Genomic DNA, 90304 nt, shown 5'->3' with positions numbered 1-90304 from the left:
CGTCTTGTTCAGATAAATTTCCTCATACGGATCATCCTCCGGCAGGGACAGCCGGGCACCGCTGCTCTCGATTTTCAGCCAGCCGGGACCATAAGCACCGCCCGGCAGCAGCTGTAAAGGACCGGGGGACTGGGCCAGCACCGGCATCAGCTTTTCTGCGCTGTCGCCGATAATCATCCCGGTAATGCCGCGCTCGCCGGTTTTCATGCGCCGGTACGCCGCCGGTGAGCCCAGGTCCGGCATCACGCCGTGCACCATCCCCAGGATGTTTTCCCGTCCGTTCATGTTCTCCGAGTAGTGCCGGGCCACCAGCCCCCCCATTGAGTGGRTGACCAGAATGACTTTGTTCACTGCCAGGCGGTAGTAATACTGTCCCAGCACGCTGCGGATAAAGGCTCCCAGCAGTGCCGCCGAATCAGCGCAGGACTGCAGCCAGTTGTAACCAAAAACGTGCAGCGGAAATAAAAACCGGTGGCCGTGTGCCGCTTCTTCTTTCGTCAGCACCTGGTCCGCCGGCTCGTCGCCTATCCTGACGCCGGTAAAGCGCTGTCGCGCCGTCTGCAGCTGCGCTTCCCTGAAGTGATTTTCCGTCAGGATGTCGTCGTCACTGAGCAGGTACTGCAGCCGGTCGAGCGCCTCCCCGTAGCTTTTGTAAAACGCGCTGCCCCATCCCCTTTCCCGCCGGGAGGGAAATTTCTTCCCGTCCGCGTCGTCGTTAAAAATGGCGCCGCTGTCGTCAACCGTCGTGGTCTTTGGATCCTTTTGTAAAACGCGCTGCCCCATCCCCTTTCCCGCCGGGAGGGAAATTTCTTCCCGTCCGCGTCGTCGTTAAAAATGGCGCCGCTGTCGTCAACCGTCGTGGTCTTTGGATCCAGAAGCCGCTTTCTTGTTTTTGCGTTGGCAAGCGGCCATTTTTTTAGCGACGGAACGCTGAACTGCCAGACCTCACCGTCCTCATTTTTCAAGTTTGACCCCATCACCCCCGGAATAAAAATCACCGGGATCACTTTGTCCGGCGGCTTAAGGCAGACCGCCACGTGATTTTTTTCTTTCGGATGGAAAGGCGTTTGACCCCATCACCCCCGGAATAAAAATCACCGGGATCACTTTGTCCGGCGGCTTAAGGCAGACCGCCACGTGATTTTTTTCTTTCGGATGGAAAGGGATCTCGAAATAAACCTGCCCGTTATCATCCCAGATCGGGCGATGATAAGAGCGGTTTTCATTGTCGTCCATGCGTTAACCTCCTGTTATTATTAGCCGAAAACGGTATCAGCTCTGACCCTGTGCACGATGGTGTGTAAATGCTTTTTTTCAGAGCTGGCCGTTAAGTCGATCACAGAACACGACAGTAAAAGGATGCATTGCTATCTTTTAGTCCCGTAGCGGTATTGGGAAAGATCCGGGTGCTGGTCAACGATGCCGAAATAAGAATGCGGCCAGTAATACTGTCGGGGCGACGGGAACGATCATTCGCAAGAGGGATGAAGAAGTCGCGCTTTAATCATCCGTTAGTAAAAGGAAAAAAATGCCAGCCAGTCTTAACTGACGGGCATCAGGGCGATCCCCGCCTAAACTGTTTCTGTTGCCGGTGGCGGCCACCGCAGATGCGCTACAGGCCGGCTACGGCTTTACTGTTTTGCATCAGTTACATCATTTTCTGAACGACCATTCCATTTCGCACAATTACTGCCGACGGCTGCTGGTTTTATAACCACGGCGCGGGTAGTGTCTGTAATTACCGCAATCAGGGAGGTGTAAGCATGGCAAAGCGTAAGCTTAAGGGAGATGACATCAGCCGGGAGTTGGCCCGCGTTATTGCGCCTTTTTTAGCCGATACGGCGTCGTTTCGCGGCATCAGGTTTCTGGCTGAACAGGCTGAAAAACCTAAACGTAAACTGGGCTTTCTCAAAGGAAAAGGGGCGGTTCCCGCCTGGTTTGACGAGATGGGCAGCCTGGATATTCTGGCAATGTTTGCAGGGAAATACGCATAAATGGATATTTTAATCGACACCAACGTACTGCTCTATATGGCCTACGCGCCGGCGCGCTTAACGCCAACGGTGGCCCACATCCTTGAAGATACCGATAAAACCCTCTGGTACAGCGCGGCCAGCATCTGGGAAGTGGTGATCAAAAGCCGTCTCAACCAGCCCGGCTTCATCGTCGACCCGGAACAATTCAGAATGGGCCTGTTCGAAGCCGGCCTGTTCGAACTGCCGATCAACGGTGAACACCTGCTGGAGGTTACCCATCTGCCAGAAAGCGTTTCCGAAGATCCCTTCGACCGCCTGATTGTCGCCCAGTCCCACTACAACCGGCTGCCGCTGCTCACCGGCGACGATAAACTGATTAACAGCGTAGGCGACTACATCACGGTAATCCCTAACGGGTGATCGCCACCGGGAGTCACCGGATCCGCCCTCGCAGCGCCAAATACCCTGCACCCGGCCGCCGATCCCGCAGCGAGGCCTTAGGACCGCAACACTACAGCCTGAAGGGGTGTGCGGTATGGGGACAGGTTAGCCGGGCGTATGCCGCAAGGATGCGGCATCCGAGCCCCCATGGAGGGGTTCACGGCGACCCGGCGATCTGCCGCATACCGCGCACCCGGCCACCGATCCTGCAGCGAGGCTTTACTGCCGCATACCGCGCACCCGGCCACCGATCCTGCAGCGAGGCTTTACTGCCGCATACCGCGCACCCGGCCACCGATCCTGCAGCGAGGCTCCACTGCCGCATACCGCGCACGCGATAATCTTTCCTGCAGTAACAAGGCTTCACTGGCGCAGATTACGGCGCAGGCTTATCCCCGGCCACGCGGATCACCACCTTACCGAAGTTTTTCCCCTCAAGCATACCGATAAACGCCTCCGGCGCATTGTCCAGCCCGTCGACAATATCCTCGCGGAACTGCAGCCGCCCCTGCGCCACCCACTGGCTCATCTGGCGGAAAAACTCATCGAAGCGATGGCCATAGTCCTGGGTAATGATAAAGCCCTGCACCCGCAGCCGCTTGCGCAGGATCGCGCTCTGCAACAGCGGCAGCTGGTCCGGACCGGCCGACGGCGCGGTACGGTTATAATCGGCGATCAGCCCGCACACCGGAATACGGCCTCTGGTGTTCATCAGCGGCAGCACCGCGTTAAACACCGCGCCGCCAACGCTCTCAAAATAAACGTCGATCCCTTCGCTACAGTGGCGGCTCAGCTGCTGGGCAAAGTTCGGGTCGCGGTGATCCAGACAGCGGTCGAAGCCCAGCACGTCCTCGGCGTAACGGCACTTGGCCGCGCCGCCGGCAATCCCCACCACGTGGCAGCCCTTGATTTTAGCGATCTGACCGACCAGCGAACCTACCGCACCGGTGGCGGCGGCTACCACCACCGTCTCGCCCGGCTGCGGATTGCCGATATCCAGCAGCCCCATATAGGCGGTAAAGCCCGGCATCCCCAGCATGCCCAGCGCCCACGACGGATGCTGCAACACCGGGCCGCTGAGCTTCACCAGCCCGCTGCCGTCAGACAGCGCAAAATCCTGCCAGCCGCTGTAGCTCAGCACCCAGTCGCCGGGTTTGAAATCGGCGTGCTGTGACTGCTCAACGATCGACACCGTACCGCCGCAGATGGTCTCGTTAATCGCCAGCGGCGGCACGTAAGAGGGCGCATCGCTCATCCGCCCGCGCATATAGGGGTCAAGCGACAGCCACACGGTGCGCAGCAGCAGCTGGCCCTGGCCTGGCGTCGGCAGGTGCTGCGCCTCCTCGCGGAAGTCGGCGGCGGTGGGCGCGCCGTGCGGGCGGGATGCCAGTACGATGCGGCGGTTGGTTTGTCGGTCCTGCGGCATGAAAACCTCCGGTTAGCCAGAAAAGCGTCGGCCGTATTGCCGACTTTTTGCTGGCTAAAGCGTAGTGCATCTGCCGCGGAGTTTCCTTGCGCTACTGCGCGAAGCACGGCGTTTGCTTCCTGCGCCTCGCTGAATCCTGCTGAAACGGGCAGAACAAGCCGCAGGCAGATGCCCACGGTTTTGCCAGTCACCCGGGCCGCAGCGAGGCTCAGTCAGCACGACTGCCAGACACCCGGGCCGCAGCGAGGCTCAGACAGCACGACTGCCAGTCACCCGGGCCGCAGCGAGGCTCAGTCAGCACGACTGCCAGTCACCCGGGCCGCAGTAAGGCTCAGCCAGCGCTGAACAGCGCCGCACGCGCCACCGCCTGCGCGATGGCGTCCGTCAGCCGGGTCAGCGCCTCTGGCGTGATGATATACGGCGGCATCAGGTAGATCAGCCGGCCAAACGGGCGGATCCACACCCCCTGTTCGACAAAGAACTGCTGCATCGCCGCCATGTCAACCGGCCGCCGGGTCTCCACCACGCCAATCGCGCCAAGCACGCGCACGTCGGCCACCTCCGGCGCATCCCGCAGCGGCAGCAGCTGGTCGCGCAGCTGCTGCTCAATCGCCGCCACCTGCGCCGGCCAGTGGTTCTCCTGTAGTATCGCCAGGCTCTCGCTGGCCACCGCGCAGGCCAGCGGATTGCCCATAAAGGTCGGACCGTGCATAAAGCAGCCCGCCGCGCCGTTGCTGATGGTCTCCGCCACCCGGCGGGTGGTCAGGGTGGCGGACAGCGTCATCGCGCCGCCGGTCAGCGCCTTGCCGACGCAGAGAATATCCGGCGCGATGCCGGCGTGCCCGCAGGCAAACAGCCTGCCGGTGCGGCCAAACCCGGTGGCGATCTCATCGGCGATCAGCAGCAGACCGAAGCGGTCGCACAGTTCGCGCGCGCGCAGCAGATAGCGCGGATGGTAGAAGCGCATGCCGCCTGCCCCCTGCACGATCGGTTCGAGGATCACCGCCGCCAGCTGGCGGTGATGGCTGACGATAAGCTGCTCCAGCGCGTCGGCGTCCTGCTCGCGCCATGGCTGGTCAAAGCGGCAGTCCGCCGGGGCAAACAGCTGCTCTGCAAGGTAGCCCTGGTACAGGCTGTGCATCGAGTTCTGCGGGTCGCACACCGACATCGCGGCAAAAGTGTCGCCGTGATAGCCGTGGCGCAGGGTCAGGAAGCGTTGACGCTTTTCGCCGCGCGCCTGCCAGTACTGCAGCGCCATTTTCATCGCCACTTCCACCGCCACCGAGCCGGAGTCCGCCAGAAACACGCACTCCAGCCCGGCCGGGGTCATCGCCACCAGCCGGCGGCACAGCGCCACCGCCGCCGGATGGGTAATGCCGCCAAACATCACGTGCGACATCTCCGCCATCTGCGCCTGCAGCGCCCGGTTGAGCCGTGGGTGGTTGTAGCCGTGGATCGCCGCCCACCACGAGGACATACCGTCGGTCAGCTGGCGGCCGTCGGCCAGCGTCAGCGACGTACCGCTGGCGGCAACCACCGGATAACAGGGCAGGGGGCGGGTCATCGAGGTGTAGGGGTGCCAGATATGGTCACGGTCAAAGGCGAGATCGTCTGGGGTCATAAATCACTTGTAAACCAAAAATAAAAAATTTAGTTTACAAGTATAACCAGGCCGTGAAGACAAATGACAGACTTTTTTGGAGCAAGCAATGGCAACACAATGGACCCTCTCTCAGGCACAGGCGCTGTTTGATAAGCCGTTTCTCGAACTGATGTTCGAGGCGCAGCAGATCCACCGTCAGCACTTTGACCCGCGCCAGGTGCAGGTCAGCACGCTGCTGTCGATCAAAACCGGAGCCTGCCCGGAGGACTGCAAATACTGCCCGCAGAGCGCCCGTTACAAAACCGGGCTGGCGTCAGAGCGGCTGATGGAGGTACAGGAGGTGCTCAGCTCGGCGCGTAAGGCGAAGGCCGCCGGCTCCGGCCGCTTCTGCATGGGCGCGGCGTGGAAAAACCCGCACGATCGCGATATGCCTTACCTGGAGCAGATGGTGCAGGGGGTGAAAGAGATGGGTCTGGAGACCTGCATGACCCTCGGTACCCTCAGCGACGAACAGGCGCAGCGACTGGCCGGGGCCGGGCTGGATTTTTACAACCATAACCTCGACACCTCGCCGGAGTTTTACGGCAGCATCATCACCACCCGCAGCTACCAGGAGCGGCTGGACACGCTGGGCCGCGTGCGTGACGCCGGGATCAAGGTCTGCTCCGGCGGCATCGTCGGGCTGGGGGAAACGGTCAGCGATCGCGCCGGGCTGCTGGTGCAGCTGGCCAACCTGCCAACGCCGCCGGAGAGCGTGCCGATCAATATGCTGGTCAAGGTCAAAGGCACGCCAATGGCGGATAACGATGACGTCGATCCGTTCGATTTTGTGCGCACCATCGCAGTGGCGCGCATCATGATGCCGCGCTCCCACGTGCGGCTCTCCGCCGGGCGCGAGCAGATGAGCGAACAGACTCAGGCGATGTGTTTTATGGCCGGAGCCAACTCGATTTTCTACGGCTGCAAGCTGCTGACTACCGCCAATCCGGAGGAGGACAAAGACCTGCAGCTGTTCCGCAAGCTGGGCCTTAATCCGCAGCACACCGCCACCGAGGCCGGCGATAACGAGCAGCAGCAGGCGCTGGCCGCCCGGCTGCTGACCGCCGATACCGCCCTGTACTACAACGCGGCGCTGTGATGGGCTGGCCACAACGGCTGGACGCGGCGCTGAGCGCGCGTCATGAGCAGGGGCGTTATCGCCAGCGCACCGTCAGCGGCCAGGCGGACGGCCGCAGCCTGCAGGTGGACGGCTGCGACTATCTTAATTTCTCCGCCAATGACTACCTGGGCCTGAGCCACCACCCGGCGATCGTCCGCGCCTGGCAGCAGGGGGCGGATCGCTATGGCGTCGGGGCCGGCGGATCGGCGCATATTACCGGCTACCGCCAGCCGCAGGCGGAGCTGGAAGCAGAGCTGGCCGACTGGCTCGGCTACCCGCGCGCGCTGCTGTTTATCTCCGGCTTCGCCGCCAATCAGGCGACGATCCACGCGCTGGCGGGTAAACATGACCGCATCCTCGCCGATAAGCTCAGCCACGCTTCGCTGCTGGAGGCCGCCAGTCTCAGCCCGGCCACCCTGCGGCGCTTTCAGCACAACCGGGCGGACTCGCTGGCGACGCTGCTGGCCGGCGACTGCGCCGGCGAGACGCTGGTGGTCACCGAAGGGGTGTTCAGCATGGACGGCGACCGTGCGCCGCTGGCGGCGCTGCACCAGCTGGCGCAGGCGCACGGCGGCTGGCTGCTGGTGGATGACGCCCACGGCATCGGCACCTGCGGCGCGCAGGGGCGCGGCAGCTGTCAGCAGCAGGGGGTCAGGCCCGAGCTGCTGATCGTCACCTTTGGCAAAGCCTTCGGCGTCAGCGGCGCGGCGCTGCTGTGCGATGAGGCCACCGCCGACTACCTGCTGCAGTTTGCCCGCCATCTGATCTACAGCACCGCGATGCCGCCTGCGCAGGTCTGTGCGCTACAGGCGGCGCTGGCCTGCGTGCAGCAGGGCGACGAACGCCGCCAGCGCCTGCGGCAGAATATCGCCCGTTTTCGCGCCGGGGCCGCCGGACTGCGCGGGCGGCTGGCCGCCTCGGACAGCGCCATTCAGCCGCTGTTGTCCGGGGATGACGCGGCCGCCATGACGCTGGCCGCGAGACTGCGCCAGCAGGGCTGCTGGGTCAGCGCCATCCGCCCGCCCACCGTGCCGCCGGGCACCGCGCGGCTGCGCATCACCCTCAGCGCCGCCCATCTGCCGGACGATATCGACCGCCTGCTGGAGGTGCTGCATGCTGCAGATCGTGAATAAACCGGCGGTGGCGGCGGCGTTTGGCCGCGCGGCGGGGCGCTACAACCAGCACGCGGAGCTGCAGCGGCTGTGCGGTGAACGGCTGCTGGCGTTTTCGCGCCCCGGACAGGCGCTGGCGGTGCTGGACGCCGGCTGCGGTACCGGCTGGTTCAGCCAGCGCTGGCAGCAGGGCGGCCACCGGGTGACCGCGCTGGATCTGTCGCCGGCGATGCTGCAGCAGGCGCAGGCGGCGGCGGTAGCCAGCCGCTATCAGCTGGGCGATATCGAAGCGCTGCCGTTTGCTGACGGCAGCTTTGACCGCTGCTGGAGCAATCTGGCGGTGCAGTGGTGCAGCGATCTGGCGCAGGCGCTGGGCGAGCTGCGGCGGGTGACCCGGCCCGGCGGCCAGCTGCTGTTCTCCACCGTGGCGGCCGGATCGCTGTGTGAGGTCGGGCAGGCCTGGCAGGCGCTGGGCCAGGCGCCGCCGGTTAACCGGTTCCTCAGCCCGTCGCAGATCGCCGCAGCACTGCCTGCCGCCACGTTGCGGCCACTGACGGTGACGCTGGCCTTCCCGGACGTGCTTGGCGCCCTGCGCTCGCTGAAGGGCATCGGTGCCACCCATCTGCACGAAGGTCGCGGCGCGATGACGCTGTCGCGCCGCCGGCTGCGCCAGCTTGAAGCGGTGTGGCCACGTGACGCGCGCGGCTACCTGCTGACCTATCAACTGATTTTAGGAGAGATTACCCGTGACTGAACGCTGGTTTGTAACCGGAACCGATACCGAGGTTGGCAAGACCGTCGCCAGCTGTGCGCTGCTGCAGGCCGCCGCATCCGCAGGCTACCGCTGTGCGGGCTATAAACCGGTGGCCTCAGGCAGCGTGCTGACCTCTGAAGGCATCCGTAACGAGGATGCGCTGGCGCTGCAGCGCCACAGCAGCGTCAGCCTGCCGTACGAGTGGGTGAATCCGCTGGCGTTTACCGAGCCGACCTCGCCGCATATCGTCAGCGCGGAAGAGCAACGGCCGATCGACTTTACGCAGCTCTCCGCCGGGCTGCGGCGGATTGAGCAGCAGGCCGAGTGGGTGCTGACCGAAGGGGCCGGCGGCTGGCTGACGCCGCTCTCGGAGACCGCCACCTTTGCCGACTGGGTGGTGCAGGAGCGGCTGCCGGTGGTGCTGGTAGTGGGGATAAAACTTGGCTGCATTAACCACGCGCTGCTGACCGCGCAGGCGGTGATGGCCAGCGGGCTGCCGCTGGCGGGCTGGATCGCTAACGGTATTCAGCCCGCCGGGACACGCCACCGCGAGTATCTCGCCACGCTGACCCGGCTGCTGCCCGCGCCGCTGCTGGGGGAGATCCCGCACCTTGCAGGCGGCGAACGTGAGGCCGCTGGCAGATATCTGTCGTTACCCTGACGGGACAACAGCGCTTAACCTGCCGCGTCATGTTGAACGCAGCCCACGGACCGCAGAGCCGCATCCACAGCGTCCGCTAGCCTTACGCTGGGCCAGCCAGCATCGCCGGCCTGTGTCGGTTTACCGGCTGACGGAATCAGACCGTCAGCCAGGTATCGATCATGCTGTCATCCAGCTGCGCCACCCGGCCGTGAGCGACGTTGCGGCCACGGTGCAGCAGCAGAAAATAGTCGGCTACCCGGCGGATAAACGACGGCTGCTGCTCCAGCAGCAGAATGGTCATGCCAAATTCGTGATTGAGGCGGTGGATCAGGTTGCCCATCTCCTCCTCCAGCCACGGCGACATGCCGCCGGTGGGCTCATCGAGGATCAGCAGCTTCGGCATCAGCACCAGCGCCCGTGCCAGCGCCACCTGCTGCTGCTGGCTAATCGGCAGCTCGCCGCTGCGCGTATGGCGCAGCGACCACAGGGCCGGAAACAGGTCATAGACCATCGGCGGTATCGCCGGGTGGCGCGCCGCTTCTACCCCCGCCAGCAGGGCGACCTGCAGGTTCTCCTCAACGCTCAGCTGGGAAAACAGCGGCCGTGTCTGCGGCACGTAGCCAATCCCCAGCCGCGCCCGCTGGTCGACGGGCAATCCCAGCAGATCCTGCGGCTGCCCGTGCTCCTCCTGCCAGACCATCGATCCGCTGTTCACCGGCAGATGGCCCATAATGCAGTTGACCAGCGTGGTTTTGCCCATCCCCGGACGGCCGATCACGCCGGTGCAGCTGCCCGCAGGCAGATCGAGGTCAACGTCCCATAAAATATGCTGCTGACCGTAAAACTGATTTACCGAGCGTAAACTGAGCATCAGACATTCTCCTTCAGACCGTTTTCGTGGGTCACCCGGCACGTCTGTGCCCCGGGTGGTGGCCGTCCGCCGGGCCAGTGACGCCGGCGGACGGAAAGCGGTCAGGAAATAGTGCAAATATCAGGCCAGGAAGTAAGGCCTGCGGCTAATCTGTCGCAAAATGACGGGTGATGCCGTCCGTAACGGGTAAGCCGGATTAATCAGTTTCCGGCAGTAATCGCCGTGCTGCACCGTGGTGGTGCCAGGGATGAAGCGGTGGTGGTGCAGCCAGCGCTCACAATTGCAGCGGTCACGGCCCTGGGTGGATCGCCTGCGATATTCACCGAGTAGGAATGACGCATTAATGAGCAAAACTGTCGCCTGAGTCGGCTTAAAAATGACGAAAAAAAGGCAAAAAAAAATATTTAGCGGTGGTTAAGGGGGCAGTGGGAGAATTATGCACAGCCGATGCCCTGTGCGCTGCAAACACTTATCCACTATTCCTGTGGATAACCTTGTGCATTAGAGGATGAAAACCTGTGGCAGACGAGAGCGGGTGCGGCTTAGGCTCGGATTGCTGCGAAACCCAGCTTAAAAACAATAAGGTTTTTTTTCAATACGTTAACTAAAATCAAGCCGCCTGTGGCGTGCAATCAATCCGTCACACTGTTTTCAGCCAGGGCGCTTGACAAATGTTAAAGATCCAAAATATCTGGGGATAACCTTTTAGCCGCAAGCACGCAGACGTTTGCGTCGCCGATGCTCCGTTTTGCGCTGCCGTCCGTATCCCTTCATCATGCAAAATCACTGTTAATTTATCCAGTCTTTTTTGCTGGCAAAATCGGCAGGGCAGAGTAGAATTAGAGGCCGGTTCGCGAACAACGTCATCAGGTAGCCCGTCAATGAGCAAAGTTTTCATACTCAATTCAGATTTCAAACCCGCCGGCGACCAGCCTGAGGCCATTCGCCGGCTGGAAGAGGGGCTGGAAGACGGCCTGGCGCACCAGACGCTGCTGGGCGTAACCGGCTCCGGTAAGACCTTCACCGTGGCCAACGTGATCGCCGACCTTAACCGCCCGACCATGCTGCTGGCGCCGAACAAGACGCTGGCCGCGCAGCTGTACGGCGAAATGAAAGAGTTTTTCCCGGACAACGCGGTGGAGTATTTCGTCTCTTACTACGACTACTATCAGCCGGAAGCCTACGTGCCGAGCTCGGACACCTTTATCGAAAAAGACGCCTCGGTGAACGAACACATCGAACAGATGCGGCTTTCCGCCACCAAAGCGCTGCTGGAGCGGCGCGACGTGATCGTGGTGGCCTCGGTGTCGGCGATTTACGGCCTCGGCGATCCGGATCTCTACCTGAAAATGATGCTGCACCTGACCCGTGGCATGATCATTGACCAGCGCGCCATTTTGCGCCGCCTCTCTGAGCTGCAGTACGCCCGCAACGATCAGGCGTTTCAGCGCGGCACCTTCCGCGTGCGCGGTGAGGTGATTGACATCTTCCCGGCCGAGTCAGACGACTACGCGCTGCGCGTAGAGCTGTTCGATGAAGAGGTGGAGCGTCTGTCGATCTTCGACCCGCTGACCGGCCAGGTGACCCAGGATATCCCGCGTTACACCATCTACCCGAAGACCCACTACGTCACCCCGCGCGAACGTATTTTGCAGGCGATGGAGGAGATCAAGGTCGAGCTGGCGGATCGTAAGCAGGTGCTGCTGGCCAGCAACAAGCTGCTGGAAGAGCAGCGCATCAGCCAGCGCACCCAGTTTGACCTCGAGATGATGAACGAGCTGGGCTACTGCTCGGGCATCGAAAACTACTCGCGCTACCTCTCCGGCCGCGGGCCGGGGGAAGCGCCGCCGACGCTGTTTGACTATCTGCCCGCCGACGGCCTGCTGGTGATTGACGAATCCCACGTCACCATCCCGCAGATTGGCGGCATGTATCGCGGCGACCGGGCGCGTAAAGAGACGCTGGTCGAGTACGGCTTCCGCCTGCCGTCGGCGCTGGACAACCGTCCGATGAAGTTTGAAGAGTTCGAAGCGCTGGCGCCGCAGACCATCTACGTCTCCGCCACCCCCGGCAACTACGAGCTGGAGAAATCCGGCGGTGACGTGGTCGATCAGGTGGTGCGTCCGACCGGCCTGCTCGACCCGCTGGTCGAAGTGCGCCCGGTGGGCACCCAGGTCGACGATCTGCTCTCTGAGATCCGCAAGCGGGTGGCGATCAACGAGCGCGTGCTGGTGACGGTGCTGACCAAGCGCATGGCCGAAGACCTCACCGAATATCTGGAAGAGCACGGTGAGCGGGTGCGCTACCTGCATTCGGACATCGATACCGTCGAGCGCGTGGAGATTATTCGCGACCTGCGCCTCGGCAAGTTTGACGTGCTGGTGGGCATTAACCTGCTGCGTGAGGGGCTGGATATGCCGGAGGTGTCGCTGGTGGCGATCCTCGACGCCGACAAAGAGGGCTTTCTGCGTTCAGAACGTTCGCTGATCCAGACCATCGGCCGCGCGGCGCGTAACCTCAACGGGAAGGCGATCCTTTACGGCGATAAGATCACCCCGTCGATGGCGCGGGCGATTGGCGAAACCGAACGCCGCCGTGAAAAACAGGAGCAGTTCAACACCGACAACGGCATCGTGCCGCAGGGGCTGAACAAGAAAATTGCCGATATTCTGGAGCTGGGGCAGGGGCTGGCGAAGAACAAGGCCAAACCGCGCAGCATGAAGGGGCGCAGCGTGGTGGAGGAAGATCCAACCTACGTCGACCTGTCACCGGCCGGCCTGCAAAAACGCATCCATCAGCTGGAAGCGCAGATGCAGCAGCACGCGCAGAACCTGGAGTTCGAAGAGGCAGCCGCGGTGCGCGACCAGCTGCACGCGGTGCGCGAGCTGTTTATCGCCGCGTCCTGATGCCGGCTGAGGCGGACACCGGCTGTCCGCGTCAGGCTGGCTGCCGCCTCAGGCCGACTGAACGGGTATCTGCCTCGTCAGGCTGGCTGGTTGCCTGTCGCCTCAGGCCGACTGTCCAGTTATCTGTTGCCTCAGGCTGTCAGACTGACCGCTGGCCTGCCGCGAATGGCAGGCTGCGCAACGTCAGTGGTTTTCACCCAGCGACTGTACCGCCGTCTCCAGCGCCTGACGCAGCAGCTGGCGGTCGTGGCGATAGGCGATATCGCCGGCTTCCAGCGGCTGTTGAATCACGATCCGATCCGTCACCTCGCTGCAGTCCACCTTTGGCCCGACCACCAGCGCATCAATCGTCTCCCGGCCAATTGCCCTCTCCATCATCGCCAGCTTGTCATTAACGCTCAGCGCCGCCGCCGCCGGGCTGAGTTCGCGGCCAAGGTTGCCGATCCACACCATATGCGCCGGGGTGCGGCGCAGCGCCTGGGCGATCTCCGGCAGCAGCAGCACCGGCATCAGGCTGGTGTAGAAACTGCCGGGGCCAATCAGGATCAGATCCGCTTCGGCAATCGCCACCACCGCTTCGCGGGTGGCGCTGACCTGCGGTGACAGCATCAGCTCCTGCGGCGCTTCCGGCATCAGGTCGATCTCGGTTTCGCCGTAGACCAGGTGACCTTCGTGACTCATCGCCACCAGATCCACCGGCTGTTCTGACATCGGAATCAAAAAGGCGTCGACCTTAAGCAGGTTGCGGATCAGGTTGATCGCCTCCAGCGGGCGTACGCTGAGGTGATCCAGCGCTTTCAGCATCAGGTTGCCGAGGTTGTGTCCGGCCAGCTCACCGTTGCCGTTAAAGCGGTACTCAAACATCGCTGAGGCGACGCTGGGTTCCGCGATCAGCTGGTTCAGACAGTTACGCATATCTCCCCAGGCGATGCCGCCTTCTGAGCGGCGGATGCGGCCGGTGGAGCCGCCGTTATCGGTGGTGGTGACGATGCCGGTCAGGCGGGAACCCAGCGGGGAAAGGGCGGACATCACGCGGCCGAGGCCGTGTCCACCGCCTAAAGCCACCACGCGATCCAGGTCGGCTAAGGTGCGATTACGCATTATGTGATTTCATCTTGTTGTTGTGGTGTTTATCAGCTCTATTTTACGCTATCTGGCGCTAAACGGTCGGTAAAATACGCTGTGCATCATAGTATATAGCGAAAAAGCGTGCTGGAAAGCTGGCGCTATTAACGTTAGAATTTTTTTACCCGCGCTTACCCGGATGGGTAAGTCACACTTAGCCCTGAAACCTACGTCCGTCGCGGATAGGGTTTCCTGGCCGCAACCTTGAGTTGCCAGGGTGCAGAAAGAAATGCCTGCATCTCCCGAATCTGGAAAGGTGTCACGGTGCCACAATTTACTGACAGCTATGCGCGCAGGTTCTACTACCTGCGCCTGTCGATCACTGACGTGTGTAACTTTCGTTGCACCTACTGCCTGCCCGACGGTTACAAGCCGCAGGGCGTGCAGAACAAAAGCTTCCTGACGCTGGATGAGATCCGTCGCGTCACGCGTGCCTTTGCCGCCGCGGGCACCGAAAAGGTGCGCCTGACCGGCGGCGAGCCCTCAATGCGCCGCGACTTTACCGATATCATCGCCGCGGTGCGCGAGAACCCGGGCATTCGCCAGCTGGCGGTGACTACCAACGGCTACCGTCTTGCGCGCGACGTGGCGCAGTGGCGCGACGCCGGGCTGACCGCGCTTAACGTCAGCATCGACAGCCTCGACGCCCGCCAGTTTCACGCCATCACCGGCCAGGATAAGTTTCACGAGGTGATGCGCGGCATTGATGCCGCCTTCGACGCCGGCTTCAGCAGGGTGAAGGTCAACACCGTGCTGATGCGCGACGTCAATCACCACAGCCTCGGCACCTTCCTTGACTGGATCCGCACGCGCCCGATCCAGCTGCGCTTTATCGAGCTGATGGAGACCGGCGACGGCGGCGCGCTGTTCCGCAGGCACCATATCTCCGGTGAGGTAATTCGCGAGCAGCTGCTGCGCCAGGGCTGGGTGTGCCAGCCGCGCGCGCGCAGCGACGGCCCGGCGCAGGTGTTTCAGCACCCGGACTATCAGGGCGAAATCGGCCTGATCATGCCGTATGAGAAAGACTTTTGTGCCAGCTGTAACCGCCTGCGCGTCTCGGCGGTCGGCAACCTGCACCTGTGCCTGTTCGGCGACGGCGGCGTGCCGCTGCGTGACCTGCTGGCGGATGACGACCAGCAGCAGGCGCTGCAGGCGCGCATCGCCAGCAGCCTTGGTCAGAAAAAACAGACGCATTTCCTCCATCAGGGCAACACCGGCATTACGCAGAACCTGTCGTTTATCGGCGGATAAGGAATCACTATGGGTAAAGGTTTAGCCGAATTTGTGGCGCTTAACGTGGCGGTGCTGACCGTCTCCGATAAACATACCGCGGAGAGCGACAGCTCCGGCATCTACCTGCGCGAGGCGCTGAGCGAGGCCGGGCATCAGGTGGTTGACCGGCTGATCGTTGCCGATAACCGCTATCAGATCCGCGCCGCCGTCTCGCGCTGGGTCGCCAGCCGCGACGTGCAGGTGGTGCTGATTAACGGCGGCACCGGCTTTAACGCCAAAAACAGCACGCCGGAAGCGCTGCTGCCGCTGTTCGATCGCGAAATCGAAGGCTTCGGTGAGCTGTTCCGCATGGTGTCGTTTGAGGATATCGGCACATCCACCCTGCAGTCGCGGGCGGTGGGCGGCATCGCCAACCAGACGCTGATCCTCGCGGTCCCCGGCTCCACCAGCGCCTGTCAGCTGGCCTGGGAGCGTATTATCCAGGAACAGCTCGACGCCCGCACCGCGCCATGTAACTTCGTTTCCCACGTAAAGAAGCTCTGAATGTCACAGTTAACCCACATTAACGCCGCCGGCGAAGCCCATATGGTTGACGTCTCCGGCAAGGCGGAAACCGTACGCGAAGCCCGCGCCGAAGCGCTGGTGGTGATGGCACCCGCCACGCTGCAGATGATTACCGACGGCAGCCACCACAAGGGCGACGTGTTCGCCACCGCCCGCATCGCCGGCATTCAGGCCGCCAAGCGCACCTGGGAGCTGATCCCACTCTGCCATCCGCTGATGCTGAGCAAGGTGGAGGTGACGCTGGAAGCGCAGCCGCAGTTTAACCGGGTACGGATTGAGACGCTGTGCCGCCTGACCGGCAAAACCGGCGTTGAGATGGAGGCGCTGACCGCCGCCTCGGTGGCGGCGCTGACCATTTACGACATGTGCAAAGCGGTGCAGAAAGATATCAGCATCGAGCAGTGCCGCCTGCTGAGCAAAAGCGGCGGCAAGTCCGGTGATTTCCAGGCGGTGGCGCATGATTAACGTGCTGTTTTTTGCCCAGGTGCGCGAGCTGGTGGGCACTGACCGGCTGACGCTGGCCGCCGACTACCCCAGCGTTGAGGCGCTGCGCGCGGCGCTGGCCGCGCGTGGCGACCGCTGGGCGCTGGCGCTGGAGTCCGGCAAGCTGCTGGCGGCCGTCAACCAGACGCTGGTTCCCGGCAGTCACCCGCTTAACGTCGGGGACGAAGTGGCCTTCTTCCCGCCGGTTACCGGGGGCTGAGATGGATACACGTATTCGGGTCGGGGCAGAGCCCTTCAGCATGGCGCAGGAGTACGACTGGCTGGCGGACAGCCACGCCGACGGCGCGATCGTCACCTTTACCGGCAAGGTGCGTGACCACAATCTTGGCGACGACGTCAGCGCGCTGACGCTGGAGCACTATCCGGGAATGACCGAAAAGGCGCTGGCGGCGATCGTGCAGGAGGCGCGCGAGCGCTGGCCGCTGCACAGGGTGACGGTTATCCACCGGGTCGGCGCGCTGTATCCCGGCGATGAGATCGTGCTGGTCGGCGTCAGCGGCGCGCACCGTGGTGCGGCCTTTGCCGCCGCAGAATTTATTATGGACCTGCTGAAAACCCGCGCGCCGTTCTGGAAGCGCGAAGCCACGCCGGACGGCGAGCGCTGGGTGGAGTCACGCGACAGCGATCGTCAGGCGGCCGAACGCTGGAAGGCGTGAGTGCCTCACCACAACGGCGGGCGCTGGATCGCATCACGCGACAGCGATCGTCAGGCGGCTGAGCGCCGGAAAGCGTCACTGCAGCGCTACGACGGTGGCAGCAGGCAAGGCATTATGCGGCAGCGAGCCGCTATCCGCGTGCTGGCGTAACGCGCAGACAGGGTTCTGCGTCGGGCGATCCCCGTTGGCGGTCTGCAATCTTCGCTGCGACGATGTAAAATCGCTGCGGCAGGTTTTAAGCCGACAGGCAGTGGATATTGCCGTGCACAGCGGCTAGTCTTGCCTCATCGCATTTTTGCCTCGCCCTGAAGGAACGCCATGACCCGCCGTTTTTTGCAACGCTTCTCAGTTATCGGCCTGCTGGTGCTGGCCGGCTGTAGCCAGCACCCCGCTAAACAGACTTCCGCCCCACGCCCGACCGACGTAAAGGCGCAGATCGCCCGCCTGCTGCCCGACAACGTCAGCAACCGTCAGGGCTGGTCAACGGATATGTACGCCGCGTTTAACGGCCTCAGTATCGACCCGTCCGCCAGCAATATCTGCGCGGTGATCGCGGTGACCGCGCAGGAGTCCAACTTCAACGCCGACGCGCCGGTGGCGGGGCTGCCGAAAATCGCCTGGGCTGAGATCGACCGCCGCGCCGGGCAGCTGCATATCCCGTCGTTCCTCGTGCGTACCGCGCTGAAAATCGACTCCCCCACCGGCAAAAGCTACGCCGATCGGCTGGACCGGGTAAAAAGCGAAAAAGAACTCAGCGCGATTTTTGACGATCTGATCGATACGGTGCCGATGGGGCAGAAGCTGTTCGGTAAGTTCAACCCGATCCATACCGGCGGCCCGATGCAGGTGAGCATCGCCTTCGCCGAAGCGCACGCCAGAGGCTACCCGTACCCGGTTGACGGTTCGATTCGCCGCGAGGTGTTCAGCCGCCGCGGCGGCATCTGGTTCGGCACCCAGCACCTGCTCGGCTACCCGGCCAGCTACAGCGCGCCGCTCTACCGCTTCGCCGACTTTAACGCCGGCTGGTACGCCAGCCGCAACGCGGCGTTTCAGGCGGCGGTGTCGCGCCTCAGCGGTATCAGGCTGGCGCTGGACGGCGATCTGATCGACTACGCTTCAGACAACGCCGGGGCGACCGAGAAAGCGCTGCGCACGCTGGGCAAACGCCTGGACTACAGCGACCGGGCGATCCGCCGGGCGCTGGAAAGGGGTGACAGCGCGGACTTTGAGAAAAGCGATCTGTGGCAGGCGGTCTTTGCGCTGGCCGACAAAGACGCCGGTAAGCGACTGCCGCGCGAGGTGCTGCCCGGCATTAAGCTGGAAAGCCCGAAAATCACCCGCAACCTGACCACCGCCTGGTTCGCCCAGCGGGTGAACGGGCGCTACGAGGCGTGCCTGAAAAGGAATTAAGGACTCCGTTACGCGCTTTGGCGTTGCTGCCTGGGGCGTGGCTTTATGCCCGGTGCCTGGGTTGGTATTGCAAGCGCTGTAAGGAGCGTGGCTTTATGCCCGGTGCCTGGGTCGCCCGTTGGCGGCAGATCGCCGGGTCGCCGTGAACCCCTCCATGGGGGCTCGGATGCCGCATCCGTGCGGCATACGCCCGGCTAACCTGTCCGCCAACGGCCTCCCTTGCTGGCTTTGGCGTTGCTGCCTGGGCGTGGCTTTATGCTCCGGCGCCTGGGGCAGCCGTTGGGTTGCTGTTAATAGTCATCTTCTTACCATTTTGATTATTCGTTCCTGTAAGTAAAATTACATTGTGAGGATTGATTAATCAGTCAGTCGTAATTTTATTATTTACTTAACGTGCTGGTTTAATATCCTGTTGATAGGTTTGATTTTTATCGTATAGGTTTGTATTGATTATTTATTCTGAAAACTGGCATTGAATGCATAACTGAATTATTCAGCATCGCTGAAAAATGCAGCTTCCTGAACAGAACATCTGCGTGTGATGTTAATTAAAAGTTGGAGGCGTAATGAAAATTACCGTGGTAGGGGCGGGCGGTGTTGGGGCTTATTTCGGTGCGGTGCTGCAGAGAGCCGGGCACAGCGTGCATTTCCTGGTGCGCGAGCGTCATGCAGAGGTTATACAAACAAAGGGGATACAGGTCAGCAGCGGTGATGCGCCGCCGTGGCAGATCATGCCTGCTGGCGTAAGTACCCTGGCCAGTGACATCGGCGAATCGGATGCGGTGATCCTGGCGACGAAAGCGTTTCAGGTAAGCGATATGGCAGCCGGTAGGCAAAACCCGCAGTTTTCCGCCAACCCGCCAGCTGGTGCTGGATGCGATGCTGGAAGTCAGAGCGCTTGCTGAGACATGTGGTGTTCTGCTAACGGAGGAAGATGTGAAGTGGGCGATGGCCCAGTTTGATGCTTTTACCCCGGACAGTACGGCCTCAATGCAGCGTGACTTAGCCGCCGGGCGTAAATCCGAACTGGAAGACCAGAATGGCACGATTTGCAGGCTGGCCGCACAGGCCGGCATCGCCGTGCCGGTGCACGCCACCATTTATCGTTCGATGGCGCTGCTGGAAAGCCTGCGTAGTGCCTGAACGGAATCAACATGGAATTCTCTGACGAACGAATGCAGTAAAAAAGCGTTACGGCGACGTCCCTACTCTTACTGTCTTGAAAGCCAGAATATGTTAATGCCAGATGCCAGATGCCAGATGCCAGATGCCAGATGCCAGAGCAGAGGGAGATGATTTTTAGGCAGCGACACCCATGATCAAAGGCAATCGGGGTTTATCCGGGTTAGCGGACCTTCGGGCGCAGGGATGCGCCCGGCAGAGCCCAGGGACGTTACTGGCGTGTCCGCGATCCGGATAAACCCCGATAAGCCAGGCACCCGAACCCGCAGCGACCCGGCCCCAAAGCCACACATCGATTAGCCAGGCACCGGAACCCGCAGCGACCCGGCCCCAAAGCCACACATCGATAAGCCAGGCACCGGAACCCGCAGCGACCCGGCCTCAAAGCCACACATCGATAAGCCAGGCACCGGAACCCGCAGCGACCCGGCCCCAAAGCCACGCTCCGATAAGCCAGGCACCCGAACCCGCAGCGACTAAAGGCAGCGACGCCATAAGGGTGATGCCGCTGCCATACTCCGTTACGCCGCGTCCAGCTTAAACTGCTGCACGGTGTGCGCCAGCTGCTTCGACTGCTCCTCCAGCGAGGCCGCCGCCGCCGACATCTGCTGCACCAGCGCCGAGTTCTGCTGGGTGGCACCGTCCATCTGATTTACCGCCACCGTCACCTGACCGATGCCCTGCGACTGCTCGTCAGAAGCCGAAACAATCTCGCCGATAATCGTCTTCACCGAGGTCACCGCCAGCGTCATCTCCTGCATGGTCTGCCCGGCGCTCTGCACCAGCGTCACGCCCTGATCGACGCGCTCCGTCGACTCGGCGATCAGCGCTGAAATATCCTTCACCGCGTCGGCGCTGCGCTGCGCCAGGCTGCGTACCTCAGAGGCCACCACCGCAAAGCCGCGACCCTGCTCACCGGCGCGCGCCGCTTCCACCGCCGCGTTCAGCGCCAGAATATTGGTCTGGAAGGCAATACCGTTAATAATGCTGGTAATGGCCCCGATACGCTGCGAACTCTCGTCGATCTGCTGCATAATATGTACCACCTGCTGCACCAGCTGCTCGCCGCGCTGGGCAATATCGGTGGCGTTATCGGTCAGCGCGGTGGCCTGATGAGCGTTATCGGCGTTGTGCTTCACCGTCGCGGTCAGCTGCTCCATACTGGCGGCGGTCTGCTCCAGCGCGGCGGCCTGCTGCTCGGTGCGGGAAGCCAGATCGAGGTTGCCGCTGGCGATCTCTTCCGCCCCCTGACGCACCGAGTCGCTGGCGGCACCGATCTCCGCCACGATCGCGCGCAGCTGCTGCTGCATGGTGTGCATGGCGAAGAAAATACTCTGACGATCGTTGGCTTTGACCGGGATCTCTGAACGCAGATCGCCGTCGGCGACCAGCAGCGCGATATCCGCGGCCTGGCGTGCTTCACCGCCGATTGGCTTCACGATCTTGCGGGTAAAGATCACCCCCAGCACCGCGCAGACGATGATGATGCTCAGCACCATCAGGATCAGCGCCTGGGTCAACTGACGGTTAGCCGCCGCCATCACCTTATCCACCGGGGCCACCACGCCGAGATACCACGGCGTGGTACTGTTGCCGATATTCACCGGACGCCAGGTCTGCAGCACCTCTTCGCCGAGCACCGGATCGAAATGCTGCACGATCTGGTTGCTGTAACCGTCGGTCTGCCCGTCGTAAGCCTTACCGGCCTGCTCTTTATTCGGGCTGGAGACGACCCGGCCGCCGTGGGAGATCAGCAGCGCATAGCCGGTGCCTTCCCACGGGGTGATTTTGCTTACCCGCTCCTGCAGAGAGGCAAGGGAGATATCGGAGGTCGCCACCGCCTTCAGCCTGCCGTCGTCAACGATCACCGCCGCAACCGACGTCAGCAGCGTAGGAACGCCGTTATAGGCATAGCTGTAAGGTTCGATCAGCATATCGCGCTGGGCTTTTTTCGGCAGAATATAGTAATCGCCCTGGCCCGGTGTGAAGATCGAGGTCAGGTGGTGCAGGTTATAATTGCCGCCCGCATCGCGGTCGACAAACCGCGCGTAGCGCCCGCCAGGGGCCGGATCGGGCTGGGCGGCGAATTCCGCATCCCGGCCGTCGAAGGCGTTCTCCTCGAAGGTGATCGAGATCGACATATAGTTTGGATTCTGCTTCAGCGCGTAGGTCAGCAGCTTATCGCCGACCGCACGATCGGTGATACCCGCCGCCGGCAGGGCCACCATGCTCTGCCCAACGTCGCGCGCCACGGTGCGCGCGTAATCCAGTTCGTTCTCTACCGCCTGCGCCTGGCTCTGGGCGATCTGCCCAAGATAATCCTCTGCCAGCTTTCTCTGCTGCTGGCCGGACTGCCAGCTCAGCAGGCCGATGGTGATGCTGAAGCCGAGGGTGATGGTGATCACTCCGGTAATCAGCATCAGCGTGCGGGTGCTCATTTTCTTTTTCTGACTCGACTGCGGCATCTGGCATTTCCCCGATTTAATAAGCTGTGTGCACGGACATTCCGTTAGTAGGCGAAATCCCTTGTGTACGATCTATCGGCTAAATCAGATCAATCTTTATCCGCCCAGGTTGCAAAAGGTGAACAAACACAACCATTGCTCAATCAGCGCAAAACAGTACGCTGCGCAACTGGCGCTAACCGGGTGGAATATGCCAGGCTTAGGCGAGTAATCATGCCTATTCAACTATTCATAAGGGGAGCATCATGGACCGATATCCGCGTTCCACGGATACCATCGTACAACGTGCCAGCAGCGGCCTGTCGACCTACATGGCGCAGGTTTACGGCTGGATGACCTGTGGCCTGCTGCTCACCGCGTTTGTCTCGTGGTTTGCCGCCAACACGCCGGCGGTGATGGAGCTGGTGTTTGCTAACCGCATCACCTTCTTCGGCCTGATCATCGTGCAGCTGGGGCTGGTGATCGTACTGTCGATGTGGGTGCAGAAGCTCAGCGGGGCGGCGGCCACCGCGCTGTTTATGCTCTACTCGGCGCTGACCGGCCTGACCATGGCCAGCATCTTCCTCGTCTACACCTACTCCTCGATCGCCAGCACCTTTGTGGTCACCGGCGGCATGTTTGGCGCAATGAGCCTGTGGGGTTACACCACCAAACGCGACCTCAGCGGCATGGGCAGCATGCTGTTTATGGCGCTGATCGGTATCGTACTGGCCTCGCTGGTCAATATGTGGCTGAAAAGCACCGCGCTGATGTGGGCCGTGACCTATATCGGCGTGGTGGTGTTCGTCGGCCTGACCGCTTACGACACCCAGAAGCTGAAAAACATCGGCGAAGGCATCAACGTTGACGACAAAGAGAACCTGCGCCGTTTCTCGATCATGGGCGCGCTGACCCTCTACCTCGACTTTATCAACCTGTTCCTGATGCTGCTGCGCATCTTCGGCAACCGCCGCTAAAGCAAATGGGGCGCTGATTCAGCGCCCCATTTACCTTTATCGCCCGCAACCTTCCTGTTTGTCACTGTTACGTGATATCGCACTAAAATGGCCCTTTCTCATCATTTGAGGGGGGAATGATTGATGCCATGCACGAGCCGTCTTACAGCAACTCAACAGCTAACAGGCAATCGGGGCGATCCGGATAAGCGGACTGTCAGAGCCCATGGATGGGCGATGCCAAGCCTCCATGGATGGCTTGCGGCGTGTCCGCGTTCCGGAACGCCCCGATAAGCCAGGCACCGGTATTGAAAGCGATCCGGTCCGAAAGCCACGCCCCGGCCCCCAAAGCGATCGGCCCGCAGGCAACGCTACTCCGCCGCCAGATTCTTCCTGCGCAGCGCCTTAGCCCGCCCCTCGAGCCACAGATAGAGCACCAGCGCCACCAGCAGCGGCAGAATAAAGTAAATCAGCCGGTAGGCCAGCAGCGCGGCGATAATCGCCCCGTGGGTCAGATGCTCACCGCGCAGCAGCGCCAGAAACACCGCCTCCAGCACGCCGATCCCGGCCGGAATATGGATAATCACCCCGGCAATGCTGCTGATTAACAGCACCCCCAGCACCTGCGGATAATCCACCTTCTGCAACAGCAGCAGCCAGATAATCCCGCCCATCACCAGCCAGTTGGCGGTGGAAACCGCAAACTGTAACAGCGCCATCCGCAGCGAAGGCAGCGCCAGCTTCTGCCCGCGCACCGTCCAGCGGCGGCGGCGTGAAAACGCGCACAGCCCCAGATAGAACAGCACAAAGGCCAGCAGCCCGATGCCGATAGCCCGCAGCGTGCCGCTGCCGATATACCAGCCGGACGGCACGCTTACCCAGCCGGCGCTGAACACGATCCCCGCCAGCAGCACGTAGCCCAGCCAGTTGGTAGCGATGCTCAGCGAAAAGATGCGCGTAATGGTGCTGCCGCTCAGCCCGAGCCGGGAATAGAGCCGGTAGCGCATCGCCACGCCGCCTACCCAGGTGCTCAGCGTCAGGTTAAAGGCGTAACAGACAAACGACACCAGCATCACCTGGCGCTTAGCCAGCTTATGGCCGCAGTAGGCGCGGCTAATCAGATCGTAAACCCCGTAGGTCAGATAGCTGACCAGGGTCAGCGCCAGCGCCGAGGCGATCGCCACCCGGTTATAGCTGACCAGGTTCTGCCACACCTCCGCCCAGTCCAGCTTGCCGGCATACAGCACCAGCAACACCGCCACGGCGATAAAAAACAGCCAGGTGAGCACCTGCTTCAGTCGCGCAAAGCGCTTAGGTCGTTTGGCCATCAGGGCTTCACCTCTTGATTATCGGTCGCGACCCGATCCTGGGTCTCCATCTCCGGCTGCACCGGCGGTGGCACCTGCGACAGCTTTGGGGTATGTGCGGGCAGCCAGCCGGCAATCGCCGGGAAATAGCGCAGGAAGTGGAATACCACCACGCTTTTCGTCAGCTGCACCCAGCTCTTTGGCGGCAGCTGGCTCTCTTGCACCTGTTTACAGTCCTGCTGCAAAAGATGCTCAAGATTGTCGCGAAGCTGGCGGTTAAATTCGCGATCGTGAATGATCAGGTTGGCTTCCAGGTTCAGCGACAGGCTGAGCGGATCGAGGTTGCTGGAGCCAACGGTGGCCCACTGGCCGTCCTTCACCGCGATTTTCGCGTGCAGCGGACGGCGACAGTACTCGTGCACCTCCACGCCGCCTTCCACCAGATAGTTGTAGAGCAGCTCGGCGCCGACCTTTACGATCGGCATATCCGGCTCGCCCTGCACGATCAGCCGCACGCGCACCCCGCGCTGCGCGGCACGTTTCATCTCGCGCAGCAGGCGGTAGCCGGGAAAGAAGTAGGCGTTGGCGATGATCACGTCCTGGCGGGCGCAGCTAAGCATCTCCATGTAATGCTGCTCAATATCGTCACGGTGCGCGTCGTTATCGCGCCACACCAGCAGCGCCTGCGCGTCGCCCGGCGTGGCGTTTCTGGCCGGACGGTGGGCGCGGTGCCCCCACCAGCGTGAACTCTGCTGGCGGCTGCCCATCTGCTCGCGCACGAAGGCGGCGATATCATCGACTATCGGGCCTTTCACCTCCACCGCGTAGTCCTGCTTCGACTGCGGGCCGAAGCTGATATTGTGCTCCGCCGAGAAGTTGATGCCGCCGACAAAGGCGATGCTGCCGTCCGCCACCACGATTTTGCGGTGCAGGCGGCGGAAGATATTGGTGCGCATGCCGAACAGCGGCGGGCGCGGATCGTAGTAGAGAAAGCGCACCCCCTCCGAGGTCAGGCTGTGAACAAACTCGTCCGGCAGGTCGGGGGAGCCGTAGCCGTCGACCATCACCTCAATTTTTACCCCGCGCTTTGCCGCCGCCAGCAGCTCCGCGTGCAGCGCGTTGCCGACCTCGTCGTTAAACAGGATAAAGGTTTCCAGCAGCAGCGTATGCTGCGCCCGGCGGATCGCGCCAAACACGCGCGGGAAAAATTCTTCGCCATTCTCAAGCAACCGGATGCGGTTGCCGTCACGCCAGGTCAGATTCATAGATGGATTTCCACTGCCAGCGGTGCATGATCGGACAGATGCGACCATGGCCGCAGGGGAAGGGTTTGCGGATGGCTGATGCCGACGTTACGTACGTAAATGCGGTCGAGGCGCAGCAGCGGAAAACGCGCCGGGAAGGTGCGTGCCGGGCGGCCGTTTTTACGGCTGAAGACCTCTTCCAGCCCGGCTTCGCGCAGCAACGGTCCGTTGGCCCGCTGCCGCCAGTCGTTAAAGTCCCCGGCCACCACCACCGGCGCGCCGGCGGGCAGGGCGTTAACCCGCTGGCTAATCTGCCGCAGCTGCGCCTGGCGATGCGCTTCACGCAGGCCAAGATGCACGCACATCACGTGCAGGGTCTCACCCCCCGGTATCGGGATCTGGCAGTGCAGAACGCCGCGCTTCTCGGTGCCGGCAACCGAAATATCCACGTTCTCATGGGCGGCGATAGGCAGGCGCGACAACACCGCATTGCCGTGGTGCCCCTGCGGATAGACGGCATTACGACCGTAAGCGTAGTTGCCCCACAGGCTATCCGCCAGATACTCATAGTGCGGAGCCTCCGGCCAGTTCGCCACCTGCAACGCGTGCAGCTCATGGCTGCCCATCACCTCCTGCAATAACACAATATCCGCCCCGGTGGCCCTCACCGCTTCGCGCAGCTCGGGCAAAATAAAGCGCCTGTTCAGCGCGGTAAATCCCATATGGGTATTGATCGTCAGAACGTTAAACGACAATCGCTGGCCGTTTTGTGACATACTAATGACGCTCTCCCTTTCAATTCATGAACAATAAAGTGTAGTCTTTGTCACAAAAGAGTGCTGAGAACGGCGTTTTTTTAAGGCATTGTCTGAAAGTTGAGTTAGTCTGAGAAAATCGTTACCGGCTGACGTCGGTAACTCGCCCGGCCGGTCCCGGTCGGTGCGATGCCAGGAGAAATACATGAAATGGTCTAACCGTATTCAGATTGTCACCGGACAAAACTGTGTACATATCGCACTGCACCTGCTGCTGATTGCCGCGCTGGTGTGGGGATGGCAGCATAAGATGTTGCTGCAGGTAAGCATGATTTTACTGGCGCTGTACGCCAGCGTGTTTGCCGCCATGCTGCTGACCCAGCGCTTACCGCGCCTGCGCCGCATTGGCGATTTCCTTGAGGATGTGACCACCACCTACTACTTCGGCGCGGCCATGCTGGTGCTGGTGCTGCTGTCTAAGGTTATCCACAACAACCTGTTGCTGGGTGCGGTGGGGGTGTTAATGCTGACCGGGCCGGCGATCGTTTCGCTACTGGCGAAAGAGCCCACGCGTTCGCGCCAGCGTTCACGCTAATGCTGACGGGCCACTTCGGTGGCCCGCTGTTTTTTGCACTCTGTTCCCCACCTTCTGCACGATCCCGGCGCTGCCTTTAACTCTACACACGCTGTTTACACCGCACTGACGCACCCTTTTTGCCGCACGCCCCGCCTTTTACTCGATTTGCCCCCCCCTGCATGCGGGTGTCACAGCCTTGTGTTGCTACCATCGGCGGCCATCTGACTGCAGGCGCTGTCATGCCCGGTAACGCATTTTCAGCTAAGAAGCCGAATAATAACTCCCAGTAACCGGTACGGATCTGTTATAATCCGCCGCTTACGCACCGTGGTTTGTGCTCTCATTCAAGCGTCAGGCACCGCCTGGCGTCAACTCTCCCCCTGGAAACTACACCGCGACGCGGTCAGGGCGGATCCGGAGTCAGTCAACTTTATGTCATTTGATTCTCTCGGCCTTAATGCCGATATTCTGCGCGCTGTTGCCGAACAGGGCTATAACGAGCCTACGCCAATCCAGCGCCAGGCCATTCCAGTGGTACTGGCCGGCCGCGACCTGATGGCCAGCGCCCAGACCGGTACCGGTAAAACCGCCGGTTTCACCCTGCCACTGCTGCAGCGCCTGAGCAGCAGCAACCCGCACCCGAAAGGCCGTCGCCCGGTACGTGCGCTGATTTTAACCCCAACCCGCGAGCTGGCAGCGCAGGTTGCTGAAAACGTTCACGACTACAGCAAGTACCTCGACCTGCGTTCGCTGGTGGTGTTTGGTGGCGTCAGCATCAACCCACAGATGATGAAGCTGCGCAGCGGCGTTGACGTGCTGGTCGCGACCCCGGGCCGTCTGCTGGATCTGGAACATCAGAACGCGCTGGACCTGTCTAAGGTTGAGATCCTGGTGCTGGACGAAGCGGACCGCATGCTGGATATGGGCTTTATCCACGATATCCGTCGCGTGCTGGCCAAGCTGCCGGCCAAACGTCAGAACCTGCTGTTCTCCGCCACCTTCTCTGATGAGATCAAAGGGCTGGCGGAAAAACTGCTGCACAACCCTGAGCAGGTGGAAGTGGCTCGCCGCAACACCGCCTCCGAGCAGGTGACGCAGCACGTTCACTTCGTCGACAAGAAGCGCAAGCGGGAACTGCTGTCGCTGATGATCGGCAAGGGCAACTGGCAGCAGGTGCTGGTGTTCACCCGTACCAAGCACGGTGCTAACCACCTGGCCGAGCAGCTGAACAAAGACGGCATCACCGCCGCGGCGATCCACGGTAACAAGAGCCAGGGCGCGCGTACCCGTGCGCTGAGCGACTTTAAATCCGGCGGCATTCGCGTGCTGGTAGCAACCGACATCGCTGCCCGTGGTATCGATATCGAAGAGCTGCCGCACGTGGTCAACTTTGAGCTGCCAAACGTGCCGGAAGATTACGTGCACCGTATTGGCCGTACCGGCCGTGCGGCCGCCGTCGGTGAAGCGCTGTCGCTGGTCTGCGTGGACGAGCACAAGCTGCTGCGCGACATCGAACGCGTGCTGAAGCGTGAAGTGCCGCGTATGGCGCTGGAAGGCTTCGAGCCGGACCCAAGCATCAAAGCCGAGCCGATCGTTAACGGCCGTCAGCAGCAGCGCGGTGGCGCAGGCGGCGGTGGTGGCGGTGGACGTGGTCGCGGTCAGGGCCAGGGCCGCGGTAACGGCGGCGGCGAGCGCAGCGGTAACCGCGGTGGCAACAGCGCTGCTGCCGGTACCGGTAACGGCGGTGAGCGTCGTCAGGCCAGCGGCGAGCGTCGTCAGGGTAACGGCGGCAACGCCGGTAACGGTTCCGCTGCCGCACGCGGCGGTCGTTCTGAAGGCGGCAGCGGTGCACCGCGCGTCAACCAGACCCGCCAGCGTCGTGGTAACTCCTCGAACAACGGCTAAGCAGGCGCCGTGAGCGCGCCCCTCCCGGGGCGCTGCGGCGGTCTGTTAATATGGGGGGGAGCCGCCCGGTTCCCCTCTTTAAACTCTGATCCACAGGTTGTTCCATGCGTGTGCTGCTAGCCCCGATGGAAGGCGTTCTCGACTCGCTGGTGCGTGAACTGCTGACCGACGTCAACGATTACGATCTCTGTATTACCGAATTTCTGCGGGTGGTGGATTCACTGCTGCCGGAAAAATCCTTCTATCGTCTTTGTCCTGAGCTGCATTATGCCAGCCGTACGCCTTCCGGTACGCGGGTGCGGGTGCAGCTGTTGGGGCAATATCCGCAGTGGCTGGCGGAGAACGCCGCCCGTGCCGTGGAGCTGGGGTCGTGGGGCGTCGATCTGAACTGCGGTTGTCCGTCGAAGACGGTGAACGGCAGCGGGGGCGGGGCGACGCTGTTGAAGGATCCCGAGCTGATTTATCAGGGCGCGAAGGCAATGCGCGCGGCGGTGCCGGCGCATTTGCCGGTGACGGTGAAGATCCGTCTGGGCTGGGATTCCGGCGCACGGCAGTTTGAGATTGCCGACGCGGTGCAGCAGGCGGGGGCGACCGAGCTGGCGGTGCATGGGCGGACCAAGGAGGAGGGGTATCGCGCGGAGGCGATTAACTGGGCGGCGATCGGGGAGATCCGCCAGCGGTTGTCGATTCCGGTGATTGCCAACGGCGAGATTTGGGACTGGCAGAGTGCGCAGGATTGTATGGCGGCGACGGGCTGTGATGCGGTGATGATCGGGCGCGGTGCGTTGAACGTGCCGAATCTGAGCCGGGTGATTAAGTTCAATGAGCCGCGCATGCCGTGGGCGCAGGTGGTGGTGCTGTTGCAGAGGTATGTGCAGCTGGAGAAGCAGGGCGATACCGGGTTGTATCACGTGGCGCGGATTAAGCAGTGGCTGGGGTATTTGCGTAAGGAGTACGCGGAGGCCAGCGAGCTGTTTGCCCAGGTGCGGGCGTTGCCGACGTCGGCGCAGATTGCGGCGGCGATTCTGGCGGTGAGGGCGGAGTAGGCTGTTTTGGGGCCGGGTTTTCAGGTTCTGGTGCCTGGCTAATCGGGGGCGTGGCTTCGGGGCCGGGTCGCTTCAGGTTCAGGTGCCCGGCTAATCGGGGGCGTGGCTTCGGGGACGCTGGTCGCTTCGGGTTAAGGTGGCTGGCTAATCGGGGGCGTGGCTTCGGGGCCGGGTCGCTTCGGGTTCAGGTGCCTGGCTAATCGGGGCGTGGATTCGGGGCTGCTGGTCGCTTCGGGTTCAGGTGCCCGGCTAATCGGGGTTTATCCGGAACGCGGACACGCCAGTAACGTCCCTGGGCTCTGCCGGGCGCATCCCTGCGCCCGAAGGTCCGCTAACCCGGATAAACCCCGATTGCCTGCTATTTTCTGCGTCGCTGTGGTGTCGCTTCAGGTTTTGTACCTGGTTTGTCGTGGCGTGGCTTCGGGGCCGGGTCGCTTCGGGTTCAGGTGCCCGGCTAATCGGGGTTTATCCGGAACGCGGACACGCCAGTAACGTCCCTGGGCTCTGCCGGGCACGTCCTTGTGCCCGAAGGTCCGCTTATCCGGATAAACCCCGATTGCCTGTTATGTTCTGTGTGGCTGCCTTAAAAACCGATCGAGTTAAATGAGCAATCAACCATCAACCATCAACCATCATCGTTCACCGTTCATCGTTCATCGTTCATCGTTCATCGTTCATCGTTCACCGTTCATCGTTCATCGTTCATCGTTCATCGTTCACCGTTCACCGTTCACCGTTCATCGTTCATCGTTCATCGTTCATCGTTCATCGTTCATCGTTTATCAGTCATCATCAACGTCGCTATTATCAGGTAGCGAGACTTTAGCGATCGCCTTTAATCAGCCGCCAGATCATCAGCAACATTGCCACCAGGACGATCCCGGCTGCCGCGAGGTAGATGGCGTCGACGCCCTGTCTGGCGATCAGCAGGCCGGCCAGCGGCCCGGTCAGGCCGAGGCCGCAGTCGAGAAAGGCGGAGTAGAGGCCCAGCGCGGAGCCCTGGTTCTGCGGTTTTACTTTGCGGATCGCCTCGACGCCCAGCGCCGGGAAGATCAGCGAGAAGCCGCAGCCGGTGAGGAACGCGCCAAGATCGACCTGCCAGACGCTGCCCGCCTGCCAGATTAGCAGCAGGCCGGCGCACTCCAGCATAAACGACAGCAGCGAGACGCGGATGGCGCCAAAGCGGGTGATGGTGTTGTTGAACAGCAGGCGCATCAGGATAAAGCCGCAGCTGAAGAGCGTGAGCGCAAAGGCCGCGCCGTTCCAGCCGTGTTCGCTGAAGTAAAGGGTAATAAAGGTGGCGATGGTGCCAAAGCCGACGGTGCCGAGGCCGAGGCACAGGCCATACAGCCAGATTTTGCCGAACACTTTGCTGAACGGGATGCCTTCGCCGACCGCAACCTGTACCGCCGGGCGGCGTCCGGCCAGCCAGTAGCCGAAGGCCGCCATCAGCATAATCAGCGTGGCGAAGCCGGGGATACCGGCCAGCGCGGTGAGCATGACGCCCAGCGGTGCGCCCAGCGCCATTGCAAGGTAGGTGGCCACGCCGTTCCATGAGATCACCCGCGCGCTCTGGGTGCTGCCGACCACGTTAATGCCCCACAGAATCGATCCGGTAGCGGTCAGGCTTTCGCCAAAGCCGAGCAGTACGCGCCCGGCGGCCAGCAGCAGCAGGCTGGTCAGCGGCGAGGCGTTAAGCCAAATCGCCAGCAGGGTCAGCAGCCCGCTGCCGCCGCACAGTACCAGCCCGACCCTGACCACTTTTTTTGGCCCGAGCAGGTCGGCATAACGCCCGGCCTGCGGGCGGCTGACCAGCGTGGCGAAGTACTGCAGGCTGATGATCAGCCCGGCGATAAAGGAGCCGTAACCCAGTTGGTTATGCACGTAGCCCGGCAGCACCGCCAGCGGCAGGCCGATCGACAGGTAACAGAAGAAGGTGAACACCACCACGGAGATAATGCGTTTGTTCAGTTGAGCAGAGGTCAGTGCAGCCGGTGCGGACATAAAGCGGAGCCAAAAACAGGATTAAGTAATCCACTATCATACCCTTAGCGTGCTAACAAAGCCTGCAAAGTTTGGCGACAAGTTATTACTATATATTGGGACAGAACGTAGGGACGCTGAAGCCGTGGCTTGCAGCTAACAGCCTGGCTGCGGATTGGGTGCCGGGGTTCGCGGTATGGAGTCAGAACGCCGGGACGCTGAAGCCGTGGCTTGCAGCTAACAGCCTGGCTGCGGATTGGGTGCCGGGGCTCGCGGTATGGAGTCAGAACGCCGGGACGCTGTAGCCGTGGCTTGCAGCTAAAAGCCTTGCTGTGGGTTGGGTGCCGGGGCTCGCGGTATGGGGTCAGAACGCCGGGACGCCGTTAATGTATTGCAGCCCGAAATCCGGGCTGCAATACATCATCCGTCCATGGAGGCTCGGACGGCGCGTCCTGCGCCGTACGCCCGGCTAACCTGTCCCCATACCGCGAACCCTCCACGCAGCCGTTTCGCTGTTAGTAAAAGCAAACAGGGTTTGTTGATTTCACCGGTATTACATTAGTTTTCGAGCCGTCTTCCATTTTCTTAAATTGGCTTGAATATCCGCTGGCAATAAAGATATTCAGGCGTAAATTAGTTTTGTCGACACCCGTCGATATCAGAATTGGCGTTCTGATAACAGAGCAATGAGCGAGGGCGTTCTTGACGTCTTCCTGGCACAATCTCCCGGCTTAATTAAGCCGGGGAGGATTTGCGTCAGAATCATCATTTTCTCTGTGGCGAATGCCTGTTCTTTCTGGCAGATCTGAGAATACGAGTTTCTGACGTCAGTCCCGTATACAGAAGAGACGACATCATGATCAGAAAGACTATTTCTAATGAGACAGTTATCACCACTGTTTCAGCGCAATATCCAGCCACCTCTTTAAACGGAGGTGCAAAATGAACTACGGAATTTCCGATTCAGCCAGCCTGGACGATACCGAATTATGCGATCAGTGCCGGGCGCTGGCTTACGCGATAACTGAACTCCGTCAGCCGGTAACGCGCGATGTACTCATGTGGATCCTGGTAGAGAAAATCGAGATGCTCAGCCTGCGCTTCGAAGATGAAAGTAGCATACTACCCGCAATCCCGGCTCTCACAGCGATCCACTAACGGACAAAAAACAGCCAAGAACACCTCACTAACAGCCACATGACTGCCAGAGCGAACGCCGCTACAAAAGCAACACACCCCACAGCGACTCAGCAGCTCAAAGGCAATCGGGGATATCCGGATAAGCGGACTGTCAGCGCCCATGGATGGGCGATGCCAGGGCCCCATGGATGGGTTTACGGCGTGTCCGCGTTCACAGCGACTCAGCAGCTCAAAGGCAATCGGGGATATCCGGATAAGCGGACTGTCAGCGCCCATGGATGGGCGATGCCAGGGCCCCATGGATGGGTTTACGGCGTGTCCGCGTTCCGGATATCCCCGATACGCCCGRYCACGGTTCCCGCAGCGACTGACCGACAGCCACGTAATAAYCCGACATGTCTGCTACCGCACCCGCAGCAACTAATCCACAGCAACCCAATAGCAACAAGTAAACGCACAGCGATAAAAGCAACTCACCCAACAGCGACTCAGCAGCTCAAAGGCAATCGGGGATATCCGGATAAGCGGACTGTCAGCGCCCATGGATGGGCGATGCCAGGGCCCCATGGATGGGTTTACGGCGTGTCCGCGTTCCSGACATGTCTGCTACCGCACCCGCAGCAACTAATCCACAGCAACCCAATAGCAACAAGTAAACGCACAGCGATAAAAGCAACTCACCCAACAGCGACTCAGCAGCTCAAAGGCAATCGGAGATATCCGGATAAGCGGACTGTCAGCGCCCATGGATGGGCGATGCCAAGCCCCCATGGATGGGTTTACGGCGTGTCCGCGTTCCGGATATCCCCGATACGCCCGATCACGGCTCCCTTAGCGACTCACCCACAGCCACGCAATAACCCGACACGCCCGACCGCCGCCGCTGCAGCGACCCACCCACAGCGACGCGATATCCCCGATTCAGTACACCTCGGGCACAATCATCCCTTCCGGCACCGGGCTGCGACGATACTCATCGTGGCGCTCACGCTCCGGCAACGTAATCGACTTCGGCGCGGCATCCTCATACGGCACCTGACGCAACAAATGGCTGATGCAGTTCAGACGCGCCTTCTTCTTATCCACGCCCTGCACCACCCACCACGGCGCCTCATCAATATTGGTGCGCTCCAGCATCTCCTCCTTCGCCTCGGTATACTCCTCCCAGCGACGGCGGCTCTCCAGATCCATCGGGCTCAGCTTCCACTGCTTCAGCGGATCGTGAATACGGCTCAGGAAACGCAGCTCCTGCTCCTCATCGGTAATCGAAAACCAGTACTTCACGATCTGAATCCCGCTGCGGGTCAGCATCTTCTCAAACTCCGGCACGCTGCGGTAAAACTCCTCCACCTCCTGCTCGTTACAAAAGCCCATCACCCGCTCAACGCCCGCGCGGTTATACCAGCTGCGGTCAAACAGCACCATCTCACCGGCGGCCGGCAGATGGGCAATATAGCGCTGGAAATACCACTGCGTGCGCTCGCGATCGTTAGGGGCGGGCAGGGCGGCCACCCGGCAGGTGCGCGGATTCAGACGCTGGGTAATGCGTTTAATCACCCCACCTTTACCCGCCGCATCGCGCCCCTCGAAAATAATCACCAGCCGGTGGCCGGTACGCATCACCCAGTCCTGCATCTTCAGCAGCTCGCCCTGCAGACGCAGCAGCTCGCGGAAATAGTACTTACGCCACGCCTTCTCGTCCGGCGCCATCTCGCTGCCGTCGCCGAATCGAATGTCGTCAAGCTCCATCTCCAGCTCCTCATCGTAGCTGTCGTAAAACTCCTGCAACAGACGCTGGTGGAAATTTTCTGATTTAAATTCATTGCCTTGCATAGACATGATCGGGCTCCGGAATCAAAGGCACCGTTGGGGTGGCGGTGGTGCACCGCAGGGATGAAAAAAGTTACCCTTGGTAATACGCAGTTTGTGTGACAGAAAAATGACGGCGTCGGCGGGAATTTGCGCAAACGGTGCCGCCTGTAACAAAAACGTCATCAACCTGCGGCAGGATAGAGCCATTGCCGTCACCTGCCCCGCCGGGTACCCCTATGACCGAACGCCTGCCGCTGCTGCGGCAAAAAACTGACTTCAGTGACGATGTTTCCGGATTGATTTACGGCTATCGGTTTATCAGCGAACAGCCGCCCCAGGTACTGACGGTGCAGCAGTGTTGCGAAGCCTGGCAGGGCCCGCAGCAGGAGGGCAACTTCCTCTGGCTGCACGTAAACCTCAACCACGCCGCCGCGCCGCGCTGGCTGAAAACCCATTTCGCCGTCGATGATGATTTCTTTGATGAGATCCAGCACGGCTCGCACAGCACCCGCATTGAACGGCAAAACGACGCGCTGATGGCGGTGCTGAACGACGTCAACTTCGACCCGCGTGAAAGCGGCGAAGAGAACGCTACGCTGTGGATCTGGTGCCGCGACGGGCTGGTGGTCAGCGCACGACATAAACCGGTGCGGCTGGTCGAGCAGCTGCAGCGCCGTCTGCCCGAACTGGGGCTGCGATCTTCCACCGAACTGCTGGCCCAGCTGCTGGCGGAGCAGGAGGATCTGCTGGGGCTGATCGTGCGCCAGTCCAGCCTTTACGTCGATCGGATCGAAGAGCGCCTGCTCGGCCAGCACAGCAAAAGCAACCGCGCCGAGCTGGGGCGGCTGCGCCGCACGCTGATCCGCTACCAGCGCCTGCTGGCCCCGGAGCCGGCGGCGCTGTTTCGCCTGCTCAACCGGCCGCCGGCCTGGCTGCACTTCAGCGTGGTACAGGAGCTGCGCCAGTTCACCGAAGAGTTCACCGTGGTGCTGAACGACCTCAACGGCCTGACCGAACGCATCCGCCTGCTGCAGGAAGAGGTCACCGCGCAGCAGCTGGAGCAGAGCAACCGCACGCTGTTTACCCTGACGCTGATCACCGTGCTGGCGCTGCCGATCAACCTGGTGGCCGGCTTCTTTGGCATGAACGTCGGCGGCGTACCGCTGGCCAACAACCCGCACGGCTTCCTGCTGCTGGTGCTGCTGGTCACGCTGTTTACCGTCGCGGCGGCCTGGCTGGTGCTGCGCAGGCGCGATAAAGAGTGATGAGGCGTAGGCGGATTACCCCGATTGCCCTGTAAATTTAAGTCGCTGTCTCTAAGTCCCATTTGATGCCGATCAACAGGATTTGGCCAGATTAAGGTAAGAACGCAATCCTGATCACTGGCCTGGATATCGATTATTGCTGGCTGCAGATTAGATTAAGACCTGGACCTGGACCTGAATTGAGGTTTGGGTTTTTTGACTTATAAAACAGCGACTAAACAGTCTGAGGGGGAGGCCGTTGGGGGGACAGGTTAGCCGGGCGTATGCCGCAAGGATGCGGCATCCGAGCCCCCAGGGAGGGGTTCACGGCGACCCGGCGATCTGCCCGCCAACGGCCGACCTTGCACCAGGGCATACAACGATGCCCTGGCAGTTAAGTCTTTACTTCGGCTGGCTGTAGACCGGGCCAGGCTGGGTCAGGCCCTGAATGGCCGGAGCGGCAGTCTGATCGGCTGGCGCAGCGTCGGTTGCCGCAGGCTGTGCAGCATCCGTTGCAGGCTGAGCCGCTTCAGTGGTTACCGGCTGAGCGGCATCGGTCGCGGCCGGGGCCACCACGTTAGCGCCTTCGGTGGTCACCGGGGTCATTGGCTCCTCTTTCGGCAGCGCGCCATCCTGCTCCGGCACGGCGACCGGCTGGGTGATGTTCTCATCCGCCGGACCGTTAACCTTCACCGGCATACCGGAGCGCAGCTTCAGCGCGTCTTCCATCGCGGTAGTGTTGACGCTGGCGTCGCTTACCACCTTGTTAACCGCCGCGCTCAGCGTCAGCGGCACCGGCTCACGGGATTTAAACTGCTCTTCGGTCTCGGACAGCGGATTGTGGATCTCGACGTAGCGCGAACCGTCCGGCTCAACCGAGGCCTTCACCGGCTGGTCGATAAACTGCACGCGGGTGCCGACCGGCACGTTGTCGAACAGCCACTTGATGTCGTCGGCGCGCAGGCGCACGCAGCCGTGGCTGACGCGCAGGCCGATACCGAAGTTGGCGTTGGTACCGTGGATGGCATACAGGTTGCCGATGTAGAGCGCGTACAGGCCCATCGGGTTATCCGGGCCGGCCGGGAACACCGGGGCCAGGGTCTCACCGCGCGCGGCGTACTCGGCGTGCATCTTTTTGGTCGGCGTCCAGGTCGGGCCGTCTTTCTTACGCTGAACGGTGGTGGTCCAGTTCACCGGGGTATCTTTACCCAGTTCGCCGATGCCGATTGGCAGCACCACCACGGTTTTCTTGCCTTTCGGGTAATAGTAGAGGCGCATTTCGGCGCTGTTGATCACGATGCCCTCACGCGGCGCATCCGGCAGCAGCAGCTGCTGAGGAATGATCAGTTTGCTGCCCGCCTTCGGCAGGTAAACGTCCACGCCCGGGTTGGCTTCCAGAATATTGCTCAGCCCCATCTGATACTGGGCGGCAAAGGCTTCCAGAGGCAGCTTGCTGTCCTCAGGAATGGTGATTTCCAGGTTCTCTCCGGTCAGGCGGCTGTTAGCCGGCGGCAGGGGATAAACCACGGCAAAGGCGGAGTGGCTGACTGCCGCTGCGGCAAGAAACAGGGTGACAAACGCACGAATGGTCTTTTTCATAAATTCAGGTGTAGCGCCATGTAGACTGTTGATAAACGACCCAATCCGGCCTTTAAGGCCGGTTGCGCATTATATGTGCATTATTGCGTCAGGGGAAACCTGGATTTATCCTGCTGAACTATCTTTACGCTCAACTGTCGCTAAAGTCAGCAGTTCGCCGCCCCCGGGGCGGCTTTTTCAGGGCTGCCACTGCGGATCCTGATTGTCCAGGCGGCGGTTGAGGAAATAAGCCGCGCTGATCAGCGCCAGATGGGTTAGCGCCTGCGGGGTGTTGCCCAGCGCGTGCCCGCGGCTGTCGAACTCTTCGGCAAACAGCCCCAGCGGGTTGGCGTAGCTGAGCAGCTTCTCGAACTCAAAGTGGGCCTCCTCCAGCCGGCCGGCGCGTGCCAGGCACTCCACGTACCAGAACGAGCAGGCGGCGAACGCCCCCTCATCCCCCTGCAGCCCGTCGGCCGGGGTCTCTTCAACGTTATAGCGCCGCACCATGCCGTCGCGCACCAGATAGCGTTTGATGGCGTCCAGCGTTGCCAGCCAGTCCGGATCGGTGGCGGCGACGAAGCGTACCAGCGGCATCAGCAGCATCGAGGCATCGACAAACCTGCCGTTCTGCGTGGCGACAAAATGGCCGCGCTCCGGGCACCAGAAATTGTCCCAGATATCCTGGCGGATGGCGTCGCGCGCCTCACGCCAGCGTTCGGCGGGCATCTGCAGCGAGCGTTTTTCACCGAGGCGCAGCGCGCGATCCAGCGCCACCCAGCACATCAGCCGCGAGTGCAGGAAGTGCTCCGGTTCACCGCGCATCTCCCAGATGCCGGCGTCCTTCTGCCGCCAGTGATCGGCAACGTAGTCAATCATCCGGCAGACGTGGTTCCAGCCGCGCTGCGAAATCGCCTCACCGTACTTGTTGGCGAGGTAGATGGCGTCCATCAGCTCGCCGTAGATATCCAGCTGGGTCTGCCGCCAGGCGTCATTACCGATGCGCACCGGGCGTGAACCGGCGTAGCCGGCCAGGTGGGGCAGCTCGCTCTCGTGCAGCTCGGTGCCGCCGTCCAGCCGGTACATTACCTGCAGTTTTTCGACCTCGTGATGGCTGTTCTCCACGCAGCGGCCGACCCAGTGGGTAAAGCCGCGTGCTTCGTCGACGTAGCCGAGCCGCATCAGCGCGTACATGCTGAAGGAGGCGTCGCGGATCCACGCGGCGCGGTAGTCCCAGTTGCGCTCCCCGCCCAGCTCCTCCGGCAGCCCGAAGGTGGCGGCGGCGGCGATCGAGCCGTGCTGCCAGGAGGTCAGCAGCTTCAGCGTTAAGGCCGAGCGGTTGACCGCCTCGCGCCAGCGGCCACGGTAGTCGCTCTGCGCGCTCCAGCGCCGCCAGTACGCCAGGGTGTCGTGGAAGCAGAGGTCGTTATCGTCATCATCAAGGTGCGCATCGTCGGCGCTGCCGAAAATAAACTCGCGGCTCTCGCCGGCCTGCAGGGTGAAGCGCGCCACCGCCGCGGCCTCTTCCAGCTCAAACTCCACGTCGCCGGTCAGCCGCAGGCCGGGCTGGCCGTCGGCGCGAAACAGCACCGCACCGGGCTGCAGGGTGGCGCGGGTTTCAGCGCGGGCGTAATCGTGCACCGGATTACAGCAGAGCTGAATAGTGGCGCTGCCGTGTACCACGTGGATGCGGCGGATGATGCGCGGCAGGCGGTCTTCCTGCTGGCAGATCGGCATATAGTCGGTCACCTCGACCACGCCGGCGTCATCCAGCCAGCGGGTCTGCAGCAGGTTGGACTCCGGCAGGTAGATCTGCAGGCGGCGGGCGTCAGGCCAGTCGGGGCTGAGGCTGAACACGCCGGCGTCGTCGTTGTCCAGCAGGGCGCTGAACACCGACGGGCTGTCGAGGTTGGGCCAGCAGAGGTAGTCGAGGGTGCCGTCGTTGGCGATCAGGGCGCAGGTGCGCAGGTCGCCAATCACACCATGATCTTCTATTGCACGTTTTACCTTTTTCATCGTGTTTCCTGAAGGAGTGGTGTTGAGGGCGTCACCTAACTATAGCCAAAAATAAGCCGGCAATTTTTGACGCCTTCAGGAAACGGCGTGGATCAGTCGTGCAGAAACTGCGCCTGCAGGGTGGCCTGCAGCGCCAGCATCGCCTGTTCGGCGTGCTGCATATGCGCGCGCATGATGCGTTCGGTGGCCGTGGCGTCGCCGCGGCGCAGCGCCTCGATCAGCTGATACTGATAGTCGATCCCCTGGCGGCGATCCACCGGTTCGGGCTGCTGGTAGATGTCTTTGCACACCGCCAGATCCTTCAGCAGCCGCTGCAGAAAGCGGCAGAAGAACGCCAGCAGCGGATTCGTCGAAAAACCGGCCACGACATGATGAAAGTCCAGCTCGGCCATGCGCTGGTCCCAGCGCTCCTGTTCGTCGGCAGGAGGGTGGTCGTAAATGCGGATCAGCTGATGCAGGCGGCTGAAGCCGGCCTCATCAATCTGCCCGATGGCGCTGACCGCCACCTGCGGCTCCAGCACCTTACGCAGCGCATAGATGTGTTCGATGCTCAGTTCGCGGGTAAACAGATAGTTGCCCAGCAGGCTCATCGCCCGCGCTTCCGGCACGCTGTCGATAAAGGCACCGCCGCCGGGGCCGGTGCGGGTGCGGATTAAGCCTTCGGCTTCCAGCGCCTTAAGCGCCTCGCGCACCGTGCTTTTGCCGGCGGCAAAGCGTTCGGTCAGCGCCTTCTCCTGCGGCAGGCGGTCGCCGGGCAGCAGGTTATCGTCAATAATGCTCTGCTTAATGGCAGCGATAATTTCATCGGTGCGTTTGCGCCTGCCGCCTTCCGGCAGGCGTGATGAGATGTCGGACATAGTTACCTGTCTGTAGTACCGTTAATCGTGCCGGTTATCACGCAGTCAGCTGCGCAATAAACGGCACAAACGTTGTGCGACCAGGGCAGGCCAAAAGCGCTACGCCTGCACCCTGCGGCCGGGCGCGCTGGCCAGCAGCTGGCGGGTGTAGGGGTGTTCAGGAGCGCTGAACAGCGTGTCAGTCGTGGCGCACTCGACGATAGTGCCAGAATTCATTACCGCCACGCGGTCGGCGATCGACTCGACCACCGCCAGATCGTGGCTGATAAACAGGTACGACAGGTTAAATTCGGCCTTCAGATCTTCCAGCAACAGCAGCACCTGCGCCTGCACCGATACGTCCAGCGCGCTGACCGGCTCGTCCAGCACCAGGATCTGCGCTTCGGCAGCCAGCGCGCGGGCAATCGCCAGCCGCTGCGCCTGGCCGCCGGAGAACTCGTGCGGGTAGCCGTGCAGCGCGTCGGCGGGCATCCCCACCGCCGCCATCAGCTGGCGCAGGCGCGGCGGGCAGGCCGATGCGCCGTAGCCGCACAGCCGCCGCAGCGGCACGCTGAGCTGCTGGCCGATGGTCCTGCGCGGGTTGAGCGAGGCAACCGGGTCCTGAAACACGTACTGGATGGTTTTGCCAAACGCCTGCACGCCGCGTCGGGCCAGGCGCGCGGCATCCTCGCCCTGAATGCGCAGCGTGCCGGCGGTCGGCGTTTCCAGCCCGACCAGCATCCGCGCCAGGGTACTTTTGCCGCTGCCGCTTTCGCCGACGATGGCCAGCGTTTCGCCCGGAGCAAGCGACAGCGAGATCGCCTTTACCGCCTCCACCGGCGGGGAGCGGCGCAGCCAGCCGCCGCGGCCGGGGTAGCTTTTGCTTAGCTGCTCTGCCTCAATCACCTTATTCATGGTGCCTCCTTTGCGGTCAGCTCGCGCACCTGGCGCAGGAAGTCACGCCCCTGGCCGGGGCGCGGCACGCTGGCAATCAGCCGTTGGGTGTAGGCGTGCTGCGGCTGGCGCAGCACGTCGTCGGTGGTGCCGCTTTCGACGATCTCCCCCTGGCGCATCACCGCCACCCGGTCGCACATCTCGCCGACCACCGCAAAATCGTGGGTGATAAACAGCAGCGCCACGCCGCGCCTGTGACGCAGTTCATTGAGCATTGCGAGGATTTTCGCCTGCACGGTGACGTCCAGCGCGGTGGTGGGCTCATCGGCAATAATCAGCTGCGGATCGTTAGCCAGCGCCATGGCGATGCCGACCCGCTGGCGCTGGCCGCCGGAGAGCTGATGCGGCCAGGCGTCGAAGCGCTGTGCGGCGTCGCGGATGCCGGTATCCTCCAGCAGCGCGATCGCCTGCTGTCGGGCGGCCGTGGCTGAGAGCGGCTGGTGGCAGCGGATCGCCTCCACCAGCTGATCGCCGATGCGCATCAGCGGATGCAGCGAGGTCAGCGGATCCTGGAAAATATAGGCCACCCGCGCGCCGCGCCGCTGCTGCATCTGCGGCGCACTGAGGCCCAACAGCTCCTCACCGGCCAGCCAGACGCCGCCGCCGCTGATGATGCCGGGCGGTGAGGCCACCAGCCCGGCGATCGCCAGCGCGCTGACGCTTTTGCCGGAGCCGCTTTCGCCGATCAGCCCGAGGCACTCGCCGGGCTGCAGATGGAAACTGACGCCCTTCACCGTCGGCACCTGCCGGTTACCACGGGTGAAGTTCACCTGCAGATCGGCCACCTCCAGCAGCGCGCCGGGCTGGCGGCGTTCAGGCACCGCCGGGCGCTGCACGGTGGTCATCGCCTGTGAGCGCAGCAGCGCGCCGGATTTCAGGCGCGGATCGAGCAGATCGCGCACGCCGTCGCCCAGCAGGTTAAAGCCGATCACCAGCAGGAAGATGGCCAGGCCGGGCACCAGCGCCACGTGCGGCGCGATAAACAGCTGACCGCGGCCCTGGCCGAGCATCGAACCCAGGTCGGCGTCCGGCGGCTGGGTGCCGAGGCCGAGGAACGACAGCCCGGCGGTTTCGAGGATCATCCAGCCGACGGTGGTCGAGAGCGCCACCACGATCAGCGGCAGCACGTTGGGCAGGATCTCGGTCAGCAGGATCTGCAGGTGGTTTTTTCCCGCCAGCCGCGCCGCCTGAATAAACGGGCTGTCGCGCAGGCTCAGGGTCTGGCCGCGCACGTTACGGGCAAAGAACGGGATATTGACCAGCGCGATGGCGTACAGCGCGTTGAGCAGGCCGGGGCCAAGCACCGCGACGATGGCCAGCGCCAGCAGGATATAGGGGAAGGCCATAATCATATCGATCAGCCGCATCAGCAGGCCGTCGGTGCGCCCGGCGGCATAACCGGCCACCAGCCCGATCAGCGTGCCGATCGTCGCCGCCAGCAGCGTGGCCCCCAGCCCCACCGCCAGCGACACCCGGGTGCCCCACAGCAGGCGCGACAGCATATCGCGGCCCAGCCCGTCGGTGCCGAGCAGGTGACCCGGCGTCAGCGGCGGGGCAAGCCGCTGCAGCAGGTTGGTGGCGTCCGGGTCGGGCAGCGGCAGCCAGGGTGCCGCCAGCGCGGCGGCGGCGGCCAGCAGCAGGATTAGCGCGCCCAGCGACGCCAGCCGGTTGTGCAGCAGCAGCGACAGGCCGCTGCGGCGGGATGAATACGCGTCGCTCATGATTTTATCCTCGGGTCCAGACAGGCCTGCACGATATCGGTAAGCAGGTTAATCAGCACGCAGGCGACGGCGGCGACCAGCACGCCGCCCTGCACCAGCAGCAGGTCGCGGGTGGAGACCGCCTTGACCAGCATCGCCCCCAGCCCCGGCCACTGAAACACCGTTTCGATATAGACCGCGCCGCCGAGCACGAAGCCGGCCTGAATGCCGATGGCCGGTACCACCGCCACCAGCGCCACGCGGAAGGCGTGTCGCCAGATCACCCGCCGTTCGCTCAGCCCCTTGGCGCGGGCGGTGCGGATATAGTCCTGGCGCAGCACCTCCAGCATCGCGGTGCGGGTCAGGCGGGCGATCACTCCGGTGGCGACCAGCGCCAGCGCCACGCTGGGCATCACCAGGTGGTGCAGCAGATCGCTGAGGCCGCCGCCGCCGTAGACCGCCAGCATGCCGGAGGCCGGGAACCAGCGCAGGCTGACGGCGAACAGCATAATCATCAGCAGGCCGATCAGGAACGAGGGCAGAGAGATGCCGAGCAGCACCAGCAGGGTGATGATGCGGTCGCCCCAGCCAAACTGGCGCACCGCCGATACCACGCCGGCCAGCAGGCCGAGCACCACGCTGAGCAGCAGCGCGCAGCCGCCGAGCAGCAGGGTGGCGGAGAAGCGCTCCAGCACCTCGTCAATCACCGGCCGGTTCAGCACCCAGGAGTGGCCAAAGTCGCCGTGCAGCAGGTTATTAACCCAGATCAGGTACTGCTGCCACAGCGGCTTGTCCAGCCCCAGCTCCTGGCTGATGCGTGCGACGTTTTCCGGCGTGGCGTACGCGCCGAGCAGCGCCTGCGCCGGGTTGCCGGGGATCATCGCCATCAGCAGAAAGACGATCAGCGACAGGCCGATGACCACCGGGATCAGCCCGGCCAGCCGCTGCAGAATATATCGTGCCATCGTGCCTCCGTTACGGCTTGCTGACCTGATGCAGGATCAGGTTGAAGTTGGGTTGCAGCGCCAGGTTCTGCACCTGGCGCGAAGTGACCGCGTTCTGCTTCCAGTTGGCGACGAACAGCCAGGGCGCGTCGTCATGCACCACCGCCTGTACCTGACGATAAAGCGCCGCGCGCTGGCTCTGGTCGCTGGTGGCACGCGCTTTGTCCAGCAGTTCATCCACCTGCGGGTTGTGGTAGTAGCCGGAGTTAAAGCCGCCCTTGTCCGGCCAGGCGTCGCGGCGCAGGGTGAGGAACGGCAGGGTGTCCGGATCGTTGGTCATCCACGCCATTTCGGCCATCTGCGTCTGCGGCGTCAGGCCGGCGTTGACCTTGCTGAGGAAGGTGTTCCACTCCCAGGTCTGGATATTCACCTTCAGCCCGACGGCGCGCAGGTCGGCCTGGATGGCGGTGGCCATCGGGATCGGATCGAGCATGCCGGAGCCGCCGTCGGTGACGTAAAAGTTCAGCGTCGCCCCCGCGGCACCGGCGGCTTTCAGCAGCGCCCGTGCCTTGTCAGGATCGTAGGGATAAGGCTGCACCGCGTCGTTGCGCGCCCATGCAAAGGCGGAGGGGATCGGGCCGTCGGCCACCTGCGCCGCGCCCTGCAGCACCTTATCGACCAGCGCCCGTTTGTTAACCGCATAGTTCACCGCCTGGCGCACCCGGCGGTCATCGAACGGCTTTTCGCGGTTGTTCAGCCAGACAAACCAGACGTGCGGCCCCACCGCCTGCTGCAGGCGGAACTGCGGATCACCGGCGAAGCGCGCCACGGTATCCGGCGGCACTTCCACCATCACGTCCAGCCCGCCGGAGAGCATCTCCGCCGTGCGGGTGCTGCCGTCGGTGATTGGCCGGAACACCGCCGCCTTCAGCTTCGGCACGCCGTCCCAGTACGCCGCGTTGGCGTTAAGCAGCACCCGCTGGTTAGCCCGCCAGTCGCCGAAGCGGAACGCGCCGCTGCCCACCGGATGGCGGCCGAAGTCGCGGTCATACTTTTTCACCGCCGTCGGGGAGACGATCAGCCCGGTGGGGGTGGCGAGGTTCGACAGCAGCGGGGCGAAGGGTTTATCGAGGGTGAAGATCACCGTGTGGGCGTCCGGCGTGTCGATTTTCCGGATCGACGAGAAGAAGAAGCTCAGCGGGAACGGACCGGTGTGGTAGTACGGGTGCTGTTTGTTCAGCATCCGTTCAAAGGTAAAGCGCACGGCGTCGGCGTCCACCGGCGTGCCGTCGTGGAATTTCACCCCCGGACGCAGATGGAAGCTGTAGCGCAGGCCGTCCGGGCTGACTTCCCAGCGGCTGGCCAGCGCCGGTTCGATGGTCAGCGAGCCGGGCGCGTTGCGCACCAGGCCATCGTACAGGTTGACCAGAATGCGCGAGTCGTTGGCGGCGGTGGCCACCTGCGGATCCAGCGACTGCGGCTCCGCCACCTGGCCGATAATCAGCACGCCGGGCGGCGTGGCGGCCAGCAGCGCCGGGGCCACCAGCGCCAGCCCGGCGTAAAGAGGGATCGCACGCAGCGTGGCGCGCAGCAGTCTGAGCATATTGACCTCGTTGTCGGTGCGCAGCGCGTGAACGCCGCTGGATACAATCTGTGCTGATTAATTTATGCGTATAAATAGCGAGATGTGCAATAATTTATCCATATAAATTTGATCTGGTACGCAGAAGAGGGGGCACTATGACCTTGTCGATCGTGGCGCGGGATGCGCTAAGCGGAGAGCTGGGCGCGGCCACCGCCACCGCCGGTCCGGCGGTCGGCGCGCTGGTGATCCACGGCCAGAGCGGCGTGGGTGCCATCGCCACCCAGGCTTTTACCAATCCACTGTTTGGCCCGGACGGGCTGACGGGGCTGGCGGAGGGGCAGAGCGCGCAGGCGGTGCTGGAGAGCCTGCTGGCGCAGGATCCTGAACGGCAGCGGCGGCAGCTGATCCTGCTGGACGCCGGCGGCGGCAGCGCCCACTGGACCGGCGGTGAATGCGGCGGCTGGTGCGGCAGCCTGAGCGGCGAGGGTTTTGCGGTGGCGGGCAACCTGCTGGCGGGCGATACGGTGCTGCCGGCGATGTGCGATGCCTTTACCCGCCAGAGCGGGCAGCCGCTGGCCGAACGGCTGCTGGCGGCGCTGCAGGCCGGGCAGCGCGCCGGTGGCGACCGGCGCGGCATCCGCTCCGCCGCGCTGAAGGTGTGGCAGCATCGCCGCTATGCGCAGGTCGATCTGCGGGTGGACTGGTCCGCCGACCCGCTGACGCAGCTCGACGAGGTGCTGGTGCAGGTGCGCGCGCCGGATTACGCCGATTTCTTCGCGCAGCTGCCGGGGCGCGAAGCGGAGTAGCAATAAAAAACCCGCGCGGCGGCGCGGGTTGGCGGGCGTTATTCTACCGCCGTCCTTGTCTGTGCCACAGGCTCTGCCTGCCGTCCGGCCCGCCCTGCCGCCAGCTGGCGCATCTCGTCCCACCACTGCTGCCAGCGTTCGGCAATCACCGGGGTGAAGAAGCGCGCGGCGCTGTTGACCGCACCGGCGCGCAGGGCGCGCAGCTTGCCCGGGTGCTGCAGCAGGTCGATCAGCGTGGCGGCCAGTGCGTCTTCATCGCCGTCCGCCACCAGCTTACCGGCGCGGAAGTGGCTAATCAGCGCGCGCGGTCCGTAGTCGACGTCGAAGCCTACCAGCGGCGTACTCCAGGCCAGCGACTCCAGGCCGAACAGTGAGAAGCCCTCCTGATCGGAGCAGGTCACCGAGCAGCAGCTATGGCGATGGATCTCAGCCAGGTCAGCGCTGTAGCCGTTGATATGGATCTGCGCCGCCAGCCCCTTCTGTGCCACCTGCTGCTGCAGGCTGTTACGCAACGGGCCGACGCCATAGGTATGGAGTTGCGCGTCCGGTACCGCCTCCAGGACTTTTTCAAACACGCGGATCAGCGACTCATGGCGTTTCTCGGGTGAGTAACGTGCCATACAGAGCACGTTTTTGCTGTTCACTTTGCTGACTTTTTTACCCGCATGGGGGTTATCAATATGGTTAGGCAGCACGCTCAGTTTACCGGCCGGGAAACCGGATGCGACCAGGTCATGTTGCTGCTCGTCGGTCAGCACCACCAGGCGGTCGTAGGCCGGATGACTGTTGAGGACCTGGGCGTAGCTGGCTTTCAGGCGCCCGTTCAGCTTATGGGTGGAGTGCAGCACGCTGGTGAGCGTACCGTTGCAGTATTTCTGCGGGCTGAGGCGCATAAACTCCAGCCACGGCCGGTTCTTATCCACCACAAAGTGCCACTCCACCGCCGGGTCGAGGCACATGCCGGCCATTGCCGCGTTAAACAGCGCCTCGCTGGCCCAGCTGACGCTGTGGCCGGACGGCTGCCCGGCCTCGATTTCAGCCAGCACGCTTTTCTGCTGACGCAGCTGGTAGTGCCTGCGCAGTACGATGCGCTGGCGGGCATCGATCAGATCTTCATAGCACAGCTCTTTTTCACGACCCGGCAGGGCGTACTGCCGCAGGTGCAGCCCGCCGGGCAGCGCGTCGGTCGCTCTCAGCAGCAGCCCCTCGGCGATAGCCGTCAGCGGCGCCAGTTTGCCGCCGTCACACAGCGGCGCCAGCCAGTCGTAGAGGCTCATTACCCGGGTGCGCTGCGGCAGCCTGCCGCTGGCTTTAAAGCGCGCCACCGTCTCAGCCAGCTGCGGATTGAACGAGGAGATCAGGATCGTCGGGTCAAGATTCAGGTAGTCGTTAAACAGCCTGACGCGGCGCAGGGTCGCCACCTCAATGCCGTTGCCCACCTCACGCAGGTTCTCGCTGAGGAACAGGATGCGCGGCTCGCGCACGGCGGGCGTTAACCGCGCGGCGGGCAGGGCGCTGTCGCTGGCCTGCAGGCGTTTTGCCCGCGCGTCGGCCTTCGCTTTCGCCTGGTTCGCCCGCGCGTACTTCAGGTAAGCGACATAGCCGGAGAGGTAGTGCTCCACGTCATCGATGCGCACGCGGAAGCCGTGGTGACGGATAAAGAAGCTGCCGACGATACGCCCCGGGTTGCGGAAGAACATCGCCAGCTCCGGCCAGAAGAAGCCGTTCAGCAGGTAGCGGGCGCGGGCCTCCAGCGCCTGGTCGAACTTCACCATATCGAAGCCGGCCAGCAGCCCCTGATGCTGCTCGTCCGCGGCGATACGGGTGATCATCCGCTGTGCCGCCATCATCAGCTCCAGCAGCGTCGGGTAGGTGGTGATGCGGTGGGTGACAAAGTCGAGGTGATCGCGCACGTTGTCGAGGCCGAACTGGTAGTAGCGCGCTTCCGGGCGGTACAGCGTCAGTTCGTTAACGCAGTAGCTCAGCCAGTGGTCGTGGGCCTGCCAGTGCTTCTGCTCGATAAAGTAATCGAAGGCGGTTTCAACCAGCTGCAGCCAGCGCGGGTTGCGGGTAATGCCGTACAGGCGCATCAGGGCAAAGGCGGCTTCGCCATCGTAGTAGATGATGCGGTGGGCGGCCTTCAGCGTCAGGTCCGGGTAGTTAAGCACGTGGACGAAGGATTTATCGGCCATCTGCATAGAGCCGATGCCGTTGGCCAGCCGCTCCATCTGTGCCAGGTACTGCCGATCGCCGGTCAGCTCGGTGTATTTCGCCAGCGCAAGGATCGACACCGCGTTGCCGCCCAGCTTGATCTCATTGCCAACGTCCACCAGGAAATCGGCGTCGCTGCCGTCGGGCAGCCGCAGCGTGCGGATCAGGTCGCGGCACAGGTGGCCGAGGGCGCGTTCAATGGCGGCCAGGTGCTGCGGGTCCTGGGTGACCTCCCAGCCTTCGAGCAGCGCATAGGTGGAGCTGGCGTGGCGCAGGGCGTTGGTCGAGGGGATCGGGCGGTCAAAGCAGGGGAACCAGCCGTAGTTAAAGTCGCCCCCCGCGTTGATTTCACCCGCCAGATAGTGGCTGGCGCGGGTAATCACCTCCGGCAGCTGTGGCCCCGGCCAGTTCTCTACCCGGCGATAGCCGTGATGCCGACCCTGGTTTTCAATCGGCCAGATGCCGCTGGCGTCGGCGAACAGCCCGCGGATGTTGAAGGTCCACAGCGTCTGTTCGTCGTCGGTCGGCCAGCTCAGCGGCGTGCCATAACGTTTTTTGCCGTAGTTTTCCAGGTTACCGGCGTTAGGGATCGCCACCGGCGTGGCAGCGTCGTACAGAATCGCCCAGGCACCCAGCTCCTGCGGCAGCATCGCCACGTTAAAACCGGCGTCAAAGGCCAGCCCGCGGCGGTAGTAGTTACGTTTGTTATTGCTCAGGCGGCGCTGCAGCTCGCCCCACGCGCAGGGCATCACCTCATCGACCACGTCAACGCGCAGCCAGCGGATCTCCTGCTGCTGTTCTGCGTTCCACGCCTCCAGCAGCGCGCTGCCGCTGGCCCACGCCTGTTCAAAGCTGCTGCCGGTGGCGATCTGCGTATGGGCCTGCTGCTGACCGTCGCTGACGCTAAAAAACAGCACCCACTGCGGGTAATTTTCCGGTAATGCGGCGACCACTAAGTTTTCCGCCGGCTGGCGGGCTGCCTGTAATAACGTGCTTAATAACATATCTTCTCCTCCAGAGATGATTAGCGCTCGCGCAGTGCTTCTTTGGCCCGGTTAAACGGTTTGAACAGATAGTCGATGATGGTTTTTTCGCCGGTTTTGATGTCAACGGTCGAGACCATGCCGGGGCTGATGGCGAAATGTTTGCCCAGCTTGTTGGTCAGGAAGTCGACGTTGGTGCGGATAAACACGCGGTAGTAGTAGATTTCAGGTTTGGTCTCATCCTGAATGGTGTCGGGGGAGATCGACTCGACCACGCCGTCCAGTCCGCCGTAGATGGCGTAGTCATAGGCGCTGATTTTCACCATCGCCTTCTGGTCAGGGTGGATAAAGGCGATATCCCGCGGCGACAGCCGCGCTTCAATCAGCAGCTGATCGTTGAGCGGCACGATCTCCATCAGATCGCCGTTCGGGGGGATCACCCCGCCGATGGTGTTGACCTTGATATTTTTGACGATGCCGCGCATCGGCGAGCGCACGGTCAGGCGCTGTACCGAGTCGCTGCGCCCCTTGATCACCTCAGTGAGCGAGGCGGCTTCGGCGTTGGCTTTCGCCAGCTCCTCGCGCGCCTGCACGTAATACTGCGAGCGCAGGTCGGTCAGCTTCAGGTCGAGGTCGGCCTTGGTGCGGCGCAGGCGCAGCACCTCCACGTTACTGGCGGCACCGCTGTTGGCCAGCCTCTCGGTCAGCGTCAGCTCGCGTTTTACCAGGTCCAGCGACTCTTTAATCTGCCGCTCCGAGTCGGTCATCTGCGCGCGGCGGGTGTTAAACAGGCGGCGCTCGGAGGCCAGCAGGTCAGGGTATTTTTCCAGCTCGGCGGGGAAGGTCAGCTTCTCATCGTTGACTTCGGCGGTCAGGCGGGTGGCCGAGGCCAGCGCCGCCCGGTAGCGCGCCGCGCTTTCACCGACGCTGGACTCGGAACGGGTCGGGTCGAGCCAGGCGACGATCTGCCCGGCTTTGACCTCGGTGCCTTCGCGCACGCTCAGCCCGGCGAGGATGCCGCCGTCCAGCGAGGAGAGGACCTGCTCACGCGAGCTGGGGATCACCTTGCCGGTGCCGGTGGAGACCTCATCCAGGGTACCGAACCAGGCCCAGGTGCCGGCCACCAGCAGCAGGGCAGCGGCCATCCACACCACGCGCACCGAACCGGCCAGCTTGCTCTCATCGCTGTTAGTGTTATCCAGGTCGGTGTCCAGCGAGATGGTGGCACCGTCAAAGCGGTTAGCGTCAGGCAGTTTTATTTTCATCGCTCAGCTCCTGATTGCGTTGCTTCTCATGGGCGCGGTTCATCGCCTTCTCTTTCGGCGCATCCATCACCAGCGCACCCTCTTTCAGCACCAGCACGCGGTTGGCCAGCTCCAGCACCGCCGCGCGGTGGGTGGCGACAATCAGCGTTCTGCCGTCCAGCCAGCCGTTCAGCCGCTGGATAAAGTCCCGTTCGGTGTGTTCATCCAGCGAGGCGGTAGGTTCGTCCAGCAGCACGATATTCGGATCGCGCAGCAGCATGCGCGCCAGCAGCACCGACTGGCGCTGGCCGCCGGACAGCCCCAGCCCGCCCTCCATGATTTTATGCTCCAGCCCCAGCGACAGCTTTTTGATAAACTCCGCGCCGCCGGACACCTCAAGGGCGGCAAAGATATCTTCATCGCGCGCGTGCGGGGCACCCATGGTCAGGTTATCGCGCAGCGTGCCGTGGAACAGGCGGGCGTTCTGGGTCAGCAGGCCAATATTGCGCCGCAGGTCGGCGACGTCGATATGCGGCAGGCTGAGGTTGTCCAGCCGCAGTTCGCCGGAGACCAGATCCATTCCGCCGGCCAGCGCCTGCAGGAAGGTGGATTTACCGGCACCGTTGCGCCCCAGTACCGCAATGCGCTCGCCGCGGCGGATCTGCAGCTTGGCAACGCGCAGCGCGTCCACGCGGGATTTCGGGTCATAGCGGAACACCGCCGAGTTGAACAGGTAGTCGCCGTACAGCGAGGCGCAGTGCACCCGCGCTTCGTCGCCGCCGTTTTCCACCGGCAGCTGCATGATCGCGTCCAGCGCCTCTTTGGCCGATTTCACCTGCTGCCAGCGCGCCAGCACGCCGCACAGGCTGGCCATCGGGGCAACCATACGGGAAGAGAGCATGGAAGCCGCGACGATGGCACCGGTGGTGATCTGACCTTCAATCACCATCGGCGCGCCGATCACGATCACCACCGCGTACACCAGGTTCTGAATGGTACTGCCCCAGTTGATCAGCCCCTGGGTGATATGCCGGGTTCTGACCCCGGACTGCGCGGTGATCTGGATATAGCTGTTCCACTGCTGCTGGAAGCGCTGTTCGGCCTGCATCAGCTTGATATCTTCCAGCCCCTGCAGGCTCTCCACCAGAATGGCGTTACGCAGGGTGCTCTCCATCGTCGCCTGACGCGCCAGCCCCGCCAGTTTTTTCTGCAGCAGCAGGCCGGGGACGATCATCAGCACCGCGGCAACCGGCGCGATCCACGCCAGGTGCGGTGAAATAATCGCCAGCACGACAACAAACAGGAAGAAGAACGGCAGGTCGACGATCGCCGAGACGGTGCTGGAGGTGACCATCTCGCGCACCTGCTCCAGCTCGCGCACCTGGGAGATAAAGCTGCCGGTGGAGCGGGGCACGGCGCTGTTACGCAGCCGTAAGGCGTGGCCGAATACCCGGTCGGAGACGCGGATATCGGCACGCTTGCCGAGGATGTCGGTAATGTGGCTGCGCGTCTGGCGCATCATAAAGGAGAAGAACACGGCGATCAGCACGCCGCCAAACAGAACGTACAGCGTCGGGTAGGACTGCGCCGGGATCACCCGGTCGTACACCTGCATCGAGAACACGATACCGGCTAACGCCAGGGTGTTGATGATCAGCGCCGCCAGCATCACGTACCAGTAAGGCTTCAGGTCGCGCAGCACCAGGCTTTTCAGCCAGTCCGGCTTGTAGGTTTGCACATAGCTGTCGGCGCGCACGTCGCGGGCTACCGCAATCGGGCGGAAGGCGGCCACGTGGCGGATATCCGGCAGCAGCCCGCTGAACGACACTTCGGTGACCAGCTGGGCGTCGTTGATAAAGTTGATGCCGACGGTGTCCTTACCGTCGAAGCGCTCAATGACGCCGACCTGGCCATCCTTTAACTCAACCGCCAGCGGCAGTCGCCAGCTGGAGATCTCGTCCTCTCGTGCATCCAGCAGACGGGCGTTCAGTCCGGCCTGACGCCCGAGATTTTTAATCGTCGCTGCCAGCGGCTTCTGCTGCTGCCAGCCGGCGGCGGCCTTCAGGCCTCCGGGCGAGTACTCCAGCCGGTAGTGCGCGGCGATCAGCCCGATCGCCGCAACCCAGCTGTTGATCGGGCTTTTTTCGCCGTCGTCGGCGTCCGCCTGCGGTTCCTGTATCACCTGGCTCATGGCTGGATCTCCACTTGCTGAATGGTCTGGTTATCCAGAGCAAAGGCACTGCGAATATGGCCGGTGCTGTACAGACAGTCCAGCTGCAGGGTGCGCAACTGGGCGATGGTCTGCTGCTCGGTAAAACGTGACTGGTAAATTTCCTGCTCGGCGTTCAACACGTCCAGCAGCTGACGGGTACCTAACTCCAGGTACTGTTGCTGATACAATTCGCGGGTTTTCTGGCCCAGCGCCTGCTGGCGTGCCTGGATCGCCAGGGTGGTGCTGAGGCTGAGCGCCTCATTCTGCGACGCGCTCAGCTGCTGACGCGCCTGCAGGCGGGCGGAGCGCACCTGGGCGTTGGCGGCTTCCAGCGTATGCTGGGCGGCGTTGCGTGTGGCGTCCAGCCCGCCGCCCTGGTACAGCGGCATCTCCACTCTCAGGTTGGCGGAGTACTGGGTGCGATCGATGGTGGCGCTGTTCGGATACTTATCGTTAAGGTAGTGGGTGACCGTCGGCTCCAGCGAGATGGTCGGCATGCGCTGGGCGTTGGCGTAATCGACGCCGGCCTGCGCTTTATTGGCCGCCGCCCAGGCCGCCAGCACCGTCGGGATCAGCCGGTCATCCGGCTGCATCACCTGGCAGGCGTTCTGCAGTTTTTTCGGAAAATCGTCGCTGACTTTATTGACCGCCTGCCAGCCGAGATAGGTGGCCAGGGTGGCGCGCCAGCGGTCGAGGTTGGCACGGTACTGCATTAAGGTCGCCCGTGCGCCTTCGATACGGGTGTTGGTCTGCACCACGTCGGAGAGCGAGCTGGCCCCTTCATCGTTGCGCTGCTGCGCCAGGCCGCCGATGCTGTTGAGTGAATCTAACTGCTGCTGGGCAATGTTGACCAGCTGCTGATAACCCTGCACCTGGACTAAGGCAGCGGCGGTATCGTGGCCAATTTTATCGATGGACACCAGTACGTTAGCCTGCTGCTGCGCCACGCCTGCACTGGCGGAACGCACCGAGCTGTCGACTTTGCCAAAGTCATACAGCATCTGTGAAATGGATAACACCAGGCCGGGGCTGTAGCCGTGGCCGGCGTAGTTGTTGGCAATGCTGTTGTTAATGCCGCCGCTAATCTGCGGATAGTATTTGGAGCGGGCGTAGTTCACCTGCTCGTCCTGCTCAAACAGTTTTCCCACCTGTTCGGCAATATCAGGGTGCCACTGCACGGCGCGCTGCACCGCCTGGCTGATGTTCAGCGTCGGTGGGCTTTTATCCTGAAACTGCTCGGGGACCACGCCGGTCAGGCTGGGCAGATCCTGCTGGGGGACTAAACGATTGGCGCTGATGCGCGCGGGGGAGTCTTCATCCAGCGCTTCGGCGAAGGCTGAATGGTAAGGAATAAGTGCGCCGGTCAGCATCAGAAGGGCTGCCGCGCTGCGTTTACCGTGACGAAATCTTGACGTCATTGTTTTTCCTGTTTGCTGTTGTTGCTGTCTGACGTGTTGCCCTTTGATACGGCCAGGTACTTTTTTGTCATGTAACAATCCCAATTACTCCTTCAGCTAACCCTTAACAGGAAACAGGGGACCGGCGGCAGTCGCCACCGGCCCCTGGCAAATCCTTAGCGGCACGTCCCTGTGCCCGTTTTCATCCTCACCCCGCCGTTAAGACACGGTGTTGTTCTGCTGCTGTAACAACTCTTCCAGGGTAACGGTGGCGTTCTCCAGCGTGACCAGTTCGGTAGAGCTGAACTGGGTGCCGTCGGTGCCGTCACGGTCGATGGAGACCACGGTGTTGCCGTCTTTGTGTTCCACAGAGACGAAGTTACCGATGGTATCCGCTGAACCATCCCAGCCTTCGAGCAGCTCGGAGACATCGATGTGGTCCTGACCGACGGTAAAGTCGGTAATGGTATCCACGCCGTTGCCACCCGTGGCGTCCTCTGCATCCAGCAGATGGAACACCACGGTATCCGCGCCGCCACCGAGGGTGAAGGTGTCGTCGTAAGCACTGCCGCTGAGCTGGTCAGCTGCATCGGTGCCGGTGAGGGTCTGAGCCAGATCCACCGTCAGCGTCTCCGCAGTTGTCGTGCCGTTGGCCTCGGTCAGGCTGAACTCGAACACTTCCTTCTGAGTGATATCCGCTGCTGCGATACCCTCATTCAGCGCATAGCTGTAAGAGCCGTCTGCGTTGATAGTCAGTGTGCCGTACAGGCCGTCAACCGTGGTTGCGGTGGTACCCGTTTCGCTGAGCGTCGTGCCGCCGATCGCCAGGGTGCTGCCGGTATGGTCCGCAGTGTCGCCACTGTGAACGTTGCCGGTAACCGTGGTGGTGGTCTGCAGCGCGCTGGCGGTCACGAGGCTGTCCGCATCCAACGAGTCTGTGTCGGTTGACAGCAGACTGAAGCTGGTGGCGCTTGCTCCGTGGGTCAGCGTGATATTCAGCGTTGCGGTGCTGGTGCCGTTGTTTGGCGTGGTGATGACGTAGGTAAAGTGCTCCGTACCTGTCGCCAGCGCCGCGTTAACACCGGAAGTCAGGGTGTAGGTGTAAGTACCGTCTGACTTAATTACCAGCGTACCGTGGGCACCGGCAATGGTGGTGCCCGCAGCCGTGACCGCCGTACCGTTGACCGAGGTCACCGCGGTTCCCGTCGGGATGTTGCCCGCCGCAGAACTGGTGTCGTTGGTCAGAACGTTGCCGCTGCTGGTGTTGCCAGTGCCGGTCAGTTCTGTGGTGGTACGGTCATTGCTGGTGGTGATGGTGTTATTCATCAGCAGCGTGACGTTGGTACTGACGGCACCCATCACCACCGCGTACTGACCGGAGGTCAGCGTGACGGAGTGAGCGGCACCGGTGCTGCTGTTGCCCAGGTTAATCAGCGTGGCCGTCAGCGAAACGTAGTTCGATGCACGGTCATACACTTCCCACTGGTTAGAGGTCGCGTTGAACTTGTACACCACCAGGTCTTCCGTCAGCGTACCGACGCTCAACAGACTGGTCAGTTTACCGACCAGGTCAAGGGTACGCGTCGAACCTGCACCCACGCTCAGGCTGAGGTACTGGTTGGCGTTCAGCAGGCTGAGGTTCAGCACGTTGCCCAGACCGACGTTCGCCAGCGAGCTACCGCTCACGCTGGTGATTGCGGTGGTCACCGGCGCGGACAGGGTGGTGGTGTAATTCAGCGTTGCCGCATCATTTGCCGCCACCACGTTAATCACACCGAGCACCGTACCGGCTGCGGAGGTGTGGTTAGCCGGGTCAGTCTGCGTTACCGACAGCGTTGCCCCGGTGGTCTGCGCCGCGTTCAGCGTGACGCTGAACGTGCCGTTAGCCAGCACCGTACCGGTACCGAGTATGGTACCCCCGGCGTTTTTCACCGTGACCGTATCGCCGGCTTCGCCGCTACCGGTGATCACCAGCCCGTTGGCAGAGATGGCGAGGTTAGTCGGCGCATCCGGGGTGGTGACATCGGCCGCGGTATAGCTGGCGGTCGGTGAGGTGTGGTTCGCCGGGTCGGTCTGCGTCACTGTCAGAACCTGACCGTTGAGCTGAGCCGCGCTCAGACCTACGGAGAAGCTGCCGTCAGCCAGAACCACCGTGGTGCCGAGAATGGCACCCGCAGCGGTTTTGACCGTTACCGTATCACCGGCTTCACCACGCCCGCTCAACGTCAGACCGTTGACAGAGAGCGCGAGGTTGGTCGGTGCATCCGGCGTGGTGACGTCGGCCGCGGTGTAGCTGGCGGCTGGCGACACGTGGTTAACCGGATCGGTCTGGGTCACCGACAGGACCTGACCGTTCAGCTGAGCCGGGCTCAGCGTCGCGGAGAAGGTGCCGTCAGCGGCCACCAGGGCGGTGCCCAGGGTGACGCCTGCCGCCGATTTCACCAGCACCGTATCGCCCGCTTCGCCACGGCCGGTCAGGATCAGACCGTTAGTGGAGAGCGCGAGGTTGGTCGGCGCATCCGGCGTGGTGATGTCGGCTGCGTTAACGGTGCCCGCCGGTGACACGTGCAGTGCCGGGTCGGTCTGGGTGACCGACAGCACCTGGCCGTTCAGCTGAGCCGGGCTCAGCGTTGCGGTGAAGGTGCCATCAGCCAGCACCAGCGCGGTGCCCAGCGTTACGCCAGCTGCGTTTTTCACGGTGACGGTGTCGCCCGCTTCGCCACGTCCGGTCAGCGTGATGCCGTTGGCCGCCAGCACGAGGTTGGTCGGCGCATCCGGGGTAATCACGTCGGCAGCGGTATAGCTGGCGGCCGGTGACACGTGGTTAGCCGGGTCGGTCTGGGTAACCGACAGCACCTGGCCGTTCAGCTGAGCCGGGCTCAGCGTCGCGGTGAAGGTGCCGTCAGCCAGCACCAGCGCGGTGCCCAGCGTGGTGCCTGCTGCGTTCTTCACGATGACGGTATCGCCCGCTTCGCTCGTCAGCCAGCACCAGCGCGGTGCCCAGCGTGGTGCCTGCTGCGTTCTTCACGATGACGGTATCGCCCGCTTCGCCACGTCCGGTCAGCGTGATGCCGTTGGCCGTCAGGGCGAGGTTGGTCGGTGCGTCCGGCGTGGTGATGTCGGCCGCGGTGACGCTGCCCGCCGGTGAAACGTGCAGCGCCGGGTCGGTCTGGGTGACCGACAGCACCTGGCCGTTCAGCTGAGCCGGGCTCAGCGTCGCGGTGAAGGTGCCGTCAGCCAGCACCAGCGCGGTGCCCAGCGTGGTGCCTGCTGCGTTCTTCACGATGACGGTATCGCCCGCTTCGCGCCATTATCTTCGGCCTGGCGCTGCTGTTCAGTAACTAACCGACAGCACCTGGCCGTTCAGCTGAGCCGGGCTCAGCGTCGCGGTGAAGGTGCCGTCAGCCAGCACCAGCGCGGTGCCCAGCGTGGTGCCTGCTGCGTTCTTCACGATGACGGTATCGCCCGCTTCGCCACGTCCGGTCAGCGTGATGCCGTCTGCCGCCAGCGCGAGGTTGGTCGGCGCGTCCGGGGTGGTCACGTCGGCCGCGGTGACGCTGCCAGCCGGTGACACGTGCAGCGCCGGGTCGGTCTGGGTGACCGACAGCACCTGGCCGTTCAGCTGAGCCGGGCTCAGCGTCGCGGTAAAGGTGCCGTCAGCCGCCACGACCGTGGTGCCGAGGGTGACGCCTGCCGCAGACTTCACGGTAATGGTGTCGCCCGCTTCGCCACGTCCGGTCAGCGTGATGCCGTTGGCCGCCAGCGTGAGGCCGGTTGGTGCGTCCGGGGTGGTCACGTCGGCCGCGGTGTAGCTGGCCGGCTGCGAGACCTGCCCCACCGGATCGGTCTGGATGACCGACAGCACCTGGCCGTTCAGCTGAGCCGGGCTCAGCGTCGCGGTGAAGGTGCCGTCGGACAGGACCAGCCCGGTACCGAGGGTGACACCGGTCAGCGATTTCACGGTGATGGTGTCGCCCGCTTCGCCGCGTCCGCTCAGCGTCAGCCCGTCAGCAGACAGCGTCAGCGCCGTCGGTGCATCCGGGGAGGTGCTGTCGGAAGCGGTGATGCCGGCCGCCGGTGAAACGTGCAGCGCCGGATCGGTCTGGGTGACGCTCAGGACCTGTCCGTTCAGCTGAGCGGCGCTCAGGCCTACGGAGAAGGTGCCATCCGCCAGCACAATCGTGGTCCCCAGCGAGACGCCCGCCGCCGTTCTCACGGTAACGGTATCGCCCGCTTCGCCACGTCCGGTCAGGGTCAGACCGTCAGGGGAGAGCGCCAGGTTAGTTGGCGCATCCGGGGTGGTCACGTCGGCCGCGGTGTACGGTGTAGCAGCGGAAACGTGGCCCACCGGATCGGTCTGGGTGACCGACAGCACCTGGCCGTTGAGCTGGGCAGAACCCAGCGTCACGGAGAAGGAGCCGTTGGCCGCGACCAGCGCGGTGCCCAGCGTGACGCCGGCAGCCGATTTCACGATGACGGTGTCGCCCGCTTCGCCGGTACCGGTTAATACCAGCCCGTTCGCGGAGAGTGCGGTCACCACCGGTGCATCCGGCGTGGTGATGTCCGCCGCCGTGTAAGGGGCAACCGGTGAGACGTGCAGCGCCGGGTCGGTCTGGGTGACGCTCAGAACCTGTCCGTTAAGCTGAGCGGCGCTCAGACCTACGGAGAAGGTGCCGTCAGCCAGCACAACCGCGGTGCCCAGCGTCACGCCGGCGGCCGATTTCACGGTAACGGTATCACCCGCTTCGCCACGCCCGGTCAGCGTCAGGCCATCTGCAGACAGCGCGAGGTTAGTCGGCGCATCCGGGGTGGTGACGTCGGCCGCGGTGTATGGCGTTGCCGCAGAGATATGACCTACCGGATCGGTCTGGGTAACAGACAGGACCTGGCCGTTCAGCTGAGCCGGGCTCAGGGTGGCGGACCAGCTGCCGTCAGCCAGCACAATCGCGGTGCCCAGCGTAATGCCGGCAGCCGATTTCACGTTAACGGTGTCGCCCGCTTCGCCGGTACCGGTTAACACCAGCCCGTTGACGGAGAGTGCGGTCACTACCGGTGCGTCCGGCGTGGTGACGTCGGCAGCCGTGTAGCTGGCCGCTGGTGAGACGTGCAGCGCCGGATCGGTCTGGGTGACGTTCAGCACCTGACCGTTAAGCTGAGCGGCGCTCAGTTCCACGGAGAAGGTGCCGTCAGCCAGCACAACCGTGGTGCCCAGCGTCACGCCGGCGGCCGATTTCACGGTAACGGTATCACCCGCTTCGCCACGACCGGTCAGCACCAGGCCGTTGGCAGACAACGCAAGGTTAGTCGGCGCATCAGGCGTGGTGACGTCTGCGGCGGTGTATGGCGTTGCCGCAGAGATATGGCCTGCCGGGTCAGTCTGGGTAACGCTCAGGACCTGACCGTTCAGCTGAGCAGGGCTCAGATTCACGGAGAAGGTGCCATCAGCGCCGACCTGGACGGTGCCCAGCGTGGTACCTGCAGCATTTTTCACCACTACCGTGTCGCCCGCTTCACCGGTACCGGTTAATACCAGACCGTTGGCGGAGAGCGCGGTTACCACCGGTGCATCCGGCGTGATGGTATCGGCCGCGTTCAGCGTGGCAGAGGCGGAGACGTGCCCAACCGGGTCAGTCTGGCTGACGGACAGAACCTGACCGTTCAACTGAGCGGCGCTCAGTTCCACGGAGAAGGTGCCATCGGCCAGAACGGTTGCGGTGCCCAGAATGGCGCCGGCAGCCGACTTCACGGTGACGATATCGCCCGCTTCACCCCGTCCGCTCAGGAACAGCCCGTTATCGGACAGAACCAGATTGGTCGGTGCATCCGGCGTGGTGATATCCGCAGCCGTGGTGGTGCCCGCCGGAGAGGTATGGCCTGCCGGGTCGGTCTGGGTGACGCTCAGGACCTGGCCGTTCAGCTGAGCGGCGCTCAGATTCACGGAGAAGGTGCCGTTGCTGGCCACCAGAGCGGTACCCAGTGCCGTGCCAGCCGCGTTGCGGACGGTGACGGTATCGCCGGCTTCACCGTTACCGGTGAGCACCAGTCCGTTGGCGGAAACGGCGAGGTCAGTTGGCGCATCCGGGGTAGTGATATCCTCCGCGATAACGTTGGCCGCCGGAGAGGTCAGTCCGGCCGCGTCGGTCTGGGTCACGGTCAGCGTTTCACCGTTGGCCTGCGCCGGCGACAGAATCACACTGAAGGTGCCGTCGGTATCTACCTGAGTGGTAACGAGCAGCGTACCGCTGGCGTTTCTCACCGTTACCGTGGCGCCAGGCTCACCGAGACCGGTCAGTCGGGTTCCCTCCTCAATCACGTCGAGGTTGGTCGGCGCGTCCGGCGTGGTGGTGTCATTGGCCGTGGTGGTCGCGGCAGGTGAGACGTGGCCAACCGGGTCGGTCTGGGTCACGCTCAGCACCTGGCCGTTCAGCTGGGCGCCGCTCAGCGTGACGCTGAAGGTGCCGTCTGCCGCCACGGTGCTGAAGCCGAGCGTACTGCCGGCGGCATTTTTCACCGTCACCACGTCACCTGCTTCACCCCGTCCGGTGAGGATCAGACCGTTATCTGACAGCAACAGATCCGTCGGTGCGTCAGGTGTCGTAATGTCCAGAGCCGTGACCGTGGCTGCCGGAGAGTAGAGGTTCGCCCCCGTGTTCTGCACGCTAACGTACAGGACTTCACCGTTCACCTGAGGTGAATCAAGCGTGACGGTAAAGCCGCCGCTTATCAGCAGAACAGCAGTGCCGACGGTAACACCCGCGGCATTTTTAACCACGATGGTTGTGGACAGCAGGCCTGCGGTTTCAGCCCTACCGGTGACGGTAAGACCATCTGGGGAGACCTGCAGATCGGTCGGCGCATCCAGAGAGAACGGACCTGGCGACGTTACCGGTGTCACCGGTGAGCTGAGGCCAGCTGCATCGGTCAGCACCACGTTGACCACCAGGCCTTGATCCTGCGGTTCGGTCAGAATGATGGTGAAGCTACCGTTGGCTTCGACGCTACCCGTACCGATCAGGTTGTTACTGGCGTCACGCACCGTCACCGTGGTCCCCGCTTCCCCTCTGCCGGTCAGGGTTACCCCGTCGTCGGCGATATTGAGGTTAGTCGGTGAGTCCGGGTTGGTGGTGTCGTCAGCGGTGTAGCTGGCTGCCGGTGAAACATGGCCGACCGGATCGGTCTGGGTCACGGTCAGCACCTGGCCGTTCAGCTGCGCGGTGGTCAGCGCCAGCGTGAAGTTACCGTCAGCATCCACGGTTATCACGGCCGGGTCAGTGGTCAGCGCGTTGCCGTTGGCACCATGAACGATAATGGTGTTACCCGCTTCGCCACGACCGGTCAGCACGACGCCGGTGGCGTCAAGCGCCAGATCGGTTGGTGCATCCGGGGTGGTGGTATCCGTAGCATCCACCGTGGCCGGCGTAGAGGTTTGGCCCTCGCCGTCGGTCAGCGTCACGGCGAGTGTTTCACCGTTGGTCTGAGCCGGGTTGAGGGTGACGCTGAAGCTGCCGTCAGACTGCACGATAGCCGTACCCAGTATCACCGTACCCAGCGCGTTGGTGACGTTAACGGTGGTGCCCGCTTCGCCACGTCCGGTAACGAGAGTACCGGTATCGTCAATGGCTACCCCGGTTGGTGCGTCCGGTGTAGTGATATCGACGGCGGTAATGGCGGTGGACGGTGAGACGTGGCCAGCCGGATCGGTCTGGGTCACGGTCAGCGTTTCACCGTTCAGCTGCGCGGTAAGCAGCGTCAGGCTGAAGGTGCCGTCTCCGTTTACGGTGACCGGCGATGGATCGGTGGTCAGCACAATGCCGTTGGCATCGCGAACCAGGATCGTATCGCCCGGCTCACCTTTACCGCTCAGCACGATGCCGAAGGCATCAAACGTCAGGTCGGTCGGCGCATCCGGGGTGGTGGTATCAGCGGCGGTAACGGTGTATGCCGGCGAAACATGGCCTACGCCGTCGGTCAGCGTGACGTCAAGCGCCTGACCGTTAGTCTGAGCCGGGCTCAGGGTTACGGTAAAGCTGCCGTCGGCCAGCACGGTGCCGGTACCGATGACACCGCCCTGGGCGTTGGTGACGTTAACGGTGGTGCCCGGTTCGCCACGGCCGGTTACTTCGGTGCCCGCGTCGTTGATTGCCACGCCGGTAGGTGCATCCGGTGTTTCCGTATCATCGGCGAGGTAAGACGCAGCCGGTGACACGTGTCCAACCGGATCGGTCTGGGTCACGGTCAGGGTCTGGCCGTTCAGCTGAGCGCTGTCCAGGGTCAGGCTAAAGCTGCCGTCCGCTTCTACGATCACCGGTGACGGGATGGTGGTCAGAACGTTACCGTCTGCACCGTGAACGATGATGGTATCGCCCGCTTCGCCGCGACCGGTCAGCACGGTGCCGCTAGCGTCAAGCGCCAGATCGGTCGGTGCATCCGGCGTGGTGGTGTCAGGTGCGGTAATCACCGGTGACGGTTGGGAGATATGGCCGACGCCGTCGATCAGGCCCACGGTCAGCTCTTCGCCGTTGGTCAGAGGCGTTGGCAGGGTGACCGAGAAGGTGCCGTCCGCCAACACGGTGGAGTTGGCAATACTGTTGCCCAGCGCGTTATAGACGATAACCGTGGTACCTGGCTCGCCTTTACCGGTGATCACGCTGCCGGTATCGTCGATCGCCACGTCGGTTGGTGCATCCGGCGTAAGGATATCCTCGGCGACGATGGTCTCTGACGCTGAGGTATGTCCTGCCGGGTCGGTCTGGGTCACGGTCAGGGTTTCACCGTTGAGCTGCGCGGATGGCAGGGTCAGGGTGAAGGTTCCGTCTGGTGCCACGGTGACAACGGCTGGCGTGGTGGAGACCACGTTACCTTTTGCATCATGCACGACGATGGTATCGCCTGCTTCGCCGCGGCCGGTCAGTATCAGGCCGGTGGCATCAAGCGCCAGGTCGGTCGGTGCATCCGGCGTGGTGGTATCCGGTGCGTCAACCTCTCCTGCCGGTGAGATATGGTTCGCGCCGTCGGTCAGAGTGACGGTCAACGATTCGCCGTTGGTCTGAGCCGGGCTGATCGCCACGGTGAAGCTGCCGTCTGAGTCAACGGTGGCTGAACCGATCTGGTTACCCAGTGCGTCATAAACCTTAGCGATGGTGCCCGCTTCGCCCTGGCCCGTTACCACCGTACCGCTGTCGTTAATTTCCACGGCGGTTGGTGCATCCGGGGTGACGGTATCGAGAGCGGTCACGCTGCCCGGCTGCGATACATGATTGGCCGGGTCGGTCTGGGTGATGGTCAGTTGTTCGCCGTTGATCTGTGCGGCAGGCAGGGTGATCGAGAAGGTCCCGTCATCTGCTACCACATCGCTGGCAATCACGTTACCGTTCGGGCCATAAACCTTAACGGTGTTACCCGCTTCGCCTTTGCCGGTCAACACCAGGCCTGCAGCATCCAGCAGCAGATCGGTCGGCGCATCCGGCGTAATGTTATCCGGGGCGTTATAGGTGGTTGGATCGGAAGTGTTATTTGCCGCATCGATCAGCGTAACGCTCAGCGTTTCACCATTCTGCTGCGCGGCGTTTAGGGTGACGGAGAAGGTACCATCATCTTCCACGACAGAGGTGCCCAGCAGAGCACCGGTGGCGCTGCGTACATTCACCGTCGCGCCTGGTTCGCCGTTACCGGTCAGAATCAGACCACTGACAGAGAGCGCAAGGCCGGTTGGTGCGTCAGGGGCATCGGCATCTGCATCTGCATCGGCATCCGCATCTGCATCTGCATCGGCGTCGGCGTCGGCATCGGCATCGGCGTCAGCATCGGCATCCGCGTCCGCATCTGCATCGGCATCGGCATCGGCGTCAGCATCGGCATCCGCATCGGCGTCGGCATCGGCATCGGCGTCAGCATCCGCATCGGCGTCGGCATCGGCGTCCGCATCGGCGTCGGCGTCGGCATCGGCATCGGCATCGGCGTCAGCATCGGCATCCGCGTCCGCATCTGCATCGGCATCGGCGTCAGCATCGGCGTCGGCATCGGCATCGGCGTCAGCATCCGCATCGGCGTCAGCATCGGCGTCAGCATCCGCATCGGCGTCCGCATCCGCATCCGCATCGGCATCCGCATCGGCGTCGGCATCGGCGTCAGCATCCGCATCGGCATCGGCGTCGGCATCGGCGTCGGCGTCGGCATCCGCATCGGCGTCAGCATCCGCATCGGCATCGGCGTCCGCATCGGCATCGGCGTCAGCATCCGCATCGGCATCAGCGTCCGCATCCGCGTCGGCATCCGCATCGGCGTCAGCATCCGCATCGGCGTCGGCATCCGCATCGGCGTCGGCATCCGCATCGGCGTCGGCGTCGGCATCGGCATCGGCATCCGCATCGGCGTCGGCATCCGCATCCGCATCGGCATCGGCATCCGCATCGGCGTCCGCATCGGCATCCGCATCGGCATCGGCATCGGCGTCGGCATCGGCATCGGCATCGGCGTCGGCATCGGCATCGGCATCGGCGTCGGCATCCGCATCGGCGTCAGCGTCGGCATCGGCATCCGCGTCGGCATCCGCATCGGCATCGGCATCCGCATCCGCATCGGCGTCGGCATCGGCATCGGCATCCGCATCGGCGTCCGCATCCGCATCCGCATCGGCATCCGCATCGGCGTCCGCATCCGCATCCGCGTCGGCATCCGCATCGGCATCCGCATCGGCATCCGCATCGGCATCCGCATCGGCATCGGCGTCAGCATCGGCGTCAGCATCGGCATCAGCATCGGCATCAGCATCGGCATCAGCATCGGCGTCCGCATCGGCGTCGGCGTCCGCATCGGCATCGGCATCGGCATCGGCATCGGCATCGGCGTCAGCATCGGCATCCGCGTCCGCATCGGCATCGGCATCGGCATCGGCATCCGCATCGGCGTCGGCATCGGCATCGGCATCGGCATCGGCATCGGCATCGGCATCGGCATCGGCGTCCGCATCGGCATCCGCATCGGCGTCGGCATCGGCGTCAGCATCCGCATCCGCGTCGGCATCGGCATCGGCATCGGCCATCCGCGTGCATCGGCATCGGCATCGGCGTCCGCATCGGCATCCGCATCGGCGTCGGCATCGGCGTCAGCATCCGCATCCGCGTCGGCATCGGCATCGGCATCGGCATCGGCATCGGCGTCCGCATCGGCGTCGGCATCCGCATCGGCGTCGGCATCCGCATCCGCGTCGGCGTCAGCATCCGCATCCGCATCGGCGTCGGCGTCGGCGTCGGCATCCTCCGCATCGGCGTCGGCATCCGCATCGGCGTCGGCATCCGCATCCGCGTCGGCGTCAGCATCCGCATCCGCATCGGCGTCGGCGTCGGCGTCGGCATCGGCATCGGCATCGGCATCGGCGTCCGCATCGGCGTCCGCATCCGCATCCGCGTCGGCATCGGCGTCGGCGTCGGCATCCGCATCGGCGTCCGCATCCGCATCGGCGTCAGCATCCGCATCCGCGTCGGCATCGGCATCGGCGTCCGCATCCGCATCGGCGTCGGCATCCGCATCCGCGTCGGCGTCAGCATCCGCATCCGCATCCGCATCGGCGTCGGCGTCGGCATCGGCATCGGCATCGGCGTCGGCGTCGGCATCCGCATCCGCATCGGCATCCGCGTCAGCATCCGCATCGGCGTCAGCATCGGCATCGGCGTCCGCATCCGCATCGGCATCGGCATCGGCGTCAGCATCGGCATCGGCGTCAGCATCGGCATCGGCGTCCGCATCCGCATCGGCGTCCGCATCCGCATCGGCATCGGCATCGGCATCCGCATCGGCGTCGGCATCGGCATCGGCATCGGCGTCCGCATCGGCATCGGCATCGGCATCGGCGTCAGCATCCGCATCGGCGTCAGCATCCGCATCCGCATCGGCGTCGGCATCGGCATCGGCGTCAGCATCGGCATCCGCATCGGCGTCGGCATCGGCATCGGCGTCAGCATCGGCATCCGCATCGGCGTCCGCATCCGCATCGGCATCCGCATCGGCGTCGGCATCCGCATCGGCGTCGGCATCGGCATCGGCGTCCGCATCCGCATCGGCATCGGCGTCGGCATCGGCATCGGCATCCGCATCCGCATCCGCGTCGGCATCAGCATCGGCATCGGCATCGGCATCGGCATCCGCATCGGCGTCAGCGTCCGCATCGGCATCCGCATCGGCGTCAGCGTCAGCGTCCGCATCGGCGTCGGCGTCCGCATCAGCATCCGCATCGGCGTCTGAGTCAGCATCGGCATCCGCATCTGCGTCGGCATCGCTGTCAGCATCGGCATCGCTGTCGGAATCAGAGTCACTATCTGAGTCAGCATCGCTATCAGCGTCAGCATCACTGTCGGCGTCTGCGTCGCTGTCGGAATCGGAGTCGCTGTCCGAATCGGAGTCGCTGTCGGAATCGGAGTCGCTGTCGGAATCGGAGTCGCTGTCGGAGTCTGAGTCGCTGTCGGAGTCTGAGTCGCTGTCGCTGTCGCTGTCGGAGTCTGAGTCACTGTCGGAATCGGAATCGCTGTCCGCATCGGAATCGGCGTCCGCATCGGAGTCGCTGTCGGAGTCCGAGTCGGAATCACTTTCGTTGTTAGTGTCGTTGTTGTCGCTATTCGATCCGCCAAGGCCGAGGGCCATGGCGCCGCCGCCCAGCAGGCCGGCACCGAGGAACGACAGACCGGCAGCATAGTTGCTGGATGCTTCGCCACCCAGCAGGCCTTCGATGCCGGCAATGGATGTGAAGTGGAAGCCGGTCGCGGGATCTTCAACCCACCAGAGTGCGCCCTGGCCATCCTCGATCACTAAGTCGCTGATATTGCCCTGGGCATCAGCGACAAAGAAGTTCTGCAGTACGACTTTTTCGCCTGAATGTAGCGTTACGATCAAATCATTCCCGGAGCGGGTTGTGGCCGCGATATCGGCTCGCTCCAGGTTAAGCTTTACAACGCTGGGAGAGTTCAGCGTGACCGTTTCACCATTGATGGTGTTGGTCGCGCCGCTCTCCTTTCCGGTTACAGCTATGTTGTTCATAAACTTTTACTCCCATGAGGATTGGGCATTTGGCAGCGGAGAAGGCCCCGAGACAAATCGTTTACTTATTTGACTACGTGATGAAAAGACGTCATGCCTTGTTTTTATTAACCGTTCAAACTGTTAATTTTTATATGAAACTTAACTTTTAAAGGGCGATGAAAAACCACAGCCCGACAACTCCCTTTGCTGAATTCGTTAAACTGGTTTGACCGGTTACTCCTTTAGTAAACAGACAAGACGCTGCCGCCCCAGTTAAGGGGCATAAAAAAACAGGGTCCGGATCATTATTCCGGTTAGTTATAATTACATCTTCTTTTTATAATACTGACTTTCCATAGTCAGCTTGCTGCTAATACCGGGATATTACCGGGCTCCCAGACAAACCCCTGAACACCAGAAATATCGAAGGGTAATAAAATCTCTTTAAACTGATTATTTTCAACGCCATCGACAATCACCCCCTTACAGTAGGGGATCACATGTTCAATGATATTGCCGAAGGTATGGCTCTCGCCGTAGCGCCAGAAGAAGTTCTTATTGATCTTGACGTATTCAAAGTTGCCGTTGATCACCGTCACCAGGCTGGAGTTGCCCGCGCCGAAATGATCCAGCCACAGCGGGCAGTGGCGTGACAGCCGCTGCAGCATTTTCTCGCCACCCGGGGTGTTGAGATGGGAATACTCTTCGCTGATTTCAAAACGCAGCCTGCCGAGGGTGGAGGTGCGGCGGGTGACGTCACTGCTGCTTAACACGTGTTCGGCGATATCGGCGTCAACGTTGACGGAGATCAGCGGCGGCAGCAGGCTGCCACGGGTCAGTCGGTCAACGGTCTCCAGCTGCTCTTCAAACAGGGCAATGCGCTGGCGGGCCGAAGCGGGGAACAAAGGAGTACCGTGCCCGTCGCTCAGGGCATCATTACCACGGGCGAGATCGACGTGAGTCAAAAGCTCAAAGGCAAATAGGTTTCCCGTCTGCGTATAGATGGGTTCAAGGACAAACTGCTCATTATCAGGTTTTACATTCATACTTCTGTTCTTTCCCGTGCCCAAAGAGTTAGTTGACCTGATGGATAGTGGTTTTCCATGCGCCCGCAGACACGGAGCCCACTGAAAGTGCCATTTATAGGTAAATTTGAGCTTAGTCATTTAATTCAGGCAATTGAAATTGGTTTAAATGTGATTGCAAGGGTGTTTTGATAGTTGATTCCTATCATTAGCTGCCATATGGAAACAATCACCGATGTTGATTTGAGATTAGTCTCACTTATCGGTGGTTGTGGTGGAGGAGGGAGGGGCTTAAGGAGTAATTAAATGAAATTCATGGCTTTTTTCAATTAAGAAAGGCTTAACATTTAGTCGACAATTGATGCCTAATTAAGATTAATCCTAATTTTGGCGGTATTGATAAGTTTTTCTACCCTTTTTTTGTCGTAATTCTGATGTTTTTTTGTTCGGGTTTCGTGTTGCTCAAGTGTGAAAATAGTAAAAAAACTAATTTTTCAAACGGTATTTTTATGTAAAAATGTGATTAATGTCACATTAATTTGGCTTAAATAAACAAATTTGCTTTAAATTCAACGATGAGTGATGAGGTGGTGTTAAAGGATGGTCCGCGTGTCATAGACCATTTTTAACGCTGTGTGAAATTATTTTTTACATTTTTAAATAAGTAAATCTTGTGGTTATTGTCACTTTTTGGCGTTAATTATCACCTGAGGTCATTAACGCTGCTGCCTGGCATGCCGATGCTTCAGCCACCGCCGGGCACCCCAAACCAGCCCGACGACCAACAATAGCCAGACCAGATGTTTAAGATGATGCTCGAGCTGGTGGAGCCAGGGGGCAATCACGCCACCGGCGAAATAGCCCAGCGAGACAAAGAGAAAGGCCCACAGTGCGGCACCGCACAGGTTAAGCAACAGAAAGCGGCGCGGCGCAAGGCGGCTGGCACCGATGATCAGTGGGCCAATGAGGCGCAGGCCGTACATAAAGCGTACGCCGACAACGAACAGCACCGGCCGTTGATGGATCAACCTGTTGGCTCGTTCAATATGCTGCTGATGCCGCGTAAGCCGTTGCAGCAGGGATTCACCGTAGTAGCGGCCGATAAAGAACAGCGCGGTGTCGCCGAGCACGCCCCCGCACATCGCGGTGAGCACCACCCAGCCGTAGCGTAGCAGGCCTTCATGGGCGGCTACGCCGCCAAGCAGGGTAAAGGTTTCGCCTTCGGCCAGGCAGCCGATAAACAGCGCCCAGTAGCCGTACTGTGAAATAAGCGTATTAACATCGATCGGCACAATGAGACTCCCATGGATTTTCAGACGACTCAGTTTAGGCGTTAATTCGCGCGTCCGGGCAATACCCTCTGCGGGAGATTATTTCTTATTGTTACTGAACCGCTTACTGATATTTATGCGTTGCCGCACAATAAAGCGTGGCGGCCTGCTTATACTTACCCTGATGCCGCCCGAAAAACAGACCGCTGGCGGTTCGTTGTTCAGAGGAGTGAAGATATGAACCATGTATGGGGACTTCTTGCGCATCCGAATCGTGAGATGCGTGACATTAAGCAGGAAAATGAAACGCTGTCACACCACTTTACCCATCACGTGCTGTTAATGGCGCTGATTCCGGTGATCTGTGCCTTTATTGGCACCACCCAGATTGGCTGGAACGTCGGGGCCGGTGACAATATTCTGTTATCCTTTTCCAGCGCGCTGGGCCTGGCGGTGCTGTTCTATGCGCTGATGCTGGCCGGGGTGGCGGTGATGGGCCGGGTGATCTGGTGGATGGCGCGTGACTATCCGCAGCGGCCCTCGCTGCGCCACTGTATGGTCTTTGCCGGCTACGTGGCGACGCCGCTGTTCCTCAGCGGCCTGGTGGCGCTCTACCCGCTGGTGTGGCTGTGTGCGCTGGTCGGTACGCTGGCGCTGGCTTATACCGGTTATCTGCTGTACGTCGGCATCCCGCAGTTTCTCAGTATTGACCGGGAAGAGAGCCTGCGCCTGTCCGGTTCAACGCTGGCGATCGGCGTGCTGGTGCTGGAGGTGTTGCTGGCGCTGACCGTCATCATGTGGGGCTACGGTTATCAGCTGTTCTGACCGCTGTGCCGCCGGCCCGGCCGGCGGCAGTTGGTTACGCCCGGAAACGAATAATTCGTAGGAAAAGTCTGGGGTTGCGGCGTATTATTCCTGCGCCAGCCCCATCAAACCCGGTTTTTATGATGCGTGGCGGCGTGTGTACCCCACACCTGAACAACCAGCCGTTAAGTCCCTAACCGATGCCTGCAAAAATTCGTTTATCTCTGTTAAGCCTCGCCATGTTGTTTTCAGCCCAGGGGATGCTGCCCTCTGCCATGGCCCGTACCGCGCCGGTTGAATTAAAAACGGCCGCTCAGCCGGAAATTGCCTCCGGCAGCGCGATGATCGTTGACCTGAATAACGGCAACGTTATCTACGCCAACCATCCCGATCGCGTGCGCTCGATCGCCTCGATCACCAAGGTCATGACCGTGATGGTGGCGCTGGACGCGCAGCAGCCGATGGATGAGATGCTGAAGGTGGATATCAGCCACACCCCGGAGATGCGCGGCATTTACTCCCGCGTGCGGCTGAACAGCGAAATCAGTCGCAAAAATATGATGCTGCTGGCGCTGATGTCGTCGGAGAACCGCGCCGCCGCCAGCCTGGCACACCACTATCCCGGCGGCTATGACGCCTTTATCCGCGCGATGAACGCCAAAGCGCGCGCGCTGGGCATGAGCAACACCCGTTACGTTGAGCCGACCGGCCTGTCGATTCAGAACGTCTCCACCGCGCGCGATCTGACTAAGCTGCTGATCGCCACTAAGCGTTATCCGCTGATTGGCCAGCTCAGCACCACCCGCGAAGAGATGGCCAGCTTCAGCCACCCGAATTATACGCTGCCGTTCCGCAACACTAACCACCTGGTCTACCGCCCGGACTGGAATATTCAGCTGACCAAAACCGGCTTCACCAATGAAGCCGGCCACTGCCTGGTGATGCGCACGGTGATTAACCAGCGGCCGGTGGCGCTGGTGGTGCTGGATGCCTTTGGCAAATATACCCACTTTGCCGATGCCAACCGCCTGCGTAAGTGGATCGAAACCGGCAAGGTTTCCGCGGTCCCGGCCGCTGCGCTGAGCTATAAAAAGCAGAAGGCGGGGCAGGTGGCCCACAACGGCGTGGTCGACGACAGCGCCGTTGAGTGACGTGCGCGGCGGGGTGTCCCGCCGTTCTGTTCACCCTGCGCGGCAGGCGCATGCCGTCTGCCCGCATTCTCTGCTTATTCTTAGTGTATCGGCCAGGGCAAACGCCTAAACTGATCGGATTAAACTGGTGGTGCCGGCCGGCGCCTCTCTACAGGTATCAGGAACCTTTTCATGTCCCGCCTCTCAACGTTTCTTCGCGTCTTTCTGCTGATGCTGCTGGTGCTGTCACCGCAGTGGGCCAACGCGGCCGACAGCGACACCTCTCAGGCCAGCAGCGACGGCGCGCCAAAGGTGGTCAACGCCGCCGCCGAGCTGCCAAAAATGCAGAAGGTGCTGGATAAAATCAAACAGCAGGTCTCCGGCGAAACCAACGACGGGCGGCTGAATATCCTCAACGATATGTCGCTGGAGCTCTCCGGCGCGGCGGATACCCTGATGCAGGGCATCGTTCCGCAGCGCGCGCAGCTGGAGGCGCAGCTGGCGGTGCTTGGCCCGGCCCCCACCGCCGACAGCGGCGTAAAGGAGACCGCCGAGGTCACCAGCAAGCGCAGCAAGCTGGAAGCCCAGAAAGCGAAGATGGACGATCAGGTGAAACAGGCTGCCGCGATCAAAAGCGGGGCGATAAACCTGTCGGCGCAGATCGTTAACCTGCGCCGTGACGCGCTGAAGACCCAGCTGGCGCTGAACGCCGGCAGTATTTTTGGTCCGCGTTTCTGGGCACCGCTGTTTAACACCCAGGAGGAAGACAGCAGCAAAATCAGCGATTTTGTTGATGAACTGGCCACCACGGCGGCGCTCTCCTGGTCCGATGGCTGGCGTTTCGGCACTATCGCCTGGGCGCTGGCGGCGGTGCTGGTAGCCACCCTTGGCCGGCGTTATCTGGAAGAGTTTCTGGCCTGGGTGGGGATCAATCATCTGCCGGAAGGGCGCATGCGCCGCAGCTTCCTTGCGGCGGCGACGGCGCTGACCACCCTTGGCGCGGTGGTGCTGGCGTTTAACTTCCTCGATCAGGCGTTTACCCGCCATGACCAGGTGGTGGACGACGTGCGCACCTTTGCCGACAAGCTGGTGGGCCTGAGTATTTTCTGCGGGCTGATTGCCGGGCTGGGGCGGGCGTTTCTCTCCACCCGCCGGCCGTCGTGGCGCCTGCCAAATATCTCTAACGAGGTGGCGCTGGCGCTGAAACCCTATCCGCCGCTGACCGCCGCGCTGGTGTTTATCTTCCAGACGGTGGAGATCTTTAACAGCAGCGCCAACACCAGCGTGGGGACCACCATCTTTGCCAACGGCATGACCGCGCTGCTGGTCGGCGCGACCGCGCTGTCGATCAGCTTCCGTACCAACCGCGTGCGCCGGCGGATGCTGCTGGAAGGGCACCAGCCCGAAGCGCGTACCACGCTGGCCGGGCTGATCCAGATGGGCCTGACGCTGACCGGCGTGGCGATCATGATTACGCTGGTTGTCGGCTATATCACCCTGGCGCGCTTCCTCAGCTATGAGCTGATCTGGGTGGGTATCGTCTTTGGCCTGTTCTACATCTTCAGCCAGCTGGTGGCGGACGGCTGTGAGAGCCTGTTCTCCACTAGTACCGCTTCCGGCAAACGCATTCAGACCTCGCTGAACATTGATGCCCGCCATCTCGGCCAGGTCGCCGCGCTGCTCGGCGCGCTGGGTAAAACTATCCTGATCCTGGTCGCCGCGATGGCGATACTGAACGGCACCTTTGGTACCGCCACGCCGATTGAGCTGGTGCAGAAGGCGATTGAGTTCTGGGGCGGCAAGGGTCTGGAGTCGCTGAATATCGTGCCGGCGCACGTGGTTAACGCGCTGGTGTGCCTGGTGGTCGGCATGTGGGTGCTGCGCTCGGTGAAGCGCTGGCTGGAGCACGATTTCCTGCCGAAAACCATGATGGACAAAGGGATGCGCGTGTCGCTGGTCACCCTGTTCAGCAATATCGGTTTTGTGCTGGTGATCCTGATGACGCTGTCGGTTATGGGCCTGCAGTGGAACAAGCTGGCGTGGATCGTCAGCGCGCTGTCGGTGGGTATCGGTTTTGGCCTGCAGGAGATCGTGAAGAACTTTATCTCCGGCCTGATCCTGCTGACCGAACGGCCGGTGAAGGTCGGCGATCTGGTGAGCATTAGCGGTATTGAGGGGGATATTCGCCGTATCAACGTGCGTGCCACCGAAATCCAGCTCAGCGACCGCTCGACGGTGATCGTGCCCAACTCGCAGTTTATCTCGCAGAACGTGCGCAACGCGACGATGGGCAACGCGCAGGGGGTGGCGACCATCACCCTGACCTTCCCGCTGGATATCGATCCGCAGCAGGTGCGCCAGCTGCTGCTCGACGTCTATGCCGATAATGAACGCATTCTGGAGACGCCAGAGCCGTCGGTGTCGTTTAAGGACCTCACCGCAACCGGAATCGTGCTGTCGGTGACCGGCAACGTCGCCAGCCCGCGCCAGGTCGGCGGGGCGAAAAGCGACCTGCTGTTCGATATCCTGACCCGCTTACGTAAAGAGGGGGTGATGCTGTCGACGCCGCAGACGATGATTATTGACCGGCCGCACCGCAGCCGCGGCGAGGATCTTCCACAGCCGTAACTCAGCGCGCGGGGAGCGACGAAGGGTCGGTCAGACGGCGCTCCCCATAATGATGGGGTTAAAGTGCCCCTGGCTGGCCGTCGATCCAGCTGACGATCTGGTGGAGTCCGGTGCTGTTAGAACCTTTAAACAGCACGGTGTCATCAGGCCGCAGCTGTGCAAGCAGCAGCGGCTTAAGCTGTTGCGGATCGTCGAGCAGGGCGATCCTTTTCTCCGGTTTAAGCTGCGCCCAGCAGCCTTGCCAGATCGCGCCGACCAGGCAGATGCCGTCGATGCTGCTGTCGTTAAGCTGCGCCGCCAGCTGGCTGTGGTACCCTTCGCTTTCCGGCCCCAGCTCCTTCATCTCACTCAGCACCGCAATACGCCTGCCGCTGCAGGGCCGCTCGCTGAGCTGCTCCAGCGCGGCCTGCATTGAGCCAGGGTTAGCGTTGTAGGCGTCATCAATCAGTTCAAAGCCGGTGCCGTTGAGGGTCACCCGCTTTTGCTCGCCGCGCCCCGCCAGGGCGGTGAAGCCGGCCAGGCGCGCCAGGGCCGGTTCCAGCGGATAGCCGAGCGCCGAGACCGCCGCCAGCACGGCCAGGCTGTTGAGGGCCATATGCCTGCCGCCGGCCGCCAGCGAATAGCTTAGCGGCTGCCCGCAGACCTCGGCCGTCACGCGCTGCTGCAGCGCATCATAGGCGATCAGCCGGGCGTCGCTGCTCTGATGGCTGCCGTAGTGCAGCACGCTGAGCCCTTTCGCGGTGGCGGCCTGGTGCACCGTTTCCCACTCCAGCATGTCGCGGTTCAGAATGGCGATACCGCCCGGCTGCATGCCGAAGAAGATGGCGCTTTTGGTTAACGCCACGTCGCGAACGGTGCTGTTCTCCCCGAGGTGGGCGGGCTGGATATTGGTGAAAATGGCGATGTCGGGCCGGGCCATGCGTGAACTGACCCCCATCCGCCCGATCGCCATCTCCAGTATGACGTGCGGGGTATCCCGTGGGACGGAGGCCAGGTTCCAGGCCACGCCGCGCGGCAGGTTGGCGTTGTGCGCACTTTTGCTGCTCGCCCCCCAGGCGGACAGGGCGTCCGCCAGCATCGCCACGCAGGTGGTTTTGCCGGCGCTGCCGGTAACGCCCAGCACCTTGCCCCGGATCTGGTCGCGCGCATAGCGGCCCAGGTTGATGATGGCGGTAAACCCCTCGCTGATTTTCAGCAGCGGCAGCCCGCTGTGCAGCAGTGGGGCCGGATCGGTGGTGATCAGGCAGGCGGGGGGCGGCACCAGCCGCAGGGCCGCTCTGGCCGGCATGCCGCTCTCATCCGCCTCGCTGCGGACCACCGCCATATTACCCGGCTGGCAGGCCGGCGCGTAAATCGATAAGCCGCTGGCCGCCCAGCCCGGCGGCGGCGGCGTCACCCACTCACCGCCGGTGGCGGCCTGCACTTCCTCCGCCGTCCAGATCCGATCCTTATCTGCAAACAGGTGTTGCGTTGCTGGGGAAACACGCTTTTCTGCCTCTGCCGCCATAGTTCCTCCGCCACCCGGGTGGCCGATCCTGAGTCCGTGATAGTGTTGACTATTAACGCAAACCGCTGAAAAAACAATTCACCGCGCGGTTTTCAGCGCGGCGACGCGTCCGGCACCGCCGCTTTCCCGCAGCCGCAGCCGCCCCAGTGCTTCTCGCGGGTGGTTTTGCCAATCCCCGGGTTAAAGCTGTTGGTCGGGTCAAGCCGCTGGTAAAACGCCTGCAGCTGCGGCTGGGCTTTGTACAGGTGGCCGACGTTGTGCTCGGCCGGGTACTCCGCGCCGCGTTCGTGCAGCAGCGCCAGCATTTTTTCCTTCAGCGCGTGCACGTCCGCCCCTTTTTTGACGATGTAGTCCTGGTGGAACACGTGACAGAAGAAGTGCCCGTAGTAGAGCCTGTGGCTGATAAATTCGTCAAATTCAGCGGGCAGGGTTTCAAACCAGTCGCGATCGTTGCGGCGCAGCGCGATATCCAGCGCCAGAATATCCTCCACCTCCTCATGATGGACAGCGTGGTAGCGCACCGCCGCCCCGGCCGCCGCGAAGCGGTGCAGGAAGGCGTGGGCACCTTCTTTGCCTTCGCACTCGAAGAAATCGCCCTCTGCGTCGCGGAAAAAGTCCTGCAGGTACGCGCGGGCTTCGGCCACGCCGTCGCCGGACATTTTCAGCATCAGGTGGTGCGGGAAGCGGTCACGGTACGCCTTCATCCGTTTCGGCAGATGGGCGGGCAGCAGGGCGGTCAGCTTCTGCAGCAGGCGATCGCTGAGGTGCGGCTTCACCCCTCTAAACTTTGCCAGCAGCGCGTCGGCGCGGCCTTTCAGCGCGAAGAACAGCGGCATTCTGTCGGTGCCGAGTTTGTCGATCATTACGAAGGTGTCTTTGCCATAGCGCTCGGCGATATCAAAAATATCGCGGTGCATATACTCCCCGGCCACCGGCAGATGGCTGAAGTTCGCCAGTATATGGCGGCGGATCTGGTCGAGCACTGCGGTATCTGAGGTACCGATATAGAACACCTGCTGGTTGGGTTCGCTGACGAAGGTGTCCAGCCGCACCGCAAACAGCGCCAGCTTGCCGGCGCAGCCGGAGGCCTCATACAGGCGGCGGGCGTCGGCGTTAAAGCGCGACGGGGTGTCGGCTTCCACGTCGCGCACCCGTTCGGCGTAGTCGGGGTCGGAGGCGTGGCGCGGGTCCTGCCGCACGTCAGACGGCTGCCAGGTGTCGTCGTCCAGCCGGGTAAGGATCTGCTCGGGGCTGCTGCCGAGATCGATACCGAGGTGATTGACCAGCTGTAGCTTGCCGTCGGCGTTGATCTGCGCGTAGAGCGCCAGCTCGGTATAGGCCGGGCCGCGCCTGATCAGCGAGCCGCCGGAGTTATTACAGACGCCGCCGAGCACCGAGGCACCGATGCAGGAGGAGCCGATCACCGAGTGCGGCTCGCGCCCCAGCGGCTTCAGCGCCTTCTCCAGCTGATAGAGGGTGCTGCCGGGAAACGCCAGCACCTGTTTGCCCTCGTCCAGCAGGCGGATTTTGTCCATGCGCAGGGTGCTGATAATCACGATCTGGCGTGGATAGTCGCTGCCGTTCGGCGTCGAACCTTCGGTCAGGCCGGTATTGGCCGCCTGCATCAGGATAATCACGTCGGCGGCCACGCAGGCCTGCAGCACGCGCCACTGCTCCAGCAGCGAGCCGGGGAATACCACCGCCAGCGCGTCGCCCTCTCCCGAGCGGAAGCCTTTGCGGTAGCGCTCGGTCTGCGCCGGTTCGCTCAGCAGATGGGGGCGGCCGACGATGCGGCTCAGTTCAGCAATCAGGGCTTTTCCTGCAGGGGAGGGCGTGTGCATCGGCGGTCCTTTTCAGTGGTGGCTCCGCTGGCCGGGCGCTCGGCACCGTCAGGGAAAGGGGTTTCATACAACATTCATAGTGCGCCAACTAGCTGCTATCCTCAAGGTATGACACACTGAATCAACTTGTTACCCTGGGCCATCAACAGTTAACCCTTCTGGTCACCTGAGAGATAATCATCTGATGAAATGGATTTATGCGGCCAGCTTTGCTGCCACCCTCGCCCTGCAGCCTGCGCTGGCTGAAACCACTGCCAGCGCCCGGCCGCTGACCCCGGAAGCCCGCGACGCTTACGTCACCGGCCTGCTGAAGAAAATGACCCTTGATGAGAAGATCGGCCAGCTGCGCCTGATCAGCGTCGGGCCGGAGACGCCGAAAGAGGCCATTCGCGAGATGATCCAGCACGGCCAGGTGGGGGCAATTTTCAATACCGTGACCCGGCACGATATTCGTCAGATGCAGGATCAGGTGATGGAACTCAGCCGCCTGAAGATCCCGCTGTTCTTTGCCTATGACGTGATCCACGGGCAGCGCACCCAGTTCCCGATCCCACTGGCGCTGGCCGCCAGCTGGGACACCGACGCGGTGGCGGAGGTTGGCCGCATTTCAGCGTATGAAGCCGCCGACGACGGCCTGAATATGACCTGGGCACCGATGGTCGACGTCACCCGCGAACCGCGCTGGGGGCGTGGATCGGAGGGCTTTGGCGAAGATACTTACCTGACCTCTGAGATGGGCCGGGTGCTGGTGAAGGCGATGCAGGGCAACAGCCCGGCGGATCGCTACTCGATCATGACCAGCGTCAAGCACTTCGCCGCCTACGGCGCGGTGGAAGGCGGGCGCGACTACAACACGGTGGATATGAGCCCGCAGCGGCTGTTCCAGGACTATCTGCCGCCGTATAAAGCGGCGCTGGACGCCGGCAGCGGCGGGGTGATGGTCGCGCTGAATTCGCTGAACGGCGTGCCGGCCAGCGCCGACAGCTGGCTGCTGAAGGACGTGCTGCGCGACCAGTGGGGCTTTAAGGGCATCACCATCAGCGATCACGGCGCGATCAAAGAGCTGATCAAACACGGCGTAGCCAGCGACCCGGAAGACGCGGTGCGGGTGGCGATCAAGTCCGGCGTGAACATGAGCATGAGCGACGAGTACTACAGCAAGTATCTGCCGGGGCTGGTGAAGCGCGGAGCGGTCACCGAAGCGGAAATCGACGACGCGGCGCGCCACGTGCTCAACGTCAAATACGATATGGGGCTGTTTAACGACGCTTACAGCCACCTCGGCCCGGCCAAAGATGACCCGGCCGACACCAACGCCGAAAGCCGCCTGCACCGGGCTGAGGCCCGTGACGTGGCGCGCAAAAGCCAGGTGCTGCTGAAGAACCGCCTCGACACGCTGCCGCTGAAAAACAGCGGCACCATCGCGCTGATCGGCCCGCTGGCCGACAGCCAGATCGATATGATGGGCAGCTGGTCGGCGGCCGGGGTGGCGAAACAGTCGGTTACGCTGCTGCAGGGGATGAAAAACGCCACCGCCGGCAAAGCGACCCTGCTGTATGCCAAAGGTGCTAACGTCACCGATAACAAAGGCGTGCAGGATTTCCTTAACCTGTACGAGCAGGCGGTCAGCGTTGACGCCGGCACGCCGCAGCAGCTGCTGGACGAAGCCGTAGAAACGGCGAAAAAAGCCGACGTGGTGGTGCTGGCGGTCGGTGAGGCGCGCGGTATGGCGCACGAAGCGTCCAGCCGCAGCGATCTGACCCTGCCGGAGAGCCAGCGTAAGCTGATTTCGGCCGTCAAAGCCACCGGCAAACCGCTGGTGCTGGTGCTGATGAACGGCCGCGCGCTGGCGCTGGTCAGGGAGAGCCAGCAGGCCGACGCGCTGCTGGAGAGCTGGTACAGCGGCACCGAGGGCGGTAACGCCATCGCCGACGTGCTGTTCGGTGACTACAATCCGTCCGGCAAGCTGCCGATGTCCTTCCCGCGTTCGGTCGGCCAGCTGCCGATCTACTACAACCATCTGAACACCGGGCGTCCGTACAACTTCGAGCAGCCGAACAAATACACCTCGCACTACTACGATGAGGCCAACGGCCCGCTTTATCCGTTTGGTTACGGCCTGAGCTACACCACCTTTACCGTTTCCCCGGTGACGCTGTCTGCCACCACGCTGCCGCGTGACGGCAAAATCGACGCTAGCGTGACGGTGACCAACAGCGGCAGGCGCGACGGTGCCACCGTGGTGCAGCTCTATCTGCACGACCAGGTCGCCAGCATCAGCCGTCCGGTGAAAGAGCTGAAGAGCTTCAGACGGATCATGCTGAAGGCCGGCGAGTCGCAGACGGTGACCTTCCCGATCGACGTCAACGCGCTTAAGTTCTGGAATGCCCGCATGCAGCAGGTGGCGGAACCGGGCAAATTTGACGTGATGATCGGGCTGGATTCGGTGCGTACGCAGAATGCAGAGTTCACTTATCAGTAAGGAACCGGGGTAAGGCGACGGAGATGCTGAACTTCAGAGACCGCATTCAGCAGCAGGTGTTTCGCGTTAACGGCCTGTCGCTGAACGAGTTTGACCTGTCGCAGCCGCCGGGCGATCCGGGTCTTTACGGCCCGGACAGCGCGGTCTGGCAGGTGCACGGCGATTTTCCCTCAATGCTGTGCGGCGGTATCGCCGCGCTGCTGTTGCAGATGCAGCACCCGCTGGCGCTGGCCGGCGTGTGGGACCACTCAACCTTCCGCGAAGATATGCTCGGGCGGCTGCGGCGCACCAGCCAGTTTATTGCCGTCACCACCTTTGGTAACCGGGCCGATGCGCAGACGCTGATCGAACGCGTGAAGCGGATCCACCTGCACATCACCGGCACCGACGCCGACGGCGTGCCTTACGCCGCCAGCGATCCGGCGCTGCTGACCTGGGTGCACGTGGCGGAAACCTGCTGCTTCCTCGCCGCCCATCTGCGCTACAGGAATCCCCACCTCAGCCTGGCCGACCAGGATCGCTATTACGCGGAAGCGGCGCTGGTCGCCGTAGCGCTGGGCGCGCGGCAGGTGCCGTCCAGCGTGGCGGAGGTGGCGGCCTACCTGCAGCGGATGCGCCCGCAGCTGCGCTGTGACGCGCGCACCCGCGAGGTGCTGGCGCTGCTGATGAACGCGCCGGCCCCCTCGTGGCAGGCGCGGCCGGCGATGAAGGCGATCCTGCTGGCCGGTACCGAACTGCTGCCTGAGTGGGCGCAGCAGGGGTTTTCGCTGCGTTTCAGCCCGCTGCGGCGGCGGGTGATCCGCGGCCGCATCCGGCTGATTGCCGCACTGCTGCGCTGGGCGGTACGTCGTGGCGCGTACCAGAGGGCAATGGCGCGAATGGGGCGCTGAGGCTATTTTGAGACTTTTACCCTTGTTCTGAGCAGGCATAACGCGCGATTCTGCCCTATTCTCCGGGAAGACCCCGTACACTTATCATTGAGGCGTTATGACACAGCCCATCACCCTTGCTGAGGTCAGCAATCAGCAGCAGACGCTGATCGCCATCGTTGAGCAGGATGCGCGGACGGCCTACTTCTACATCTGGCCGGCTGAAGCATTTCGTAGCCAGTTTGCCGTGCGCGGCTGCTGGCTGCGCAACCTGCTGCCGGCCCCGGCGGAGGAAGATCTTGCCGCGATGCAGCAGGGCATTGCGCCGCTGCTCGGCGCCGAATACTGCCGCACCCTGCAGGCGGAGCCGATGCTCGACCCGGCCGCGCTGCAGGTGGTGTGGGAGCCGGGCGACGACGGCGCGGCGCTGTGGTATCAGGGCCAGCTGCTGGCGGTGATCCCTGGCTGGAGCCTGTATCAGCAGGAGCAGGTGAGTTTCTCCGCCGGCTGCATCAGGCCGAACCGCCTGACCGCGCCGCTGGGTTCGGCCTCCACCAATCCTAATTACGCCAGCGCGCAACAGCATCGCCAGTTCTGGCGGGACTGGCAGGACGGCCAGCCGTGGGAGGCATTGCAGCAGGAGATGTTGCAGTGTTACGAGGCGCAGTTTGGCGAATCGTTAAAATATTACGCCATCGATCGCGGCAGCTGGCCACCGATGGCTATTTCGCAGCACTATCATCAGGGCAGCTGGGTGTTTCTGACGCTGGGAATGGGCATCCGGCCAATGCCGTGGGTGGATTATCTCTATCAGGAACTGGCCCCGCAGCACCGGCGCACCGAGCTGGCGCTGGCCATTGATGCCGAGGTGATGACCGAAGATAACGCGGTGCAGATGGCCAGCGGGCTGGCCAGCATCGCCCACCTGCCGTGGTCGCAGCTGAGCTGGCTGGGGGAGGGGCATACGGTGAGTTCGACGCAGGCACCGGTGGGCTTTGAAGGCTTTATCCTCTCATCGGTTCTCGGGCGTGACGTCGGGCAATTTACGCTGCCGAAACGCGAAGGGGACAAGGTCAATCTGCTGTGGGCCGCGCCGATTACCCGCCAGGAGCAGACGTTTGCCACCGCGACGGAGAGCGGCGGAGATGAGCTGGTGGCGCGGCTGCTGCAGTACGGCGTCGGGCACGTGTTCCGCGCCCGCCAGCAGGTGGTGGAAACGGAAGAGTAGGGCGGAGCCTCTGGCTGCGGGATCGGCGCATGGCGGTGGCCACCGCACGAATTTATGCGCAGGGATCGGCGTGACTATGCAAGAATAGCGCCGATTAGCCACGAGGAGTTCGCATGTCCGCAATTGAAGTGATCCTGGTCGATCGCCACGATCGCCCAACCGGTAAAATGGAGAAGCTGGAGGCCCATGAGAAGGGGCTGTTGCACCGTGCCATCACCGTCTATGTCTTTAACTCCCGCCATCAGCTGCTGTTGCAGCAGCGCGCCAGCGGCAAGTATCACTGTGGGGGATTGTGGAGTAACTCCACCTGTGGTCACCCGTACCCCGGGGAGCCGACGCAGCACGCGGCGGAGCGCCGTCTGCAGGAAGAGATGGGCCTGACGCTGACGCTGCAACCGGTATTTGAGCTGAGCTACAATCTGCCGTTATCCAACGGCCTGATTGAGCATGAGTACGGGCACGTGTTCTTTGCGCTGAGTGACCAGACACCGCAGGCTAATCCGCTGGAGGCCGACGGCTGGCGCTACGCCTCGCTGCCCGAGCTGGCGACAGAAATTGAACGCTTCCCGCAGCGCTTTACCCCGTGGTTTCTGCACACCTTTGCCCGTATTCCGGCTGAGTTCAGCCGTTTTCTCGCTGGCCGCTAGCCACGCGTGCTCAATCCGATCCTGCGATCGGCGCCGAGGTGTTCACTTCCTGCGGTAGGCGGGGGGCGGTTACGTCGGCCGCAGCCGACGACGGCGGACGATCAGGAGTAGAGGATCAGCGTATAGCCGGTCAGCATCACGCCACCAATCCCACCGAGTGCCATCAGCACAAACATCGTTACCACGCCAATTTTTTGCCAGTTCATTATGTAACCTGTTGAGTCCGGGGAGGGCGAATTATACCCCCTTCACCGGACAGAATTAAGCCGTAACGGCGATTTTATTGCGCCGTGCCGGCTGGTTTAGCAAAAAACAGCGTTACCCGCGCCACTTCCACGCCGAATTTTTTCATCGAAGTGACGTTCATCAGATGGCGGGCGTCCTGCTGGTAGATCCAGTCGTCGAAGTTCAGCTGGTAGCTGCTGCCGTCGGTTTTCACCGTCATGGCGTAGCGCCAGTTGAAGGCGTTGCCGCTGGCCCGTCCGCTGGCTACGCCGATAATATCGCCGGCGGTGCCGCGGTAGCTGCCGTCTGCCAGCCGGTGGATCTGCCAGACGCGGGTCTGCTTCTCACCGTCGTCATAGACGAAACGTTCATCCAGCGTCAGCGTGTCGCCGAGCACTTTGCCCTGAATGGTCACCTCGAAGCGGCGTATCTGCTTGCCGCGCCAGTCCTGCACCATACCCCAGGCGCGGGACTCACCGTTAAACCAGGCAAAAATATCGATTTTCGGCTCGGCGGCCTGATAGGACTCCAGCGCGGTGCCGCAGCCGGACAGCAGCAGGCACAGGGTTAACAACAGCGATCGCCACATTATTGATCTCCGGTAAGTTGCTGACGCAGGTCAGGGTACTGGGTTTTTTCCGACAGCCAGATGGCGAGGAAAGCGTCGCGGAACGCCGCGTCGAAGCGCGGCTCCAGCGGTTCGATCGGCGTGCGGGTGCCGGCCGGCTGCCAGAAGAACTGTCCGCCGCGCTCGTCCGCCTGGAACGCCAGCCGATCGCCGTTGCTGACGTCCGGCCACAGCGTGCTCAGCTGCTGCAGCCAGCGCTGGCGCTGCGGGGCGCTGCCAATCTGCTGCGCCTGCCACTGCTCCTGGGTTGCCTCCAGCAGCGACTGACGGGTGATATCGCGACGGTAGGTGATCACCAGCGCCAGCGGCCAGCGCTGCGGCTGCCAGCGTCCGTCGGGCGTCAGCAGCTGCGAGTCGTACAGAGTAAACGGCCCCCAGCTCAGCGTGGCCCGCCCGACGTTATGCCAGCGCAGCCAGTCGCTGGCCAGCAGCGGCGGTGTACAGAACAGCAACAGCAGGCACAGCATGGTTTTCATCGCAACCTCCGCAGCGCATTTTGGTCGTTACAGATTCAGATTCTGCCAGCAGACTTCAGGCTTCGGGCTTCGGGCTTTGGGCTTCAGGCTCTAGGCTCCAGGCTCCAGGCTTCAGGCTTCGGGCTTCAGGCTTCCGGCTTCCGGCTTCCGGCTTCCGGCTTCAGCCTTCAGGTACCCGGTATCAGCTTTCGGCTGGCGGGCAGCAGCAGCGCCCAGCCGACGGCAAGCAGAGTAAACACCTGCCAGCCCGGCTGGTGCAGCTGCATGGCGCCAAGACGCTCGCCAAGGTAGTAAGAGAACGGGCCGCTCAGCGCGCCGAGCCCCATCAGCCACGGCCATGTCAGCCGGTAGCGCTGCAGAAACAGCGGCCACCAGCAGGCAAAGGCCAGCCAGAGCGCCAGCATCCAGCCCGGGAACGTGGCGCTGCTGTTAAAGCTGAACAGCCCGCACCGCAGCCACAGGGCGTCCATCGCCACCCCAAGGGCGGCCAGCAGCAGCAGCGGTAACCTGCGCGCCGGCGGGCTGCACAGCCAGGCCAGCAGCGCCAGCAGCAGCAGGGGGATAGTCGCCGCATCGCGCAGGCTCACCGCCAGCGTCCAGAACAGGTTGAACGCCAGGGTCAGGCCCGCAAAGCGGCGGCCGCTCATGGCCGCTGCAGGGTCAGTTGTACGGTGCCGATGGTGCGCGCGTGAAAACCGGCTTCGCAGTAGCAGAGGTAGAACAGCCACATGCGGCGGAAGCGTTCATCAAACTGCCCCTGCGCCAGCTGCGGCCAGGCGCTGTCGAAACGCTGCCGCCACTGCTGCAGGGTGCGCGCATAGTCAGCGCCGATCTCCAGCCGGTCGGTGAGTACAAAGTCGCTGACCTCGTTAACCGTTTTTTGCAGCAGGCTGATGGCCGGCAGAAAGCCGCCGGGGAAAATATAGCGCTGGATAAAGTCCACCCCGCGGCTGTAGCTGGTCAGCCGCTCTTCGCTGATGGTGATCGCCTGCAGCGCCAGCCGGCCACCTGGCTTCAGCAGCTGCTGGCAGCGGCGGATAAACAGCGGGATATAGGCTTTGCCCACCGCCTCAATCATCTCAATCGAGACGATTTTGTCGAACTGCCCGCTGAGGTGACGGTAATCTTCGCACAGCACGGTGACCCGGTCGCTGAGCCCGGCGGCGGCAATACGCTGGCAGCACCAGGCATACTGTTCGCGCGAGATGGTGGTGGTGGTCACCCGGCAGCCATACTCGCGGGCGGCGAACTCCGCCATCGCCCCCCAGCCGCTGCCGATCTCCAGCAGGTGATCCTGCGGGCCTAGCGCCAGCTGGTCGCACAGCCGGCGCATTTTCGCCTGCTGTGCCTGCTCCAGCGTCATCTCCGGCTGCGGGTACCAGCCGCTGGAGTAGAGCATGGCATCATCGAGAAAGGCGCGGTAGAAATCGTTGCCGAGATCGTAGTGGGCGGCGATATTGCGCTGCGCCTGGCGCACGCTGTTGCGCCGCAGGGCGTGCAGCAGCTGGTTCAGCGGCGTGCTCAGCCAGCTGAAGCGGGACTCCAGCCGGTCGGTGACCGCCATATTTTGCGCCAGCGTCTGGATCACCGCGGTAAGATCCGGCGTGTGCCAGTCGCCGTCCATCCAGCTTTCAGCCGCCGCAATGCTGCCGCCAAGCAGCACGCGGCGATACACTCTGGAGCGGCTCACCACCACTTCCGCCTGCAGCGCCGCCTGTGGGTCGCCAAAGAACTGCCTGCCGAGCAGCGGGTCGTGCAGCAGCAGGCCCGCGCCCTCAATATGCTGCAGCAGGGAAAAAAGGATCCGTCGCGAGGCGGAAAAACGTTTGCCGCCTTTTGCGCGGCGCGTCAGGCTTACGTCGGTGCCAGGCATGTTTTATTTCTCCGGCTTGTGATGGTCATAGACCGGCGCACCCTTGCGCCATAATTTCCACGCCTGCCAGTAAATGGCCAGCGCGGTGCGAACGGTCATCAGCGGAAATCGCCAGAGAAAATGGCGCAGGTTAGGGCGGGTAAGCGGCTGGCTGCGCAGGTGCAGCGTGGCGTCAAACTCGCGACCTTCACGGTGATTTTCAATATGTACGGTCAGCGACCTGCCCGGCGGCGAGAGCCGCCAGTGATACACCATCTCCAGCGGGTTAAACGGCGAGACGTGAAACGCTTTTTCGGTGGTTTCACTGCCGTCCGGCTTAACCGCGTAAGTATGGCGCTCGTTCCACGGCGTGTTTCTCACCTCCGCCAGCATCCAGCGCAGTTCACCCGCCTCATCATAAAGGTAGTAGAAATTGACCGGATTGAATGAACAGCCGAAATAGCGCAGCTGGGTCAGCAGCAGCACCCGGCCGCTGAGCCGTTCGCCGGTCAGCTCCGCGATGCGCGTCTGCGCCCGCTGTTTGATGTCGCCGCCGCCGAGGTAATCGTCGGCGCAGAAGCTGGCGGCGTTGAAACGACGGCGGCCGATGCCTGCCTTATGCAGCAGCGGCAGCTCATCCAGATCGATCAGCGGCATAAAGATGCGGTAGCTGAACCGGTGATCGACCGGGGTAAAGCGGCGATGGCGCACGTGGCCGCTGTAGAGCAGGCTGTTCACAGCAGGCCCCGCTGTTCCATACCGGCCACAACGTCCAGCGCGCTGCGCACCCCGTCTTCGTGAAAGCCGTTGTAGCTCCAGGCACCGCAGAACCAGCTGCGGTTATCGCCGTTGAGCTGCAGCCGCTGCTGCTGCGCCAGCGGGCTGCGCAGGCCAAACTGCGGATGGTGATAGCTGAAGCGGTGCAGAACTTTATCCGGATCGATGGTCTCGCTCGGGTTAAGCGTGACGCAGAAGGTGTGCGGTGCGCGGATCCCCTGCAGGATGTTCATGTTGTAGGTGACGCTGGCGCCGAGCAGTTCGTCGCCGCCGTCGCTGTCGTTCAGCCGGTAATTCCAGCTGGCCCAGGCGGCACGGGCGGTCGGCAGCAGCCGGGTGTCGGTGTGCAGCACCACCTCATTGGCGCGATAAGGGATGCTGCTGAGCATATCGCTCTCCGCTTCGCTGGCGTCCGCCAGCAACTGCAGCGTCTGATCGCTGTGGCAGGCGAAAATCACCTGGTCGTAGCGCTGGCTGCCGCGTGAGCTCTCCAGGGTGACGCCGTGCGCATCGCGGGTAACGCGAGTCACCGGCGTGTTGAGAAACACCTGGGTCTGTTCGCCAAGCCGCGGCATCAGGCGGCGAATATACTCGCGCGAGCCGCCGGGCACCACAAACCACTGCGGGCGATGAGTGACGTCCAGCAGCCCGTGGTGGTTGAAAAAGTGCAGAAACTGCGCCAGCGGCATCCGCCGCATCTCGGCCAGCGAGGTGGACCAGATCGCGGCGCCCATCGGCAGGATATAGTGGCGGGCGAAAAAATCGCTGAAGCGGTGCTGACGCAGAAATTCATCGAGGATGCTGCGATCGGTGCTGCGCGTCAGCCACTTTTTAGCACAGCGGTTAAAGCGCAGGATTTCGCTGAGAAAGTGCCAGAAGCCGGGTTTCAGCAGGTTGCTGCGCTGGGCAAACAGCGTGCTCAGCGTATGGCCGTTGTACTCCAGCCCGCTGCGGTTGTTGCGTACCGAAAAACTCATCTCGGTGGGCTGGCTGTTGATGCCTAACTCATCGAGCAGCGCCAGAAAGCGCGGGTAGGTACGGTCGTTATAGACGATAAATCCGGTGTCGATCGCCCACTGCTGCCCGTCCAGCTCGACGTCAACGGTGGCGGTATGCCCGCCGGGGCGCGGCCCGGCCTCGTACAGGTCAACCCCGGCGCGCGACGCCAGTTTCCAGGCGCAGCTCAGCCCGGCAATGCCACTTCCTATGATTGCTATCCTCAAGATGACCTCGTCATGCGCTGGGTAAGGCGGCGTTGCAGGCGCTGTGGCAGCCGGGAGGTCACCTGCAGAATAAACGCAAACAGCCGCGGAAAAGCGATTTCAGCCCGTCCGCGGGCGAGGCCGCGGCGGATGTACTTTGATGCCCGGCTGACGGTAATCATCATCGGCATCGCGAAATCATTGCGACGGGTCAGCGGGGTATCAACAAACCCCGGCAGCACCAGGCTGATGCCAATCTGCCGCCACTGCAGATCCTGCGCGAGGCTGCGGGCAAAATAGGCCAGCGCGGCCTTAGAGGCTCCGTACGCTTCCGCACGCGGCAGCGGGACCAGACCGGCGGTCGAGCCGACCAGCGCCACCCGGCTGCCGGCGGCCATCTGTGGCAGCAGCACCTCAAGGCAGTTGACCGGGCCGATAAAGTTGGTCTGCATCACCCGCTGGACTTTGGCCGCTTCCACCACGCCGTTGTCGAGGTACTCGCAGCTGCCCGCGCAGAGGATCACCAGCTCCGCCGTGCGGCCCTCTAACGCCGCCTGGGTATCGGCCAGATCGGTCATATCAAACAGGCACAGATCGATGCCCGGATGGCGGGCGGTCAGTGTCGCCAGCCGCTGCGCGTCGCGCCCGCAGGCGGTGACCTGCCAGCCGTCGGCAGCGTAGTCCAGCGCCAGCTGGTGGCCAATGCCGGAGCTGGCCCCGGTAATCAGTACCCGTTTCATGGTCGTAACCGCCGCTTAATCAGCCCGGTTACCGTCCCCAGTAGCGGCAGCCTGTCGTACAGCATCGCGCCCAGGTCGTAGTAATCCTGCTGGAAGTGAATTTTGTCATCGGTAAACTTCAGGTAGCTGCTGCCCTCCAGCTGCTGCGCGGCACCGCGCTGCAGGGCGGGATGGGCAAAGTCCATCCGCCACAGCAGCAGTGCGTCATCGTCAAACTGACGGGCTAAGGTGACGTCAAACCGGCAGTAGCGCAGGTTTTTCAGCAGGCTGGCGAAGTAGTGTTCCAACTGCGGCAGACCCTGGTGTGTGCCCACCGGATCGCGCAGGCAAATCTCAGGATGATAAATCTCTGCCAGCTCTGACAGAGGGCGAGCGTCCAGCGACCGGTAAAAACTCACCAGCCGATCGAGTGTGGCCTGCTGCAACTGCGACATGGTTCACCCCTTACTCTCCGTGCCAGGCGATAAGGAACCCCTGTTCCTGCCACCAGGTCAACTGCTCCTGCTGACGCTTGGTTAACGGTTTACCGGTATAAACGAAAATCTGCTGGCCGGGGAACAGCTCCGGCCGCGGCGAATCCAGCGGTTCAGCCAGCACGTCGATGCGCCAGCCCTGTTGCGACAGCCGCCAGGCTTCCAGCCACAGGCGGGTACGATCCTCGTTACCCCAGCCGATCAGCAGCGCGTTATTGCCGGCGCGCTTGCGCGACCCGGCAAGGCAGAAGGTGACGTAGTCAATCAGCGCGCCGTCCAGCAGGCTGCACAGCGCACGTGCGGTGTTTTGATCGAGGTTCAGCCGCTGGCGGATCGGCACGTAGACCCGATCGATCATCTCAGCTGCCGGGTTCTCACGGCCGGTGGCGGCGATTTTTGCCCGCAGTTTTGCCGGCCGGACGGTGCGCAGAACGGTCAGGATCTCCTCCTGCAGCGCCCCCCATCCATCATCAAGGCTGATATTTTCGCCATCGAGCAGTGCCTTAACCTTACCGACCGGTACGCCGCTGCCGATCCAGCGCTTGATCTCTTCAATGCGCTGAATGTCGTCTTCATCAAACTGACGGTGGCCGCCTTCCGTGCGTTGAGGTTTAAGCAGGCCATAGCGACGCTGCCAGGCGCGCAGCGTAACCGGATTGATGCCGCAGCGTTCGGCAACGTCGCCGATGCTGAATAAGGTCATGGATTACCTCTTGAAGCTTAAAGAACAGTGAACAACCTAACCAATTATAGCAGTCTGTACAATAAATTTATTGGTGTACAACTTGTAAAGAATCTGAAAAACGCCTTAGACGGTCTTTCGCCACGCGATATACACGATAATTCACGCACCTGTACCGGCTCTCCTGCGGCGGCCGTGCGGGCCAGTGCGTCAGCCTGCGGCGCTACGCTGTTGAGCAGAAAAGAGTATACCCACCGGCGTTTTGCAGGCTGTATACCGGTGCACTCTGCCGGTCCACGGCGGTCATCTTTTGCGGCGTGCTGCAGGAATCGTTTTTCAGGGCTGACGCGGTGGCGATACTGTGT

Annotated in this window: 71 protein-coding genes, 1 pseudogene and 1 riboswitch; of the genes and pseudogenes, 30 read left to right on the top strand and 42 right to left on the bottom strand. The window is 62.5% G+C overall.

Annotated features, from left to right (window positions below; all coding sequences use genetic code 11):
• Positions 1–783, bottom strand: a 783-nt coding sequence (locus tag ASF13_RS13905; protein ID WP_369814375.1) for an esterase/lipase family protein, incomplete at its 3' end; no start/stop codon positions are given.
• Positions 784–1020: 237 nt separating this feature from the next.
• The gene (locus tag ASF13_RS13900; RefSeq protein WP_056237148.1) at positions 1021–1236 is read right to left on the bottom strand and encodes a hypothetical protein; all 216 of its coding nucleotides are present in this window, start codon (positions 1234–1236) and stop codon (positions 1021–1023) included.
• Between the two features lie 527 nt (positions 1237–1763).
• Between ASF13_RS13900 and ASF13_RS13895 the strand changes: the two genes are divergently transcribed.
• On the top strand, positions 1764–1994 hold the full coding sequence (locus ASF13_RS13895; RefSeq protein ID WP_056237146.1) for a hypothetical protein: 231 nt from the start codon (positions 1764–1766) through the stop codon (positions 1992–1994).
• Positions 1995–2396, top strand: coding sequence for a type II toxin-antitoxin system VapC family toxin (locus ASF13_RS13890; protein ID WP_056237144.1), 402 nt, complete (start codon positions 1995–1997; stop codon positions 2394–2396).
• Between the two features lie 397 nt (positions 2397–2793).
• Here ASF13_RS13890 and ASF13_RS13885 read toward each other — a convergent pair whose 3' ends face one another.
• Together ASF13_RS13885 and bioA are read right to left on the bottom strand one after the other, a co-directional pair.
• Positions 2794–3843 (bottom strand): NADP-dependent oxidoreductase, encoded by a 1050-nt coding sequence (locus ASF13_RS13885; protein ID WP_056237143.1) that lies wholly within the window; start codon positions 3841–3843, stop codon positions 2794–2796.
• Positions 3844–4174: 331 nt separating this feature from the next.
• Complete coding sequence (gene bioA / locus ASF13_RS13880) at positions 4175–5464, bottom strand: adenosylmethionine--8-amino-7-oxononanoate transaminase (protein WP_056237141.1); 1290 nt, start codon at positions 5462–5464, stop codon at positions 4175–4177.
• Positions 5465–5552: 88 nt separating this feature from the next.
• Here bioA and bioB point away from each other — a divergent pair, with 88 nt between their 5' ends.
• The 4 genes from bioB to bioD are packed head-to-tail and all read left to right on the top strand — an operon-like array spanning position 5553 to position 9132.
• A complete protein-coding gene (bioB, locus tag ASF13_RS13875; protein ID WP_056237139.1) occupies positions 5553–6584 on the top strand; it encodes a biotin synthase BioB in 1032 nt (343 codons plus the stop codon).
• Positions 6584–7738, top strand: coding sequence for an 8-amino-7-oxononanoate synthase (bioF, locus tag ASF13_RS13870; RefSeq protein WP_056237137.1), 1155 nt, complete (start codon positions 6584–6586; stop codon positions 7736–7738). The genes bioB and bioF overlap by 1 nt, the downstream gene beginning before the upstream one ends.
• Entirely contained in the window at positions 7719–8471 is a 753-nt protein-coding gene (gene bioC / locus ASF13_RS13865) for a malonyl-ACP O-methyltransferase BioC (protein WP_056237135.1), read from the top strand. The genes bioF and bioC overlap by 20 nt, the downstream gene beginning before the upstream one ends.
• Positions 8464–9132 (top strand): dethiobiotin synthase, encoded by a 669-nt coding sequence (gene bioD / locus ASF13_RS13860; RefSeq protein ID WP_056237134.1) that lies wholly within the window; start codon positions 8464–8466, stop codon positions 9130–9132. Before bioC ends, bioD begins: the two co-directional genes overlap by 8 nt.
• A gap of 136 nt (positions 9133–9268) precedes the next feature.
• Here the strand turns inward: bioD and ASF13_RS13855 are convergent, their stop codons facing one another.
• Positions 9269–9985, bottom strand: a complete 717-nt coding sequence (locus ASF13_RS13855) for an ABC transporter ATP-binding protein (RefSeq protein ID WP_056237132.1) — start codon at positions 9983–9985, stop codon at positions 9269–9271.
• Between the two features lie 881 nt (positions 9986–10866).
• Between ASF13_RS13855 and uvrB the strand changes: the two genes are divergently transcribed.
• Positions 10867–12891: an excinuclease ABC subunit UvrB gene (uvrB, locus tag ASF13_RS13850; protein ID WP_056237131.1), complete on the top strand. Its 2025-nt coding sequence runs from the start codon at positions 10867–10869 to the stop codon at positions 12889–12891.
• A 183-nt stretch (positions 12892–13074) separates the two neighbouring features.
• Here uvrB and yvcK read toward each other — a convergent pair whose 3' ends face one another.
• On the bottom strand, positions 13075–13992 hold the full coding sequence (yvcK, locus tag ASF13_RS13845; protein ID WP_056237129.1) for a uridine diphosphate-N-acetylglucosamine-binding protein YvcK: 918 nt from the start codon (positions 13990–13992) through the stop codon (positions 13075–13077).
• Between the two features lie 163 nt (positions 13993–14155).
• Positions 14156–14291: riboswitch (molybdenum cofactor riboswitch) on the top strand.
• Here yvcK and moaA point away from each other — a divergent pair.
• From moaA to ASF13_RS13805, 9 genes are all read left to right on the top strand, one after another.
• The gene (gene moaA, locus ASF13_RS13840) at positions 14281–15267 is read left to right on the top strand and encodes a GTP 3',8-cyclase MoaA (RefSeq protein WP_056237127.1); all 987 of its coding nucleotides are present in this window, start codon (positions 14281–14283) and stop codon (positions 15265–15267) included. It overlaps the preceding riboswitch by 11 nt.
• Positions 15268–15276: 9 nt before the next feature.
• Entirely contained in the window at positions 15277–15792 is a 516-nt protein-coding gene (moaB, locus tag ASF13_RS13835; protein ID WP_056237125.1) for a molybdenum cofactor biosynthesis protein B, read from the top strand.
• On the top strand, positions 15793–16278 hold the full coding sequence (moaC, locus tag ASF13_RS13830) for a cyclic pyranopterin monophosphate synthase MoaC (protein ID WP_056237124.1): 486 nt from the start codon (positions 15793–15795) through the stop codon (positions 16276–16278).
• Positions 16271–16516, top strand: coding sequence for a molybdopterin synthase sulfur carrier subunit (moaD, locus tag ASF13_RS13825; protein ID WP_056237122.1), 246 nt, complete (start codon positions 16271–16273; stop codon positions 16514–16516). Before moaC ends, moaD begins: the two co-directional genes overlap by 8 nt.
• Position 16517: 1 nt before the next feature.
• Positions 16518–16973, top strand: a complete 456-nt coding sequence (gene moaE, locus ASF13_RS13820; RefSeq protein ID WP_056237120.1) for a molybdopterin synthase catalytic subunit MoaE — start codon at positions 16518–16520, stop codon at positions 16971–16973.
• On the top strand, positions 16974–17123 hold the full coding sequence (locus ASF13_RS24380; protein WP_156365594.1) for a hypothetical protein: 150 nt from the start codon (positions 16974–16976) through the stop codon (positions 17121–17123).
• 168 nt (positions 17124–17291) lie between these two features.
• On the top strand, positions 17292–18383 hold the full coding sequence (locus tag ASF13_RS13815) for a DUF1615 domain-containing protein (protein ID WP_056237118.1): 1092 nt from the start codon (positions 17292–17294) through the stop codon (positions 18381–18383).
• Positions 18384–18949: 566 nt separating this feature from the next.
• On the top strand, positions 18950–19288 hold the full coding sequence (locus tag ASF13_RS13810) for a ketopantoate reductase family protein (RefSeq protein WP_056237117.1): 339 nt from the start codon (positions 18950–18952) through the stop codon (positions 19286–19288).
• A complete protein-coding gene (locus ASF13_RS13805) occupies positions 19263–19526 on the top strand; it encodes a ketopantoate reductase family protein (protein WP_235515004.1) in 264 nt (87 codons plus the stop codon). The genes ASF13_RS13810 and ASF13_RS13805 overlap by 26 nt, the downstream gene beginning before the upstream one ends.
• A 560-nt stretch (positions 19527–20086) precedes the next feature.
• Here the strand turns inward: ASF13_RS13805 and ASF13_RS13800 are convergent.
• Positions 20087–22030 (bottom strand): methyl-accepting chemotaxis protein, encoded by a 1944-nt coding sequence (locus tag ASF13_RS13800; protein ID WP_056237112.1) that lies wholly within the window; start codon positions 22028–22030, stop codon positions 20087–20089.
• 245 nt (positions 22031–22275) lie between these two features.
• Between ASF13_RS13800 and ASF13_RS13795 the strand changes: the two genes are divergently transcribed.
• Complete coding sequence (locus tag ASF13_RS13795) at positions 22276–22986, top strand: Bax inhibitor-1/YccA family protein (RefSeq protein ID WP_056237111.1); 711 nt, start codon at positions 22276–22278, stop codon at positions 22984–22986.
• 350 nt (positions 22987–23336) lie between these two features.
• Here ASF13_RS13795 and ASF13_RS13790 read toward each other — a convergent pair whose 3' ends face one another.
• From ASF13_RS13790 to ASF13_RS13780, 3 genes are read right to left on the bottom strand one after another with little or no spacing between them, the layout of a single operon-like run.
• Complete coding sequence (locus ASF13_RS13790) at positions 23337–24293, bottom strand: lysylphosphatidylglycerol synthase domain-containing protein (protein WP_056237110.1); 957 nt, start codon at positions 24291–24293, stop codon at positions 23337–23339.
• Positions 24293–25537: a cardiolipin synthase ClsB gene (clsB, locus tag ASF13_RS13785; protein ID WP_056237108.1), complete on the bottom strand. Its 1245-nt coding sequence runs from the start codon at positions 25535–25537 to the stop codon at positions 24293–24295. Before clsB ends, ASF13_RS13790 begins: the two co-directional genes overlap by 1 nt.
• On the bottom strand, positions 25534–26292 hold the full coding sequence (locus ASF13_RS13780) for an endonuclease/exonuclease/phosphatase family protein (protein ID WP_056237107.1): 759 nt from the start codon (positions 26290–26292) through the stop codon (positions 25534–25536). Before ASF13_RS13780 ends, clsB begins: the two co-directional genes overlap by 4 nt.
• Positions 26293–26476: 184 nt before the next feature.
• On the opposite strand from ASF13_RS13780, the gene ASF13_RS13775 reads away from it, so the two are divergent.
• The 3 genes from ASF13_RS13775 (at position 26477) to dusC (ending at position 29799) form a co-directional block, all read left to right on the top strand.
• Positions 26477–26866, top strand: coding sequence for a YbhQ family protein (locus ASF13_RS13775; RefSeq protein WP_056237105.1), 390 nt, complete (start codon positions 26477–26479; stop codon positions 26864–26866).
• A gap of 414 nt (positions 26867–27280) precedes the next feature.
• Positions 27281–28753 (top strand): ATP-dependent RNA helicase RhlE, encoded by a 1473-nt coding sequence (gene rhlE, locus ASF13_RS13770; protein WP_056237103.1) that lies wholly within the window; start codon positions 27281–27283, stop codon positions 28751–28753.
• Between the two features lie 104 nt (positions 28754–28857).
• On the top strand, positions 28858–29799 hold the full coding sequence (gene dusC, locus ASF13_RS13765; protein WP_056237102.1) for a tRNA dihydrouridine(16) synthase DusC: 942 nt from the start codon (positions 28858–28860) through the stop codon (positions 29797–29799).
• 822 nt (positions 29800–30621) lie between these two features.
• Here the strand turns inward: dusC and ASF13_RS13760 are convergent.
• Positions 30622–31803, bottom strand: a complete 1182-nt coding sequence (locus ASF13_RS13760; protein WP_056237100.1) for an MFS transporter — start codon at positions 31801–31803, stop codon at positions 30622–30624.
• Positions 31804–32724: 921 nt separating this feature from the next.
• Between ASF13_RS13760 and ASF13_RS13755 the strand changes: the two genes are divergently transcribed.
• The gene (locus ASF13_RS13755; protein WP_235515002.1) at positions 32725–32940 is read left to right on the top strand and encodes a hypothetical protein; all 216 of its coding nucleotides are present in this window, start codon (positions 32725–32727) and stop codon (positions 32938–32940) included.
• A 903-nt stretch (positions 32941–33843) separates the two neighbouring features.
• Here ASF13_RS13755 and ppk2 read toward each other — a convergent pair.
• On the bottom strand, positions 33844–34761 hold the full coding sequence (gene ppk2 / locus ASF13_RS13750; RefSeq protein ID WP_056237098.1) for a polyphosphate kinase 2: 918 nt from the start codon (positions 34759–34761) through the stop codon (positions 33844–33846).
• Positions 34762–34970: 209 nt separating this feature from the next.
• Between ppk2 and ASF13_RS13745 the strand changes: the two genes are divergently transcribed.
• On the top strand, positions 34971–35999 hold the full coding sequence (locus ASF13_RS13745) for a transporter (protein WP_056237097.1): 1029 nt from the start codon (positions 34971–34973) through the stop codon (positions 35997–35999).
• Between the two features lie 381 nt (positions 36000–36380).
• On the opposite strand, the gene ASF13_RS13740 is transcribed toward ASF13_RS13745, so the two are convergent.
• The 7 genes from ASF13_RS13740 to ASF13_RS13710 all read right to left on the bottom strand — a co-directional run bounded on the left by ASF13_RS13740 (position 36381) and on the right by ASF13_RS13710 (position 45606).
• Entirely contained in the window at positions 36381–37577 is a 1197-nt protein-coding gene (locus tag ASF13_RS13740; protein WP_056237095.1) for a L,D-transpeptidase family protein, read from the bottom strand.
• Between the two features lie 177 nt (positions 37578–37754).
• Positions 37755–39569, bottom strand: a complete 1815-nt coding sequence (locus tag ASF13_RS13735) for a glycoside hydrolase family 15 protein (RefSeq protein ID WP_056237093.1) — start codon at positions 39567–39569, stop codon at positions 37755–37757.
• A 92-nt stretch (positions 39570–39661) separates the two neighbouring features.
• Positions 39662–40426 carry a FadR/GntR family transcriptional regulator gene (locus ASF13_RS13730; RefSeq protein WP_056237092.1) on the bottom strand — a complete coding sequence of 255 codons (765 nt, stop codon included), beginning with the start codon at positions 40424–40426 and terminating at the stop codon, positions 39662–39664.
• Between the two features lie 99 nt (positions 40427–40525).
• Positions 40526–41320 (bottom strand): ATP-binding cassette domain-containing protein, encoded by a 795-nt coding sequence (locus tag ASF13_RS13725; protein WP_056237090.1) that lies wholly within the window; start codon positions 41318–41320, stop codon positions 40526–40528.
• Positions 41317–43080, bottom strand: coding sequence for a dipeptide/oligopeptide/nickel ABC transporter permease/ATP-binding protein (locus tag ASF13_RS13720; protein ID WP_056237088.1), 1764 nt, complete (start codon positions 43078–43080; stop codon positions 41317–41319). The genes ASF13_RS13725 and ASF13_RS13720 overlap by 4 nt, the downstream gene beginning before the upstream one ends.
• Entirely contained in the window at positions 43077–44024 is a 948-nt protein-coding gene (locus ASF13_RS13715; protein WP_056237087.1) for an ABC transporter permease, read from the bottom strand. Before ASF13_RS13715 ends, ASF13_RS13720 begins: the two co-directional genes overlap by 4 nt.
• Positions 44025–44034: 10 nt before the next feature.
• The gene (locus ASF13_RS13710) at positions 44035–45606 is read right to left on the bottom strand and encodes an ABC transporter substrate-binding protein (protein WP_056237085.1); all 1572 of its coding nucleotides are present in this window, start codon (positions 45604–45606) and stop codon (positions 44035–44037) included.
• 137 nt (positions 45607–45743) lie between these two features.
• On the opposite strand from ASF13_RS13710, the gene ASF13_RS13705 reads away from it, so the two are divergent.
• Positions 45744–46394 carry a DUF1028 domain-containing protein gene (locus ASF13_RS13705; protein ID WP_056237083.1) on the top strand — a complete coding sequence of 217 codons (651 nt, stop codon included), beginning with the start codon at positions 45744–45746 and terminating at the stop codon, positions 46392–46394.
• Between the two features lie 38 nt (positions 46395–46432).
• Here the strand turns inward: ASF13_RS13705 and ASF13_RS13700 are convergent, their stop codons facing one another.
• The 11 genes and pseudogenes from ASF13_RS13700 to ASF13_RS13655 all read right to left on the bottom strand — a co-directional run bounded on the left by ASF13_RS13700 (position 46433) and on the right by ASF13_RS13655 (position 69769).
• Complete coding sequence (locus tag ASF13_RS13700; protein ID WP_056237081.1) at positions 46433–49609, bottom strand: glycosyltransferase; 3177 nt, start codon at positions 49607–49609, stop codon at positions 46433–46435.
• 20 nt (positions 49610–49629) lie between these two features.
• The gene (locus tag ASF13_RS13695; protein WP_369814379.1) at positions 49630–50733 is read right to left on the bottom strand and encodes an HlyD family type I secretion periplasmic adaptor subunit; all 1104 of its coding nucleotides are present in this window, start codon (positions 50731–50733) and stop codon (positions 49630–49632) included.
• Between the two features lie 100 nt (positions 50734–50833).
• Entirely contained in the window at positions 50834–53023 is a 2190-nt protein-coding gene (locus ASF13_RS13690) for a type I secretion system permease/ATPase (RefSeq protein ID WP_056237080.1), read from the bottom strand.
• Positions 53020–54414: a TolC family outer membrane protein gene (locus ASF13_RS13685; protein WP_056237191.1), complete on the bottom strand. Its 1395-nt coding sequence runs from the start codon at positions 54412–54414 to the stop codon at positions 53020–53022. Before ASF13_RS13685 ends, ASF13_RS13690 begins: the two co-directional genes overlap by 4 nt.
• Before the next feature lie 246 nt (positions 54415–54660).
• Positions 54661–57393 carry an Ig-like domain-containing protein gene (locus tag ASF13_RS13680; protein WP_056237078.1) on the bottom strand — a complete coding sequence of 911 codons (2733 nt, stop codon included), beginning with the start codon at positions 57391–57393 and terminating at the stop codon, positions 54661–54663.
• A complete protein-coding gene (locus ASF13_RS25195; RefSeq protein WP_255354453.1) occupies positions 57344–57559 on the bottom strand; it encodes an Ig-like domain-containing protein in 216 nt (71 codons plus the stop codon). Before ASF13_RS25195 ends, ASF13_RS13680 begins: the two co-directional genes overlap by 50 nt.
• 12 nt (positions 57560–57571) lie before the next feature.
• A pseudogene (locus ASF13_RS25190) lies at positions 57572–57733 on the bottom strand (Ig-like domain-containing protein); the annotation flags it as partial.
• A gap of 42 nt (positions 57734–57775) precedes the next feature.
• Entirely contained in the window at positions 57776–64117 is a 6342-nt protein-coding gene (locus tag ASF13_RS24375; RefSeq protein WP_235515008.1) for an Ig-like domain-containing protein, read from the bottom strand.
• A 2-nt stretch (positions 64118–64119) separates the two neighbouring features.
• Positions 64120–67470, bottom strand: a complete 3351-nt coding sequence (locus ASF13_RS24950) for a BapA prefix-like domain-containing protein (RefSeq protein ID WP_235515000.1) — start codon at positions 67468–67470, stop codon at positions 64120–64122.
• Positions 67471–67811: 341 nt separating this feature from the next.
• Entirely contained in the window at positions 67812–68498 is a 687-nt protein-coding gene (locus ASF13_RS13660) for an EAL domain-containing protein (RefSeq protein WP_072166380.1), read from the bottom strand.
• A 695-nt stretch (positions 68499–69193) separates the two neighbouring features.
• The gene (locus ASF13_RS13655; protein ID WP_056237071.1) at positions 69194–69769 is read right to left on the bottom strand and encodes a DedA family protein; all 576 of its coding nucleotides are present in this window, start codon (positions 69767–69769) and stop codon (positions 69194–69196) included.
• A 216-nt stretch (positions 69770–69985) separates the two neighbouring features.
• Here ASF13_RS13655 and ASF13_RS13650 point away from each other — a divergent pair, with 216 nt between their 5' ends.
• The 3 genes from ASF13_RS13650 to ASF13_RS13640 all read left to right on the top strand — a co-directional run bounded on the left by ASF13_RS13650 (position 69986) and on the right by ASF13_RS13640 (position 74310).
• Positions 69986–70573 carry a Yip1 family protein gene (locus ASF13_RS13650; protein ID WP_056237069.1) on the top strand — a complete coding sequence of 196 codons (588 nt, stop codon included), beginning with the start codon at positions 69986–69988 and terminating at the stop codon, positions 70571–70573.
• Positions 70574–70752: 179 nt separating this feature from the next.
• Positions 70753–71703, top strand: coding sequence for a D-alanyl-D-alanine endopeptidase (gene pbpG / locus ASF13_RS13645; RefSeq protein ID WP_056237067.1), 951 nt, complete (start codon positions 70753–70755; stop codon positions 71701–71703).
• A 171-nt stretch (positions 71704–71874) separates the two neighbouring features.
• Complete coding sequence (locus ASF13_RS13640) at positions 71875–74310, top strand: DUF3772 domain-containing protein (RefSeq protein WP_056237065.1); 2436 nt, start codon at positions 71875–71877, stop codon at positions 74308–74310.
• 58 nt (positions 74311–74368) lie between these two features.
• Here the strand turns inward: ASF13_RS13640 and murF are convergent, their stop codons facing one another.
• Together murF and dld are read right to left on the bottom strand one after the other, a co-directional pair.
• Positions 74369–75817, bottom strand: a complete 1449-nt coding sequence (gene murF / locus ASF13_RS13635; protein WP_056237064.1) for a UDP-N-acetylmuramoyl-tripeptide--D-alanyl-D-alanine ligase — start codon at positions 75815–75817, stop codon at positions 74369–74371.
• A 92-nt stretch (positions 75818–75909) separates the two neighbouring features.
• Positions 75910–77658: a D-lactate dehydrogenase gene (dld, locus tag ASF13_RS13630; protein WP_056237062.1), complete on the bottom strand. Its 1749-nt coding sequence runs from the start codon at positions 77656–77658 to the stop codon at positions 75910–75912.
• A gap of 184 nt (positions 77659–77842) precedes the next feature.
• Between dld and bglX the strand changes: the two genes are divergently transcribed.
• From bglX to idi, 4 genes are all read left to right on the top strand, one after another.
• The gene (gene bglX, locus ASF13_RS13625; protein WP_056237060.1) at positions 77843–80140 is read left to right on the top strand and encodes a beta-glucosidase BglX; all 2298 of its coding nucleotides are present in this window, start codon (positions 77843–77845) and stop codon (positions 80138–80140) included.
• A 23-nt stretch (positions 80141–80163) separates the two neighbouring features.
• Positions 80164–81030, top strand: a complete 867-nt coding sequence (locus ASF13_RS13620) for an oxygenase MpaB family protein (protein WP_056237059.1) — start codon at positions 80164–80166, stop codon at positions 81028–81030.
• Positions 81031–81127: 97 nt separating this feature from the next.
• Entirely contained in the window at positions 81128–82237 is a 1110-nt protein-coding gene (locus ASF13_RS13615; RefSeq protein ID WP_056237057.1) for a suppressor of fused domain protein, read from the top strand.
• A 113-nt stretch (positions 82238–82350) separates the two neighbouring features.
• Entirely contained in the window at positions 82351–82884 is a 534-nt protein-coding gene (gene idi / locus ASF13_RS13610) for an isopentenyl-diphosphate Delta-isomerase (RefSeq protein WP_056237055.1), read from the top strand.
• Positions 82885–82985: 101 nt separating this feature from the next.
• Here idi and ASF13_RS23600 read toward each other — a convergent pair whose 3' ends face one another.
• The 10 genes from ASF13_RS23600 to ASF13_RS13565 form a co-directional block, all read right to left on the bottom strand.
• Entirely contained in the window at positions 82986–83090 is a 105-nt protein-coding gene (locus tag ASF13_RS23600) for a protein YohO (protein WP_072166379.1), read from the bottom strand.
• Between the two features lie 74 nt (positions 83091–83164).
• Complete coding sequence (locus ASF13_RS13605) at positions 83165–83698, bottom strand: DUF3833 domain-containing protein (protein WP_056237053.1); 534 nt, start codon at positions 83696–83698, stop codon at positions 83165–83167.
• Positions 83698–84213: a chalcone isomerase family protein gene (locus ASF13_RS13600; protein ID WP_056237051.1), complete on the bottom strand. Its 516-nt coding sequence runs from the start codon at positions 84211–84213 to the stop codon at positions 83698–83700. Before ASF13_RS13600 ends, ASF13_RS13605 begins: the two co-directional genes overlap by 1 nt.
• A gap of 167 nt (positions 84214–84380) precedes the next feature.
• Positions 84381–84860 carry a DUF2878 domain-containing protein gene (locus tag ASF13_RS13595; protein WP_056237049.1) on the bottom strand — a complete coding sequence of 160 codons (480 nt, stop codon included), beginning with the start codon at positions 84858–84860 and terminating at the stop codon, positions 84381–84383.
• Positions 84857–86086, bottom strand: coding sequence for a cyclopropane-fatty-acyl-phospholipid synthase family protein (locus ASF13_RS13590; protein WP_056237047.1), 1230 nt, complete (start codon positions 86084–86086; stop codon positions 84857–84859). Before ASF13_RS13590 ends, ASF13_RS13595 begins: the two co-directional genes overlap by 4 nt.
• A gap of 3 nt (positions 86087–86089) precedes the next feature.
• Positions 86090–86803, bottom strand: a complete 714-nt coding sequence (locus ASF13_RS13585; protein ID WP_056237046.1) for a DUF1365 domain-containing protein — start codon at positions 86801–86803, stop codon at positions 86090–86092.
• On the bottom strand, positions 86800–88065 hold the full coding sequence (locus ASF13_RS13580; RefSeq protein WP_056237044.1) for an NAD(P)/FAD-dependent oxidoreductase: 1266 nt from the start codon (positions 88063–88065) through the stop codon (positions 86800–86802). The genes ASF13_RS13585 and ASF13_RS13580 overlap by 4 nt, the downstream gene beginning before the upstream one ends.
• Positions 88062–88784, bottom strand: coding sequence for an SDR family NAD(P)-dependent oxidoreductase (locus ASF13_RS13575; RefSeq protein WP_056237043.1), 723 nt, complete (start codon positions 88782–88784; stop codon positions 88062–88064). Before ASF13_RS13575 ends, ASF13_RS13580 begins: the two co-directional genes overlap by 4 nt.
• Positions 88781–89218: a nuclear transport factor 2 family protein gene (locus ASF13_RS13570; protein WP_056237041.1), complete on the bottom strand. Its 438-nt coding sequence runs from the start codon at positions 89216–89218 to the stop codon at positions 88781–88783. The genes ASF13_RS13575 and ASF13_RS13570 overlap by 4 nt, the downstream gene beginning before the upstream one ends.
• Before the next feature lie 10 nt (positions 89219–89228).
• Positions 89229–89960: a MerR family transcriptional regulator gene (locus ASF13_RS13565; protein ID WP_056237039.1), complete on the bottom strand. Its 732-nt coding sequence runs from the start codon at positions 89958–89960 to the stop codon at positions 89229–89231.
• Positions 89961–90304: the final 344 nt, after the last annotated feature.

It is taken from the genome of Erwinia sp. Leaf53 (assembly GCF_001422605.1).
GTDB lineage: Bacteria > Pseudomonadota > Gammaproteobacteria > Enterobacterales > Enterobacteriaceae > Erwinia.
The sequence above is the reverse complement of the archived record's forward strand: the minus strand, read 5'-3'. Positions and strand labels throughout refer to the sequence as shown.

Bases quoted from the DNA above. Each gene is read 5' to 3' on its own strand.
- ASF13_RS13900 (WP_056237148.1), bottom strand. From the start codon at position 1,236: ATGGACGACAATGAAAACCGCTCTTATCATCGCCCGATCTGGGATGAT.
- ASF13_RS13895 (WP_056237146.1), top strand. From the start codon at position 1,764: ATGGCAAAGCGTAAGCTTAAGGGAGATGACATCAGCCGGGAGTTGGCC.
- ASF13_RS13890 (WP_056237144.1), top strand. From the start codon at position 1,995: ATGGATATTTTAATCGACACCAACGTACTGCTCTATATGGCCTACGCG.
- ASF13_RS13885 (WP_056237143.1), bottom strand. From the start codon at position 3,843: ATGCCGCAGGACCGACAAACCAACCGCCGCATCGTACTGGCATCCCGC.
- bioA (WP_056237141.1), bottom strand. From the start codon at position 5,464: ATGACCCCAGACGATCTCGCCTTTGACCGTGACCATATCTGGCACCCC.
- bioB (WP_056237139.1), top strand. From the start codon at position 5,553: ATGGCAACACAATGGACCCTCTCTCAGGCACAGGCGCTGTTTGATAAG.
- bioF (WP_056237137.1), top strand. From the start codon at position 6,584: ATGGGCTGGCCACAACGGCTGGACGCGGCGCTGAGCGCGCGTCATGAG.
- bioC (WP_056237135.1), top strand. From the start codon at position 7,719: ATGCTGCAGATCGTGAATAAACCGGCGGTGGCGGCGGCGTTTGGCCGC.
- ASF13_RS13855 (WP_056237132.1), bottom strand. From the start codon at position 9,985: ATGCTCAGTTTACGCTCGGTAAATCAGTTTTACGGTCAGCAGCATATT.
- uvrB (WP_056237131.1), top strand. From the start codon at position 10,867: ATGAGCAAAGTTTTCATACTCAATTCAGATTTCAAACCCGCCGGCGAC.
- yvcK (WP_056237129.1), bottom strand. From the start codon at position 13,992: ATGCGTAATCGCACCTTAGCCGACCTGGATCGCGTGGTGGCTTTAGGC.
- moaB (WP_056237125.1), top strand. From the start codon at position 15,277: ATGGGTAAAGGTTTAGCCGAATTTGTGGCGCTTAACGTGGCGGTGCTG.
- moaC (WP_056237124.1), top strand. From the start codon at position 15,793: ATGTCACAGTTAACCCACATTAACGCCGCCGGCGAAGCCCATATGGTT.
- moaD (WP_056237122.1), top strand. From the start codon at position 16,271: ATGATTAACGTGCTGTTTTTTGCCCAGGTGCGCGAGCTGGTGGGCACT.
- moaE (WP_056237120.1), top strand. From the start codon at position 16,518: ATGGATACACGTATTCGGGTCGGGGCAGAGCCCTTCAGCATGGCGCAG.
- ASF13_RS13815 (WP_056237118.1), top strand. From the start codon at position 17,292: ATGACCCGCCGTTTTTTGCAACGCTTCTCAGTTATCGGCCTGCTGGTG.
- ASF13_RS13810 (WP_056237117.1), top strand. From the start codon at position 18,950: ATGAAAATTACCGTGGTAGGGGCGGGCGGTGTTGGGGCTTATTTCGGT.
- ASF13_RS13805 (WP_235515004.1), top strand. From the start codon at position 19,263: ATGCTGGAAGTCAGAGCGCTTGCTGAGACATGTGGTGTTCTGCTAACG.
- ASF13_RS13800 (WP_056237112.1), bottom strand. From the start codon at position 22,030: ATGCCGCAGTCGAGTCAGAAAAAGAAAATGAGCACCCGCACGCTGATG.
- ASF13_RS13795 (WP_056237111.1), top strand. From the start codon at position 22,276: ATGGACCGATATCCGCGTTCCACGGATACCATCGTACAACGTGCCAGC.
- ASF13_RS13790 (WP_056237110.1), bottom strand. From the start codon at position 24,293: ATGGCCAAACGACCTAAGCGCTTTGCGCGACTGAAGCAGGTGCTCACC.
- clsB (WP_056237108.1), bottom strand. From the start codon at position 25,537: ATGAATCTGACCTGGCGTGACGGCAACCGCATCCGGTTGCTTGAGAAT.
- ASF13_RS13780 (WP_056237107.1), bottom strand. From the start codon at position 26,292: ATGTCACAAAACGGCCAGCGATTGTCGTTTAACGTTCTGACGATCAAT.
- ASF13_RS13775 (WP_056237105.1), top strand. From the start codon at position 26,477: ATGAAATGGTCTAACCGTATTCAGATTGTCACCGGACAAAACTGTGTA.
- rhlE (WP_056237103.1), top strand. From the start codon at position 27,281: ATGTCATTTGATTCTCTCGGCCTTAATGCCGATATTCTGCGCGCTGTT.
- dusC (WP_056237102.1), top strand. From the start codon at position 28,858: ATGCGTGTGCTGCTAGCCCCGATGGAAGGCGTTCTCGACTCGCTGGTG.
- ASF13_RS13760 (WP_056237100.1), bottom strand. From the start codon at position 31,803: ATGTCCGCACCGGCTGCACTGACCTCTGCTCAACTGAACAAACGCATT.
- ASF13_RS13755 (WP_235515002.1), top strand. From the start codon at position 32,725: ATGAACTACGGAATTTCCGATTCAGCCAGCCTGGACGATACCGAATTA.
- ppk2 (WP_056237098.1), bottom strand. From the start codon at position 34,761: ATGTCTATGCAAGGCAATGAATTTAAATCAGAAAATTTCCACCAGCGT.
- ASF13_RS13745 (WP_056237097.1), top strand. From the start codon at position 34,971: ATGACCGAACGCCTGCCGCTGCTGCGGCAAAAAACTGACTTCAGTGAC.
- ASF13_RS13740 (WP_056237095.1), bottom strand. From the start codon at position 37,577: ATGAAAAAGACCATTCGTGCGTTTGTCACCCTGTTTCTTGCCGCAGCG.
- ASF13_RS13735 (WP_056237093.1), bottom strand. From the start codon at position 39,569: ATGAAAAAGGTAAAACGTGCAATAGAAGATCATGGTGTGATTGGCGAC.
- ASF13_RS13730 (WP_056237092.1), bottom strand. From the start codon at position 40,426: ATGTCCGACATCTCATCACGCCTGCCGGAAGGCGGCAGGCGCAAACGC.
- ASF13_RS13725 (WP_056237090.1), bottom strand. From the start codon at position 41,320: ATGAATAAGGTGATTGAGGCAGAGCAGCTAAGCAAAAGCTACCCCGGC.
- ASF13_RS13720 (WP_056237088.1), bottom strand. From the start codon at position 43,080: ATGAGCGACGCGTATTCATCCCGCCGCAGCGGCCTGTCGCTGCTGCTG.
- ASF13_RS13715 (WP_056237087.1), bottom strand. From the start codon at position 44,024: ATGGCACGATATATTCTGCAGCGGCTGGCCGGGCTGATCCCGGTGGTC.
- ASF13_RS13710 (WP_056237085.1), bottom strand. From the start codon at position 45,606: ATGCTCAGACTGCTGCGCGCCACGCTGCGTGCGATCCCTCTTTACGCC.
- ASF13_RS13705 (WP_056237083.1), top strand. From the start codon at position 45,744: ATGACCTTGTCGATCGTGGCGCGGGATGCGCTAAGCGGAGAGCTGGGC.
- ASF13_RS13700 (WP_056237081.1), bottom strand. From the start codon at position 49,609: ATGTTATTAAGCACGTTATTACAGGCAGCCCGCCAGCCGGCGGAAAAC.
- ASF13_RS13695 (WP_369814379.1), bottom strand. From the start codon at position 50,733: ATGGCCGCTGCCCTGCTGCTGGTGGCCGGCACCTGGGCCTGGTTCGGT.
- ASF13_RS13690 (WP_056237080.1), bottom strand. From the start codon at position 53,023: ATGAGCCAGGTGATACAGGAACCGCAGGCGGACGCCGACGACGGCGAA.
- ASF13_RS13685 (WP_056237191.1), bottom strand. From the start codon at position 54,414: ATGCTGACCGGCGCACTTATTCCTTACCATTCAGCCTTCGCCGAAGCG.
- ASF13_RS24950 (WP_235515000.1), bottom strand. From the start codon at position 67,470: ATGAACAACATAGCTGTAACCGGAAAGGAGAGCGGCGCGACCAACACC.
- ASF13_RS13660 (WP_072166380.1), bottom strand. From the start codon at position 68,498: ATGAATGTAAAACCTGATAATGAGCAGTTTGTCCTTGAACCCATCTAT.
- ASF13_RS13650 (WP_056237069.1), top strand. From the start codon at position 69,986: ATGAACCATGTATGGGGACTTCTTGCGCATCCGAATCGTGAGATGCGT.
- pbpG (WP_056237067.1), top strand. From the start codon at position 70,753: ATGCCTGCAAAAATTCGTTTATCTCTGTTAAGCCTCGCCATGTTGTTT.
- ASF13_RS13640 (WP_056237065.1), top strand. From the start codon at position 71,875: ATGTCCCGCCTCTCAACGTTTCTTCGCGTCTTTCTGCTGATGCTGCTG.
- murF (WP_056237064.1), bottom strand. From the start codon at position 75,817: ATGGCGGCAGAGGCAGAAAAGCGTGTTTCCCCAGCAACGCAACACCTG.
- dld (WP_056237062.1), bottom strand. From the start codon at position 77,658: ATGCACACGCCCTCCCCTGCAGGAAAAGCCCTGATTGCTGAACTGAGC.
- bglX (WP_056237060.1), top strand. From the start codon at position 77,843: ATGAAATGGATTTATGCGGCCAGCTTTGCTGCCACCCTCGCCCTGCAG.
- ASF13_RS13620 (WP_056237059.1), top strand. From the start codon at position 80,164: ATGCTGAACTTCAGAGACCGCATTCAGCAGCAGGTGTTTCGCGTTAAC.
- ASF13_RS13615 (WP_056237057.1), top strand. From the start codon at position 81,128: ATGACACAGCCCATCACCCTTGCTGAGGTCAGCAATCAGCAGCAGACG.
- idi (WP_056237055.1), top strand. From the start codon at position 82,351: ATGTCCGCAATTGAAGTGATCCTGGTCGATCGCCACGATCGCCCAACC.
- ASF13_RS23600 (WP_072166379.1), bottom strand. From the start codon at position 83,090: ATGAACTGGCAAAAAATTGGCGTGGTAACGATGTTTGTGCTGATGGCA.
- ASF13_RS13605 (WP_056237053.1), bottom strand. From the start codon at position 83,698: ATGTGGCGATCGCTGTTGTTAACCCTGTGCCTGCTGCTGTCCGGCTGC.
- ASF13_RS13600 (WP_056237051.1), bottom strand. From the start codon at position 84,213: ATGAAAACCATGCTGTGCCTGCTGTTGCTGTTCTGTACACCGCCGCTG.
- ASF13_RS13595 (WP_056237049.1), bottom strand. From the start codon at position 84,860: ATGAGCGGCCGCCGCTTTGCGGGCCTGACCCTGGCGTTCAACCTGTTC.
- ASF13_RS13590 (WP_056237047.1), bottom strand. From the start codon at position 86,086: ATGCCTGGCACCGACGTAAGCCTGACGCGCCGCGCAAAAGGCGGCAAA.
- ASF13_RS13575 (WP_056237043.1), bottom strand. From the start codon at position 88,784: ATGAAACGGGTACTGATTACCGGGGCCAGCTCCGGCATTGGCCACCAG.
- ASF13_RS13570 (WP_056237041.1), bottom strand. From the start codon at position 89,218: ATGTCGCAGTTGCAGCAGGCCACACTCGATCGGCTGGTGAGTTTTTAC.
- ASF13_RS13565 (WP_056237039.1), bottom strand. From the start codon at position 89,960: ATGACCTTATTCAGCATCGGCGACGTTGCCGAACGCTGCGGCATCAAT.